Origin of the sequence: Gilliamella sp. B2969, assembly GCF_026536195.1 — a bacterium.
GTDB lineage: Bacteria > Pseudomonadota > Gammaproteobacteria > Enterobacterales > Orbaceae > Gilliamella.
In genome coordinates this window covers 54,758-170,100 of sequence record NZ_JAFNOP010000004.1, presented here as the reverse complement: position 1 = coordinate 170,100, position 115,343 = coordinate 54,758, and the positions used below count along the sequence as shown (strand labels likewise).

The window sequence follows — 115,343 nt, the reverse complement described above, 5'->3', positions numbered from 1 at the left end:
ACTCACGGGAAATGTATTTTTCTGGAATCGTGATCGAGAAAGAAAAAATATTGAAGAACATAAATATGAAAAAAACCTCAGGCACTCATCATTTAACACAAATTTAGATTTCAAATCGGGTTATATGGCTGATCGCTTTGCAATTGAGTTAGGTGGTTATGGTGCTTGGGAAGTCAGTAACGGTGGCAATGGACACCCTAATGAAATCGGTTTTAGTGGTGCCAATACTCGATGGGATGAGGATTGGAAGAAAGATGTCAGTGGGCTGAGTTTTTATAAAGCGCTAGTAAATTTTAAACTCGACGACAAATTTTGGCTTAGAGCAGGGTATATTCAACCTTCAGGTCAAACATTACTGGCGCCACACTGGAGTTTATTACCCGGTACTTATCGAGGTGTGGAGTTTGGTAGTTTGCTTGATTTCGATGATGCCGGCGCTTTATCCATGTCTTATATGTGGGCAGATAAATACAAAGCACCATGGTATAAACGACTTTATGAATTTAAACAATGGGGCAAAGGAAAAAAAATTGATTACCTCCATTCTGCTGGTTTGAAATATGACTTTAAAAATGATTTAGTGTTAGAAACCGCCTTTGGTCAAGCGCAAAATTATATGAACCAATTTTTTGGTAAAACCTCATATAAAACCGATATTTTCAATAATCCACTTACCATGAGTTATCAATTTTATGGGGCTAAAGATCAGTCTCATAAAGGAAAAAATGTTTATGATGGTTTGGCGTGGTTGCAAGCAGCTACTTTAGGTTATCAAATGGGACCGGTTGGTCTACGACTTGAAGGTGTGGTTGTTAAAGCGAAAGGGGAACAGGGCTACTTTCTACAGCGCATGACGCCGGATTATGCTTCTTCAAATGGTCGATTAGATGTGTGGTGGAATTCACGTTCTGACTTTAATGCCAATGGTGAGAAGGCGATATTTACTGAAGTCACTTATGATTTAGGCGATCTATCAAATTACTTAACCGGTTGGAAAGCAGGTATGTCTTATGCTTATGGTTGGGATGCAAAACCGAGCACAAACAAACAGTTTAACCAAAAGAAACGTTTAATTGAGTCAGCTTATAATTTTGATTTAGGTTATACCGTACAAAATGGTTGGATAAAAGATACGTCTTTACAACTTCATTATACCAAATACAACAATCACACCAATATCCCAAGCTGGGAGGGCGGATATGGCAATATCTTCCAAGATGAACACGATATCAAATTTATTGTTACTGTTCCTTTCACCATTTTCAATGCTAAACAAAAATAGGTAATTGTCATGATAAAATTTAAATCAGCTATTATAGCTACATCGATAGCATCATTATTCAGTATGGGCACTGCACAATCAGTGAATGCTTCACAAAAAATTGTGGATACCATGAGTTCACAATTACGCCTAAATTATCATATAGTAGATAATAATGCTGTAAATCATGGTGTAGATTGTGCTGCATTGGGGGCAGATTGGGCATCTTGTAACAAAGTGACGTTAACGCTTAAAAACACGGGGCCTGCGATAACTGACAAAGATTGGGCAATCTATTTTCATAATATTCGGATGATTTTAGCCGTCAATAATGATCAATTTAAAATCACCCATGTGACAGGTGATTTGCACAAGCTTGAACCGACTAACAAATTCAAAGGTATTCCCGAGAAAGCTATTGTGAACATCCCCATCATTGGTGAATATTGGCAAATTAGTGAAAGTGATGTGATGCCTAGATGGTATGTTACCTCGTCAAATGCTGAACCTAAAGTGATTGTTAATACGGATACTGATTCTGATAATCTATCGGCATTTGTTGAACCTTTAGGCGAACAATGGAAAATATCCCCCAATGATCATAATATTTTAATGACGCCTGAACATCGTTATCATCATAACAATGATATACAACTTATTAATGCCGAGTTGTTAAGAGGACAGATTTTGCCGACACCATCGAAACTTACTGTTGGTAAGGAAATGGTCATCCTCAATGAAAATGGTGTTAATTTAGTCCTTAATGGCTTAGCAAAAGAGAGCGAATCGGTATTAAATGAACATTTTAAAGTATTGAATATCCCTGTTAGCGGTAAAGGCTTTAACATTAAAGCCTCAATTGATAAAAGTGCATTTGAGAAAGGGGTAAAAGGGAGTTATAAGTTAGATATCACTCCTGAAGGGGCAACCATTTTAGCTTTTGATCAAAGTGGCATTTTTTATGGTGTAGAATCGATATTATCTGTATTACATGCCAATAATCCTCAAATTATTCCTGTACTTTCAGCTGAGGATGCCCCGCGATTCGAATATCGTGGAATGATGTTAGATACCGGTCGAAATTTCAAAAGTAAAGAAGCGGTATTACAGTTACTTGATACGATGTCAAAATATAAAATGAATAAATTTCATTTCCATTTGAGTGATGATGAGGGGTGGCGAATTGAAATTCCAGGTTTACCTGAACTGACCAATTTTGGTAGTAAACGTTGTCATGATTTGAGTGAGAAAAAATGCTTATTACCACAACTCGGATCGGGTCCAAATAGCAATAATAGCGGCAGTGGATACTTTACTCGAGATGATTATATTGAAATCGTAAAATACGCCAATGCTCGTTTTATTGAAGTCATCCCAGAAATCGATATGCCTGCTCATGCTAGAGCCGCTATTAGGTCGATGGAAGTGAGATATCAACGCCTAATGGAACAAGGACAAGAACAACAAGCGAATGAATATCGATTGGTTGATCCAAGCGATACATCCAATACAACAACGGTACAATTTTATAATCGACAAAGTTATCTCAATCCATGTTTGGAGTCTTCGAAAAAATTTGTTAATAAAGTCATTAGTGAAATCGCTAAAATGCATGTTGAAGCTAACCAGCCCATTACAACTTGGCATTTTGGTGGTGATGAAGCAAAAAACATTCATTTCGGTAATGGCTACCAAGATATCCATGCCGCTCAAAAAGAGGCTGGTAAAGGTTTAATCGATCAAAGTGTTGAAGATCATCCATGGGCAAAATCACAAGCCTGCCAAACCTTTGTCAATACTGGCGTAGTTGAGAATTTTGAACATTTACCAAGTTATTTTGCCGTCGAAGTAAGTAAAATCATTAAAGACAATGGGATTAATCGCATGCAAGTTTGGCAAGATGGTGTAAAATTTGCTAATGATGCCAACGCTTTTGCCACCGATGAAGTGATTGTCAATTTCTGGGATAACTTGTATTGGGGCGGGTATGATTCAGTGAATGAATTTGCCAATAAGGGCTATAAAGTTATTGTATCTAATCCTGATTATGTCTATTTAGATATGCCTTACGAAGTTAATCCAAAAGAAAGCGGGTATTATTGGGCTGCTCGGTTTAATGACGAACGCAAAATCTTCAGTTTTGCGCCAGATAACTTGCCACAAAATGCTGAAACTTCTTTTGATCGTAACGGTGATGCCTTTGCAGCTAAGGGTACAATGGATTGGCCAGGTGCATATGGTTTATCAGCACAAATTTGGACTGAAAATATTCGCACAGATGAGAAAATGGCTTATATGGCCTATCCTCGATTACTCAGTGTTGCCGAACGCGCATGGCATAAAGCCGATTGGGAAACAAATTATCAAAAAGATCGCCAATTCAAAATAGGTGAAACCCATTATGTTGATCAGCAAAAACTTTTTAATGATTGGAACCAATTTGCCAATTTATTAGGGCAACGAGAATTAGCTAAATTGGATGCGGCTTTAGTTGATTATCGTCTACCTGTCCCTGGAGCAAAAATTGAAAATGGTAAATTGATAGCAAATATTGTTTTCCCTGGTTTAAGTATTGAATATTCAATTGATAAAGGGCAGCAGTGGCAGCGTTATCAAGGTCCAGTTTCGCTGAATCATCACGACAAAATTTTGGTGCGTAGTGTTTCGCCAAATCAGAAAAGAAAGAGTCGTATCGAAGAATTATAATACGTTAAGCAATAAATATTCTTATCCGTTAAATATGCGGATAAGAATGCCGTTTATTATTTTTTATGATTAGTGGAGGGTCTCAGCAGATTCGTCTTCAATAAAATCATCATCACTACCATCTTCATAATAAGTACCCCATCCGTCGTAATTGACGTTAAATTGATTGGCCAGCGTGATTATTTCAGCAATTTGTGCGTTAATAAGTTCGGCATTAAGAGGGCTTTCTGCAATAATATCAAAGCCAATAACTAAATTACCCGCATCATCTACATCTTCATCGGGATCGGTTGCTTCATAGCCTAATTTGTAAGCTTCTACTGCAACCTTTTCTAAATTATCAAAATTTTGTGATGAAATATGATGTTCAATCAAATAAAGTGCATGAGGATCGCTACCATCATCTAAAAGTTCCTCAATAATAGCTAATGTATCTTGCTGAGCAAGCATAATTTGATCTTTCATAATATACCTTTTAGTGGTCATACAAATTGTGTGGTATATTACACGTTTAAAAATAATTATCGAGAAAAAAATGATCGTTGACTTACATTCGCACACTACTGCATCGGATGGAATTTTAAAGCCAACAGATTTAGTCAAAAGGGCCGTTGAAAATCAACTTCAAATGTTGGCTATTACCGATCATGATACAGTAAAAGGATTGCCAGAAGCCATATACACTATTGAAAAAGACAAATTACCTATAAAATTAATTCGTGGCGTTGAAATATCAACAGCCTGGAAAAATAATGAAATACACATTGTTGGCTTAAATATTGATATTGAAGATCCCCAATTAACTGCTTTGTTATTACGGCAAGAGCAAGGTCGCATAGATAGAGCAAAGGCTATTAGTAATAAATTAGCAAAAGTAAGTATTGAAAATGCTTATGAACAAGCTCAAGAATATGCTAAAGGTGATATTGTCTCACGTGCTCATTTTGCACGTTTTTTAGTGGCTAAAGGGTATGTAAAAGATGTGAATCGAGCCTTCAAAAAATATTTAGGCAAAAGTGGTTATGCTTACGTACCTTCGCAATGTTGCACGATTGATCACGCGGTAAATGCGATACATAATGCGGGAGGGCAAGCAGTACTTGCACATCCCAGTCGTTATGATTTAACGTTAACTAAGTTAAAACTTTTGCTTAGTGATTTTAAACAATTTGGCGGTGATGCAATGGAAGTTTCGCAAAGTCGACAAACACCAACTGATCTACAATTATTAGCTAAACTTGCAAATGAATTTGGATTACTGGCATCACAAGGATCGGATTTTCATGATTTGGTTAATTATCTTGATTTAGGTAAAACAGCACCACTACCAAGCAGTGTTACACCAATCTGGCATAATTGGGTGTTATAAATGAAGATTGATATTAAGATACGTCAGATTGATATTGTTGAAAATTATTAATTGTGATCATTTAAACTAAAATGATATGTTAAATATAAAATTGGATTGAACAACATTATGAGCCAAACTTTTTATATTCATCCTGATAATCCACAAACTCGATTATTAGAGCAAGTGGTAAAAATATTGAATGATGGTGGCGTAATAGCTTTTCCGACTGATTCTGGCTATTCACTTGGTTGTTTGTTAGATAATAAATATGGCGTAGATCGTATTTGTCAAATCCGTCAGTTAGATAAACATCACAATTTTACGCTAATGTGCCGTGATCTTTCAGAACTTTCATCCTATGCTTTTGTGGATAATACCACTTTTCGGCTCTTAAAAAATAATACACCAGGTCGGTATGTTTTTATTTTGTCCGCGAGTAAAGAAGTTCCACGACGATTAATGAATGAAAAACGTAAAACGATTGGATTACGTATTCCTGATAACAAAATAGATCTGACTTTATTGGAATTATTAGGTCAACCTTTGATGACAACTACATTAATTTTACCCAATGATACTCAGGCCCAATCCGATCCCGATGAGATAGAAGATAAAATTGGCCATCAACTTGATGCAATTGTACATGGCGGCTATATTAGCGAACAACCAACAACCGTTATAGACTTGACCCATGACTACCCTGATATTATTCGTCAAGGTAGTGGTGATACTACACCATTTGAATAGCCGTTTTTTTATACGTTATTTTAATATTGATAATGTTTTGAATAGATAAATGATACCTGAGAAGGTAACAGTGAGGACAATATGAAACATAGCACAACAGCAGTTTCAAAATATGAAAACACAGCAGATACAAGAAAAATAAAAAGCAATAAATCAACAGACAAACCGGTAATGCTGCAAAAATCATTTTCGACAAAGCGGGCACCGTCTGTACACGATAACAGCGAAAAATTACAGAAAGTCTTAGCCAACTTGGGTAATGGTTCTCGTCGTGAAATTGAAGCAATGATCGCCGCAGGTCAAATTAGTGTTGATGGTAAAATTGCAACATTAGGTGATCGCGTTGATATTAATACTAATCCTAAAATTCGTATTAACGGTCATCTAGTACAACTTCGGAGTAAAGAAAAAGAAATCTGTCGTGTACTTGCCTACTATAAACCAGAAGGTGAGATTTGTTCCCGTAACGATCCTCAAGGTCGAGCAACCGTGTTTGAACGTTTGCCTCGTTTGAAAAATGCTAGATGGGTGAATATCGGTCGGCTTGATATTAATACTTCGGGATTGCTACTATTTACTACAGATGGTGAACTTGCCAATCGGTTAATGCATCCCAGACATGAAATTGAGCGAGAATATGCGGTTCGGGTTTTTGGTAATGTGACCGATCAACAAATTAGTCAACTGCGCAAAGGTATACAACTTGAAGATGGTCCTGCATCATTTAAATCGATCAAAGCGCAAGGTGGTGATGGTCTTAATCAATGGTTCAATGTGGTTATTACCGAAGGCCGTAATCGAGAAGTTCGTAGAATGTGGGAAGCCATAGATGTACAAGTAAGTCGATTGTTGCGTATTCGTTATGGTAACATCACGCTACCTAAAGGTTTATCACGTGGTACATGGATGGAGTTAAGCCTTGATTCAGTCAATTATTTACGGGAAATTGTTGGTTTACCTGCCGAAATTAAAAGTTTTACTGTAAATTCTACTTTGGGTAAGTCTAATGTTCGGCCTAAGCGAGTCAAACTGAATAACTTATCTCGATCATCGCGCCAAGCGACAGCAAAAAAGCCGACTCGTAAATAGAATCTGTCCTCCTAATGAATTCGATATTATTGGGAGGATACTTTCAACAACGCTATCTCATCTTTTCAAAATTAAATTTAATTTAGATTTTTGCTCATGACTATAGCAAAAAAAGTTAATAAATCGCCGAAAATTTTTTATAAACTTTGTTACGCTGATTAATACTGAGTTAATTAGTGATAAAAAAACAAACGATTGTCATCTGCAATGGACTGATAATTTAACTAAAATTTTTGAAAGGAAATATGATGCGGTTAACTATAGCAATTTTTTAATTTTTCTTTTAACAGCCTGTATACTCGTACTGGTGACGATGCATATAAAGAAGGAAAATATTTAGAAAGTATTAGTTTATTAGCCACCGGTATTGAAGAGAAAGGTGAACGTAAATTTGATAAAGATAGTGCTAAAAAAAACTACATTCTTCAGTTAGTAATATTACAGCACATTATGAAACAAGTATTAGCTAATACCGCAACCACAGATTATCAGACTTGCATTGATATCTATCAAAGCTTGCTCAGAATCATGTTAAACGATTGTTTCTTTAGTCAAACAGTAACTTCCTTTGATGATAAATACACTATTGAGCAGTTAGAACAAACCATTGCTAAATAATATTATGAATACGGTAAATCAATTACCGGTACCGACAGCCAAAGTTATGTAATGAAACTAAAGAAACATTAGAAATGAGATCGGATTTAGCTAATAAAATAATAGATCAGGCGCTATCGCAACGAGTAACAATTAAATCCCTACAAATATGAATTGAGGCAGGGATTTTAAATTCAAAATAAATGGATATTTTTTTTAGTTTTAACTATATAATTTTTTATGTAACTAATTAGAATAATGTAAATTATTTTCAATGATTAAAGATAGGTTTAACAAATGGAAGTAAAAATTATGAGGAATTTAATTGTTGTTTTGTTAATGTTTTGGTTAGCGAGTTGTAGCCATACACGCACTTATGAAGAAGCATATAATGAAGGATACTATCTTCAAAGTATTAATATATTAGCACTCAATATTGAACAAAAAGGTATAGCTAAATTCAAGCAAGAAGATGCTGAGCATTTGCGCAATTTGGTTAATCGCGTGATGGTTAAATATGAAGCAGACTTAGCTGATAGCGCGGCTAACGATTACGAAGATAAAATTTCCACTTATAATAAATTAATGGAAATGCATGATCGCTTAAGTAATCAATTTTATAGTCCAGAGTTGAGCTTTTTTTTAGATAAGTATACCAGTTCAAAATTGAAACAAGATATTGCCAAAGTTTATTATGACCAAGCAAACTCAATTGTAGCTAAGGATAGTGAAAGTTATAAAAAGAAAGCCGAGCTATATAAACAAGGTTTAGATATTTATGACTATAAAGATATTAATGCTTCATATAAAAAAGCAAATAATCGTTATTTGCAATTAGTTGCTCAAGAGTACTATAAAATAGGGCAGCAAGCTGCTCGTAAAAAAGATTATCATCAAGCAGCGGCTGCCTTTAACAAAGCCGCTGAAGTTTATAGTCCAATCGGACACTATAAAGATAGTGAAAAACTAGCGAATTATTACATTAAAATCTTCAAAACTCAAATTGCGATTTCCTCTTATGCTGAAGGTGAACAAATCGCTAAAAAAGCAAGTTCGCGAGCTGATTATCGTAATGCGGCATATCAGTACCAAAAAGCTTCTAATACCTATCCCAATGGCTCTTATCGAGATGCAAGTAAAAAGGCTGAAGTTTATGCCGAAAAAGGTCGTATAACAGTCTATTTTAACGTTAATGGTGGTATGCAAAGTCGAATAATGGATGCAATCCGCGATCAAGGAATTGTGACCACTACTGATGATAGCAATGCTAGTCAAGTTAATGTCAGACTACGATTTGATGAAAACTACTCTGATCAGGGTGGATCGGTTAAAAATGAAACTAAAAAGAATGGCGAAAAGGATTATAACCTAAAAATAGAAACATTGATGAATAAAATAACCGTGACTGCTTACCTAAACGTGACAGGGCTAATAAGCTATGATAAAACGTTTCGAGTTGAAAAAAACTCAATGCAGGTTAACTATTCCTATACGGGAGATAAACCAAGTTACGAATTTGATCATCAAGATGGCAATTATTTACAACAATACCAATTAACGCAAGAGGCAAAAAATGAGCTTGAAACGCAAATTATGAATGAAATATCTCATATTGCGCAAGATATAAAAAGATTATAATTTTATACTTTAATAAGTTGTTAAATACCAAACTGAAAAAATAAAATCCCACAATAGATTAAAAACTGTGGGATTTTTTATTGGTCAAATTTTATTGTGTTTCATTCAATTATTATTCAAGTCCTAATACCATTCGTCCGTTTTTGGTAGCGACATTTACCACATTGTCTAAATCGGTATACCGGCATCCTGTAACGAGTAGTTTAAGCTCTTCCCACATGTTGCCTGTTGAAAATGGTAACATATAATCACTGACATTATCGGTACCAATCGCAACAGGAATACCTGCAGCGGCAAGTTCATCAATAGGAGTAAGAGAATTACGGGTAGGACCTTGTTCTTCACGGCGAGGGCTATCGATCCATGCGAATGGGCAAGCGATGACCATCATTTTCGCTTCTTTCATTTTTTTATAGAGTTTTTGACGATATTCCAAACTATGCGCAGTAATTGAAATACTATGAATTGCTACTACGCGTCCGTGCATGCCATGTTCCAAAGTTTTATCGGTGAGTTGTTCGGTTTCAATCTCGTCTGAGGAGTTAAATTGATCAACATGAACATGGACCATTTTGCCTAATGATTTTCCTGTTTGCATCAATACATCAAGATGTTTTAGCCCCATTCCTTCACCATGATCACGTTCATCACGACGTGGTAATCCACCAATGATATCAACTAAATCTGCACCTTTATCAAACCAGTAACGTGCTTCTTTATCAATAACACCTTTAAGGGTTTGATTGACTAATTTTATGATAATGTCATTTTTATAAGTTTCACGGGCTCTTAGTGCGCCTTTGATTGCTCGCTCTTCTGCAATTGGATCGATATCGACAAATGATCCCATGGCACTGACCCCTTGTTCGATCATTCGCTCAACCGCCATGCTGAAATGGCGGTAATAATCGTCTTCACTCATCGATGCTTTGACTTTATCTAACGTATCCCATTTTTCAATTAAAGTCTGCTTTTGATAAACATCAAAACTGTCAACAGTGATCGTAAAAGCACGATCGGCATGCATATGTGAATTAACCCAACCGCCATTTTGTTTAATTTTATTCATTAAATATGCTTTTAAACTTTGATCTCGACTGGTTAATAACATCTTTTTATTATCGGTCATAATGTGCCTCTACGATTCAATTGAGCTAAATTAGATAAAATAATAGATAAAAAAAATCCCCCTAAGATGGAGGATTAACAATAAATCAACAATGTTGTTTAGGACTGTTGATTTATATTTTGTCATGGTCAACTACTCTTGGTTGCTTAAATAATTTGAAAGAATTCTAACTAAACTATTTTTAATATCAAGTGCCGTTCTTATAAAAATATGTAAATAAATGAAATGGTTAAAGTATTATTTTTTAGATTTTTATCCCAAATTCAAGCTTTTATATAAAATTTAATTTTGGTATTACAGGATTTTTAATCAATAACTACCTATTTTATATCAATAATCTATTGTCCAAAAATCGAGACCAACAAAAGCATTATGCGATTTATTGTCAATCTCAAAAAGTGTAGTATTGCTTTGTTTAACACTAAAGAGTATATGGATGAATTGGATTTTTAGCGTTCTTTAATATATCAGCGTGTAAAAATTTTAAAAGAATTTATGTGTTTTAATGAAAAAACCACCGATGATGAATTTTATCGGTGGTATGCTAATGTTACATTTTTTCGACAGTTTTGATTCCTAACATATCAAGACCGATATTAAGGGTTTTAGCGGTTAACGAAGCCAATTTTAAGCGGCTTTGTTTCAAGTTTTCGTTTTCCGCCGTTAAAATAGGGCAATTTTCATAGAAACTAGAAAATAGGGTAGCGATATCGTATAAATAGGCGCAAAGTACATGTGGTGTGCCTTCTGCGGCAACGTTTGATACAGTTTCATCAAATTGTATTAATCGAATTGCTAATGCTCGCTCTTTATCCGTACCTAAATTAATAGTGCCGCTTAAGCTGTCTTCGCTGATATTTGATTTTCTAAATACAGAAAGCACGCGTGTATAAGCATATTGTAAATAAGGGGCCGTATTTCCCTCAAATGACAACATATTATCCCAATCAAACACATAATCGGTGGTACGATTTTTGGAAAGATCAGCATATTTGACCGCACCTATTGCTACAGCGTCAACCACTTGGGCAAGCTCAGTATCGGTTAAGTCTGGATTTTTATTTCGAATTAAAGTAGTCGCTCGTTCTGTCGCTTCATCAAGTAGATCATTTAATTTAACAGTGTCACCAGAACGCGTCTTAAACGGCTTGCCATCTTTACCTAACATCATACCAAACATGTGATGCTCAAGTTTTAAGGATTCTGGTACATATTTCGCTTTATGCACGATATCCCAAACTTGTTCTAAATGTTGATGTTGACGTGAATCGGTATAATATAAAATACGTTCAGCATGAAGTGTTTCATAACGATATTTAACACAGGCAATGTCGGTTGTTGCATAAAGATAGCCACCATCACGTTTTTGGATGATAACGCCCATGGGTTCGCCTTCTTTATTTTTATATTCATCTAAAAATACAACGATTGCACCGTCACTTTCAACCGCTAATTTTTTCTGTTTTAGATCGGCAACAATGCCTGGTAGCATGCTGTTATAGATGCTTTCGCCCATTGTATCTTCAATCGATAATGTGACATTAAGGCGTTTATATGTGGCAATATTTTGCGTCATGGTGATATCAACCAATTTTCGCCACATTTCACGGCAATATTTGTCACCACCTTGAAGTTTTACTACATAATTACGGGCTTTTTCGGCAAAGGCTTCGTCTTCATCGTAATGTTTTTTAGCTGCGCGATAGAACGATTCTAAATCTGAAAGCTCCATGTCGTTGGCATGTTCATTTTCCATTTTTTCAAGATAGGCAATTAACATCCCAAATTGGGTTCCCCAATCTCCAACATGGTTGGCACGGATAACATTATGACCAAGAAAGCTTAATACTCGTACACTGGCATCACCAATAATGGTTGAGCGTAGATGACCGACGTGCATCTCTTTAGCAACATTGGGGGCCGAGTAATCAACCACAATAGTTTGAGGTTTGGCGGGTAAAGTAATATTGAGTTTATCACTACTTAGCGCGACTTCGTTTTGTTCAGCAATCCAACTATTTTTTAAGAAGATATTAATAAAACCCGGCCCAGCGATTTCCACTTTATCGGCAATATCATCAATATCAAGATGTTGTAAAACTTTTTCAGCTAATGCGCGTGGTGGCATTCCCAATTTTTTAGCAGTAGACATGATACCATTTGCTTGATAATCACCAAATTGAACTTTAGCGGATTGCTTGATTAAAGCGTCACAGTTTTTATCAGCACCGGCCATAATCATTGCTTGGGAAACACGTTGTGTTAATAGTTGTTGAATATTCACACTGAACCTAATCAATTAAAATAAAATGCCCAATATAATACTGATAAATTGATAAATTGTCACTGTGGGATTAGTTAAGGACAAGTAAATAGCTAATTTTTTTATAAACAAAAATTTTTTAATTTAAGGGTGATAGATTAACTTAACTATAAAATAGAAAAAAATAAAAAGAAAACATGTGCCAAAATTTATTTAACTAACTGATTGTCAATGCTTTTTGTCTTTTCAACTTTGGCATTTGCCCAAGACCATAACAATCTGCAAGAGCTCAAACTACCGATAACCTCCTCACAATTGATAAAATACTATAAATCAAATAATCATGGTGAAAATGTCCTTTTGGATAAGTATGCAAAACTCACTTGACCTTTAAATGAGCAAGAGATTGATTTCCCGATCCAAAATACGTCCTATGAATTTATTCCCTTTCATGAAGGAATTCGTTATTACGAAGTAGGTGGTTTTATGCGGAATAATTGTCTTTAAGTGATTATTTATAATTGGTATGGGATATCTGATACCCCATTACTCAATATTCAACTAACTAGTTATGATGAACAAGGTAAATTGCTTGATGCGGTGCTTTTGGATAGTCAATATTCTTATGAGGATGTGAGTTGTTTTATTGAATTTTCGGTCAATAAGGATTTAACGATAAACCTAAAACATTATGTGACTGACTATTATGATGATGAACATGAATATGGTGATGAAGCTGGACTAATAAAAGATCCTAAACCGGAATTTTGTAAAGGAGAGCAGTATAAGATCAACACTGGTAAGTTTAAGTTAATTTATTCTAAAATGGCAAAGAAGTTTGAATGGCAACAGTGAGTAACAACTATTTACAATTAAGCCTTCACCGACTACACTAATGCTGTTCTCAACGGGGTGCCCTAATGGGCTGAGAGTGTTAGTTGTGTTAACATAACCCGTCGAACCTGAACTGGATCATGCCAGCGGAGGGATTTGAGTTATTATATCTGCTCAAACCTTTTGTCTTTTACTTGCTATTTTGGAGGCAAAATGTTTCGTCATTTGTTGTTATCAACTGTTCTACTTATATCATTGTTTTGGTCGCATTTTTCTGGCGCACAGCAACCGACTTTAACAATATATAGCTATAATTCGTTTATGTCGGAGTGGGGGCCTGGAGAAGCTATCAAACAGGGTTTTGAAGCTCAATGTCATTGTCAGCTAGAAGTAATTACGTTAGGTGATGGTGTTTCAATTTTAAATCGTATTCAGCTTGAAGGTGATAAAACCAATGCTGATGTTGTTTTAGGGTTGGATAATAATCTACTTGAGCAAGCAAAATTAACGAATATTTTTATTCCACATCAGATCGACAAACCCGATAATCTCTATACTGACTGGTGGGATAATGAGTTTATGCCATATGACTTCGGTTATTTTGCCTTTATTTATAATAAACAGAAGATAAAAAATCCACCGCGATCTATGCAACAGTTAGTTGACAATAAAGATCATTGGAAAATCATTTATCAAGATCCTAGAACTAGCACGCCTGGATTAGGTTTGCTGCTGTGGGTTAAAAAAGTTTATGGTGATGATGCTGCGCAAGCATGGCAAAAAATAGCTAAAAATACCGTAACAGTAACAAAAGGTTGGAGCGAATCTTACGGCATGTTTTTGAAAAATGAAGCAGATTTAGTATTAAGTTACAGCACTTCCCCTGTTGCACATATAATTTCTGATAACGATCATCGTTTTGCTGCCGCCATTTTTGATGAGGGGCATTATCGTCAAGTTGAAGTGGCTGCCATTGTAAAATATACACAACAACCAGAGTTAGCTCGCCAATTTTTACATTATTTATTAACACCCGAGATTCAACGTCAATTTGCTGAAAAAAATGTCATGTATCCAATCATAAAAACCGATTTGCCAGCAGCTTATCAACAGATTGATACAGTGAAAAAAGCCCTTGAATTTGATGCAAAGCAAGTTGAATTAAATCAAAAATCTTGGGTGCGTGAATGGCAAGTTGCTGTCAGTAAATAATGTCATCGGAACGAATATTGAAATTTCAATCCTTAATTCCAGGTATCAGTGCTGTTGGTTTGATTTTGCTCATATTAGGCACGGCACTTATTGCGCTTTGGGGATTTGCAATTCGAACCGATAATATAAGCATCTATTTTGATCATTATTTACTGCATATTATTTGGGTAACAGTTTTGCAAGCTGGTTTATCAACTTGTTTAGCCATCATATTGGCAGTATTGATGGCGAAAGCATTAGCTATGGTAGGCTTTCCATGTCAAGGATTACTCATCAAAATAATGCCGGTTACCTTTATTTTACCGACTTTAGTTGTGGTTACTGGTTTGCTTTCAGTGTATGGTCAGCATGGTATCGTTTCGTTAATTTTTCAATTTTTGAACCTACCAATTGAATTATCAATTTATGGTTTGAAAGGTATATTATTAGCCCATGTGTTTTTAAATTTTCCTTATGCTTGTTGTTTGTTTTATCAATCCTTAAAAAGTGTTCCTATCGAACAAAAACAGTTAGCTGCTCAGTTAAATTTTTCTGCTTTTACTTTTTTTAAGTTAGTTGAATGGCCATTATTGCGTCGACAAATCTTACCAATGGCAGCACTGATTTTTATGTTATGTTTTTCAAGTTTTGCAATCGTGTTAGCTCTTGGTGGCGGGCCAAAATATACCACTATTGAGGTAGCAATATATCAGTCGATCCGTGATTTTGATCTTATACAAGCCGTGTTACTTTCTTTTTTGCAACTAATTTGTTGTATTGGTTTTCTTATCATCATGCAAAGAATAAATCGAATCAAAAAAATGCATATTCGATTTGTTCATCAAACTTATCAAGTTCCGATTCCTTACTATTTATCATTGATCAGTTATGTCATCATTTTGATTGGGAGTTTATTTATTTTATTACCGTTGGTTACAATATTGATTGAAGGTATTTATTTTTTCAAATTTGCGTTATTAACAGCGGTACTTTTAAAAGCACTGCTTACCTCAATTATCATTGCAGTAGGTTCCGCTTTTATTGCAATGTTTCTTGCATTATTGTTACTTTGGACCAATAGCCGATTATTGATTAATCAACAAATTAAATGGAGCAATCGTTTAATGTTAATTGGTTCATTAATTTTGGCCATTCCAAGTATGGTTTTAGCTTCAGGGCTTTTCTTATTATTATTTCAATATGCCGACAATATAATTATTATTTCAATATTAGTGATGTTGTGTAACGCACTGATGGCGTTACCTTTTTTATTAAAAAATCTTTCAATCCCCATGTATGAAGTGAGTTTACGTTATTGGCAACTTTGCCAATCGCTTAATATTCAAGGTTTAACACATTTTTACTTGATTGAATTTAAGGCATTAAAAAAGTTGATGGTAATGAGTTTTGCTTTTGCTGTTATTTTGTCATTTGGTGATTTTGGTGTTATTGCTTTGTTTGGTGGGCAAGCTTTAACCACCTTACCTTATTATTTATATGAGCAAATATCACACTATCATTATCAAGAAGGTACTGTGACGGCTGCAATTTTATTGATGTTATCTTTTAGCTTAATGGTTGTGATGGATTATGATCGAACTTAATCAAGTAAATTATCATTACGATAATTTTAATATGCATTTTGAAATTAATATTGCAGCAAAAGAGCACGTCGTGATTGTTGGACCAAGTGGTGCAGGTAAAAGTACTTTATTGAGTTTAATCGCTGGGTTTATTTTTCCAAATTCAGGCACAATTAAACTTAATCATCAAAATATGACAAAAATTGCGCCGGGCAAACGCCCTGTGTCGATGTTATTTCAACACAATAATTTATTTAGTCACTTAACAGTTCAACAAAACATCGCTTTAGGAATTAAACCATCATTAAAACTTACACAAGCTGAGCAAAATACAATCGCTAATATTCTTGAACAAGTCGGATTGGCTGGATTTTCAGAGCGTTATCCAGAACAATTATCAGGGGGGCAACGTCAACGAGTAGCGCTGGCTCGTTGTTTGATACAACATCGTCCAATTTTATTGTTGGATGAGCCTTTTTCAGCCCTTGATCAAGCTTTACGTCAAGAAATGTTATTGTTAGTTAATCAAATTTGTCATCAGTATGATTTAACGCTAATGATGGTATCGCATTATCTAGATGAATCATTGAACTATTTCTCGCGTTGTTTAGTGGTAGAAGATGGACAGATTATTTTTAATGAACGGCCTGCGCAATTAATGCAACCACAGTATAGTGCTGTTGCAAAATTGTTAGGTATAAAAATTGACTAATATGATAATAATGTTAATTTAGTGATAACTTGATCAATTATATATTAAGTTTTTTTATTTTAGTAACTAGGGTTGTTATTAATTATTAACTTTAATAAATACCTTAAGGTTTTATTAATCTCGAAAAGATAACTTATAAAACTTAATTATTCCTTGTTGAAAAAAAAGTTATGCAAAAATTTAACCAGTCTGCAAAATTTAGTTGGTCAAATCTTATTTTTATCATTCTATTTTTTTGCTATTTTTCTTGTGCTTTACAACTTTATATAGCCTTATCTGGACACTCCAACTTTATTGGTTTGCGCGATGCAATAATTTATAGTTTGATTTGGCTTATTCCTGTTTTGTTTTTTCCTAATTATACCCGTAAAATCGCAGCTGTTTATGGAATAATTGTTGGTGGCCTGTCTTTGATTTCAATTGGATATTTTGTCATTTACCGACAAGAATTTTCACAGAGTGTATTTTTTGTGATGGCGGAATCAAACTTCAATGAATCACATGAATTTATTCAACAATATTTAAGTTGGAAATTGGTGGTTATCCTTGTTGTTTATATTTTAATTGCAATTTATTTGTGGAAAAAAGTCAAACCTGTTTATGTTAAAAGTAGTACCAAGTGGATAGTATCTATGCTAATTGCTATTTACGCGATAATGCCGGTAGTAATTAGTGTCACTGTGAAAAAAACAACCTTTGAAAAGGCGTATAAACATTTATTAACACGTATGGAAACCACAGTGCCTTGGCAATTAATCAATAGTTATTTAGCTTATCGTTCGCAATTATCTAACATGGAAGATATCTTAAATCACTTGCAAACCATACCAAAGTTAGAAAATTTAACCGATGCTAATGGTAATACGCCAAGAACGTTAGTGCTAGTGATTGGTGAGTCAACTACTCGTAATCGCATGGGGATTTATGGTTATGGACGCGATACGACGCCTCAAATTGAACAATTTAAAAAGGATAATCCAGATTTATTAGTATTCAATGATGTTGTATCTTCAAGGCCATATACTATTGAAATTCTCCAACAAGCATTAACCTTTGCAGATGAGCAGCATCCCGAATTGTATTTAACCACCCCTTCATTAATACATTTGATGAAACAAGCGGGTTATAAAACGTTTTGGATTACTAATCAACAGACAATGACAGAACGTAATACTATGTTAACTATGTTTTCAAAACAGGCTGATGAGCAGTTTTATATGAATAATGATCGCAATCAAAGTTCAAGGCAGTATGATGAGTCAGTTTTTCCGCCTTTTAAAGCTGTGTTAGCCGATCCAGCAGAAAAGAAATTCATTGTTATTCATCTACTTGGTACACATATGAAATATGAGTTTCGCTATCCAAAAGATGGCGAACATGACCGTTTTCGCGATAAAACTGGCATTGCTCATTCTTTAGATGACGATAAGTTAGATGTTTATAATAGTTATGATAATGCGGTCAGTTATAATGATTATGTCACAACAACATTGTTTAAAATGTTTAAACAAAGCCACGAAAATGGTTTTATCTTGTATTTTTCTGATCATGGTGAAGATGTATACCAAACTCCACCTTATGATGTATTAGGTCGTAATGAAAAAGCACCAACGAAAACCATGTACACCGTACCATTTATGCTTTGGCAATCACCGCAGTGGCGGGCAACGCATCCTAATAATTATCAAAATTATGTTGATCGTAAATACAGTACCCAAGATTTGATTCATACTTGGTCTGATTTAGCTGGACTGAGTTATAACTTATATGAACCACAAAAAAGTATTGTTAATCCTAACTTTCATCAATCAACTCGGTGGATAGGCGATCCTTATGATAAAAATGGATTGATCGATTTTGATAAATTATCACACTAATTTATTGTCCGTTTGCACGAGTACTTAAGATATGATATTGTATATTTATACAGTTATATCTTAAGTACAATTAAACCCATTATGCGAAAAATTATTCATATTGATATGGATTGTTTTTATGCTGCAGTTGAAATGCGAGATAATCCTCGTTATCGTCATTTACCTATTGCAGTAGGCGGCGATCCGCGCAAACGAGGTGTTGTTGCAACAGCTAATTATTTAGCACGTCAATTTGGTGTACATAGTGCGATGTCAACAGCACAAGCGATAAAACTATGTCCTAATCTTAAAGTAATTCCTGGTAGACATGCAGTTTATAAAGAGGTATCAAATCAGATTCACCAAATATTTGCGCGTTATACTTCTGCAATTGAAACACTTTCGCTTGATGAAGCTTATTTAGATGTAACAGAGTGTAAACTTTGTCATGGTTCAGCAACGCTTATTGCCCAAGATATACGCCAAGCTATTTTTAATGAACTAGAATTAACAGCTTCAGCCGGTGTTGCACCTTTAAAATTTCTCGCAAAAATTGCATCAGATATGAATAAACCTAATGGTCAGTATGTCATTAGACCCGAACAAGTGAACAATTTTATTGCACAGTTACCACTTAATAAAATTCCCGGTGTAGGTAAAGTGACCGAAAAAAAACTGACTGAATTGGGCTTATTTACTTGTAACGATGTTGTTAATTACGATCTTACCAAGCTGCTTAATCAGTTTGGTAAATTTGGTCGAGTGTTATTTGAACGATGCCAAGGTATTGATGAACGTGAGGTCTGTAATGATCGACAACGTAAATCGGTAGGGGTTGAACGCACGTTAATCGATGATATTTATCAATGGGAAGCATGTTTAGACCAACTTGATCCCCTGTATGATGAATTAGAGAAAAGGTTAAGTAAAGTTAGAACAGATCTATCGATTGCAAGACAAGGCGTCAAATTCAAATTCGATGATTTTCAATTAACCACTCAAGAACACGTCTGGCCAAAATTAGATAAACAAGATTTAATTGCTCAAGCTTATAAAGTATGGCAAGAAAGGCGTAATAATCGAGGTGTCAGGTTAATTGGTTTTCATGTTACATTAATTGACCCACAATTGGATAAACAGTTAATTTTTAATTTTTGATGATTCTGAAAATGTTTGTCACTCAATCATTGTGTTAGCTGACGGTTAACAATATAACGTGTCTATGAGGATTTTACCTGTAGTAATAAAATCCTCATTGTGTCTAATCAAGCAATGAACGGCACTATTTTAAATCAGCGCCGTTAGTGGCTATGACGTGTTTATACCATTGAAATGAATCTTTTTTATAGCGTTTCATTGTGCCGTTACCTTCATTATCACGATCGACATAAATCACGCCATAACGTTTTTTCATTTCACCCGTAGTGAAAGAAACCACATCAATAATTCCCCATGCGGTATAGCCCATCACGTCAACGCCATCATAGTCAATAGCTTTTAACATTGCTTTAATATGTGCGCCCAGATATTCAACGCGAGGTTTATCATGAATTTGATTATCATGTTCTAATTCATCAATTGCACCAAAACCATTTTCCACAATAAATAAAGGTAACTGATAGCGATCATATAAACGGTTAAGTGTATAGCGCAAACCTTCAGGATCTATTGGCCAGCCCCAGTCACTGCTTTTTATATAAGGGTTTTCAACTGCATTAGGTAGTGCACCATTGACGATATTATCACGGTTATCATTTTTAACATCAGCTTTTACGACAGTTGACATGTAGTAGCTAAAGCCGATGTAATCAACAGTACCTTGTTTTAAAAAAGCTAAATCTTCTTCAGTAATATCAAGTTTGTAGCCTTCGCGTTCAAACTCTTTTAATGCGTATGCTGGATAATAGCCACGAACATGTACATCAGGGAAAAAGAAGCGCTGATGCATTGCAATTTCTGAGGCCATCATATCTTCAGGATTACAAGAAAACGGATAAATAGGTACATGAGATACCATGCAACCAATTTGAAAATCTGGGTTAATTTTTTTGCCAGCAATCACAGCTTTAGCACTCGCTAACAGCTCATAGTGCGCAACTTGATAAAGCACTTCTTGAGGATTTTCGCCCGGTTTAACTTGAACACCTGAATTAGTCCAGAAAAAGATTGGATTACTGGTATCCATTTGGTTATTAATCTCGTTAAACGTCATCCAGTATTTGACTTTGTGTTTATAACGTTCAAAACAGGTAATAGCAAAACGCTCAAAAAACTCTACGGTTTTACGATTACGGAATCCACCATAGTGACGGGCAATATGCAGTGGCATCTCGAAATGCGATAGGGTGATAACGGGTTCAATGCCATGGGCAATTAATTCATCGAATACCGCATCGTAGAATTTTAGTCCTTCTTCATTAGGCTCAAGTTCATCCCCTTTAGGATAAATTCTCGTCCATGCAATGGAAGTACGCAGACATTTTAGACCTAACTCTGCAAATAGCTTAATATCTTCTTTATAGTGATGATAAAAATCAATAGCAGTATGATTCGGATAAAATTTATCCGCTTCTATACCTTCAGTTATTTGTCTTGGAACACCATGGGCACCCGCTGTCATTACATCGACAACACTTGGGCCTTTGCCTCCTTCATTCCAACCGCCTTCAAATTGATGGGCAGCTAACGCTCCACCCCATAAAAATGTTTTTTGCTTCATAACTTTTTCCCTATTATTGCTTAATTTTAAATATGATATTTTTAGGTGTAACTTCTGTATTTTCCGTTAAAATAATTTGTTGATATTGATCGGTATTGACAATAATAATTGGTGTAATTAGTGGATATCCTGCTTGTTTGATCGCTTTTGGATCGAAACTAATTAACAAATCACCTTTTTTCACTTTTTGATTGAGTTCTACATGATAACTAAATTCATTATTTGTCAAATTAACGGTATCAATTCCAACATGGATCAGTAATTCAACGCCATTATTTAATGTTAAACCAATAGCATGTTTAGAACTTGCAAACACAGCGGTAACCTGTGCATCATCAGGCGCATATACATGATTATCAGTTGGCTCAATGGCAATACCTTCCCCCATAAGTTTTTGAGCAAAAGCAGGATCAGGGACTTCACTCAGTGGTAATGCTTTACCTGACATTGGACTTGTTATTTCTAGATCGCCCAATACTAATTTGGGGGTATCATTTTCAATCTCATTTGACTGTGCTTGTTTCGCTTCACCCGTTCCTAAAATTTGGATTATCAACACAGGACCGAATAATGCAATTGCTGATCCAATTAAAACACCAATAAATGATCCAGGATGTTCAGGATTAATCGCATTGACAATAGTTAATGGTCCAGGTAATGCGGCATAAGTATAGTAATAGGGTGAAAACAAACCTGCAACAATCCCGCCAAGTGCTCCACATAAGCAACCATAAATAAAAGGTTTTTTAAAGCGTAAATTAACGCCATAAATGGCTGGTTCGGTAATACCAAATAGTCCTGTCACGAAAGCGGATAATGATACCCCTTTCATTTCTTGCGTGCGAGTTTTCAAATAAAAACCTAATGCAGCACCAACTTGACCAATAACGGCGATAGTTTGGAAAGCTTGGAATGAGTCTTGACCATACTGGTTAATATTTTCAATGATAACAGGCGTAATACCCCAATGTACGCCAAATATGACAAAGACTTGCCATACAGCGCCAATTATTCCACCTGCAACAGATGGTGCAAGGTTAACTATCCAGTTATAGCCATGAGCAATATAGTGAGCGGCACCTGCTGTTACTGGTCCAATAGCTAGTAAGGTTAGTGGCACCATAATCACTAAACAGATAAGAGGCATTAACAGTGGTTTAATAATGCTGTGTAAACGTGGTTCTAAAAATCGTTCAAGGTAAGATAGCAACCATACTAAAAATAGGGGTGGTAATACGGTTGAAGTGTAAGTGGTTTCAGATAAAGCGATACCAAATAGATCAATTTCTTGTCCCGATTTTATTAAAGCCGCAAGTTCTGCCCATGTTGGCGATAATAAAGCTGCACAACAAGCGACCGCAATATAAATATTACAACGAAAGTGTTGTGAGGCAGTAATTGCAATAAAAATAGGTAAAAAAGCAAAAGGTGCCCATGAAATAAAATTGAATATTTGACAGGTACCGGTTGTTGCAAACTGAGGAAAAGCTAATTTAATTAAAATTAAGATCCCTTGTAGAATCCCTGATGCAGCTAGAACATAAACAAATGGGGCAAAAACAGCTGACATGGTTGCAATAATGCGATTTAACATTCCGCTTTGGGCATTTTTTTCAATTTTGTTATCCGTGTTAATGAGTTTTATAAATGCGTTGTAAACTTTTTCAACATTGGTACCAATAACAATCTGAATTTGTCCACCTTTTTCAACTACCGTGATGACTCCTGGCATTTTAGCAATGGTTTCTTTAGCGTGTTCAGGTGTTTTTTGGGTAACAATTCGTAGACGCGTAGTACAGCGAGCTACGGTAACAATATTATTTTCACCTCCTAGCTCATTTAGAATATCAATAGCGAGTTGATTATAGTCTCTGATTTTTGACGACATCGATTTTACTCCTCAAAAAGGTTAGTAAGCTTATCTTATCGATAAAATTGAAATTGTTAATGACCAATTATATTGTTTGTGATCTAGATCTAACTTTTCATTCGCTTAGTTTAAAAATCTTATTAACCTGTATAAAATAGATAACGTTTACTTATAAGAAGAATAAAGAGTTCGCCATGCTGAAATATCAAGATGTTGCTGAAAAAATTAAGCAAACTATCTATCAACAAAAAATGCCTAAAGATACCCAGTTACCTAATATTGAAGGATTAATAAATCAATATCAGGTTAGCCGGACTACGATTATAAAAGCCCTTAATCGTTTAGAGCGTCATGGTGTTATTTACCAGATTCAAGGTAGCGGTATTTTTGTTCGTCAACCTAAAAAGAGTGGTTATCTTAACTTTCTAGAAAGCCATGGCTTTAGTGTTGATTTAAATGATCTACCCGGATCGTCCGAAGTGTTTAATGTTGATATCATTAAGCCCAACCAGAAAGTTAAAGAAAATCTGCAATGCAGTGATGACGAAGACGTATACTTTATTAAACGTTTACGTTATGTCGATGGTGAAGTCTATGGCTTTGAACAATCTTATTATCGCAAAAAATTAGTCTCTTATTTGAATAAACAAATAGCAGAGCATTCTATATTTAGTTATGTACAAGAGACGTGTAATATCAATATCGGATTTTCGGATAAATATTTTAACGCGATAAAATTAGAGCAAGATGTTGCAACCTATTTAGGGTTAAAAGCGGGTGATCCCGCGCTATGTGTTGAGGAGATCTTTTATACTTCGGCCGGTGAGCCTTTCGATTTTTCCCAGATCATTTATCATTATGATAATGCCAAATTTTATGTGCAAAGTCATTCGAAGTAATAGTTAAAAACCTTTCATCCTCATTTAGTCGATTAACTTATTTATTACTATTGTTTTATCACTGTTTAAGATAAAAAAAGCGCTTTAAAAGCGCTTGATTGAATCTATTTTTAAACAACATCAGCCAGTAATTACCTTATACCATATTCCGCGCGATAAGCCTCGACCTGTTTAACTTGGTCTTGGCGGGCAGGATCTTTATATAAATATTGAATCAAGTCATCTAGTGTGATGATTGAAATGACATCACATTGATAAGTTTGTTTAATCTCCTGAATAGCTGAAAGGTCACCGCGGCCTTTTTCTTGACGATCCAAGCAGATAAGCACACCCGCTAATTTAGATTTGTTGTCTTCAAGTATTCGCATTGATTCACGAATGGCTGTACCGGCTGTAATTACATCGTCAACTAACATAACTCGCTGTTGATAAATAGAACTTCCTACTAAATTACCGCCTTCACCATGATCTTTCGCCTCTTTGCGATTAAAACAGTAAGGCACATCAACATTATGGTGTTCTGAAAGTGCAACAACCGTTGATGAGACGATAGGAATACCTTTATAGGCTGGACCAAAAATGACATCATATTGTAAATTAGCATCGGTTAATGCTGCTGCATAAAAACGACCTAATAAAGCGAGATCTTTGCCAGTGTTAAACAGTCCTGCATTAAAAAAATAGGGGCTTTTACGACCCGATTTTAAGGTGAATTCACCAAATTTTAATGCTTGCCTTTCTAAAGCAAATTCTATAAATTCACTTTTATATGATTTCATCGATTATCTCCAATTAATCTTTTAAGGCCTGCTTTTGTGCTTCAATAATAGCGGCAATGCCGTTTTTAGCTAGATCTAATAATTTCAATAATTCATCGTGGCTGAACGGTTCGCCTTCGGCCGTGCCTTGTACTTCAATTATTCGACCATCGTCGGTCATGACCACGTTCATATCGGTTTCTGCGTTAGAATCCTCAATGTATTCCAAATCACATAATGCTTCGCCTTCAACAATACCAACAGATACCGCAGCGACTAAAGATTTGATTGGGTTTTGTTTAATTTGTCCTTTAACCAACATTTGGTTGATGGCATCATTAAGCGCGACACAAGCACCAGTTATAGACGCCGTTCTGGTGCCACCGTCAGCTTGAATGACATCGCAATCTAAAGTAATGGTATATTCACCGAGTAATTTAAGATCAATCATTGCTCGTAATGAACGCGCTATAAGGCGTTGAATTTCCATTGTACGGCCTGTTTGTTTACCTTTAGCTGCTTCGCGTTGATTTCGTGAATTGGTCGCGCGCGGTAACATACCATATTCGGCGGTAACCCAACCTTGATTTTGACCTTTTAAAAAGCGTGGAACACCTTCATCAACAGTGGCATTACAAAGTACCTTGGTTTCACCAAATTCAACCAATACAGAACCTTCTGCATGCTTAGTATAATGACGGGTTATTTTGATTGGGCGGACTTGTTCCGCAGATCGACCAGACGGGCGCATGCAATTCTCCAGCAGTTTAATTTAAAAAATTATCGTATTGAGCTAATCATTTAGGAGGACATCAACTGGATTACGTTGATGTTTAGCCTAAGCTAAGAGCATATTATACAGAATTTGTGATACAATGCCCAGCAAGTTTTTCAATTTTAGGGTGCAATTATGATTTCAAGTATGACGGCTTATGCAAGAAAAGAACTAAATCAACAATGGGGTAATGCTTCGTGGGAATTACGTTCAGTCAACCAACGATATTTAGAAACGTATATCCGTTTGCCAGAACAGTTTCGATCGTTAGAGCCTATTATTCGTGAACGCCTACGTAATCGTTTAACTCGAGGAAAAATTGAATGTAATTTGCGCTTTGAATTGGATTCTGCTGCACAAGGTCAAGAATTATTACTCAATAAAGAATTAGCAAAACAAATTTTAACTGCTGCTGATTGGATTAAAACGCAGCACCAAGCTGCTGAAGTCAATCCTATCGATGTGTTGCGTTGGCCAGGTGTGTTATCAGCGAAAGAGCAAAACCTTGACACGATTTCACAAGAGATTTTGGCCCTATTGGATATTACTATTGATGAATTTATCACGGTTCGTGAACGAGAAGGTCAAGCTCTTCGTGATTTGATCATTCAACGATTAGAAGGTATTACAGAACAAGTTAGTAACATTAAAAAGTGTATGCCTCAAATACTGGAATGGCAAAAAGAGAAACTGAAAAGCAAACTTGAAGAAGCGAATATAGAACTTGATAACTCTCGTCTTGAGCAGGAAATACTTATGCTTGCCCAACGTATTGATGTGGCAGAAGAGCTTGATCGTTTAACAACGCATGTGAAAGAAACCTATTCGATTTTAAAGAAAAACGAAGCAGTGGGTCGTAGATTGGACTTTATGATGCAAGAATTTAACCGTGAATCGAATACAATTGCCTCTAAATCAATCAATGCTGAGGTGACAGCAAGTGCTATTGAACTAAAAGTTCTCATTGAACAAATTAGAGAACAAGTACAAAACATTGAGTAAAAAACTAACTCACTTTAAGCCACAATGAATCGTTCATACGGTGTTATTGCCGTCATATTGGCATCAATCTTATGGGGTACAACAGGTACGGCAGCAACGTTAGCCCCATCACTCTCTCCTTTATTTATTGGTTCCTTTGCCATGGGGGTAGGGGGATTATTACAGTCTATTTTTGCTCTATCTAATATATTTAAAGAACGTAGGTTAATAGCAAATCACTTAGGTTTTTTACTGATTGGAAGTATTGCTGTTTCCCTTTATCCGCTAGCATTTTACTCTTCTATGCGACTATCTGGTGTGACTGTTGGTACAGTAGTATCTATTGGAACGGCACCGATTCTTTCAGCAATAATTGAGTATAGTAGCAAGGATTTTCATATTACTAAACAATGGGTTATTGGCGCGGCTTTTGGCATTTTAGGCATTATGCTTCTTTGTTTTTCTGAAAATAGTGCGACATCAACGCAATATAGTCATTTGGCTATTGGTATTTTGCTTGGTTTAATTGCTGGATTCACTTATGCATTATACTCTTGGTCGGCTCGTCAAATGATGTTAAAGGGTATATCTAGCAAATCAGCGATGGGAACGACATTTGGATGCGGAGGTTTATTGTTAATTCCAGTTATGATTTTAGTAGGATCTCAGTTATTTGATTCATTAATCAATATAACCATAAGCCTTTATATGGCATTGATTCCCATGTTTATCGGGTATTTATGTTATGGTTATGGGCTGTCAAAAATATCGGCTAGCACAGCAACAACTATTACACTATTAGAGCCGGTTATTGCAGCTATTTTAGCCATGTTAATTATCGATGAGTATCTATCTTTTTTAGGTTGGTTGGGAGTGGTATTTATTTTTATTTGCCTTGTTTTAGTTACGCTATCGACCTTAAATAAAGCATCAGTTTCAAACCCAAGATAATTAAATAGTTTGTGTGTAAATAGTATTTATCCTCCACAGATATATTTGTAAAATTGATTTTATTCACCTTATCATTAGATTTTTCATCGTAAATAGTCACTCTGAAATCAATCACCTATTTTTCTTAAAAAAATTTTGATATTAGTCAAAAAATTAATGTTGTCAGTTGTTATTGATCAATAATTTTGACAATATTACCAAGCACAACAATAGAAAATAATATAAATTATTTAACCTATAAAGATGATAAGGAAAAAACATGAAAAAAATATTCACCACAAGCTTACTGTTTTTGTTTTTAACGGGTATAGCCAATGCAGAAACCTCTTTAGAAGATATAGAAAAACTGCCTCGAGAAGAAATTATTAAACTTGCTAATGAAAAAAATGATGCTAAAGCACAATACTCTTTAGCACAAGATTATCAAGACGGTATAAATGTTGAGAAAGATCAAGCTAAAGCGAGAGAATTATACGAAAAATCAGCGGCACAAGGTTATGCACCGGCACAGTCTAATTTAGGTGTTTTTTATGAAAATGGTATTGCTGGTGAACAAAGTTATGAAAAAGCTAAACAGTTATATGAAAAATCAGCAGCGCAAAATGATCAGCATGGTCAATACAATTTAGCAACCTTGTATCAAAATGGTCGTGGTGTATCGCAAAATTTTGCAAAAGCCCGAGAGCTTTTTGAAAAATCTGCAGAACAAGGTTTTGTTAATGCACAATATCAATATGGTCAAATGTATTTGTTAGGCGAAGGTGTCAAAAAAGATTACGATAAAGCAAGAGTTTGGATGGAAAAAGCTGCACAGCAAGGAAAACCAGAAGCACAATTTAACTTAGGTGTGATGTATCAAAACGGTATGGGTGGTTTACCAAAAGATGACGACAAAGCATCAGAATGGTTTGAAAAAGCTTGTGAAAATGGTGCTAATCATCCAATTTGTAAATAATTAACAAAATTTAACTCACTACACGGAGGCAGTCGCCTCCTAAATAATTACGACAACCCCAGTATTGTTTTAATATTTTGCCACTATCGTCCATTTTAAGCATAAACGTAATTTAATAAACTTAATTAAAATTAATTGGTAATCATTATTTATATTGCTAGAATAAAATGTAAATACGATAATCTAAATAATATAACTATCTCGTAGTTAAGGAATAAGAAGTGAAAAAATTATACACAATTATTTTATTTTTTTTATTTTTAACTAATGCAGTAAGTGCACAAGATATCAAAAATTTAAGCATCAACGATTTGTCTAACTTAGCATCAGAACAAAACGATCCTGAAGCACAATTTTATTTAGGTGTTATGTATGAACAGGGTAAAGGTGTTGAACAGGACTATGAAAAAGCTAAGCAATGGTATGAAAAAGCGGCATCGCAAGGTATTGTTGAGGCTCAATTCAATTTAGGACAAATTTACTACACAGGTATGGGAAGTGCTCCAGATTATGTTCAATCTAAAAACTGGTTTGAGAAAGCCGCATCACAAGGTGATGTTGATGCGCAATTTAATTTGGGCATGATGTACGAGAATGGTAGAGGTGTTGAACAAGATTTTACTCAAGCAAAAACATGGTACGAAAAAGCAGCTGCACAAGGTTTTGTCGATGCTCAATTCAATTTAGGCATTATGTATGACACTGGAGAGGGAATAGAGCAAAATTATGCCAAAGCAAAAGAGTGGTTTGAAAAGGCAGCACTTCAAGGTGATGCTGAAGCACAAACTAATTTAGCGTGGATATATTATGAAGGCAAAGGCGTTGAAAAAGATTTAAAATTGGCGAAAGAGTGGTTTGAAAGAGCCGCAGCTCAAGATCAACCCGAAGCTCAGTATAATTTAGGTATCATGTATGAAGATGGAAATGCGGTAAAAAGAGATCCAGAACAAGCACAAAAATGGTACAAAAAAGCATGTGAAAATGGACTGGATAGTGAAATTTGTAAATAAGCTATCAATCCAAAGAACATTTGGTCTAAAGTAAATCTATTTTAATTGAAAAATCGATTACACGGTTTTGTCATCAAATCCATGTTTAATAAAATCTTTCCTGATGCAGAAATACATCTTTAGATTCCTAATTTTCTCTATATCGTTTATGCTTATCATAATAAAACAATTTAAACTGTTCGGTATAAACTTGTTTTCTGAGGTAATAATAATCAAGGAACAAAATAAGAAATGAAGAAATATCTACTAATATTATTACTCATGTCAATAAATTTGGTTCATGCCAATGAGCAAGAAAATTTAAAATTAGATGAGTTGTTACAGTTGGCTTATGAACAACAAGTTCCGAGTGCACAATATGAGTTAGCGGTTCGATATCAAGAAGGCAATGGTGTTGAAAAAAACTATCTAAAGGCTAAAGAATTATTTGAAAAGTTAACTTCGCAAACCAACAATGATGTTAAATTTAGAGTTGGTTTTTTGTATTTTATCGGTGATGAAGGATTAGAAAAAAATTACGCTAAAGCTAAAGAATGGTTTGAAAAAGCAGCCGCTGAAGGTGATAGTAATGCTCAATTTTATTTGGGCGTTTTATATCAACATGGATATGGTGTAATAAAAGATTATAGATTAGCAAGAAAGTGGTTTGCCAGTGCTGCTAATCAGGGTCACAGTGATGCTCAAGCTAATTTAGGGCAGTTTGCACTTTATGGTATAGGGCAAATGCAATATATTGATGGTGCAAAATATTGGCTTAACATTGCCGCTCTGCAAAATCATCCCAAAGCCCAATACTACTTAGGCATAATAAACTATGCAAAAGCACAAGAAGATGCAAACTATTATATTGACGCTAAAAATTGGTTCGAAAAATCTGCTAAGCAGGGTTATGCTTATGCACAATATAAATTAGGTCAGCTATATCTACGTGGTGAAGGGGTAAAGCAAGACGAAAACATTGCTAATCAGTGGTTTGAGGCTGCACGTCAACAAGGTTTATCTCAAGCAGAATTTAACAAAATAGATAACAATGAAGATGTTGACGACCTTAGTCAGGATTATAGTAAAGTTCAACAATGGTATGAAAAAAGATCATTACAAGGCGATATCAATGCAATGGTATCTTTAGCTTTTAGTTATACCAATCAAGAACCATATGGTGTTGATGTCAATTTTTCCAAAGCCAAACAATGGTTCGAAAAAGCCGCAGAACAAGGCGATCTTGATGGTGAATACGAAACAGGTATCTACTATTATTATGGTATTGGTTCAGAACAAGATTATGTACAAGCTAAGCAATGGTTAGAAAAATCAGCTAAACGAAATGATAAATTGTCGCAATACTTTTTAGCTATGCTGTATAAAAATGGCAATGGTGTAAAACAAGATTTTGTCAAAGCTAAAGAGTTGTTTGAGAAAAGTGCAGCACTTCCTGACTCAAGACCGCAAGAGCAATTAGGATTACTTTATTTAAATGGCGATGGGGTAAAACAAGATTATGTAAAAGCCAAAGAGTTTTTTGAAAAAGCGGCAACAAAAATTAGTGATCATGCTGAATTTAATTTAGGTCTAATGTATCAAAATGGTAAAGGTGTTAAACAAGACTATGTCAAAGCTAATGAGTGGTTCGAAAAAGCCGCTTCACGAGGCAACTCAAATTATCAGTTTTATCTAGGTGAAATATATAAAAAGGGACAAGGTACTGAAATTAATTTCACTAAAGCTCAACAATGGTATGAAAAAGCCGCTTTACAAGGTAATGTGAATGCACAATATGCTTTGGGCAAATTTTATCAATATGGTTATGGTGTTACGCAAGATATTATTAAAGCTAAGCAGTGGTATGAACAAGCGGCGCAGCAAGGGGATGATGATGCGCAGGTGCAATTAGCAAGTTTGTACTTAACAGCGAATGGTACCGATCAAGATTATGTAAAAGCTAAACAGTGGTTTGAAAGAGCTGCTTTAAAAAATAACATGGATGCACAACTAGCATTGGCTAATTTGTATGAAACAGGGCAAGGCGTTGCCCCCAATCCTGCTAAAGCTAAAGAGTGGCGAAAAAAAGCAACAAATAAATCCGAAATTGTAGATGATGTAACAAAAGAAACAACGCTATTATCGCATGAAGCTAAAATGTTAGCCTTGAATGAACAGTTAGCGCTACAAGGCGATGTAACCGCTCAGTTACAGTTAGCATTTTTATATGCAAAGAATAATAATGGAGTACAACAGAATAATAAGAAAGCTAAAGAATGGTTTGAAAAGGCGGCACTACAAGGTAATGCTGATGCTCAATATAATATCGGAAAATTTTATCTTGAAGGTATTGGTGTTGAGCAAAATTCGACCATTGCTAAAGCGTGGTTCGAAAAAGCAGCATTACAAAATGATAGTCGTGCTCAACTGGCGTTAGGACTGATTTATGCCAAAGGTAAGGGGATCGGACAAGATTACACTGCTGCAAAACAATGGTTTGAAAAGGCTGCCGCACAAAATGATGCTAACGCAGCATTCAACTTGGGCTTAATATATGACAAGGGCTATGGTGTTGAACAAGATTATACTAAAGCCAAACAATGGTACCAAAATGCTGCATTGATGGGGAGTGATGAAGCCCAATTTTATCTTGGTGAAATGTATCGAATGGGGCATGGCGTACCTCTAAAAAACTATACTGAAGCTAATTATTGGTACTGGAAATCCGCTGACCAAGGTAATGTTAAAGCATCATATATGGTGGCTTATTTCGATTTTTATGGTCTAGATAGTACCGAGTTTAATGGATATTCATTAGATTATTTTCTAAATGCCGCTTATCAAAATCAACCTCGCGCTAACAGCGCCTTGGGACAAATTTACTATTATGGCGTTGATGATAAGAGTGGCTATAATAATTATGTTATCAAGCCAGATTTTACTAAAGCAAAACAATTTTTTGAACAGAGTGCAGCACAAGGTTTTGCGCATTCCCAGTATTATTTAGGGGTAATGTATTTACATGGCTTAGGCGTCAAAAAAAATCCTAAATTAGCTAAGCAATGGTTACAAAACGCTTGCGAAAATGGCTTTCAGTATCAAATTTGTCAATAATCAAATAGATGATGTGTATATTCAATAAAAAATAGTATTTAGATAAAATAACCTGTTAGCGCTTTTACCTGAGTAAGGGTTTAATCTAAGATAGTTGAAGCCGCCATTGTTATGACCTAACAACGGGGATTTCAAGTAATGGAGTTTAGAAATAAAAGATGAATAAAAATGTAACTGCTTTACTCTTATTTTTATTGTCTGTGAGTTCAACCAACGCTAATGAATTAAAAAAATTAAGTAATGATGAACTTTTGCAAATGACAGCTGAAAGTTTACCAGAAAAACCGCAATATGATTTTGGCATTCAATATCAATATGTTGATGGTAATGAGCTACAAGATAGTATTAAATTAAAACAATGGCTTGACGCTGCTGCTTTACAAGGTGATGCTGGTGCAGAATTTGATTTAGCCACATTGTACCAAAATAGCATTGGTATTGAACACAATAGTCACTTAGCTAAGCAATGGTATGAAAAATCAGCACAACAAGGAAATGCTGATGCTCAATATGCTTTAGGCTGTTATTACTTTTATGGGTATGCTGATGAACAAGATTATGCTAAAGCAAAAGTGTGGTATGAAAAAGCGGCTCTACAAGGTGATGTACGTGCACAATTGCAATTAGGTTTAATGTTTTCAAATGGGTATGGTGTTGAAAAAGATTATCAGCAAGCGAAAAGTTGGTTTGATAAGTCAGTTGTACAAAACGATAATCGCGCTAAAGTAATGTTAGGTCTAATGTATTTAAATGGTAACGGCGTTGAGAAAAATTATAATGATGCAAAATCATGGATTATAGACAGCGCCAAATTAAACATTGAAAATGACCTTGCTCTTATGTATATAAATAATGATGGCAGCCAACCAGATTATGTTCAAGCGATAAAACTATTTGAAGTTGCTGCAAAAACTGATGTTCATGCAAAATATTACTTAGGATTAATGTTTATTCAAGGTGTTTTTGTTGAGCCAAACTATGTCAAGTCAACACAATACTTTATTCAAGCATGTGATGACCCTGATGTTGGTGATATTCCAATTTGTTTTTGATCTTTAACCTTAAAACTGGTCATAATTTATATCGATTAAAAAAGTAATGAATTTATATTTTTTATACTAACTATTGGTGACATCGACTCTTTATCGATTTGAAATACCAAAATAGTACCGTAAATGCAACGCCAGTTGATAAAAGATCTGCTGTTGGTGATGAGGCCCAAACTCCATCCAATCCAAAGCATAACGGTAATAGGTATAGTGTTGGCAATAAGATCAAAATTTGTCGGGAAAGACTTAATAAAATGGATATTTTTGCCATACCAATACACTGAAAAAAGCTTGTGGTAACCATTTGAAAACCGACAAAAGCAAACGATAAAGTCGTGTATCGTAAAGCTATCGCCGATATGTGCACTAAATCCTCATCAGAACTAAATGCGCGCACTAACACATCTGGAACAAAAAATCCTAAAATAAAGCCAATGCTAGTAATGACTGTTGCAACTTTGACCCCATAGAAGAAAGTGGCTTTAACTCGTAGATAGTCTTTCGAACCATAGTTATAGCCAATAATCGGTTGCATTCCTTGATTGATACCAATAACAATCATAATAATCAATGTAATTAATCGATTAGCATTGGAATAACCTGCAATTGCATCATCACTTGAAACGTTTGACAAAGGAGCATAATGGGTAAGTTGCCAATTAATAAACACAACCACAATAGAGGCGGCGACTTGCATCGCAAAAGGTGACATACCAATTGATAAAATTGATTTAATATATATCCAATTAAGTCTAAAGTTACATCGATACAGTTTGATATTACTATTTTTACTGATAAAGTGCTGCATCACAAATAAAAAGCTAATGAACATCGATAAAGTAGTTGCAAAAGCTGCACCACGCATCCCCCAACCAAAGCCAATGATAAAAATAGGTGCTAAAATGATATTGGCAATGACACTAATAAACATGGTGACCATTGCTTTAAATGGGTAACCGCTTGCCCGCATCATATTGTTATAATTAAATGTTAACGTAATAAATATGCTACCGGGCAAATATACTTGTAAAAACTCTTTAGCATATTGATGATTGGTTGGGCTGGAGCCGACAAAATGTAACACGGGATCAACAAAGTAGAGTAATGATGCTAAAGTTATACCGCTTAAAACAGCCGTTAACATAAATGATGTGCCAGCAATTTTTTCGGCTTTATCCGTTTCTCCACGACCTAAAAAAATCGATATGCGACTGGCTGACCCAATACCTACAAGCATACCGATACCCGCGGTCAGGTTCATTACAGGTAAAATAATACCAGCCCCACTCAGTGCCTCACGACCAATCCAGTGACCAATAAATACCCCATCAATAATGTTATACAGTGTATTGACAATAGTACCAATTACCGCCGGTAAAGCATACTGCCAAAATAACCAACTAATTTTTTTATTTTTGAAATTATTGTAAACATCTTGAGAGTGAGTCATCGATTCTATTTTCCCACAGTTAAATGTTGTAAAAAATATTAAAAAAGCGCGATATTTGCGTTTGAAATAATTTAAATTGCATGACTAAAGGGGCATTAAAAGCGTAATGACTGATCTCAATACCAACTAATTTAAATTTATTTAGTCTAACACGTTATAACAAACGTTTAATAATTCTATCAACACGAATGCGACTTAAGCGTTTAATCAATTTATGTACCTGTTTTGGATAAAATTGACTAGCTTGAATTTGTTGGAAATGAGTAACCAACGTCGTTTTTTGACGAATGGTATCGAGTTCCTGCTTAATTTGTTTTTGTAACTCTTGTTTAGGGTCATGAACTAAAATGCCATTTTCCAGATCTAAACGCCAAGCACGCGGATTAAGATTATTGCCTGTAATAAGCATCCATTGATTGTCTACCCAAACACCTTTAAGGTGATAAGTTTGATCTTCATCTTTCCACAAACGAATAATTAATTGTTGTTTATCAATATAAGGTTGTAAGCGTTCAATAAAGTTTCTTAAATTGATTTCGTATAAATAAGGTAATCCACCCGAAATATTAAAAGGTTTATCTGGCGGAATATAAAAATCATTTGCTTCTTTATCGCCAATAATAATTTCCACTTGTCTCCCTTTTCTAAGTAATCGAATAATATCGCGAACCAAGATATTGGGTAAATTGAAATAAGGGGTACAAAATATAACGTTATGTTGTGTTGTATTAATCAGATGATGAATAATTTTATTTAAACTATTATTGCGCCCAAGTCCTGCAATAGGCGAGACGGTTAATTCATTGTTACTTGCATAACTTTCATATTGATAATTTGCTTCACTAAGGTGTTGGCGTAATGTTTTTATTTCAGCTTTAATTTGTTTACGGGTTTTATGGTGTTCTACATCTAAACGCTGTAATCCCTCAAAAGGTAAAAAATTATCATTGACATATTTTATCATGCAATCAGCTAGCGTTTTATTTGTGATAAAATGGTATCTATCATACCGATATTTATTGAACTTATGTAAATAGACATTATTGATACTTGCCCCGCTATATATGACTGTATCATCAATAATTAACCCTTTAAGATGTAACACACCAAGTACTTCTCGACGGTTAATGGGTACACCATAAACTGGAATGTCAATATCGGGATGCTGCTGCTTCATCTGATTATAATAACGAGCATTGGTTTGGTTTTTATCTTCTCCAAACCGTCCGCGTTGTGCTCGATGCCAGTCGACAAAAATTTTAATGTCTAAATTTGGTTTTTGTTTTTTTGCCTGATAAAGTGCATTTAAGATTTCTTGTCCAGCTTCATCTTGCTCTAAATATAACGCTATTATGTAAATTCGGTGTTGTGCTTTATAAATACTGTCGAGCAAAGCAATTCTGTATGAATTTGGATCAAATAAAATGCGGTATTGACTAGCATCTTGAGGAATTTTTGCTAAATCATCAAGATGCTTTTGATGGTTATATCTAATAAAAGGTATTCTCATTATTTATATATTATTGTAACTGGACTATGTAGTAGCATAGCATAAAATACACCAGAAAATAATACTCCTTTTTACATTACATTAAGGGCATAAATCAAGTTTGTAACAAGCTTCGATTAATGACTATTCAACTTTATTGTTAAGCTTGCTCATCGACCCATGATTCAATAAGCTTATAAGTCAATGCTAACACAACTGGACCGATAAACAATCCCATAATACCAAAGGCGAGTATTCCTCCAATAACACCAAATAATATGAGCAAAAATGGTAAATCGGCGCCTTTTTTTATTAAATATGCACGCATTACACTATCAAGAGTGGTTAAAATAATCGCAACAAAAATTAATACAATCGCCGAAATGGTATTTCCATCCCAAAATTGCCAGATAATGCAGCCTATCATGACAATGACCGGACCAATTTGCGCCACACAGCAGATAAATAAAATGAGCGTCAAAATGCCAGGAAAAGGCATGTTAGTAAGCACAAAACTGATGCCACCAATTAGTGCTAACGTAATGGCGGTAACGACAACACCTAAAGCTACGGCTCTTATTGCTTGACCAGCTAAAGTAACGGTTGTTTTACCATAGTGTTTTGATAAACGATTAGCAAAAACATAGACGTATTTTGTAATACTTTCACCTTTAAGAAATAATAATAAACTAAAGATGATCATTACACCGGCATGGAAGATGAATATACTGATATTGGTCGCTTGTTCTAAAAGCCATCCAACCAAAATACCGATATATGGCTGGATATCAGAAATCAGCTCCGATCCATCTGTTTGAATAATTTCTAACCATTTTTGGTGTAATTCATTTCCAAACATAGGTAGGCTACTTAACCAATCTAAGGTCGGTAATTCACGATGAGGTAGTGTTCTGGCCCATTCAATTAAATAATGGCCATTTTGTGCAACACTACTAATAATTAATATAAATGGTATAATACAAACGAAAGCCAAAATTAGTGCCATGACTAATAGTGATAACCAGCGTTTATTAAATAATTTTTGTTGGATTTTGATCATTAATGGCCAAGTGGCAATTACCACCATGACCGCCCAAAAAAAACCAAACAAAAAAGGTTCAACTACACGATAAGTAATAATGATTAGTAATCCTATTATTAATAGGTTTAGAATCAATTTAAGTAAATCGTACGTATTGTTTTCAGCTGGCATTTTTGTACCATATTATTTAGTCTAGAAAATGTTATTATACGCAATAAGATTCAAAAAGCATATGTTGTATGTTAACCATTATACTTTTTTCGGAGGTGTAAAAATGAAGAAAATAATGTTATTAATGATGATGAGTGTTGCATTAGCGGCGTGTTCGACATCACCAAAATCAGCTAAAGTTGTACAAAATGTAAATGATACAGCACCTTTCCCAGAAGCCATGCCTGGCTATACTCGCTATGCTATTCATCTTCCTGCATTAAAAGATGAAAATAGTGCCCGTGTCGAAGTATTAGTTGGTAAAGATATGAATGTTGATTGTAATGCGCATAGTCTTAGCGCGACTATTAAACAACAAGAATTGAAAGGCTGGGGATATTCATATTATGTGGTAGATAAAGCCAAAGATGGCATATCAACACTCATGGCTTGCCCAGAAAGTGCTAATAAAAATCAATTTGTAACTATCGGTAACAATATTGGAACGCTAAATTATAATAGCCGTTTACCAATCGTTTTTTATGTACCAAATGATTTAACTGTTAAATATCGTGTTTGGCAAGCAGATGCCAAAATTTTGCAAGCGACTGCCGAATAAAACAGCTAAATTAATTGTCAATTTATGATAAATAGTGGGTTGAGCGGTCAAAATATCGTCACTCAACCCCGAAACTTAGGATATTTGATATTTTAAGTAGACATCTCAAAAAAAAAAGGTATTTTATCCCTCGTAATGCAAGGTTAGCTCTACTCGTTCATTAAATTTATTAATGACTTGTGATTGCCTGATTACCTCGGTTTCGCCATACTTTTTAACGAAGTTATTGGTAAAATTTGGGGGTCCATTGAAGTTATCCAATGGGCTTGTGTCTAACATGTAATATCCCTAAACTAGAGGAGAAGTGGTGAGCATGTTTACTCAACGTAAAACAATTCTTTCAATCGTAGCTGGTGTTTCACTAGCGTTATCTCAATCAGCAATAGCTAAAGATCGAGTCGTCCATTTTTATAATTGGGCAGGACAAATCGGTTCACAAACTATCAGTGATTTTGAAAAATCAACAGGTATAAAACTGGTTTATGATGTTTATGATTCAAACGAAGCATTAGAAGGAAAACTCATGGCTGGGCATTCAGGTTTTGATGTCGTATCGCCTTCTGATAGCTTTTTAGCTAGACAAATTAAATCTGGAATTTATTTACCGCTAGATAAAAGTAAATTACCAAATTGGAAAAATCTAGATCCTAATTTAATGAAATTGATGGCTAACCACGATCCTGATAATACCTATGCCATTCCTTATGTTTGGATGACAACGGGTATTGGTTATAACATCGATAAGGTGAAAGAACGTTTAGGCGATAATGCACCTGTAGATAGCTGGGACTTAGTGTTTAAACCCGAAAATATGGAAAAACTCAAAGATTGTGGAGTCGCATTTTTAGATGCTCCGACCGAAATTTTTGCTAGTGCTCTTCAATATTTAGGTAAAGATCCAAATAGTACAGATGCTAAAGATTACACTGGTGCTGCTTACGAGTTGTTAGAAAAAGTGAGACCAAATATTCGTTATTTCCATTCCTCACAATATATTACAGATCTTGCTAACGGCGATATTTGCGTTATTTTAGGTTGGTCAGGCGATATTTTACAATCCCGAGATAGAGCAAACGAAGCGAAAAACGGCGTACATATTGGTTATCAAATTCCAAAAGAAGGGGCATTAGTCTTCTTTGATACTTTTGCTATTCCAAAAGATTCAGAAAATGTAGAAGAAGCACATGAGTTCTTAAACTTTGTCATGAAACCAGAAATTGCAGCGCAAGTAACCAACGATGTTAACTTTGCAAGTGCGAATAAAGCGGCTAATGATGAGTTTGTGAAACCAGAAGTGAAAAATGATCCAGCGGTTTATCCAAAACCAGAAGTAATGGAAAAATTATTCACTTTAAAAGTAAAAGAACCAAAACTTGAACGTGTTATTACCCGCACGTGGACAAAACTAAAAACTGGTAAATAACCGATATTTTTGGTACTACACTATTTACTAGTCTAATATAGACGGAGAGGTTAATTTGATCTTTCCGTCTCGTTTTTTATGGCTTGTTGTTATGAGGAAAAAAGAGTGAACAATAAAACAACAAATCAGGTACAGCCTAAAAAAAAGATGATAACTCCATTACTGGAGATCAAAAATTTAACGAAAGTTTTTAATGATGATTATTATGCGGTTGATGATGTCAACCTCACCATTTATACCGGTGAGATATTTGCCTTGTTAGGGGCATCGGGCAGTGGAAAATCAACATTATTGCGTATGCTTGCTGGTTTTGAACAACCTACATCCGGACAGATTATTTTAGATGGTAAGGACTTATCGCAAGTGCCTCCTTACAATCGCCCAATCAATATGATGTTTCAATCGTATGCTTTATTTCCTCACATGACGGTTGAGCAAAATATTGCTTTTGGCTTAAAACAAGACAAATTAAATGCGCACGAAATCAAACAACGCGTTGAAGAGATGTTAGCGCTTGTTCATATGGAACAATTTGGTAAACGTAAGCCCCATCAGCTATCAGGTGGTCAAAGACAACGTGTAGCGTTGGCTCGCAGTCTAGCGAAAAGACCAAAATTATTATTACTTGATGAACCAATGGGTGCATTGGATAAACAACTTCGTGATCGTATGCAACTTGAAGTAGTTAGCATTTTAGAACAAGTAGGTGCAACTTGTGTCATGGTTACGCACGATCAAGAAGAAGCAATGACGATGGCAGGACGAATTGCCATTATGAATAAAGGTCAATTTGTACAAATCGGTGAACCAGAAGAGATTTACGAACATCCAAACAGCCGTTACAGTGCTGAATTTATTGGATCAGTGAATATTTTCGATGGTATTTTGCAAGAAACATTAGAAGATGGTTTGATTCTTAACTGCCCAATGATCAAACACCCATTAAAAGTCGATTATGATTCACCAGCGGTTGAAGGTGTTCCTATTCAAGTTGCACTACGCCCAGAAAAAATTAAATTATGTGACGAAATTCCAGAACAAGGTTACAACGTAGCAAGTGGTGAGGTTGTTGAAATTGCCTATCTTGGTGATTTATCAATTTATCATGTCAAATTACCAAGTGGGCAAATTATTATTGCGCAGTTACAAAACGAACATCGTTATCGTAAAGGTATGCCAACATGGGGCGACATTGTCAATCTGAGTTGGGATATTGATAGTTGTGTTGTGCTAACCGAATAAACAAAAGAGGATATCATGATGCGATCCATTTTATTGGGTTTATTGTTGAATGCATTTGTATTACTCAATGTTTATTGGCGTTTTGTCTCAACAGATTCATTTGACAATCTATTTTTAGATGCGCTTTTCACTGCAATGACATTCAGCTTTTTATTGTCATGTTTAGGATTCTACTTAGCCTATTATAAGCCATCTAAATTTGCTTATCGTTTGATTATTGCCGGCAGTATTTTATTTATTCCTGCTGGTTTGGTCGCAATCTATTTTGCTTATAAAAAGATGCGCCAACAACGTAATGACTCAGATTTAATGACGTTATATGGTCGACTAGCAGTGATTAGTATCCCTTATTTATGGATGTTATTACTGTTTTTATTACCATTTTTAATTGTATTTCGAATTAGTTTTTCTGAAATGGCTTCAGCGGTACCGCCTTATACTGATTTATTCAGTTATGATGATGGTTTACTCAATATTGCTTTAAATTTTGGTAATTACTTAAATTTACTGAGCGATACCATTTACATTGATTCTTATTTGCAATCATTGAAAGTAGCGGCTATTTCAACGATTTTATGTATTTTAATTGGCTATCCATTAGCTTGGGCTATTTCACAATGTAAAGCCTCAACTCGAAATATCTTATTATTATTAATTATTTTACCATCATGGACTTCGTTTTTAATTCGAGTATATGCTTGGATAGGTATTTTAAATCCTAATGGGCTACTCAATAATTTCTTAATGTGGTTAGGCGTTATTGATCAACCACTTATCATCATGAAGACCTATTTTGCGGTTTATATTGGTATTGTTTATTCTTATTTACCTTTTGTGGTACTGCCAATTTATACCTCATTAAGTAAAGTGGACTCTACGTTGATCGAGGCAGCATTAGATTTGGGATGTAAACCAATTAAAACCTTTTTTAAAATTATTGTGCCATTAACTAAAAATGGCGTAATTGCTGGCGGTATGTTGGTCTTTATTCCGGCTGTTGGGGAGTATGTGATTCCTGAACTATTAGGTCCATCTGAAGGCATTATGATAGGTACACAACTTTGGACTGAATTCTTTAATAACCATGACTGGCCGGCAGCATCTGCAGTGGCTTCGGTAATGTTATTGATATTAATTATACCTATTTACTACTTTAATAAATTCCAAAATCGACAATTGGGAGGTAAATAGATGAACAATTTACCTGTTATTATGCGATCCGCTGTGATTATTTTTATTGCTTCATTCTTAGGCGCTTTATTGTTAACTGTTTTGATCTCGTCTTCAGGATTAGAATTAATTGGCAATAGTTATTTATACATTGGTTGTTTGATTTTCAGTGTGATTGTTACCTTGATTATCACTTTAGCGTTAATATGTCGCAGTTTAAAGGCGCTGATTTTATTGGTGGTATTTTCTTTTTTATATATCCCAATGATTATTTTAATTGTTTATTCGTTTAATAGCTCTCGTCTGGTAACCGTTTGGGCTGATTTTTCGACTAAATGGTACGTTGAACTAGTGCATAACGAAACCCTGCTTAAAGCAGTAGGATTAAGTTTATCCATTGCCGCAGGGGCTGCAACGCTTGCTATTGTTCTTGGTACGTTAGCATCGTATGCAATTATCCGCTTTAGACGATTTAAAGGATCTAATCTTTTTTCATTTATGACTACTGCACCATTAGTCATGCCTGACGTTATTACTGGTTTAGCATTATTACTCTTATTTGTTGGAATGGGACAAGTATTAGGTTGGCCAAAAGATCGTGGCGCTATCACCATTTGGATGGCGCATGCAACTTTCTGTACAGCTTATGTCACAGTCGTTATAAGTGCAAGGTTGCGCGAGCTTGATAAGTCAATTGAAGAGGCAGCGTTAGATTTAGGTGCCAATCCTTTAAAAGTATTTTTCATTATTACGTTACCAATGATTGCACCGGCTTTAGTTTCAGGTTGGTTATTGGCGTTTACGCTATCACTTGATGATGTGGTTATTGCTAACTTTGTTACTGGTCCAGGCGCAATGACATTGCCAAAATTAATCTTTTCGAAAGTGAGATTAGGGGTCGATCCTCAGGTCAACGCATTGGCAACAATTATCTTATTCATAGTAGGAATAATTGGTTTTATCTCATGGTTATGGATGCGTAAAGCTGAACGACGCAAAATACGTGAAATGCGCGGACATTAGATAATATTAATGTTTAATGGGATTTTAGGCTTTGCCTACCGTTGTTTTTGAGTGTTACAATGCAAGCGCTAAATTCAGGTTATAACCTGTTTTAGCGCTTATACTACAAGTTTAGTCTCGATTTTGTCACGTTAATAAAAGTACATTATGAATCATTGAAAATGATAATTCTTCATCTGCCACAATCTCAACATAATACTTTTAGCCGCATTTGTTTATCTTATTCTCATCCTTCATGTGCCATTGTTAAAAAGATTTAGTCAAAGCTATTTGGCGCTTGAATTGCTGTTGGCCGATTATTAAATCATGATCTGTAATTGTGTTGTATCAGTGCTGATTGGTTCAATGGATTGCGAAATATAAATTATTATGCTGATTTTGACGTGTAATAGGATGTTACTTTGCGTGACAATGATAGCCTTTGCTATCTTTGTGTGGTTTATTAACATGAATAGTTAGAATTAAGTGACTCTAAGCTAGCTTTGTTATTGAGTTTATAAACGCCTTTAGCGTTTAGGTCTAGGTTGTTAATGTATAACAATAGGTATCGATATTAATCAATCCTATTAACTGTTATTAAAGTTGTTACCCTAAATAACATTAAGCGATAAGCTAAATAACAGTGGTTAGCGCTTAGTGCAATTAGCTATAAACGTGTTTTTCTAATTGATATAGTACTTTCGATACAATTGCTTGAGGCTAACTTAATAAATTTCCGTGTTTTTTTACTTATTTTGTATTATAGTATATGCCGTCAATTTAACGACAAAGTTCTCAGGGCGGGGCGTAATTCCCCACCGGTGGTATAGCCCACGAGCGCTTAATATTTATCCTATTATTATTTAATATTGATAAACATTAAGGACAAGCAGATTTGGTGTAATTCCAAAGCCGACAGTTAAAGTCTGGATGAAAGAGAGTAGCTTATCTTTTCTTAATTTGCTATTAGCAAAATCATTATGGTCAAGCACTTGCCCTGATTCTGGTATTTAATTTATTTATACTTATAGTTTTACTTAATGATATCTGCTTAATTGTTACAATTTTTTTATGTATCGATATCAGATTTGTTCTGTATTGCTTTGGGATAAATATAATTATTTTATAAAAGGATAGGTATTTACCATGAATCAGTTTAATTTAAAAGAATTTGGAACAGCTATTGAACGGGTAGAGCGTGCAATCAGTTCCATCAAAGCCGGTCAAGGTGTTTTAGTTTTAGATGATGAAGATCGTGAAAACGAAGGCGATATTGTTTGGTCAGCCGAAACCATCACTACGCCACAAATGGCACTGACTATTCGTCATGGCAGTGGCATTGTCTGTTTATGTATGCCAAAAGCTTATTGTGATAAATTACAATTACCTATGATGGTGGCGAATAATACTAGCAAAAATCATACCGCATTTACGATATCAATTGAAGCGGCTCAAGGCGTAACAACAGGCGTTTCAGCCGCAGATCGTGTAACCACTATTAAAGCGGCCGTTGCTGATCATGCTAAACCGTGTGATTTAAATCATCCAGGACATGTTTTTCCATTAGTGGCTCAAGAAGGTGGAGTTTTAACACGTCGTGGCCATACTGAAGCGTCGGTTGATTTAGTGACTTTGGCCGGTTTCAAACCTGCTGCGGTCATTTGTGAAATCACCAATGATGATGGCTCAATGGCAAGAGCTCCGCAAATAGTTGAATTTGCCAAACAGCATAATTTACCAGTGGTTACTATCGAAGATATCGTTGAATATCGAAAAACGCATAGTGTGTAATAAGGGTAAGATTGATATACGCCGACTTAGTCGGCGTAGATAATTATTTGATAATGTTATTAAAAATATTCACTATTTTTATATGATGTGATCATTGATGTTATATCAATTAGATGAATAAAATAAGTTACTATTTCAATTTTAACTGGTTTACTCTATGTTACGTTTAATTTTGGTCTATTTTGTGGTTATTTTTATGTTGACTGGTTGTCAAACAGATCGTCAAAAATCAATGAATGTTATTGTGGCGAATGCTAAAACCGAAGTTGTTCATTCCAAATCAGTTGGCGATTATAAAATAACTATCTATACACCAAATAAACCAACACCCAAAGATGGTTGGCCAGTTATTTACTTACTTGATGGCGACAGCTATTTTTTAACTGCTTACAATATGATGACCAATCAAGCTTGCGATCGTTGTGTGATTAAGGAAGGAATGATTGTCGCAATTGATTATTCGGGTGAATCTCGACGCGGATTGGATTATTTACCTAAACCTGAAAAGCTAGTTGCCGAAATTTTGCCTAATCATCAAATCAATTTACCTGTAAGTTATGGTGGAGCAGATGATTTTTATGATTTTCTAACAAAAGAGCTTAAACCTGAAATAGAAAAACGTTTTCCTATTAATCCTAACAAACGAGCGATTTTTGGTCATTCATATGGGGGATTATTTAATCTTTATGCTTTTTTAGCAAAACCGATAGCTTTTGATACTTATATTATTTCTAGCCCATCGATGTGGTTTAGTGGTGGATATATGTTTGACTTATTGTCTAAACATCTAGCCGACGATAAGCGCCCAACTTTGGGTAAACCAGTTAATTTATGGCTTTCTGTCGGTGGAGCCGAGCAATCATTACTTGCTGCTGAGTTGAGTTTACCTGAAGCGGAACAAAAAATATTATTACAGCATCGTCAAAATCGAAAAATGGTTGATTCTTCAACGCGACTATTTGAAAAATTAAAACAAGCTAATATTACGAATCTACAATTGAATTATACTATTTATCCTAATCAGTCTCATAAAACGGTGGCTATTTTTGCACTGCAAGAGGGGATACAAGTAAATTTTAATGCTAATTAAAAATATTGAATTATCGCCGATTAATTTATAAATTTTTTTGCTTTAAATACAATCAAATGGACTTTCTTTGTGAAAATTCGGTTTACATTATTTACAGTTAATTAATAATGATAACTATTATTAATTAACTCTCCCATTTTTTTAGGAAATAAAATACATGATTTTAAAACGTAAATCGACTTATCTATTGACGGTTTTAATTAGCTTTGTTTGTCATAATGTCTACGCAGACAATACCCCGTCATCAACCAACAAAAATAATGATAGTGATGATGTAATGGTTGTTACAGCAGCAGAACAAACTAGGCAAGCACTAGGTGTTTCAGTTATTACCGAAAAAGATATCAGTAAAATGCCTCCCAAAAATGATCTCTCTGAAATTATTCGTACCATGCCTGGTGTTAACTTGACTGGTAACTCAACCAGTGGTCAACGTGGTAATAATCGTCAAATTGATATTCGTGGCATGGGACCAGAAAACACCCTTATTTTAGTGGATGGTAAACCGGTAAAAAGTCGTATGTCAGTTCGTTATGGATGGCGAGGAGAGCGTGATACACGTGGTGATACTAACTGGGTACCTGCTGATATTGTTCAGCGGATTGATGTTATTCGTGGACCAGCTGCTGCACGTTATGGTGATGGAGCTGCCGGTGGGGTGATTAATATTATTACTAAACAGCCAACCAATGAATGGCATGGCGCGTTAAACAGCTATATCAATTTACCATCTCATAGCGAAGAGGGAGCAACCAAACGAACCGACTTTGTATTAACTGGTGGTTTAACCGATAATTTAAGCATGCGTTTATATGGGAATATTAATAAAACCGAGGCTGATGATTGGGATATCAATAAAAAACATCAGATTAATCCTAATTCTACTAGTGCAGGGCGTGAAGGGGTACGTAATAAAGATCTAAATGGATTACTACGTTGGGATATTAGCAAACAGCAATCATTGGAATTTGAAGCTGGTGTGAGTCGTCAAGGTAATATTTATGCGGGTGATACACAAAATAATAACCCAAATCCATTAGTAAGTCGTTTTTACAATGATGAAACGAATAGAATGTATCGACAAAATTATGCATTAACCCATCGAGGCTATTGGGATAATGGTGTCAATACCATGTCTTATGTACAAGTAGAAAAAACACGCAACAGTCGTTTAAATGAAGGTTTGGCTGGTGGTACAGAAGGTCGATTTGATAATGGCGATTTTTCAACGATCAAATATGACAATATTACCTTACATAATGAAACCAATTTACCGTTGACTATTGTTGTGCCGCAAACCATTACCATTGGAGCTGAATATAATCATCAAAAAATGAAAGATCCTACTTCAAATACTCAATCCACAGAAGAAGGCGGCAGTGTACCATGGATTAAAGATAAAAATCGAAGCGTGGAAAGTTCAGCTAATTTATGGGGAATGTTTGTCGAAGACAATATTGAGTTAACCCAAACAACAATGTTAACACCTGCATTACGCTATAATCACCAAAGTGACTCGGGTAGCAACTGGAGCCCAAGTTTGAATTTAGCTCAAGAATTAGGTGACTATTTTACCTTAAAATTAGGTATTGCTCGAGCTTATAAGGCTCCAAACTTGTATCAATCAAATCCTAACTATCTACTTTATAGTCGAGGACAAGGGTGTTATGGTGCTGGTGGTAGTTGTTATCTAATTGGTAATAATAATTTAAAAGCTGAAACTAGTGTAAATAAAGAGATAGGTTTAGAATTTCATAATGACGGTCTTATTGCTGGTATGACTTATTTCCGTAATGATTATCGTGATAAAATTGATTCAGGTATCAGATCAATTGGTCAAGCTGATGGTGGAAAAAACGCCTTCAAAAATTCGAATATTTTTCAATGGCAAAATGTACCTAAAGCCGTGGTTGAAGGTTTAGAGGGTAGCTTAACGGTGCCGGTTACATCAACCATTAATTGGCGTAATAATCTTACATGGATGTTACAGTCAAAAAATAAACAAACAGGGGATTATTTATCGATCATTCCAAAGTATACTCTCAATTCAGCAATTGACTGGCAAGTGACTGAACAACTCTCATTTTTAACAGCATTAACTTGGTATGGTAAACAAAAACCGAAAAAATATGACTATCTTGGGGATAAAGTAACCGATACTTCAACTCATCAACTAAGCCCTTATGCAATTTTGAATCTTAGTGGTCAGTATCAATTTAATAAAAACTTTACCCTAACTGCAGGTGTTGATAATCTCTTTAATAAACGTTTATTTAGAGAGGGTAATTCATCATCTCTAAAAAATCCAAAAAATGGCGTGATAACCGTTCGTGGTGCGGGTGCAGCAACTTATAATGAACCTGGTCGTACGTTATTTATTGGTACAAATCTTTCATTTTAAGTAAGTTTGCTTTTTTCTTCATTCGCTGGACATGATCAATTGCTCAGCGATAGTTTTATTTATAATGCTTTTTTTATGCCTTGTAAAAATAGCTCGACAGTAAAAGCAAATACTTGACCGGGTTCAACAGCTTGAAATGCGGGGGCTAATTTTTTTGTCAATGTAAAACCTTGCTGAGGCAAATTTTCAATGTCATTAAGATCTGCATCATCAGCAGGGCGAAGTAATCCCCCCGCTTCAGAAGCCGCAAGCCCAATAATACAAGCGTAATAACCTAAACAAAAACGGGTTACTTGATTATCATTAAAGCCAGCATCCGTTAACGCCTGACAAACATATTCAGCTCGAATATAATCGGCAAGCCCTGTACTCCAAAACTGCTGCATTAATTTAAAACTATTTGGATAGGCAAGAGCTATTTGCCGATATTGATAAGCTAAATGTCGAAGGCGTTCATCCCAAGGCATGCTGTTATCAATAGTTGATATTCTACGGGTTAATTCTTCAGCCATTGCCCGTTCCAGTCCTTTTTTTGATTTAAAATGATACTGTAGTGACATTGGATCACAAGCAATTTTGGCGGCAAGTTTACGTACACTAAAAGCGGAATTGCCAACTTCCTCCATAAAATCTATCGCTGCCATTACCATTGCTTGGGCTTCAAGTCCTTTTGGCCCTGTATTTTTCATTTTATCGGAATTTTTCATAGCTAATCTCAAGATGTTACAGCATTAATATTATATCGTTATTGTAATAATTCATGCAAAACTAACCTAATCATAAAAGCTTGAACTATTGAATAATAAACGATTTTAACCTTGCAATTTCTATTTCTTCGTTGTAGAATTATTTTATTATAAACAATTTATAATAGAATTTTGTAAAAAAGTTTAAGTAATTATATACATTTCAGTATAAAACAGGCTTTGTCTTTTTTAACAAATTAACTAATTTCTTTTGGTGGCAACTTTCTTGGTTTGCGAACCATCTTTTGTTTTCTACGATACAAATTCGGTGAAAAAGCAAAACTAAATAATGATAAAAAGAGTTGATGATAGCAATGAGGTAGCTATGTCTAATATAAATAAAGAGTGGGCATTTGTCGTGCTTACCTGTTTTTTTGAGTTGTGTTGGATCTTTGGATTCAGTGTCGCAACCGAATTATGGCATTGGCTTATCATTATCACTTTACTTATTGTTGATTTTACGTTTTTAACAAATGCCTGCAAAACCATACCCACAGGTACTGTGTATGCAATTTTTTCAGGGGTTGGTGCAGTCGGTGCAACCATTTTTGATGTGTTATTATTTGATAAACATATTACATTGCTTCACGTGTTCTTTGTGGCTTTAATTATTATTGGTGTTATTCAACTTAAACGTACTGATAGTTAACAATAAGGATATTAGTAGGAGATAAGTATTCATGGGTTGGCTGTTAATTTTGACTGCATCGATTTTTGAAGTTGTAGGTGCAGTGGGGCTTAAGCTTTATGCAGAGAAAAAAAATATACTAAGATTAATTGCCTATTGGGGCGGTTTTTTTATCTCTTTTGTATTATTTTATTTTTCACTTCATTATCTTGAGTTAAGTATTGTTTACCCTGTTTGGGTAGGGCTTGGAACATCTGGTGCAGTATTAGCCAATATATTTTTATTTAATGAACCTAAAAATATGCAACGTTTATTTGGTTTACTTATCATCATTATTGGAGTAGTTGGATTACATATGACGATGTGATGCAATATTATCAATCTTAATCAATGCCTGTTATTGATTTCATTACTAGAACATAAACCCTACTGTTGCGATCCTACTTATCGATAAGTTGAATTATCCAATTATTTATCATATAAAAAAACTAAAACGTTCAGCATAAACTATGCTTTGATAATTCTAAATTACAATAAAATAATAGATAAAAAAACCGGAGATAAACTCCGGTTAACGCAAAGCTTTTGAATAAAACGTTAGAACGATAATGTAATAATTAAATTTCTTTAGCGTGTTGTTTTAGGTAACTTGCAACGCCGTTTGGATTAGCTTGCATACCTTGTTTACCTTTTGTCCATTGTGCAGGACAAACTTCGCCATGTTCTTCGTGGAATTGGAAAGCATCAACAATACGAATCATTTCATCAATATTGCGACCAATTGGTAAATCATTGATAGTTTCGTGACGAACAATACCCGATTTATCGATAAAGAACGACGCACGTAGAGCAACACCAGCTTCAGGATGTTCAACGCCATATGCTTGCATAATTGCATGTTTAATGTCCGCGACAATTGGGAATTTGACTTCACCAATACCACCTTTATCTTGTGGAGTATTACGCCAAGCGTTGTGAACATATTCAGAGTCCATTGAAACACCAATTACTTCAACTCCACGTTTTTTAAATTCATCTAAACGGTGATCAAAAGCAATAATTTCTGAAGGGCAAACAAAAGTGAAGTCCATTGGCCAAAAGAATACAACTGCATATTTACCTTTGATATGATCAGCTAAATTAAAATTGTTTACAATTTCGCCAGTACCTAAAACAGCTGCTGAAGTAAAATCAGGGGCTTTGCGAGTGACTAATGTCATAATTTTCTCCTTAACAAATAAAATATAAATCAAGCAACGGGAGTTATTATAGCAATTAACGCTATTTGTCCAATTCGTTATAAGCAATTGATTTCATAAGTTCAAACTATTAACTTTGTTGTTTTTGTTCGAAATTACTTATTGATTTTTTCGGCTTCCCTTTATTTTTAGTATCACGATGGCGCAATTTTACTTTTTTATTTTTTGCATCTTGTTTTTTAGTTTCACTTTTTAATCTTGCTTTTTGTGATGGCTTTTTCTTGGTTACGCGTTTAGGGGCTTTGGTTTTCGGTCTCAATTCATCAATAGTTCTTAACTTAATCGGTTCTTGAATGTAACGTTCAATTTTTTGCAATAACTCATTATCATGAGCTTCGATTAGCATTATCGCCGTGCCTTTTTTGCCAGCACGAGCCGTACGACCAATGCGGTGTAAATAGACATCCGCTGTTTTAGGGGCGTCAAAATTAATCACATGGCTAATATCATCAATGTCAATACCGCGTGCAGCGACATCAGTCGCCACTAATACATTAACGGTATTATTGCTCATTCTTTTTATTGCTTCGTTGCGTTTGGCTTGTACCATTTCACCTTCTAAGTAACAACTATTGATGCCAGCTTGATGTAACCAAGTCACCAATTCATGCACACGTTCACGTTTACGCACAAAGATAATGGTTTTTTTCAACTCGACTTGTTTTAATAAATGGATTAATAAAGCCACTTTATGCGTTAAATCATCGGCTCGATAATAAAATTGTAAGATCTTTTTGCGCTCTTTGCGTGAAGGATCGGCATTAATTTCGATTGGATCATTTAAGATACGGCTGGCAAAGTTATGCAATCCTTCACCTTCAAGCGTTGCCGAGAATAAAAGTGTTTGTTTACGCCAACGCGTCTCTGCCGAAATGGTTTCAACATCTTGTGAAAAGCCCATATCTAACATACGATCAGCTTCATCTAAAATTAACATTTCAACAGCGCGGCAATCAAAATTTTCTTCTTTGATATATTGTAATAATCGACCGGTTGTCGCTATCACAATATCTTGATTTTTGCTAAATACTTCAGCATGATTCATATAAGCCACACCGCCGGTTATTGTCGCAGTGCTCAGATGCGTTGATTGTGTTAGGCGCTTCGATTGTTCTGCAATTTGCATGGCAAGTTCACGAGTTGGTGTTAAAATTAAAATACGTGGTGGACCAGGTTTACGTCTAGGAAAATCGAGCAGATGTTGCACCGCTGGGATTAAAAAAGCCAATGTTTTGCCGGTACCTGTGGGTGCAGATCCTAAAATATCTTTACCCTCGAGTGCGGCAGGAATAGTTTGCGCCTGAATGGCTGTTGGTGTATGAATATTTTGTGCTTGCAGGTTTTCGATTAAGATCTCATCTAATCCTAAATCTAAAAAAGTTTGTGCGGTCATAATGATCTTTTTTATCTAAAATTTTGTTACACATTATAGCGGCAATCCCTATAACTACAATCAATAAAAGCGTAGCAATGCTTAATGGTTGAACGGAAAATAAATAATTTGCAGTCCATCAACATGTACCTTTAAGCGTCATCAACGCCTTACAAAACTTTACGGAAAAACACATTACAAAAAAATTCATATCATTTAGTATATTATCAAATTATTATTCGATTAGCGTAATATTGTTATTGAAGTTATTTTTTTTAACAGTATATCTTGTTGAATAATTTTAAAAAATACCCGTTATACTGCTACAAGGAATGGTAAAAATATGTTAAAATATGGTCTTAATCGGGCATCGGGCATCGGGCATCGGGCATCGGGCATCGGGCATCGGGCATCGGGCATCGGGCATCGGGCATCGGGCATCGGGCATCGTTTTTATTAGTTAATAGTGATAATAATTGTTATCAAGAGTTTCATTCTTTATACAAAAATCCATTTTCAAATTCATCTCTTTATTTATTCTATATCAATAAGCTTAATCATATCTCTTTATTCAAAGCGTTTTTAAGGCAGAGGATAGTAAAAACAGGTTTATGCACTCTATTTTTGTTGGTGTTGTTTACAGTGGTATCGATAAAGCCGGTACATGCTTTAACGACACAAACAGCACAGGTAATAAATGGTAATAGTCCTTATATCAGTTTTGATGAAGGAAAGACAACTTCAACGACGGTATTACCACTCTTATCGTTAATATTACCGAATAATCAGGCAATATCCGTTTTGGAAGATACTTCAACTTCTTTAACTCCAATAGTAATAGATAAACCATCACCAACATTTGCTGATATCAAAACCAATTTACCTTTTACTAGTTATCCATCAATGCCGTTAGCCAATGCAATAGTAGCAAATAATTATTGGCGTGATGCAGATGGGGATAAGCTTTCTACTGTCACGGGTTATTTGAAAGCAAAGTGGGAGGATGTTGAAGGTGTCGATATAACAGACAATATTAAATCGAATCCGAATAGTGAGTTAGATGCGTGTAAATCCCCCTATAAATTAACACTTAGTGCCGATGATGGCGCGTTATTGACTAACTATGGCATACCGGATATGAGTTCATTCAAGGGCGGAAGTCATAGCTATTACATTATTCCGAATGTAAAAAAAGCGTGTTATTTAAAACCTCATTTAGTTTTTGGTAAAGGAAGTCAACCAGGAGATATATATGAAAATGGCAATTATGCTGGTCCCCCTGAGCAATGGGATCCGGATAGAGGATTTAAACCGCAAAATATTAATGATGCCACAAGTAATTTTCCAACAACCGGTTCTAATAATTTCTTTTTTATTATGCAATTGGCAGGTCTAACTGCAAATGAATTTATTGCAATAAATAGTAATACAGTCAATGCTTCATCGGGTACTGGAATTTCTTTATCACTCAGTCGCGAAGGTGATTATGCTGTACGTATTACATTGAAAGGACCTGCTATAGACTCGCCAAATAAGTCGTTTTCAGTTTCAACATTTAAACTTTATAGCGATCAAAGTAAAACTAATCTAATCTACCAATTTACCATTTGGCGTTGGTACTTAGTAAAACCAAGTACTGATAATACTTTTTTTGATGATGGTCAGGCTTTTTGTCGTACTTTGGGGGGGAATTATAAACTTCCTGAAGTGTTTGATTTAACGAATGCAAACGGTAAGGATATTGTATCTGGTGAGAGATTGGCGATGGGTTTGCCTGGTCAAGGTAATGTTTATCAACGAAGAATCAGTTATTGGAATGAGCATTGGATTGGCGGGTTATTTAACGAATGGGGGATGGTAAATAATGAGTATTATACAGGCAGTAACTGGTATACCGGTGACTACGTAGTTAATCATAAAACTACGGGGGGGCTTGTATTTAATGTTCATTCTAATTATGGTGACGTTGATACCTCTTGGAGTACAACAACAAGCGCAAGAGTTGCTTGTATAACGTTTTAGAAGGTCATAAAAGGATAATGAACATTACTGAAAAATTAAAACAGAGTGAGCGTTTTGATAATATTTATTTTTATCGTGAAAGAATGTTTGTCCAGCTTTATGGTGTATCGCTTTATTTGTCGTTAAAAGAGTTAGATTTACCGTTAAATGTGCGAGTAAAACGATATAAAATGCTAGGAAATAAAGCAATTTTAAATGCGGGCATGCCATTAAAAAGTTTAATAAATTTAGATATAACTAATTTAATTGTAACCGATAGTGGCTTCAAAATTCCTAACAGTTGGTCGTTTGAACCCGTATCTTACCATGATTGGTATGAGAGAAAGCTAAAACAGTTATTATCTGAAGAAGAAAAATAGTTTGTTATATATCATGCGTAATTGATGATTTGCTAGCGATTAAGAACGTTAGCAGATCATGTAATGAGCGTGAAACAAGCAGCAGTTTAAGGAAAAGGATTAATGATAAAAATTGCCTCCAGAGAGCGTAGCGAACTGGCGCAATTTTTAGAGTGCAAAAAACATACAAAGGATTATGTATCAAAAATAGTCGATGCGATATTTAAAGAAAAATCTAATTCAAGAGTTTGAATTTAAAATGATTTATTACGGATAGATCAATCAATGCAGTTTTATATATAACAAAAATTTATATTAAATTTTAAGTAAAATGTCTAAATCCTAGGCTAATAATGTGTTTATTGTTATAACAGCCTTCATGTATATGTTATGATTAATAGGATTTTATTAAATCATACTATTACTGCTTTTAAATCGCGTTTTTAATTAATCACCTGATTGAATTATTTATGGTAGTTGATTAGTTATTCGATGATGAGCAGTATTTCTTTTATCATATTACCCTAATAGCGATGACTTAATGAAGATGACTGAATGTTTTTCCAACGATCAATATAACCGACAATTACAAAACAAAATCAATAATCTAAAAACACTTTTTAGCGATTTTGTGCTACCTGAATTGAAAGTTTATTCTTCTCCAGTAAGTCATTATCGGATGCGTGCTGAATTTAGAATATGGCATAATGGTGAAGATCTTTATCATATTATGTATGATAAAAAAACTAAGAAACGGGTTCGCATCGATAGCTTTCCTATTGCAACAAAGCTTATTAATCAAGCCATGCAAGCTGTTTTACCACTTTTACAGTACAATGAATCATTACGTCATTTACTTTTTCAAATAGACTATTTTTCCACGTTGAGTGGCCAACTATTAATTACGTTGTTATATCATAAAAAACTCGATGAAAATTGGATTGCTCAAGCAAGATTGTTAAAGCAACAATTAGCCGATCAGGGAATTAATGTCAATTTAGTGGGGCGTTCAAGTAATCAAAAAATTTCAATTGATGTTGATTATGTGGATGAAGTTTTGCCAGTGCTGGATAAAACATTTCAATATCGTCAAGTTGAAAATAGTTTTACTCAGCCTAATGCCGCAGTTAATATCAAAATGTTAGAGTGGGCAATTTCAGTGACTAAAGGTTCATCTGGCGATTTACTTGAATTTTATTGTGGTAATGGTAATTTTTCGGTTGCTTTAGCACAAAACTTTCGTAAAGTTTTAGCGACAGAAATTGCCAAAGCTTCGGTCTATTCGGCACAACATAATATTGTGGTTAATCAAATTGATAATTTAGTGATAGCCAGACTATCTGCCGAGGAGTTTACTTGCGCAATTAGAAAAGAGCGTGAATTTAATCGATTAAAAGGCATTGATCTAGACAGTTATCAGTGCCAGACCGTTTTAGTTGATCCACCACGAGGTGGATTAGACCAAGGCACTATCAATAATCTTAAAAACTACGCTACAATCATCTATATTTCATGCAATCCTTATACTTTAAAAGAAAATTTGCAACAACTTATCGCAACACATGAAATTAAACACTTAGCTATGTTTGATCAGTTCCCATATACCGATCATATAGAAATGGGCGTAGTACTACAGAAAAAATAGTTCTTTGCGTACCCAAAATGCTTTAATTTTGTTAGAATAACACATACCTTTCAACGCAAGAATCGGTGTTTGGTTAACAGAACGCGATTTTCTTTATTATTAATAAAAAAAAACCCTAGATAAACTAGGGCTGCATTAAATTGCAAGGAATGGATGAAAGGAAATAAAACAATGAAACAATAATGTCTAGCCTCATGAATCATTGTGTGCATACTATAACAGAGACAAACAAACTAATTAGTGACATAAAAATTACAATATAGTCATTAATTTGTCATGATGTCATTTGGTTTTTTCATATATCCTATTACAGCATTATGCAATTTCGATAATCAACTAAAATAATAAAGGAAATACTCAAAATGAAATTGTTAGTTGTTGAAGATGAACATAAAACAGGCGAATACTTACGCCAAGGTTTAATTGAATCTGGTTTTATTGTTGATTTAACCGATAATGGTTTAGATGGTTATCATCGTGCTATGACCGAAGATTATGACTTAATCATACTTGATGTGATGTTACCCGATATCGTTGGTTGGAAAATTGTCCAATCTTTACGTGAGGCAGGCAAAGATACACAAATTATTTTGCTTACCGCAATGGGTAGTGTTGATGATAAAGTTAAAGGTCTTAATTTAGGTGCTGATGATTACTTAGTTAAGCCTTTTTCGTTTGCTGAACTTTTGGCGAGGGTCAAATCATTATTAAGACGTAATGTTCCCCAAGTTAACAATTATCAACTTACCATTGCTGATTTGGTGATGGACTTACCTAAGCGCACAGTTACGCGAGCGGATAAAAGAATCGAATTAACTAATAAAGAATTTTTATTACTGGAGTATTTTTTACGTTATCCTGGCGAGGTTTTACCTCGATCGCTTATTGCTTCACAAGTGTGGGATATGAATTTTGATAGTGACACCAACGTGATAGATGTGGCAATTAGGCGATTACGAAATAAAATCGATGCTGGGTTTGAACCCAAATTAATACATACTGTGCGTGGAATGGGATATAAATTAGATGTATTGGATGAAGCGGATTAAAATTATCTCATTTCGTTTGCCCTTAATTGTGTGCTTACTGACATGTGGGTTACTTTATTGTTTTAGTTATCTGATCGAACGTTCATTTGAAAAATTTTCGATTCAACAAAATGTCACTGAATTGAATTCGGTAATTTCTTCTATTGAACGAGAGCTTACTTATTATTCTCCTGATGATAATCGTGATGAGTTTTTTCAAAATTTATTATTAATTTTGACAGGTCATCATCATCTGTTTGTCTATATTATTGATGATTCTGGTAAAATATTATATCGGACACGTGGTCCTAATTTAATGCTTGCTCTAAAACCAGATGAATTTGAAAAGATAGTCACTGAGCATACGACAGCAATATCCAATATGGATAAATCATCTTATCGAATCGCCGCTTCACGCGTTATGGTTGAACCACATAATCAATATACGACTATTGTAGCTGTTGGTCGTGATTTACAATTAGAATTTATTAATCGATTAAGAAATGGGCTTGGTTTACTTATTGCAATCTCATGTGTGCTTGCGCTAATTGGATCAATCATTTCGATATATTACACTCAAAAGCCGATTAATCGCTTAATTAAGAAAATTGAGCGTATTAATATGAAAAGCCTTAATTATCGAATTTCAACCTCGACTGTTCCTATCAAATACGTCAGCCTTGTACGCGCATTTAACAATATGCTTAGTCGAATGGAAGATGTTTTTCTTCGTCAGCGTAATTTTACTGCTGATATTGCGCATGAAATGCGAACACCCATTACTAACTTAACTACGCAAACTCAAATCGTGTTAAATAATGCTCGATCAACTGAAGAATACCGAGAAATTTTATATTCTAACTTAGAAGAGTATGAAAGAATGTCATTAATGATATCAGATATGCTGTTCTTAGCTCAGGCTGATAATCGTCAATTAGTGCCAAATTTAATCGATATTGACTTACATAATATGCTCAGCTTAATGTGTGAATATTTTGAACCCCTTACTGATGAAAAGAATATTGCTTTTAATCTGGAAGGTAATTGTGCACATATTCAAGGTGATAAAATGATGCTAGCTAGAGCAATAAGTAATATTTTATCCAATGCTATTCGTTATACGCCTGAAAATCAAATTATCAGAATTGTTTTAAGTCAAGTCACCGATAAACGTGTAAAGATCATCATTTCTAATCCAGGTAAGAAAATTGATAGCCGGCATTTACCTCATCTTTTTGACCGGTTTTATCGTGTAGATGAATCTCGTCATCGTAATGGAAATGATGCTTCTGGAGCGGGTATTGGATTAGCAATTGTAAAATCAATAATTGAAACGCATAAAGGCTCTATTTATGTCGAGTCTGATGAACAATCTACACGGTTTATTATCAATTTACCCACTGCTATGTGACATTAAAGTCGCTAATTAGTAAATTTGCGGCTGCGTAAGCCGCTTTATCTCTTAACTCTTTGGGAACCAGTTGGTTGCTGGCTACTTCATCAAGTGCTTGCATAACAGCACTTAGCGCATCTTCAATGTAACCAAGTTCATTACTGCCAATTTGTGCATATTTTTCACGAATTAATTCACAATAATTATTCATTAATTTTATCCCTTTTTAGTTAAGCAATGATGGATTGACTCATTTATAACAAATCAGTCAATTTTTGGTAAACGTGCTGTGCAGTGATTGTTTTCATGCTTTTTTCTGGCGAAATAATACTGTATTGATTTTTGCCATAACCACCAATTAACTTAGGATCAGTTTGACCAAATAGCGTAATATTTGGTCTATCTAATGCTGCTGTTAGATGACTCAATCCGGTATCAACCGAAACAACCGCTTTAGCACCTGCAATAATGGTCGCAATATCATTTAATGAGAGTTTTGGTAACACTTCAACATGGTTAAAACCTTGCGCAAGGCGAATTGCTCGTTGTTGTTCATGTGGTGCCCCCCAGGGTAATTTAATTTTTAAACCTGTTGGCTCAATTTGTTTGATTAATTCTCGCCATTGCTCCTCACTCCAATGTTTTTCATCCCGCGTTGTAGAATGTAAAAAAATAAGGTATTGTCCTACATCACTCGGTAAAGTACTTAGAAAGTGGCGAGCAATAGCATAATCGCCAGTGAGGGTTGGAGTAGGGTAATTTAGACTTTGGGCAAATAACATTCTAACACGTTCAATTGCATGCATTTGCTTGGGTATGTGGTGCTTTATATCGTAAAACCAACTCGCTATGGGCTCTTTGATGCTTTGACGGTCTAAGCCATGTTTAATGCCTTTAGCCTTGCGTGTAATCAAAAACGCACTTTTAATAAGCCCTTGTGCATCGATAATTGCATCATATTGCTTCTGTTGAAGTTGCTCAATAAAAGCGTGACGTTCTTGCCGTATTGGTTTTGCAAACCAATTTTTGCGCCAACGTCGGATTGCCACTGGTATAACTGTATCTACCGCAAAATGCCAACTGGGAATTTGGGCAAAGTTCTCTTCTACCACCCAGTCAAAAGTAACATCAGTTAAGCAATTTGCTGCATCAGTTAGTGCAGGTAGTGTGTGCAGCACATCTCCCATCGAAGAGGTTTTAACAACAAGTACACGCATGGCTAGTTACTCTTTTTCACAACGTACGATGAGATTCATTAACGTTTCGAACACTTGAGCGGGTTTTATATCGATCAAACTTTGGTGATACCCTTGATCGCCATCGCCTTTACGTACTTTGTGATATCCGGTGATTAATCGAATAATTTCTGCTCTGTTGGATAAAGGTGGCGTAAAATCAGGACTACTTGGCCCATAAAGCGCCACTAAAGGCCGATCTAATGCGGCAGCAACATGCATTAAACCAGAATCATTAGTAACGATTGCTTTACACCCTGCAATTAAATTAATTGCTTGCTCAAGCTGTGTTTCGCCAGCAAGATTAATACATTGATCGCTATGCGTCATTTTGGCCATAATTTGATTTCCAACTTCCCGATCGTTGGCCGAACCAAATATTAAAATTTTAGCATGTTGGCTTACAATCATATCGGCTAGTGCTGCATAATGGTAATCGGGCCATCGTTTAGCCGGTCCAAATTCAGCGCCGGGACAAAAACCAATTAAAGGTTCATCGTTTGCAATATTGAACAGGGTTAAAGTATTGGTTATATCCTCTTGGCTAACCTCTAATTTTGGCCACAATAATGGTTTAGGCAGATCTTGTGCTGAATGAATTTGTTGTTTAGGATAAGCAAGTGCAACATAACGTTCGACCATTTGTGGAAACGCTGGTTTATCTAATTTGCGCAAGTCATTTAATAATCCATAACGCATTTCACCTTTCCAACCTGTTCGTTTAGGAATTTTGGCGAAAAAAGGAATTAATGCTGATTTAAGCGAATTAGGCAAAATAAAAGCTTGTTCATAATTGTTATTACGTAGCTCTTTACCTAAATGATAACGTTGCATAAGATTAAATTCACCATGACCTAAAGGCATTGCAATCGATTGATTTACTTCCGGCATTTTATTCAGTAATGCTCGACACCAAGCGGGTGCCATGACATCGATTTCAACGCTAGGATCAAGTTGTTTTAAAGTTCGATATAGGCTTTGTGACATCATCATATCACCCACCCAAGACGGGCCAATTATCAACGTTTTCATTTGACTTCCTTTATTGCTCATTAAGCCATTGCATATATTCAGTTGTCCCTTCACTTACTGTTTTAAAATCAATTGGACAACCCGTTTTTCTAAACTTAGTTAAATCTGCTTGTGTAAAACGTTGATAACGTCCTTTTAGGTGATCAGGAAATGGAATGTAATCAATTTCCTCTTTTTTGTGATAACTTAATACCGCATCTGCGACAGCTTGGAATGACTCGGCACGGCCTGTACCACAATTGTAAATCCCAGAGATATTATTTTTCCAAAACCATAAATTGACATCAACTACATCGCCAACATAAATAAAGTCGCGTTTAAAATTATCACTGCCAGCAAATAATTTCGGTTTTTCACCTTTATGGATTTGTTCGTTCAAGTGAAAGGCAACGCTAGCCATACTGCCTTTATGATTTTCGCGTGGTCCGTAAACATTAAAATAGCGAAAACCACACACTTGTGAAGTTGCATCAGGTAGGATTTTTCTTACATATTGATCAAAAAGAAACTTAGAATATCCATAGACGTTTAACGGTTTTTCATAACAGCGATCTTCAATAAAGTTATCACTACGTCCACCATAAGTTGCCGCAGATGATGCATATAAAAAAGGAATATTGAAATCTAAACAGTAATGTAACAAATCTTTCGAATAATCATAGTTGTTTTCCATCATAAACTTGCCATCCCATTCTGTTGTTGATGAACAAGCACCTTGATGGAAGATGGTTTCAATATTGAGCAGTTCTCCCGCAATGATTGCTGAAATGAATTCATCTTTATCCATATAGTCAGCAATATCTAAATCGACTAAATTTGCGAATTTAGTTCCATCGGTTAAATCGTCGACAACTAAAATATCTTGATATCCTTGATTATTTAATCCTTTAACAATATTGCTTCCTATAAACCCAGCGCCACCCGTTACTACGATCATAATCATTTTCCTTAACTAATCTATTTAATCTACTTATGATACCGATTTATGCAAAAATTTTCGAGTAATCATTTAAGTTAAAGTCATCATTGAGCATTAGTAACTAAATTGTACAGAACAATTGACCACTTAACTAACTAAATGGGGTAATTTATACTCGATATTAGAAATATCAAGTATTTCTACTTGTTTTGCTGATCATTAAGTACTAGCAAAGCGGTAATTTGATTTGTTCTATAGTGTTTTGTCAGTGCTATGACGGCATTAGTATATTGGTTATTATTGATAATGCAGTCAGTTAATATGCCACTTTAAACGTATTTATGGCGTAAATCAGAGATAACTGTCGAGCCATTTTCAAATAACATCATAATTAATAATACCAACAAAAGAATTTGTTGTATCAATAATTGTTACAGCTCTAATCCCAGCTTTTGTCAAAGCAAACATTGCCTGCCTATAAAAGCGTTGTATTATTTTTAATATCTATTTTTTATGAATGTCGATTCAGCAACTGTTTAAGCGTTGTTAACCAAACTTGTTCAACGTTGCCACCAAAATGATAACAAGTAGAATGTTTTTGCGTAAATTTTTTAGTTTTTTGACTATCATTGCTAAAGCCTTTAATTAAGGCTAATTGTCGTGCAATCTTGATTGTTTGTGTAAAATTTATAGAGTACGCTTGTTGGCTAATTAACTGCTGATTAGATGAGTCGAAGTAAAAGAACAAATTGAAATTTCGAAAGCAATACCAATTGTTGTTAGGCAGTGCGGACAGAACCTTTATTAATTGTAAAGGCATAATGATACTTATTTTAGAAGATGAATATAGCCTGATAGAAGGCTATATTTTATCTATCACTCAATCGTCATTGTTTAATTTTGCACTTATCAAAATGTATCTAGCTAAACTCAGATAAGGTTCAGTTTGGCAATACTGTTTTTCTAACTCAAGTAATTGATCAAAATGACTTTCAGCTTTGGATTTATTGTTTAAGTAATCATGAAAAACTCGAATTCCTGTTTTATTGGTAATAACAAAGCCAAGGTGAGTTAACCAAGTGTAGACATCATGAGGTTTTCTTGGATAATCGGGTGAAAGCGTCTTTTTTTTACGTTTACGAAGACCTGATTGGGTGTAGCCAAAATTGCCTAGAGTGACAGTTTTAAATAGTAATGCATCAAGGTTATAGAACATCAAAGATAGATAACCCTCAGGTTTTAAGTATTTTTTTAAAGATGCGATGACCTCAACAGGCTCTGCCACCCATTCTAAAACAGCATGACAAATGACGAGATCAAATTGTTCATGAACATAATTACTGAGCTGTTGAATTGAGCTATGGATGAAATTCAACGTAAGGTTTTCAGTTTGGGCTTTTTGTTTGGCTAAAGCTAACATGTGCTCAGAAATATCACAAAGCGTGACTTGGTGTCCCATTTGGGCTAATCGACAAGCAATTTGCCCTTGTCCACCACCTGCATCAAGAATTCTTAATGATTGATTGGCAGGGTAACATGTTAAGATTTTAACTAGCTCTTGCCAAACAATCGCTTCACGAATTTTTCCTTTTGTTGTGCCATAAATGTTTTGTGCAAACTTATCGCTGATATCATCAAAGTTACGGTCTTGTTTAGTCATAAATTATTTTTGATTATCTTGTTGCTTGGCTTGCATATTGATTTGTTCGATTTTGTCACTCATTAATTGGTGGCACTGTTCCATTAAAGTACGAGCATCCTCTTTTCGTAGGTTTTTCGTTTCGATCGGTGCGAGCATCTCAACAATCACATGACCGTTGTTTAATCGATTTAATTTAATCGAATTGGTATCAGAAACACAAATAGGCACAATCGGCACACCGGCGGCAATCGCAGCTTTGAATGCACCGGTTTTAAATGGCAGTAAGCCACGACCTTGACTACGGGTACCTTCAGGAAACATCCAAATTGAGATGCCTTGTTTTTTTATTTCATCAACAACTAATGCAATCGTATCATGCGCTTTAGATTTATTATTGCGATCAATTAGAATATTACCGGTGAGATAATAGAGCTGACCAAAAAAAGGAATCCAAGCAAGACTCTTTTTACCAACTGTAACTGTTTTAGGTTGAAAAATATCGGCAGCAACAATCATATCAAAATTATTTTGGTGGTTGGCGATATAGACGCAACTACCTATTTTTTCGATATCAGGATATTTACGTGTATCAATTTTTAGCCCTAAGATTGGTTTAAAAAAGAAGCTAAAAAGATGAGCGAATCGAGCAATATTTTTTGGATTACGTGGATTAAATAGACAAAAAACTATGCCTAAGACACAAACAATAATCCCTATAACTATTACACTAATTAAGCGAAAAAGAAAAACCATAATTTACCTCATAAGTTTAATGCGCGTATTATATACTTAATCTAGGCTAATATACAGTTAGCTTGTCTGTTTCACACATTAAGGGTATTTATGCAAAAATCGACAATTATTTGGGACAATAATACAGCAATTTCTGGTTATTTTGATGATGTATATTTCAATACTGATGGTGCGGTTGCTGAAACAACATATGTATTTATTGAAGGCAATGAGCTTAATTTGCGATTTTTACAACACAATCATCACACATTTATTGTCGGTGAAACCGGTTTTGGTTCAGGACTGAGTTTTTTAGTTTTATGGCATCATTTTTTACAATTCAAAAAGCACAACCCCGATCACCCACTAAAAAAATTGCAATTTTTTAGTGTCGAAAAATATCCATTATCGATGGATGAAATGAAAAAAATACACAATAGTGTCATTGCAAAAGATCATCCTTTAGCGCCATTAGCAAAAAAATTGCGCGAGCATTTGAATCAATCCACGATATTAAGTCAAGATGTCAATTTATCGGTTTGTTATGATGATGTTGCACAATTTGCAACATTTTTAACTAAACAACATATTTTGATTGATGCATGGTTTTTTGATGGTTTTTCACCGGCTAAAAATCCCGACATGTGGTCTGAATCCTTGTTTAAGGCTTGCTATAAGCTAACTCGTTCAGGTGGACGTTTTGCAACGTTTACCGCAGGGGGTTTTGTGCGCCGTAATTTACTGAGTGCTGGCTTTGTTGTTAATAAGCAAAAAGGATTTGGGGTAAAGCGAGAAATGCTAATTGGCTATAAATGATAAGTTATGCTAAGTAGATAAAATTGTCATAATCATTTATTATCAATCATCTTGTAATTAATAAGATAAGTCAATACGGTAACAATAATTCAACAATTTACTAAAATTTATAAACTCATTGATATAATATCTTGAAATATAACAATAGATTATTTTTTAATAACATAAGGAAAGTACAACTTAAGTTGAACAGGAGAAAACATGAAAACTTTTAAACTATTACCACTGGCGTTAATAGGCGCTATGGCTTTAGCTGGTTGTGAAGAAAAAAATGAAGAATATTTTCTAAAAAATATTGATGCAGCAACCGAAAAACTTGAACAATGCACCCAAGATTTTAAAAAAGCTTTTATGGCAAAAGATGAAAATGCTGCTGAAAAAGTCAGTAATAATCCAGAGTGTTTGGCGGCAGAAAGTGCTATTAAGAAAGACAAACAATTAAAAGATGAACAAGAGAAACAGCGTAAAGAAGCTGAGCAAAAACAAGCCATTGATTCCGCAATGGCAGATATTCAAAAACAAGTTAATGGCTTGGCATGGACTGACGTTATTGATGAGTATTTAAAGATTGATGAATGTAAAAAAGCTTTATTTTCAAGTACAAGCGGTAATCCTAAATGTGTTGCATGGGAAACTATTTTTAAAGAAAAAGTTGATGAAGGTAAAAAAGAGTTAAAACAATTATCCTTTGATCAACTTAAAACTAAAATGACATCATTATGTAAGTTAGATAAACGAACTATTTCTAATTGTAGTATCGCGCAAGAAGCATTACAAGAAAAAGCAACTGAAGAATTAGCTAACGACGATCTGCAAACAATTAAAGCTAAAGAGCCCATTTATTGTGCTGACGATTTAAAACTTTTAGCGGTGTGTAGAGTTGCTTGGAATAACGCTTGGCAAAATCAACATAACAAGCTTGTTAAGTTTTATACTCAAAACAATACAGAATTTGTGACTACTTATAATGCTTGCATCGATAAACTAGAACAAGTTAAGGCTGAAAATTCAGATTTTTTAAAAGGAATTCAATTAGAAGAAACAATTAGACAAACCTATCCATGCCGTCAAGTAAAAGATGCTTACATCGAAAGAGGTATTGGATATGCGCCTTTCGAAGACGGAAAATTAGAACAATAATCGCCTTAATGACCCCCTGCTTAGCATGGGGTCTGCTCGCTTTTACTCATTAGCAACATTGCAGTAAAATACAATCAATCCACGCTTTCATAAACACTGACTTTCGCTTATTAATTAATAGTATTATTAACTTAACACTATTTTTATTATTTAATTCTAAAATTCGAACTGATAAATGAGATCGAGTGCTTGAGCAAGTCCTGATGTAGCCTCTAAGTAGAGACTTGGCATTAATCTATAACGTAAAGTAAAAGTGGCTAGCGAATCAAAAATACCGACACCATATTTAAGCTGTAAGTTAGGTAAAATATAGCCACTTACAACTACTTTAGAGCTATTGCCTGCCCCTTGTGTATCTAAAGTCAAATTTTTGATGCCAAAAACATTCCCTATATCACCAATATATTTCCCTGTTTTCGATGTACCAATCCCCACTAATAGCGCTGTCATCATATCGTTGTCACTTTGATCAGTACTGTCAAGCCCTTGACCTCGCACTAAGTATGACAAAGCTTCTTGCTGTGACATTGCCGGATCTGAAAACACTTCGATTTTCGGATCTTCTGACGAGCCAGTAACACGAATGCCAGCCGTAATTTTATTATTGTCCATTGAATCCGGATTACGGATGGCTTCAACATCAAGCATAGCGTGGTCGGTTGGTCCAGAAAAGGTAATGACACCTTTTCGAATGATTAAATCTTGCCCATAAGCATGGAATCGACCGTTTGGAATATGAATTTCACCGTGCAAATCCAATCCTTTATTTGTTTGAGTAGCGATTAAATTACCTTTTAATGAAGCATTTAGACCAAAGGCATCAACGGTAACATCATCACCAATTTCGATATCTAGGTGACTATTGATTTTCATTCCAAATTTTTGTGGCTCGATCTGATGACGATTTTTATCCAGCATGACCTCGTCAGACGATACATCCACGCTCGATGGTGGCAGTGAATCAACGGTAATTTTACCTTTTGGGATACTGACTTTACCTAATAACGTTAATTCATCTTGAGAGGCATTAATTTTAATATCAGGCACAACATTCATCACAATCATTGGTGGCACTGTGACTTGCATTGCTGCGCCATTGACAGTGATTTCAGCTTGCCATTTATTTAAATTCAGCCAACTAGCATGACCATTAATATTGATATTACCGGCTTGTGTCGTTAAAATTCCTTTTAATGTTGATGATTTACCATTTAATTTTATATCTACCATAGCGGAATTAATATCAACAGGCAGCTGGTTAGATTTGATTTCACTTTGTTTTAGGTTAATGTCACCCGTTAAAGACGGATCGATAAGCGAACCGGAAAATTTTACGGCACCATTAATTGCGCCTTTAGCATATTCATTTTTATCCAATAATGGGTTGAGTATAGCTAATGCCAAATTATCAATAATTAATTGGCCACCTAGTTTTTTCTGATTAATTGGATCATCAATTATCAAATTACCTCTTACTTTACCTAGTTGCTTTAAACTAAAACGCCAATCTAATTTTGCTTGTTGTTCATTAAATTCAGCATTAATGTTAAATAAATCAAAAGGGATGGGTAAAGTTTGACTACCTATATTTTGCTGTACATAAACTTTATTACTATTTATGTTGGCTTTGATGGATGGAATTTTGTTATTGTCATTGAATTTTATATCGACTCTTCCATCTAAACTTCCGGTAATTTTAGTATCCCCTTCATTGGGTATCGGTAATTTAGCCAAATCAATGTCTTTAAGGGAAATTGTGCTTGAGCTATTGGCTGATATTGATAATGGTTTGTCTAAACATAGGTTAGAATAATTATTACGCCAACAATGCGCCCCGATTGTTGGGATCTGATTGGTGACATCATAAGATAATGATATCGGTTTGGTTAACTGCCAGTGGTTATTATTATCTAAATTTAACAGTGCATTAGCAATATTTCCTGTCCATTTAGTATGATCTTTATCAATTTGACCTGTTAAGGTTGTCTTTAACGATGCTGGAAGTCCATCAAGCGCCAGCGTTAATGTATGTTTCTTTTCGTTACCTGTCAGTTCGATATTGGCTTTTTTTATTGTTTCGCTTGCTAATTGGATATTATCACCAATTAGTTTCAGTTGACCACTTAACTGATTTTGATATTGAATTTTTCCGGCTAAGTTTGCCTTAGCAATGGACATATTGCCTAAACTTAATGCAGTGACAGTCAAATTCGAGTCAACAATGGGATTTGCACTTGTTCCATTCATTCTGATATTACCAACAATTGCCCCTTGTATATCATCGAACAGTAATCCTAACGACGCTAAATTCAGTTTGGCATTTAAATTCGCTTTTTGGGTTGAACCATCAACACTAATTTGATTTTTCCCCCACATAATAGCGAGATTATTTGCCGATAAAGACTGATTCGAATCAACAAACATATTACCATTAGCTGCAAAATCAGCTTGTTTTATTTTACCTTTGAGTTGTAGATCGGTAATATTCACTTGCCAATTATCACCTTCTAAGCTTCCACTTGTTTTAAGTTGACCATTTAATAAAATCGGATAATCAGGGAGTTCTTTGGTAATGTCGACATGATCAAGCTTAATATTAGTATCCCATTGCAACGCTTTTAGCCAACTAATGTGACCAGCAAGGTCTATGTTGCCTTGCGGTAATTTAATTCTGCTATGATCTAAAGTTGCATCTTGATTTGTACCTTTACCGGCCACATCGAATGTGGTTGCGGGAATATTTTCGCCGGCTACCGATCCTTTTGCTGTTAAATCATACTGCTGAACGTTACCGCCCAGCGTTAAATTAAAATCGTTAAGTTGATATTGGGCTGTCCCTTCAATTGGCCATTGAATGTGTTTACCATTAAGTTTGGTCATTACTGGTAAATATTTTTCGATAAAATTGATATGGCCATCAAGATCAAATTGGTTTAGCCCATCTAAGCGAGTGTGAGTGTATAATTCACCCAGTAATTTTCCAGAAAATTGACCATTAAAATGATTTTGCTCGGTATCAGCTTTGACTAAGGCAACAATTGGCCAATCATTACCGAGAGTAATTTCACCCGATACTAAGGCGTGACCATTAGCATAAGGGGTTTTAATCTCTGTATCCACTTTTTTTACAACAATGTGATTGTTTACCATATCGGTATTTATTGTGACCTGATTGAAGTGATAATCTTCACCTCCAATATGTAACAACCAATCATTTCCAGATAAACTCGTTACATTAATATCTAAAGGAATACTAACTTGAGGTAATGAACTTATTAGCGGTTGATTAAATAATTGATTAATCTGTTCATTAATAGCTAAACTGGTTTCATTTTTTTGCGCTGGCATCGGGGTTGAAGGTGTATCAGCAAATATCGCATAAAGTCCCATTGCAGTAGTAGGGTAAACATAAATTTTTTCATTGACCCACGTTGCTTTACCATTAAAGCTTGATAGACCAAATTGCATATCATCAACACTCACTTTGACATTATTGAGTTGAGTGGATTGTAATTTGATAGGTAAGGGGGTTTTTATTGTAAAACGCGAGGTATTATCAACCACTTCATCAGGTGAGCTTTCAATTTCTTGCGTATTAACATTAACATTGACTCCATCAGCATTAAAATGTTTTAAACACACTACTGTTTGAATCAGGCATGAACCTGAAAGTTCAAGTGATGCATCATCAACTGACACATTAACACCAGTCAAATTAAGAGAAAGCCCTTTGATATGTAAATTATGAAAAGTGCCGTCTACCTGTTCGATTTTTAATTCAGGCAAAAATTTATTTAGCGCAAACATTGTCAATTTTACACCTAAACTGGTGTAAATCATGACAATGACAAATGTTATCAAGAAGATAAAAATAGACAATATGACAACACTACGCTTTTTCCATTTATGTCGGTTATGCGAGGCTTTAGATTGATTCGAATTAATAGAATTTTCTGCCATATTATAATTCACTTCCTAGACCAATATAGAGATGAATAGAGCCTTTATCTTTCCTATTTAATGGGGTGGCTAAATCTAATTTTATCGGACCAACAGGAGATGCCCATCTTACGCCAACACCTGTACCTGTATAGAATTTTGCTTTATCAACTTTATCGATTGCTTCACCCGTATCCACAAATACAGCTCCCCACCATGCACCTGTTACATTATATTGATATTCACCTGAGCCGGTGATCAACTTTGAGGCGCCTTTTAACTTGCCTTTTTTATCTTCAGGGGAAATAGATTGATATTTATAGCCACGAATACTACGATCACCACCAGCAAAGAATCTAAACGATGGCGGTACTCTATCAAAATTACTCGCTTGAATAATACCAAAATTACCTCGAGCAATAAATCGATGTGTTTTTTGCAATGACCGGATCCAAGTTTGTTGCGCTTGAAAGCGTACTAAATTGATATCTGAACCCAATGCATCTGCCGCCGCTTCAACTGAATACCGTTGTGAATCGCCCCACATGGCTAATAAATTACCATCACTACGAATTCGCGATAAACTCACAGAAGGATAGTATAAAAAGGTTTTATAACTTGAATCACCTTGGGTAAAGTTATCTCGCAACATGTTCAAACCTAAAGCCGTTTGCCAACCCTCAAAATGATCCCAATTTCGTAGTACCCCAAAGGTATAAGAGCGCGAGTAGGTATCATTATTATCAATTTTTTTGTAACCACCTTGGATCGTGTAATATTGTTCTAATGGAGATTTTTTTAAGGGAATTTTATAACTCATGGATATTGTTTGTTCTGGTGACGATAACGAAAGATTGCTTTGAAAACTTTGCCCACGACTATTTATCCACGGCTTATTCCAACCAATTTTTCCATGAACGCCATTATCGGTTGAATAACCCAGTCCTAAGTCCATATTATTCTTTTTACGAGGTGACGTTGCGACAACGATCGGGAGTTCTTTATTTGCTGTTAAGTGAGGAAAATCGGGGGTCACAACAACTGAATTGAACCAGTTAGTTGAACTTAAACGCCGATTCAATAACGATAATTGCTCGGCAGTATACCTATCACCTTCTTTAAATGGCACTATGTTAGCTAGATAATCGTTGCGAATTTTGGCATCGGGAAAGCTAACTTTACCAAATTTGTAACGTTGACCCGTATCAAAATCAATATTCCAAAAAGCTTGATGTTCATAATTTGAGACGGCTAATTGGTGTTTAGTCATATTGGCATCAAAATACCCCTTGTCGAGCGACAAATTGAGTAATGCTTTTTTGAATGACTCATAGATACCATGATTGAGCACATCGCCAATTTTGGGCAGATTATTGTTAAGTAACGCTTTAAAATCCTCATCATGTTGACCTTCACCCGTGATATTAATATTGAGTTGTTCAACAATGACGGGTTCACCTGGTGTAATTTTTACTTTTAAGACTTTAGGATCTTGTTCGTCATAGTCAAAAGTAGGGGAATAGTAACCTAAAGCGCGTAGCGCTTTTTGAACTTCACTTTCAAAATAACGTTTAAAATTGGGCGTATTATTAATTTTATTGGACTCAATTAACGAAATACGCGCATCGACATTATCAGCCAGTTCTCCTGATAACCCTTTAATGGATAATTTCATATCAGCATAACTAGACGCTGTGGTTATCATCAAAACTAGACATAATGAACGGGAAAATCGTGACACGTATACCTCGATAAGATTGATTATTTTAAATACTATCTATATTAGGTTAATTTTTCGAATTCGTTTGGATGACAAATTTATCATATTAAGCTTATCATCGTCTATGATAAGCTAAGTAAAAAAGCATTAAATTATCGACTAGAAGTGCTTTGCTGGTTAGTAATGATTTATCTATTGTTGCGTTGTTTAACTACATTGATAATCTATTCGCATTTGAAATGGCAAAACTCAGCCGTGTAGTTGCGTGAATTAAGCAACTTGACCTACTTTAAATCAAGTTAGAGTACGACTTTTTTTCTGGTCATTCTCGTTTTGCTATTGAGATGACAAAATGTCGAGATAAAAGATATATTTTCAATATAAAATGTAATAAGGTTGTTAGTATAAGCCTTATTATCTGTTGCAGAGAGAAATCGGTTTTTTAAATTGCCAATAATAATGATGTGAGGTGATGATCTTAATAAAATTGATCGATACTTGATGAAATTGATAACCGGCAATATTTGATCTCCAGTGAGCTTGCTGGTTCATGCCGGTCAACTCAAATTATGGGACTATCTTAATTTATCGATTGAAAATGTAAGCTAGTTTGGGACATATTTTAGCTCTACCCATTATTGATGTTAATAAACTATTGATTAAGATTCAATTAATGTGACCTGCCCAATATAAGGTAAATGGCGATAATGCTGTGCATAATCTATACCATAACCAACGACAAACTCATCAGGTATAGAAAATCCAATATATTTAACCGGCACCGATACTTCACGACGAGAAGGTTTATCAAGCAAAGTACAAATTTCAATACTGCGGGGATGACGCAATTTTAATATTGCCATAACTTTACTTAAGGTATTGCCTGTATCAATAATATCTTCAACAATTAAAACATCTTTATCACGTATATCCTCATCAAGGTCTTTTAATATCTTAACATCTCGGTTACTTACTACAGCATTGCCGTAACTTGATGCTGTCATAAAATCAACTTCGTGTCCAACAGTGATGGCACGACTTAGATCCGCCATAAAGATGAATGATCCCCGCAAAAGACCGACTAAAATGAGTTCATTTTGGCTATTTTGATAGTCTTTACTGATTTGTTGTCCAAGTTCAAAAACGCGTTTTTGGATATCTTGTGCAGATATCATCATTTCTAAGGTATGCTTTTTCATGAATAGTGCTCGAATTAATTTTCTAAAAATATCGTTTTAGATTCTAACAATATTCCTCGATAAAAAGAACAACTAACCACATTTTTTATTGAAAGTTTAGAATAAATATAAGATTAGCTGATATGAGGATTAGATATTTTCATTTAATGATAATAAACCGAAGCTTTATATTTTTGCTACTGTGCAATTTTGGCTATTGTATATTGTGAGAATTTTGTATGGGTATTTTATCTGTTTGGGTAAAAGATTTACTCTAAACCCTTTAAAAACTTTGTAAAAAAATGAAATAATAGTGTTTTGACCAACTACTCATTTAATTAATCATATGAGTGAGGATAATTGCTTTGTAGGCTGAGTATATTAAAAATTTATTGGATAGTACGCAATAACGTTAATTTGCTTAGTATCAATAAAACTCAAATCGGCAAAATTTGATTCCATTTTGATGCAAATCGATTAATATTTTTTTATTTTTTGCACTTTTTTAAGTTTAGCAAAATCTATTTATTCAACTAACAACAACATCTATCCTTGTTCAGCATTATTTAGACGTGATTGCTTTAATAATTTTTTCTGTAAGCGTCGTTTTTTAAAAAAATTGCTCAATATTGCACTACATTCATCCATTAAAACTCCGCCTGTGACTTCGGCGTAGTGATTAAGACCTTGATAATTGAGGATATCAATAAACGATCCCGCCGCACCCGTTTTTAAATCATTTGCTCCATATACGACACGTTTTATACGACTATGAATGATGGCGCCTGCACACATAATACAGGGTTCCAAGGTGACATAAAGGGTGGTATTAATCAAACGATAGTTATTTAATAAAAGTCCTGCTTGCTCTATTGCCATAATTTCAGCATGCGCAGTCGGATTATTTTTAATAATGGAATGATTAAAGCCTTCGCCAATTATTTGATTATTTTCATCAATGATTACTGCGCCGACGGGGATTTCTCCAATAGATTCGGCGCGTTTGGCAAGCATTAATGCATGTTGCATCCAATATTCATCAGACATAGCAATACAATTACAAATCATTCAAATTTAATACATCTCGCATGTCATATAAACCGACAGGCTGTTTAGCAAGCCATAATGCAGCACGCACCGCTCCGTTAGCAAAAGTCATACGGCTAGAAGCTTTGTGGCTTATTTCAACACGTTCACCAATGTCGGCAAAAATAGCTGTGTGTTCGCCAACGATATCACCTGCGCGAATAGTAGCAAAGCCAATAGCACCTTTAGGCCGTTCACCAGTATGACCTTCACGACAATAAACAGCGCGATCTTTCAAATGACAACCTAGTGCATCAGCAATTGCTTCACCCATGGCAAGTGCTGTACCAGATGGTGCATCAACTTTGTGACGATGATGTGCTTCAATGATTTCGATATCGGTATAATCGCCCATAATTTTAGTGGCTTTTTCCAGTAGTTTTAAAACAAGGTTAACACCAACACTAAAATTAGCGGCAAATACAATAGCAATTTTTTTTGCTGCATCGGCAATGGCTTGTTTACCCGCTTCATCAAATCCAGTGGTACCAATTATCATCATTTTACTGTGTGCTACACAAAAAGCTAAGTGGGATAAAGTACCTTCAGGACGCGTAAAATCAATTAATACATCAAATTTGTCTTTCGCTTGTTCTAAATTGTCGGTGACTTTTATGTTACAAACCCCGATTCCTGCAAGCTCTCCCGCATCACTACCAACTAATGAAGAGCCCTTTCGCTCAAAAGCCGCACCTAAGGTAACTCCGTCAATTTGCGAAACAGCTTGGATGAGCTGTCGTCCCATCTTGCCACCAGCGCCTGCGATTGCAATACGAATCATACTTGTTGACATATAACTATCCTTAACTTTTTTTTAGATTTAGATAAATAAATATTATAGCGGAAAATAAAAAAGTTATACATAATTCAAAATTATATACTTTTTAAAGTTGTTTTTAAGAAAACGTGATAGGAGGCAATGATGAGATGTCCATGGTATTTTGGCTGGAACATAGTTATTGCAGCTGCACTTTTAACGCTGCTATCAAGTGGACTGAGAATGAGTATGGGGGTGTTTTTTCTACCTATCGCAAATGATCTGGGTTTTAGTCGTAGTATCCTTTCAGGCATTATTGCTATTGGTATGTTGTTTTCGGGTATTGCCATGCCGATAGCCGGCTACTTAGTGGGGAAATATGGTACGCGCTTTGTGTTGTTACTTGGTGCGGTGATGATTATTCTCTCAACAATATGGTCAGCAATGTCTCGTGATTATTGGAACTTTCTTTTTTCGTTTGGTATTGCTTTGTCATTTGGTACTTCATTTGTTGGTGCGGTCAGTTTTACGCCTATTGTGGCGAAATGGTTTCATAAGCGAAGAGGGTTTGCACTATTTATTGTATCAACAGGCAGTATGGCGGGCATTGCCGTGATGCTACCTGTATTTGCCTTTTTTATTCCGTTATATGGTTGGCAAAATACATTAGTGGCGTTTTCAGTATTTTTTACGATTCTAGCTATGCCCATTGCACTGTTTATTATGAAAGATAATCACGCCGCTATCGACCAGAGAGAACAAGCGGCAGTGCAAACTCAACCGGTTGATATCAAACTTATTGATGTCTTAAAAACACGTCCTTTTTGGCAACTTAGTTTTGGGCTTTTTACTTGTGGATTTAGTATGAATTTATTAGGTACGCATGGCGTCCCAATGTTGGTTGATCATGGGTTTGATTCGGTAACCAGTTCTACAGGAATTGGCTTGATAGGTTTAGTTGCCATTTTTAGTACTTTAGTGCTGGGTTATATATCTGATATTGTGCAACGTAAAAACATTTTGATGCTTGTTTATTTGGTTCGCGCAATCGGTTTTATTGCGTTGGTATTAGCATCGACCAAATGGCAGCTTTTTACTATCGCGGCTGTTGGTGGATTAGTTTGGGCGGGCGCATTATCTACATCGGGCGCAATAACTGCCGATATTTATGGTGTAAAAATTGTGGGATTACTTTCTGGATTAACTTACTTAGGTCATCAAATCGGTGCCATGATAGGTTCATGGTTGGGTGGTTGGGCATATGATAATTTACATACCCATCTAGTCGCTTTTGGTGCAGCGAGCATCTTATTACTTATGGCTGCATTAAGTTCCTATTTTCTACCTAAAAACTTAAAATAGATCGGACAGATTGATAAGTAAAAATGGACGCGATCAAGCGTCCATGTTTTTTATAATACTTTTAATAACTCGACATCAAAAATAAGTGCACTATACGGTGGAATTGATGCACCTGCACCATGTGCGCCATAAGCTAACTCTTGTGGAATGTATAATCGCCATTTTGAACCTTCTGGCATTAATTGTAATGCTTCAACCCAGCCAGGAATCACGCCATTAACTGGGAATTCAGCAGGTTGTCCACGTTCAACTGAACTATCAAACACAGTTCCATCAATTAATTGTCCTGTGTAATGTACTTGTACGCGATCGGTTGCTTTAGGTAAAGCGCCATTACCTTCGGTAATAATTTGATACTGTAAACCTGACTCAGTCGACTTTATACCTTCTTTTTTTAGATTTTGTGCCAGAAACTCTTTACCTGCTTGTGCAATCTTTTCTGCTTGTTTAGCCTTTTCTTGAGTGGCTTGTTCATGAATTTGACGAAGCGCATCATGTAGTTCTTGCAATGGTAATGCGGGTTGATTACCAGATAGCACATCTTCCATCGCCAATTTTAACGCATTAAGTTCTAAATTTTTTAATCCTGACTCTTTTAATTGTTGTCCAATTTGTAATCCAATTGCATAGCTGGCTTTTTGTTCGATAGTTTCTAATTTCATTTTTGACCTTTAATGATGAGTAGATAAGGTTTATAAAGAAGTTTATAAGTTTGTAGATACGCGCATAAAAGTCAAGAAGTAATTTGTTTTAGTCGTAAATAATGACCATTTCATCACTTAATAACAAAGAATTTGTTAATTTGGCTAGCACTTAGCCAAAATATCAGCGATAATAGTCATTATTAAATTTCTAAAATGGATTAAGTGTAGATGCAGTTTCGTAAATTTACCTCGCTTGTCATTGTAACTAGTGTGTTATTAACTGGTTGTTCGGTCGTTGATCGTTGGGTTTACCGACCAGATATCAATCAAGGTAATTATGTAACACCAGAGGCAATTGAACTATTAAAAACAGGTCAAACTAAAGATCAGGTTGTATTTATCATGGGATCACCAATGTTAACCTCTATTTTTGGTGATAATGTTTGGTATTATGTATTTCGACAACAACCACAGCATGGTCAAGTAAGCCAAAGAAATTACACTGTTTACTTTAACGAAATGGGTATTGTCACGGATATTAAAGCGACAGAGTTAGAAGGTTCTAAATCGTTAGAAGAAATGAATCAACAACAGATATCCGATCCTATTGATATTAAATCAGATGATGAGCAAAGTAGTGCAGAAGCGAAATCAGAATCTGACTCTCAATAAATACTTCCTCCTCGCTAAATAGCGAGGTGAGTATTTATCCTAAAAATTTCAATGTTTATTTTTAATAAAGTATGGCGAGTCACTAGTAATACGAAAGTGAATTAATATAACTGATTATCATTACCAAATATATCGCTGTAAATACTATTGAAATAATAAAGCTTATCAGCGTATACTTCCAAAATCCATATAGATTTTCAAGCGAAGCCACCATATCTTGCTCTTTTTGCCCGTTGGTTGTTAATTTGATTGCGCTGCCTGATTTAAACAGTTTAACACCAGCGATAATTTGTGGAATACCTATTATAGCAGTGATAATACCTAAACAGGTTAACGCGCCAGCAATGATCATAGTTACGCCAAAAAATTGTTGTATTCCCCCAATAAAATTCATGTGTTTTTTTAACACTTCTGTTAGTTGAAAGGAAATTTTATTTGTTTCATTTATATCCATGTTCATTCCTTATATTATTGCACTATTTAAAAGTGGTAGATAGAATATCAACTTTTATATTCATGTCGAGGTTTTTTTGGCTAATTTTTGTCTAAACCGCTTTTCGGTAGCACCAATGCTTGATTGGACCGATAAGCACTGCCGTTATTTTCATCGCATATTAACTAAGCAAACATTGTTGTATACCGAAATGGTAACAACGGGCGCGATTTTATTTGGTAAGGGTGATTATTTAAATTTTAATTTAGCTGAACATCCTTTATGCCTTCAATTAGGTGGCAGTGATCCTGTTGCACTTGCAAAGTGTGCTAAATTAGCTGAGCAACGAGGCTATAACGAAATTAATCTTAATGTTGGTTGTCCTTCTGACCGTGTGCAAAATGGTATGTTTGGCGCTTGCTTGATGGGCAAGGCTGATTTAGTGGCAAGATGTGTATCGGCGATGCAAGATCAGGTTGATATTCCCGTTACGGTCAAAACAAGAATTGGTATTGATCATTTAGATAGTTATGATTTTTTACGCCAATTCATTGATACACTTTTACCTTTTACTAATACCTTTATTGTTCATGCTCGCAAAGCATGGTTATCGGGGCTTAGTCCAAAAGAAAATCGTGAAGTCCCTCCATTAGATTATGCTCGTGTTTATCAATTAAAGTGCGACTATCCACAACTAACTATTGCGCTAAATGGTGGCGTAAAAACAATTGATGAGATCAAACATCATTTACAATTTGTTGATGGAGTGATGGTTGGCCGGGAAGCTTACCAAAATCCTTTGTTACTGACTAAAATTGATGCCCAAATTTTTGGTATCGATAAACCCAGTATTGATGCTATATCAGCTATAAAAGCTTTATACCCTTATATCGAACAGCAATTGACCCAAGGCGCACAATTAAATCATATCATGCGTCACACCCTAGGTATTTTTAATGGTTGTAAAGGTGCTAAACAGTGGCGTCGTTATCTCAGTGAAAATGCTCATAAAAAAGGCGCGGGGATTGAAGTCGTTGAACAGGCGTTGGCCTTTATTCATTAATTTTTGAATAAAAAACATTAAAAAAAGCTTAATTATCGGTATTTGTATCGAGTTATAAAAACAGTATATACTAAATGCCAATTTTTCTAATGGTCAAAATCAGTGCGTTTAAATTCAAGTCAACAACAAGCGGTTGAATATGTATCCGGACCTTGCTTAGTTTTAGCTGGGGCTGGTTCTGGCAAAACTCGTGTTATTATTAATAAAATCGCGTATTTAATACGCGTTAAAGAGTATTTACCTCGTCATATTGTTGCGGTAACGTTTACCAACAAAGCTGCGCGAGAAATGAAAGAGCGGATTGCTTTGTCTTTGACTAAAAAAGAGACGCGGGGATTAAAAATTTCGACCTTTCATACTTTAGGTCTTGATATTGTGCGTCGAGAGTATCACCATCTCGGTATTAAAGCTAATTTTTCATTATTTGATGATCATGATCAAATTGCCTTACTAAAAGAACTGACTCAGCAATGGCTAGAAGGTGATAAAGATTTAATTAACCAATTGCGATCAACCATTTCGAATTGGAAAAATGATATTATTGATGCAACTGTCGCTATGGCAAGAGCTCAAACTAACAAAGAAAAGTTATTTGCCCATTGTTATCAACTTTATGAAAAACAATTAAAAGCATGTAGTATTTTGGATTTTGATGATCTTATTTTGCTTCCTACTTTATTATTAAAAAACAATCAAGAAGTGCGGGAAAAATGGCAAAATCGTGTACGCTATTTACTGGTTGATGAGTATCAAGATACTAATACTAGTCAGTATGAATTTATCAAATTATTAGTGGGTAACCGAGCTAAATTTACGGTTGTTGGGGATGATGACCAATCGATATATTCTTGGCGAGGTGCTCGTCCACAAAATTTAGTGTTACTTAAGCAAGATTTTCCTCAATTAGCCGTGATTAAGTTAGAGCAAAATTATCGCTCTTCAGGACGTATATTAAAAGTGGCTAATATTTTAATTGAAAATAATCCTCATATTTTTGAAAAAAAACTGTTTTCGGAACATGGTTACGGTGAAGTATTAAGAGTGATTTCGGCAGATAGTGAAGAGCACGAATCTGAAAAAGTGGTTAATGATTTGATTGCTCATCGCTTTGCTAATAATAGCCAATATGGTCAATATGCCATTTTATATCGAGGTAATCATCAAGCGCGTTTAATTGAAAAGATGCTAATGCAGTATCGAATACCTTATCGTATATCAGGTGGTACTTCGTTTTTTTCTCGTATTGAAATTAAAGACCTAATGGCTTATTTACGTTTACTTACTAATCCGGATGACGATAATGCTTTTATTCGCATTATCAATACACCAAAAAGAGAAATTGGTCCAGCGACGATACAAAAACTTGGGGAATGGGCAAATCATCGCGGTGTTAGTTTATTTCAAGCAAGTCATGATATGGGGCTAACAGAAGTGTTATCCGGTAAACGAATGGAGTCTTTACAATTATTTATTCAATGGTTTGACACACTAATTCAGCAATCACATAGTGAACCTATGAATGCTATTCATGAACTCATACATGGTATTCATTATGAAAGCTGGATCTATGAAACATCAGCTTCACCAACCGCAGGGCAAATGCGAATGCGTAATGTAGAGCAGTTAGTGAGCTGGTTAAATGATATGCTGCAAGGTGATGATCTCGATGAAGGAATGACGCTTGAGCAAGCTGTAGCTAGGTTTACTTTGCGAGATATGTTAGAACGTAATGAATCGGAAGAAGAGTTAGATCAAGTTCAGTTGATGACGTTACATGCATCTAAAGGGTTAGAATTTCCCTATGTCTACCTTGTTGGTATGTCTGAAGGACTATTACCGCATCAAACCAGTATTGATGAAGACAATATTGAAGAAGAGCGCCGTTTAGCTTATGTTGGAATTACGCGTGCTCAACGAGAATTAACGTTTTCATTTAGTCGCCAACGCAAACAATTTGGGGAAACAATGTATGTTGAACCAAGTCGATTTTTATTAGAGTTACCTCAAGATGATTTAGCATGGCAAGATCAATCAACTGAATTATCTCCCGAAAAAAAAATGCAACAAGGACAAAGTAGATTAGCTATGCTCAAAGCTCAAATTGCTAACGCCAAACAATAACCCTGAATATTATCCAAAATATAAAAGCTAATTCATTTAATGGTTTGTAAATAAACTCGTTTAATGCTTTTTGGGGTTAACTATGGTAGTCCTACATGCTAACTTTGTCTGGGGCGCTACCCACTGTAGACTAATTTACAATTTTTAATAAAACCAGTTAGTAAAACCAATAAATTATTATTATAATCTTTGAGAAAGTTGTTACGGGTTATTGGGTCATTTATGACCAATAAAATAAGAATAAGTTAGCTTGTTTTTACAATAGATATTTTTAAATTATATTTTATAATATGATTTTATTATAAACCATGAATTATGACTGATAACGTTCAAGAAATGGAAGAATTGATGATATTTTGTCAACCTAACTAGATAAAGCATTAAAAATCATTGACGGATCAAAATAGCTTTATATAATGTTCAGCGTCTTTTCTACAAAACATATCATTGTCTCCTTAGCTCAGCTGGATAGAGCAACGGCCTTCTAAGCCGTAGGTCACAGGTTCGAATCCTGTAGGGGACGCCATAAGAATTCTTGATAATAAATAGTTGTCTTGTACTAGTTTAAAAGTTGGTTTTCTGTGATCTATACTTTGAATAAAGCGTTATTGCATCTAATTAGAATCTAGGTAAATAGTTTTGTATTTTTACCATTCTAGTGCATTAAGTAAATCTTGATTTCGCAAAGTAAAAAAATATTTTTAAATTTGATGGAACAACTTAATGATATACGCCTCAAATTTTTAATATTGTTGATTTCATAAATGGTATCGATTTACAACGTGTTTTAATTGTTTTGAGTAAACTAACAAAAGCATTTAGCTATTTATAAATTCTTTATTTTTTGTTCACTCTAGTGCATTAAAATTTTGCTATATCATTATTAACTATAAATAATTTACTTGAAAATAACTTAATAAAGCATCTTAAGTTAATCATTATCATCCAAATAATGGTAAAGCTAGGTTTTATTTATTTCATAGATAGCTATTGATCCCTTGATTTTTAAACATATTTTATGTTTAGTTAATAATTATACGTGATCGTAAAGAAAACCAAATAGTCTTAATAAAAGCGTATCATTAGTAATGAGGAAATAATGAGCAATAATTTAATCTCTAACTTAAATCGACTATTAGATAAAAGTATTAAATTACCTTTATATCAACAAATTGTTGAAATAATTGTTAAGCTAATTACTTCAGGAACATTGAAGAAAGGTGATTTTTTACCGAGTGAAAGGGAGTTTACTCAACAACTCAATATTTCGAGAATTACTATACGTAAGGCTCTAGAAATATTAGAAAATGACGGATTTATTATTCGTGCACGAGGCTATGGTACCTATGTGAATGGTTCATTCGAATATTCACTCAAAAGTCTAAAAGGTTTTTCCGAACAAATTCAAATATTAGGTCAGAAGCCAAACACAATTTGGGTTAATAAACAATTAAGTAATGTCAGTCCAGAAATAGCAAGGTATCTTGGCGTTGACTTAAATGAAGATGTTTTTATTCTAAAACGTATTCGTTATATTGATGACTATCCTGTATCGATTGAACAATCCTATGTTCCTAAAGCACTTATTGATAATATTGATGATGTACAAACATCTTTATATACCTTTTTCCAGACACATAACATTATTCCGATGCATGTTAAAAACTGGGTATGTGCTAGTGCACCGAATGAAGAGTTTATGCAAGTGATGTCAGTGGAAAAGTCTGAACCTGTATTGATTATCAAACAGCAGGTTTTTGATGAAAATTACATTCCTATTGAATATAGCATTTGTCACTGCCGAAGTGATTTATATGTCTTTACAACAGAAGAGTAAGCATATTGGATTGATTAGATTTAACTGTGTTTATCTTATTATCGAGTAAAAAATTAGATTATAGTCAAATTGGCGCATTAAAAAGGGGGAATAAGTCCCCCGATTGTCTTTTTGCGATTGTTATGTCTAGTAACGAATGAATAAAAAATTTGTTTAAAAACGGTTCACTTATTCTTGTTTTATATGTTTAATAAGTTGTTGCCTGGTTGGTGAACAGTCCGCACCTTTTTGACCAACAGTGTAAGATGCAACTGCATTGCCTAACGTAACTGCATCGGATAAAGACCAACCAGCTGATAAAGCAGCAAGCACTCCTCCTGCATGATTATCTCCTGCACCAATTGTATCGATTACTGTGACTGGAAATATATCCACCCACTTTTGTTCTCCTTTTTGATAAACGTAGGCACCTTCGTAATCTAATCGAATAATGATTGGTGTATGATGCTTGGTAAACCAATTATGGGCAAAGTTTTGTACAGCATCTTTAAAATTGCTAGATTTACTGTCAAGACCAAGAAATTCAGCCTCTTGTCGATTGACCGATATAATGGGTTTTAAAGCGAATAACCGATCAAAAATTTCGGAATTTAACGTTGATATTCTTGGACCAAAATCAATAAAAAGGTCAAAAGGTTGAGAAAGAGATTCTACCCAATCGAGAATTTCGGATCCTGTTTTACTCGATAATTGGTAACCACATAAATAAATTATTGCGTTTTTTTCTATATGAAGATTAGCAAGTAATTGTTTATTCCAAGTACTTTCAATACCTTCAATAGTAAAAAAAGTTCTCTCACCTGTGGGGTCAACCAGCGCCAAACACCAGCCATTATCCTCTTCAAGATGAGTAAACTCTGATACAATCTGATGATGTTGCATTAATTGGCTAATTTGTGTTGCCCAAATACCCGTTCCAATAGGTAGCGCATTGTATGATTGCATACCTAATTGTTTTAGCATTAATGCAATATTAAAGGCACATCCTCCTATATGTTTTTCTTGCTGTGATAACAAAACTTCACCACCTGAGCTGGGAATAAAAGGAGTTTGCATCACTAAGTCAATAACGGCAGCGCCAATAAGACAAATTTGCCGTTTAGTTGTTAAACACTCAATTTGCCTAATGAGCTGTTGGTTGACCATTAGCTGACTCCTTTATCTGTCTTAAACGATAAAACTCTTTGCTATAGTGTGTAAAATCTAAGTGATTAGCTTCATTAAGTTGTTTTATCCATAATGGATTGATACTCTCAACTCCATTTAGTGCACCACAAATTGCGGTCGCCATTGCACCAATAGTATCTGTATCACCACCAAGATTTGCACAAAGTATGGCTGATTGATTAGGATCGGTTTTTGCAATTTCAACTATTGCTAATGCAGCGGGAACGGCTTCAAGTGTACTGGTGCCAGCACCGACAATATTATAAATATCGGACAGCTTAGACTGAACGCCCCCTGGCTTTTCAGCCAGATTAAGTGCCAGCTCAATTCGTTTTGATATTGAAGGGCTAAACGTGGTTATTTTTCGTGTTTGAGCAATATCAGCAATCGTTGCTAAACCTAATTTAATTTGTTGCCAACTACAATGATCAATTGCTTTAGATATAGCCCATGCGATGGTGACTGCGCCAGCAATGGCTATATCTGACTTATGTGTTGGGCTTGAAGCAAGCGTAATTTGTTCGATGAAATCATCTAAATTATCTGCCGGCAACAAACAACCTAGTGGCGATACACGCATTGCCGCCCCATTTGTTGTTCCATTATTTTCTAATGAATCAATTGATTTGCCTTGCGAAATTTGATTAAGTGCAATTTTTGAAGTTGGTCCTAAGACATTTTTGTTAAATGCATCGAAATTTTGTGCCCACTTCATTATATTATTGGCAATAGTGTTTGGCTCAATTTGGCCATTACACTCAATAATGGCATCTGCAAGCGCGAGTGCCATTGAAGTATCATCAGTAAATTCAGCTTGATTGAAATAACAGGCTGCATTATTTTCTTTCGGACCTGGTAAAAAAGTATCTATCCATCCAAAATAGGACTGTACTTTTGTTCTAGGCCACAGTTCAGATGGCATTCCCATTGCATCGCCAATGGCTTGTCCATAGAACGTACCTAATATTTTATTTTCCTTAGAAATTGACATGATATCCTCTATCTTATTCTATGAATTACTCGTAAAGTGATTTATTACCAGCATAAATACGAGATCAATGTTATTGCAATTGATCAACTCTAATTGGTTCAATTTCACGTTTTTCTCTGAAAAATAGAAGAAATATTACTGCAATGACCACAATCATTATTGCACCAAAGCCCCACATGCCAGCCCAGTTGTAAGTTAAACCATTTTCAGGTGTTTCATATTTGAAAAAGTATTCCATCATTGTTCCACCTAAGTTATAACCAACTAAATTTCCTAAACCTAAGCAGAAAAGTGAAAATAATCCCTGAGCAGAGGCTCGAACGTGTGATGGAGCCTTTTTATCAACATAGACATAGCCGGTAACGAAATAAAAATCATAACTAACGCCATGGAGTAAAATACCAATAAATAACAAACTATAAATAAACAGATTATCCACACCGCCATAGACAAACAAGCCATAACGTATGCCTGCGGTTATTAACCCGAGCATCAATACATTTTTTATACCATATCGTTTGATAAAGAGAGGAAGACAAAGCATAAATAGAATTTCAGAAACTTGGCCAAGGGATAGCCATCCAGTTGCATTTGTCATGCCTATTTCAGTAAGGTAACCATTTGAAAAAGTATAATAAAAAGCAAGTGGAATACAGAACAAAAATGAACATAGTGTAAATGTTCTAAATTCTCTATCTTTTAATAAAATAATAGCATCTAAGCCTAAAATTACTCTTAAGCTGATTTTGCCAGTACTTTTTGGTGGTGTATTAGGTAACATAAATGCAAATAGTCCTAATACGGCAGAGCTTATAGCCGTGATGATAAGCGGAATATTACTTTTCGAAATATCACCAAAGCCTAGCAGGGTTGGTAAAAAACCACATACAACGCCAGATGCTATCCAGCCAATTGTGCCTAATACTCGAATACGTGGAAAGTAACGTTCTGCATCACTGACATTTGATAAAGCAATGGTATTGGTTAAAGCCACAGTTGGCATATAAGTTAAAGCATATAAAAATAATATAGGGAAAAATAGGTTGAAAGTTGTTTGTTGTGCTGCAAGGTACATTAAAAGTGCACCGAGTAGGCATAACACAGCTAACACTTTTTGTGCTGCAAAATAACGATCTGTAATCGAACCAATAATGATTGGAGAAATCACTGCTGCCATTGCAGTCGTTGCATAACACAGACTAATTTGCGCAGCAGAAAAACCATGATAACTCAAAAACTGCCACAAAGGCACAAACCACGCGCCCCAAATAAACCACTCAAGAAACATCATAGAAGAAAGCTTTATATTATTCATATTCATATAAATGAACTCCACTTGTATGTTACAATTATCTATAGGTTATATAAAGGTATTGCATCGCGACAATATTAACACAGGAATTCGAAGTTAGTAAGAATTGTTTATTTTTTTAGCAAAATAAATTTAAATTCGTTATTAACAATATAAAAGGATAAAGATAATTTTATTTGAATATTAATCACTTATATCGTTTTTTATTTTTTAAAATAAACTTTCTTGTTATCGATACTATAAGATGGAATATGAGTAATGCTTACTTGATTGAGCAATTTATACGTATTTTTAGCTAACTTTTAGCAAGGATTAAATGTTTATATAACCTTTATAACCAATCATTTTAGCTGCAATTAAATAGTTTTATAATGACTCTTCTCTCAAACGTCTGTAAGTTAATTCGCTTTTTATTTTGCTGTTACTTAGCCTTCATAATAATAAAAAGTCTATCTTCTATGTGTAAAATCTGTTGTGTGGTCTATTTTTTAGCACATAGAATGAAAAATCTACATAATTGTTTGAATCGATAGGTTATAGACTATTTTGTGCCATTAACTATTTTTATCGATATTTGTAAATCATATAATTTTCAGTTTTTATACATTCGCATTGTGCATAATTTTAAATTTATTACTGTAAAAGTAATCAAAGTCAGGTTTAACCTAACTTTGATACTAACTATTGTTGGGATTAAAAATCAATGTCTAAACCTAATTGGAAGGTTCGCCCTGGTGCTGTAAACATATCAAGATATTTATGATCAGAGGTGCTATATAGCTTATTATTACTCAAATAATCCCAATATTTTTGATTGGTAAGATTGTAAATACCCCCGCTTAATTTAACATTCTTGCTAATGTTGACATAACCGGTAAGATCGATAATTCCATGTCCTGGTACTCTAAAATACTCATCTTTTGAGTCAGTGATCGGTTTACCATCATTTCCATACGATTCGCGATTAGTCGATTCCGCTTTTTTCCCTTTTTGCAGCGTTGTTGTAATGGCAACCCCATAAAATTTATTTGGATCATCCCAAGCTAGACCTATAACGCTTTTTAATGGCGCAACAGAGTCCATTTCGACATTTTTATCACCTAAGTAATTGGATTTTGATTTACCTTGGTTATAGCCGATTGCGAATCTAGCACTTAAACCATTTACCGCATTAGACCATGTGCCAAAATTAAATTCACTGCTTAGTTCGGCACCATAAATATAAGCTTTATCGCGGTTTTCAGATTGATAAACGATACGATTACCCGTGCCGACAAAATCTTTTTTATATCGAGTATAGGCAATGAAGTTTTTATAGCGATTATAGAATACGGCTGATGATAACGTTATTCCTGAAACCGGATGTCCTTTTAAACCTAATTCAAAGTTATTACTTGTTTCGGTTTTTAGGTTAGAGTCACCAACTAAAACATACATCTTACTATGAGCTAAATAAGAACCGTATAATTGATTTTGATTCGGCATTTGCGCACTACGTTTATATTGTAAGTAGGCAGTAAAATCAGGATTAATATCGTACATCAATGCAAGTGATGGTAAAATTTGGAAATCGCTATTATCACTGTACTGTTTGCTCAAATTAGATGAGTTGATACCCGTTACAGACATATTATCCAAATTACGCGGTTTAGTGTTTTGATATATCGCTCTAATACCCGGAACCAAATAGTAGTTATTTGTTTCGTTATAGTTAAAGCTAATACGGTCTTCAACAAATCCACCTAATTGATAAGAACGGCTATCGGCTTGAGGTTTGGTATAGTCACCATCAGGAAAGATTTTACTATTTTCAGATTTAGCAGAAGTATAAAACGGTGATTCGTCTTTACCCCATTTAGCATTTAAACCCGCACTAATTTTTTGATTTTCGTAATTTTTTAATAATGTTGTAATAAAGTTATAAGTCTTAGTGTTATAGTTGGTTTGGGTATTAAAGTTTCCTTTAGTTTTATGACGTAAATCAGTATCATCATAAACATTAGTACGTTGATAACTTAATTGGGTCGTTAATATATCGATCCAGCTAAGGTCGGTTGGGCGCCACTGATCTTTGATAGATAAATTGAAGCGATTATTTTTACTTTTTTGGTGATCGAAAGATTCAATCTTGCTACCTGTTCTATTCCATGTATCGTAATGTGAATTTTTTGTTTTACTATTAAAGTCGATGGTTGTATTTAATAAATGTTCATCGGTCATTTGCCAGCCAAAACCGGCTAAAATGGAATTAGAGTGCCAATTTTCAGGATAACTGCTAATAGAATCCCCATGATTTCTTGTTTGCTGACCATCACGACGACTCAAAACTAATATACCATTAAGATAATCATCACCACCTGCCATGGTTAGCCCTTGATGATAACTATGATCTGCTGAATCGTAGTTATTTTGGAAACCAAAATAACTTGTTTTACCTGGGTATAAGTAGTAACTTGCTGTTTTTGTTTGGAATGAAACAGAACCCCCTAAAGCATTATTAGGATTACCAACCGAGGTTGCACCTGATTGAATATCAACTTTATTGTACATATAAGTATCAATATAATCACGCCCGATACCATAAGAACCAAATCCAGCCCGACCGACTGAATTTACGCGCCCTTGTGCAATGGGTAAAGGCATTCCATCAATATCAATCGATACGCGGTTTGCATCCAAACCGCGGATGTTATAACCGGTAAATCCACCTCTATCCCAACTACTTTTTCCACTTCCTGAACCAGAAATAGTGCCTGAAGCCGAAATCAGGGGTTGATAACGCATGATTGTTCCAAAATTTGTTCCGCCATCACGTCTAATATCTTGTTCAGAAATTTCAGTATTTGTGCCCGGTTTTTTGAATGCTTCATGCGCGGTGACAGTCATCGTGTCATTAATTTTATCGTCATCATGTTTTTCAGCGGCAATACTCGGGACTGCAAAAGTCAGACCCAAAGCTAACGTGCTGGTTTTTTTTAAATTTGTAAAATTGAACATTGTAATCCTTTTAGACTTAGTAAATTAAATAAAATGATTCACTTCAATTGCTTCTAATTTGTTGTCAAACATTATTAAAATTTATATAAAAATCAGGATGAACTTCATTTTGGATAGAAGCTTTGGTATAAAATTTTTGTAATCTCATCAACTCTTGGTCCTATCCCAAAAAGATATTGATCATCAACAACAGTTATACGGTGATTTTTGTAAGCATCTGTTTCTGTAATACCTGGGATAGTATTGATTTTGTCTAAACCACCTAACTGTTCAATAGAGTGGGTATTAAATACAATAACCTGCGGATTCATCACAATTAGCGATTCAGGGGTATAACTTTTATAACTTGTATGTGTGGCTAAATTTTCACCGCCAGCAATCGTGATTAACGCATCCGCTGTTGTATTTTTACCCGCAACTGAATTGGTCCCAGCCATGCTCATTAAGAAAAGCACTTTTGTTTTTTTATGATGATTGGAAATGTCTTTTTGGATTTGTGAAAGATTGGTTTTAATTTTATTGATTAATTGCTGTCCTTCGGTTTTTTTATTTAATTTATCAGCGATTTTATCAATATTTTCATATAGTAAATCAACAGTACCAGGGATTCGGTTTAACGCCAATACACTTACCTTAGCCTTGCCAACTTGAGCAAAGATATTATCAGGTTCTATATCTTTAAATGCGATAAAAAGAGAGGGGTGTAAAGATAAAATTCCTTCAATATTTAATAATTTCCAATAACCAATTTGAGGTAGATTTTTTACTGATTCAGGATAGGTACTCGTTTTATCAATACCAACAACTTGCTCACCTGCGCCTAGGGCATAAACAATTTCAGTTAAGCTTGCCCCTGCAATAACGATTCTTTCATTAGCAAAGCTATAATTAATCAAACCATTGAAAACAAAGATGAATAGTAGCGCAGTTACTTTTGTCATAATTTTTTTTAACATTTAACACTCCCTGTGTCTCGGTATTGAGGGTAGTAATATAGTGAAAATGATAACTATTATCAATATTGTCATATAAATTATTTTATAAATCTTATTAATTACTATATTTTTTAGCAAAAAAATTAAATAAATATCAATTAATTATAAAATAAATTAATAAAAAATATTGATAAATGATAATAATTATTATTTAATCTTGGCAAATTTTATTTACACATAGCCGTTATGAAATCGTTAGATGTGAGTGCTTTTTTTGCTGCGAATTCCGTTTTACCTTTTAAAAATCGTTGGGCAGTAATGCCTTTACAAGCAAGTTTACCGCTGGACCAAGACTTAATTGAAAAGCAATGGGAAAATATTCAATTATCTGAATTGAAAGGTAAAAAAAGGTTAATTTATGTGCATGTGCCTTTTTGTGATATTCATTGTCAATTCTGTGGTTTTTATCAAAATCCACTACGTAAGCATAATACCGAAACCTATGTTGACTATCTTTTACACGAGATATCGTTAGAAATTACCAATAATGCCATGCAATCGGCCCCGATTCATGCAATCTATTTTGGTGGTGGTACACCATCAGCCTTGGCAGCAGGTCAATTGGCTAGAGTCATTCGCTATTTTAAGCAATTTGCACCCTTAGCTCCCGATTGTGAAATTACTGTAGAAGGGCGCATTTCTGATTTTGATGATGATCGCATTGATAGCTATATTGAAGCTGGAGCCAATCGTTTTTCGATTGGTGTGCAAACTTTCGATACGGATATTAGGCAAAAATTAGGTCGTCAATCTTCTAAACAACAAATTATTGATGGCTTTGAGCGTATAGCAGCTCGAGATAGTGTCGCGTTAGTTTGTGATTTAATGTTTGGATTACCTAACCAAACTTATCAAACTTGGCAACAAGATTTAGAAATAGTCGATAATCTACCTATTGATGGGGTTGATCTTTATGCCCTTAATTTACTGCCAACCACTCCTTTAGCTAAGGGCGTTGAAAATAAACGTATTGAGCTACCTTCAGTTACTGATAAATGCGATTTATATCAACAAGGCGCAAAGTATCTTGAAAAACAAGGTTGGCATCATTTAACTAATGCGCATTGGTCTAAAACCAGTCGAGAACGTAATTTATATAATTTTCTGATAAAGCAAGGTTCTCATTTTTTTGCTTACGGCTCGTGTGCGGGTGGACGATTAGGTGGGCACTCTTTTATGCTTAATCGTGATTTAGCAAGTTATTATGCGCAGCTCGATCAAGGTAAAAAACCATTAATGATGTTAACAGGTAAACCTTTAATTGGCGATTGGTTATATAAATTACAAGCAGGTATTGAAAAGGGTAGAATTGATTTAAATGGTTTAACCGATCATGCCGAATTATTCGATCCCTTAATTGAACAATGGTACCAAGTTGGTCTATTAAAAAATCAAGCACATTGTTTGCAATTAACTTTATCGGGACGTTATTGGTCAAGTAATATTCTTCAAGCTTTACAACAATTATTATTACAATTGAATAATCCAGAACATATTGAATTGCAACAAAAAATGGCAACGGCTAGACAGTCTATGAAAGCAATGCAGGGTATGTCAAAATCGGTTAATCATAAACAACATGTCTAAATAACATCACATCAATAAGGATACTTCTATGGTAGATAAACAAACACATTTAACTCACTTAGCAACTTATATGCAAACTAATCCAGAAGATTTGCTAGAAAAAATTGCACAAGACTATCAAGTTACTTTAACGCAAGTCATTCAAGCTATGCCAGAATCTAAAATTGTTGATGGTGATCATTTCGATGCTATTTGGGATGAAGTAACAACTTGGGGTGATGTAATGTTTTTGATTCATACAGGTGATATTATTGCTGAAATTTCAGGTGAGCTACCGCCTGGCACACATAGTCAAAAATATTTTAATTTACGCCATCAAAAAGGTTTAAGTGGTCATATTAAAGCTGAACATTGTCAATATATTGCGTTTATTGAACGAAAATTTATGAAGATGTCGACAGCATCGATGATTTTTTTAAATCATTTGGGACAGTCGATGTTTAAAATATTTGTTGGTCGTGATGAAAATCATCAACTTAAAGCCGATCAACTAGAAAAATTTAGAGCTTTGATGCAAAAATTCAATTAAAACATATTATGAAAACATTATTTATTTTTGGGGTAAGCCCAAATCAAGGTACGGGTTACCAACTAGCACAGTTGGTAAGACAACGTCATCCAGACTGGCGTTGTATTGTATTAGTTAGGCATGCAGATTTTGCCAAACAGCTTTCGCAACAAGGTATTGCAACTTATGTCGGCGATGCAACGAATACTACTTTGTTAAACGCTATGTTTGAACATGCTGGTGCTGACTCTGTCATTGTTTCAACTTTAGGTGGTGAAACAGGTAACTATACAGCACAGCGAAAGATTATTGATTGTGCAGAGCAAGCAGGTATTACCAACATGGTTTTGGTCACTTCTTTAGGCTGTGGTGATTCGTGGAACACGTTATCTGCTAGGGCAAAACAAGCCTTTGGTCACGCCGTTCGAGAAAAGTCATTAGCTGAAGTGTGGTTGCAAACAAGTTCGTTGTCGTATTTGATTTTACGACCAGGCGGACTACGTAATGGCGAAATTACTTATAGCGCTCAATGTTATTTTAATCAGGAAGTTCATGGCTTTATCCATCGAGCAGAGCTAGCTAATACGATTTTAACCAAAATAGAAAATAAGCAATTTGATAATTGTGCATATAGTGTGGTTGATCCTCATCTGGCCGTTCATAATTAATGCATATAAATATATATGATCAAGTTGATATTATCAGTGAGGTAAGTTGGTGCGTAATGTTAGTCAACGAATAATATTATGGGCATTATTGGTTATCCTTTGTGTGTTGATTATTTTTGCGGCAAACATTGGCGCACTTAAATTTCCCATTACCCAACTTGCAACAATGTCATTTGACGATCCGATATTAAATATTTGGCTCAATATTCGTTTACCTCGCATAATTTTAGCTGTTATTGTGGGAATGGCATTAGCCAGTTCGGGTGCGGTGATGCAGGGGTTATTCAGAAATCCATTAGCGGATTCAGGTCTACTTGGAATTAGTAGTGGCGCAAGTTTAATGGTCGGATTATCGATTTTATTTCCAACCATTTTTCCACCTATTATGATGCTTTACGGTAAGATGGTTGCCGCTTTTATCGGCAGTTTTTTTATTTGCTTGCTGATTTATCTTTATAGCCTGAACGAACAATGTAATTTAGCTAAAATGGTTTTATTAGGTGTAGCAATTAATGCAATTATTGCGGCTGTAATGGGCTGTTTAAGCTATGTTAGTGATGAATCTCAATTAAGACAATTATCTTTGTGGTCAATGGGACATTTAGGTAAAGGCTCTTGGGATTTGGTACTCGTTGCTATGTCTCTAATTGTTCCTGCATTAATTTGTATTTTTAAACTTTCTTATCAACTTAATATCTTGCAGCTTGGTGATGAAGATGCGCACTATCTAGGTATTAATGTCCTTCGTATAAAGCAATATTTATTATTACTTTGTGCATTATTGATAGGCACAGCTGTTGCCGTGAGTGGTATTATCGCTTTTGTTGGTTTAGTTGTTCCACATATGATTCGTTTACGGATGGGGGCCAATCATCAATGGTTACTGCCGGGTTCTGCACTTGGTGGCGCTTGCCTGTTATTATTGGCCGATACACTAGCTCGAACCTTGATTGCCCCAGCTGAAATACCTGTTGGACTGTTCACCAGCCTCATTGGTGGTCCCTATTTTCTTTGGCTGATTTTAAGGCAGAAGTAACAGATGGAATTAGATCATGATGTTAATTGCAAATAATTTAACATTTGCTTATGGCAGTAAAACTATTATTAATGAGGTTTCTTTGACCATTAATGCTGGTGAAATTGTCATTATTATTGGCCCCAATGGTGCGGGTAAATCGACTTTGTTAAGGCTGTTAACGGGGTATCAGCAGCCATCATCTGGCGCGTGTTTTTTACTTAATAAACCATTAAACCAATGGTCGGCAAAACAGTTAGCGAAAGTTAGAACGGTGATGCTACAGCATAGTCAACTTACCTTTCCTTTCAGTGTTAAAGAAGTCGTTGCTATGGGACGTGCGCCTTACGGAAAAGACTATGTTGAGCAAGCTATATTTGAGACCATGGAGCAAACTGATTGTTTAAAATTAGCCGATCGCGATTATCGAAGTTTATCTGGCGGTGAACAGCAACGTGTTCAATTAGCAAGAGTGTTAGCCCAGCTGTGGCAACCTACGCCAAGAGAAAAATTACTGTTTTTAGATGAACCGACTTCAGCGCTCGATTTATATCATCAACAGCACACTTTAAGGTTATTAAAAAAATTAGCCAAGCAACAAAATTTAGCTGTGTGTTGTATATTACATGATCTTAATTTAGCTGCTTTATATGCGGATAAGATTTTATTACTTAATCAAGGAAAGATAGTTGAACAAGGCACACCAGCAGAGGTGATAACTGTCAATAACATTAAACATTGGTATGGCGTTGAATTAGGAATATATCCGCATCCAATAAATCAGGTTGTGCCACAAATTTATTTAACACCCTGAATAGAAATAACTATTATTCATAACTGCATTTTATATTGGTTTAGGTATATAATTATCTAAAATTAATTTACAGGTGTAGCTTATGGATCAATTTAACAACCCAAAATCAATTCCTGTTGCTCACTTATTGGCATCTCAGCCTATTTTTAGTTGTCAATTAGATGGCAAAGGCAAAGCTGTAAGCTTAGATGAAAATAGTGAAGCATCGGTTGAAAAACCCTGTTGGATTCATTTAGATTTTGCTAAGCCTGAAACAATCAATTGGATACACTCAACTACGATAATTCCTGATTTAGTCAAAAGCGAGTTAATCAAACCTAATCAGATTTCAAAGGAAATTCGTTTTGATTCAGGGATTTTAGTTGTACTAAAAGGGGTTAATTTCACACCAAATGAATTGCCTGACCCGATTGTAACATTTCGCTTTTATATTATTGATAACTTAATCATCTCCTCTAGACATCAGCAAATTGATGCTATTTTTCAATTAAAAGATAATTTAGAAAAAGGGATAGGGCCTGTCGATGTTGCTGATTGGCTGATTCAAGTTTCTGAACTGATTAGTGATCAAGTTAATTTGTCTTTTGATAGTGTACACAACAAAATTATTAAACTTGAAGATTTGGTGTTAAATCAGCATATTTTTTCCCATAAAGAGATAGGAAGAGTACGTAAACAACTGATTGTTTTACGTCGTTTATTATCACCACAGCGGGATATTTTTGTAAAAATTTCAACAGAAAGAATATCTTGGATTGATGACAATGACCGTCAACGTTTACATGATATTTCTAATCAGCAAAGCCATTATGTATCTGATATTGACAGTTGTTTATTAAGATTGGCATCAATTATGGAACAAATTAATAGCTTTTTGGCTGAATCGACCAATAAACGAATTTATTTAATGTCTCTATTTACCATTATTTTTACGCCAATTACATTCTTAACAAGCTTATTAGGCGTAAATTTAGCGGGTATTCCAATGAGTGAAAAGAGTTGGTCCTTTCTAGGATTAGTGTTAATAATTATTGTGATTTGTATTGGATCGGTAATATGGCTTAAATGCAAAAAATGGTGGTAAAACAGTGAATTTTTTAGTCAAACAGGGTAGATGATGGTGAACTTTCATAACGTTACCGATGTTAAAGCTATCAAGCCATTATTTAAAAAATTTCATCAATCCCTTTTGCAGGCTTATTGGCAAGGCAATATTGGTTATGCATACACTGATAACGCTTTACAACCCAACTCTGCAGTCGTGAATGTTGGTTGTTTCTTTTTTTGTGCAGGTTGCCCCAATCAGGATATGCTCAGCTATATTCCAACAATTTATGGTAACAATTATTTTATTGTTATTGCAGATGATCAAACTTGGCAAAGTTTGATAGAACGGACATATCCCAGTTGTTATGAGAAATTTACCCGTTATAGTTTTTATTCTGAACCATTATTTGAACGCCAAAAACTACAAGCTATCGTTTCACAACTATCTGAAGGTTATCGACTAAAAGCAATTGATGAAAATGATTATCAACAGATTACTTCGCTTGAATGGTCTAAGGACTTATGCAACAATTTTAACGCTTATTCTGAGTTTAGAAAATATGGATTAGGATGTGTTATTTTGAAAGATAATATTATTGTTTCTGGGGCGTCCTCTTATTTGGCATATAATAATTGTATTGAAATAGAAGTCGACACAATAGCGCAACACAGACGGAAAGGTCTTGGTTTGATTTGCTCAGCAAAGTTAATTTTAACCTGTCTGGAACGTCAGATATCACCCAAATGGGATGCACATAATCATGCGTCTTTAAAAATGGCGACTAAACTAGGTTTTATACTAAATAAATCTTATCAAGCTTATCATATTTGGCATTCATGATTAATATAACGTATTATGCAATCTAATCAATTCTATCGTCTTTTTATTGCTGAAAAACCAAGTTTGGCAAGAGCCATTGCTGATGTGTTACCTAAGCCTCATCAAAAAGGTAATGGTTTTATTAAAGCCAGCAATGGGGATATTGTCAGTTGGTGTATTGGTCACTTATTGGAACAAGCTACTCCGGAAGCCTATGATCAACGTTATAAAAAATGGACCATCGCTGATTTGCCTATTGTGCCCGAAAAATGGCTATTAACACCAAAAAGCAGTACTGAAAAACAATTTAATATATTGGTCGATTTGATTAAATCAGCCGGTCAAATAGTGCATGCCGGCGATCCCGATAGAGAAGGGCAATTGCTGGTTGATGAAGTGCTCAATTATTGTCAATTATTACCAGAGAAACGTAAAACTATTCAACGTTGTTTAATTAGTGATTTAAATGCTAGTGCTGTAGAAAAATCGTTGGAACAGTTACGTAGTAACCAAGATTTTATTCCTTTATCGACCTCGGCATTAGCAAGAGCTCGAGCTGATTGGCTTTATGGGATTAATATGAGCCGATTATGTACTATAGCTGGGCAACGCAATGGTTACCGAGGTGTATTATCAATTGGGCGTGTACAAACGCCTGTATTAGGTTTAGTGGTAAGGCGTGATTTAGATATTGAACAGTTTGTTCCTAAATCTTTTTATGAAGTCTATGCCGTTTTAGAAACTAAACATAAAGAGATCTTTAAAGCCAAATGGCAACCGAGTGAGGCTTGTTCCCCTTATCAAGATGAGGAGGGACGAATATTAGTTAAAAAATTGGCTGAGAATGTTTGTCAAAGGATAAAAAATCAAACAGGTATTATCGATAAAGTAAGTAATAAAAAGAAAGAGTTAGCTCCACCAATGCCATTTAATTTATCTACTTTACAAATTGAGATGGCTAAAAAAAATGGATTAAGTGCCCAAGAAGTATTAGATATTTGCCAATCTTTATATGAAAAACATAAATTAATTACCTATCCAAGATCTGATTGTCGATTTTTACCCCAAGATCATTTAAAGCAGATTAATGGCGTAAAATCTGCTATCGAAAATAATTGCCCACAACTGCAAACTGCTGTGGATAATGCTGATTTTACATTACGTTCTAAAGCTTGGAATGATAAAAAAGTCGAAGCTCACCATGCCATTATTCCTACTTTACGCAAAGTCAAAATGAGTAATTTATCAGAGCATGAAAAATCGGTTTATCAAATTATTGCAACGCAGTATCTGGCTCAATTTTATACGGCTTATAAATATGCAGAATTACAAATTGATGTTGATATTGAAGGTGGTAAATTTGTTGCGAAGGCTAATCAAATGCTTGATGAGGGATGGAAAGTATTATTCAGCACTAAAAATAGTCAAAATGAAGGGGAATTAGAGAGTAGTGAAAATAGCCCTTTATTGACTAAATTAGTAAAAAAAGGTGATAGTGTGCAGTGTATTGATGCTGAACTGGTGGACAAACAAACTGTGCCACCAAGGCCATTTACTGATGCTACCTTGCTTTCTGCTATGACTGGTATTGCGCGATTTGTCAAAGATCCTGAAGTAAAAAAAATATTGCGTGAGACAGATGGATTAGGCACTGAAGCAACTAGAGCTGGCATCATTGAACTTTTATTTAAGCGTCAATTTTTAACTCGACAAGGCAAATCTATTCGATCAACGCAAGTTGGCCGGAATTTGATACTTTCAATTCCAGAAACAATGTCTATGCCAGATATGACTGCCCATTGGGAATTACAATTAGATCAAATAAGTAAAAAGGAATTTTCTTATCAGGAATTTATGTGTCAACTAAATTCATCACTGGTGAATTTAGTTGAGCAACTCAGAAATAGTCGATTAAATATTCAATCTTAATTTTCTTGATTTAAAACTGATACTTAAATCCGGTTATTTGTCAGTGTGACATATTACTTATTTTTAATTATTGTTATCGCTCTCTTGCTCATTTTGAACAAAAACTTGCTCGGCAATGGATATATTGATTTTTTGATCATCTTCAATAATAACGGCAAGTTGGTGATTGGCTCGATTAAGGAAATCGTTATCCTTAAGAATCAATCTAAGCATATTGAGTCTTTTTATTACAGGCACAATAAATTGGCTAATAATAATTGTGATGATAAAAATGGTTAATATAGCAATGATTACACTAATAATTTCAGGTGATTTAAAAATAGTGTTGAGATTAGATAGTACAAAAATAATAGCAATAACCGCAGCTATACAGCTCACAACAAATTCTTTAACGAGAAAAAGTTTTAAAGGGTAAATTTTATTTTTCTCAATAGCAAAGTATTGGGTTAATGAATTTAACTGTGTTAAATCAATAATGTTATAAATATCACTATTGATTAAGGATATAGCAATTCTCTCCTTGTTACGATTGCCTGAACGATAAAAACACACTTTTTCCCAGAGTAATTTCTTTTTAATATTGTTTAAATAGTCTTTTTGATATTGTGGCTGTGGTGTTTTTTCTAAAATATCAGTGTACTTAATAATATTTTCAAAATAGTTACTTTTAGGTTTTTTTTTGAAAACAAACGCAATTATTGATAGTGCAAAAATAACGATTAAGTTGAGCCAATTATCATTAAATAATGTACTAAATTCCATTCTATTTATCCTAGTTTAAACAGTTATCATATTGTAACGGATTATGGATAAAACGTGTATCAATTCTACACTAAAATTGTTGCAGTTAAGGCAATAAGTGCTGTTTTTAAGCGTTCAAAGCCATTATTTGCCATAATAGGTTGACTTCTTTTTTTTAAAAGCGTATAACTTGCCCGCCTTTGGGCTTTTCTTACTTTTTTAACTATTAGGTGGTTAAAAATGAGGGTTAGGGAAAGTTGAAACGCAAAGGGTTTAGTTCAGTTTACAGGAGAAATATGGACGCTCATTCGGGTCACCCCAACAGCTGGGGAGACAAATTAAAACAAATCACCATCGGTTAATGACCTGTCTAAATATTCATTTTTTCAGTTCACAAGCCGAAAATTGATAAACGGTAACGGTGAACGATATGCATTTTTCTACACGCTATCACATAAATTCAAAACATCATTGCGCACATACACATATGCTATGTGTTTTATATCTGTCTGAAAAACATTTAGAACCACCGAGTTGTATCTAATACACATTTAATTTTCTTATTACTAATAAATTTTTGCGACATACCAACCTACAAGGTTAGTTTTGCTATGCAATAAATTTATGGTTGTTCACAAATTTTGATTGTCTATAGTTGATTTGCCAACTAGATGACGGGATCTTTTTGTCAAAAAATGATGAGTTAAGGTACAAAAGATGACAAAACATACATCAAATATAAATAACGAAAATCAAGTCGGCGTGAAAGCAATTAAAGAGGCGCAAAATAGTCTTGAAACTATTTTGTCTAAATATCAAACCAGCCTCTCTGGCTTAACGCAAGAAAATGCGAAAGAACGAATCGAACAATATGGAAAAAATGAAGTCGCACGAGAAAAAGTTCCTTCTTTTATTGTGCAATTATTGATGGCTTTTAATAATCCTTTCATTTTTGTATTACTAATTTTAGCCATTGTCAGTTTTATTACTGATTATTGGTTACCTTTACAAAAAGGTGAAGAAACCGATTTAACAAGTATTATTATCATATTAACGATGGTGACACTTAGTGGTTTATTACGATTTTGGCAAGAGTTCAGATCGAATAAAGCAGCGGAAGCATTAAAATCGATGATTCGCACAACCGCTACCGTGTTAAGGCGTCCACATAAAGATATGAATCCTGAACATTACGAAATTCCGTTGAATGAAATCGTGCCAGGGGATATTGTTTATTTGTCGGCTGGTGACATGATACCGGCTGATATTCGGTTAATTGAGTCTCGTGATTTATTTGTGAGTCAAGCAGTGTTAACCGGTGAATCCATTCCCGTTGAAAAATACGATACATTAGGCGCCGTTTCACAAAAAAATAGTGATCAGGTTAATCAAGCAGATATATCTAAAGGTAATATTCTTGATGTGAACAATGTTTGCTTTATGGGAACCAATGTAGTGAGTGGAACGGCAAAAGCAATTGTTGTGGCTACTGGGGCAGATACCCACTTTGGTTCATTGGCTAAATCTATTGTTGGATCTCGCGCTGAAACCTCATTTGACCGAGGTGTGAACAGTGTAAGTTGGTTACTGATTCGTTTTATGCTTATTATGGTACCAATTGTCCTTTTAATAAATGGGTTTTCTAAAGGGGACTGGGGCGAAGCTACACTATTTGCATTAGCTGTTGCTGTCGGGTTAACGCCAGAAATGTTACCAATGATTGTTAGTGCAAATCTAGCTAAAGGTGCGGTTGGCATGGCAAAACGAAAAGTGGTGGTAAAACGTTTAAATGCCATCCAAAACTTTGGAGCGATGGACATTTTATGTACAGATAAAACAGGTACATTAACACAAGATAAAATCATTTTAGAACATCACTTAGACATTAATGGGCAGGTTGATCCCTCTGTTTTACAACTGGCATGGCTCAATAGCTACTATCAAAGTGGAATGAAAAACTTGATGGATAAAGCAATCATTCGTTTTGCTGAAGAAAAAACCAGTGTTAAAAAAGTGGGTGTTGGCCTTTATAAAAAAATTGATGAATTGCCGTTTGATTTTGTCCGTCGCCGTTTATCCGTTGTGGTACAAAATGCTGATGATAGTCATTTAATGATTTGTAAAGGGGCAGTTGAAGAGATGCTGTCTATTTCGAGTTATGTTTATGAAAATGGTGAATATTTACCATTAGACGATAACCGTAAACAAGCGCTGATTGAACTTGCTCATAATTATAATAAAGATGGATTTAGAGTATTAGCCGTTGGTGTAAAAAATATTGCCGTAGGCGAAACAAAAAATCAATACAATGTGCAAGATGAAAAAGCATTAGCAATTCGTGGTTTTTTGACGTTTTTAGATCCACCAAAAGAGAGCGCATATGAAGCTATTTCAGCATTAAATGAACATGGTGTTGCCGTTAAAGTGTTAACAGGCGATAACGAGATTATCACTATTAAAGTGTGTCGCGAAGTGGGATTAGAGCCAGGGATTCCATTGTTAGGAACTGAAATTGAAAAAATGGATGATAATCAGCTCAAAGTACAAATAGAACAACGCACAATCTTTGCTAAGTTAACGCCATTACAAAAATCACGTATTATTCGATTATTACAGGATAATGGTCATACGGTTGGGTTTTTAGGGGATGGGATTAATGATGCACCTGCACTGCGTGATGCCGATGTTGGTATTTCAGTGGACACAGCTACTGATATTGCTAAAGAGTCAGCCGATATCATTTTGCTTGAGAAAAGCTTACTTGTACTAGAAGAAGGTGTAATTTGTGGACGCGAAACGTTCGGTAATATTATGAAATACCTAAATATGACCGCAAGTTCTAACTTTGGTAACATCTTTTCTGTATTAGTGGCTAGTGCATTTCTACCATTTTTACCCATGCTCGCGATTCATTTATTAATTCAAAACTTATTATATGATATTTCGCAATTATCATTACCTTGGGATAAGATGGATGAAGAGTTTTTACAAAAACCTCGAAAATGGGATGCGTTAAATATTAGACGCTTTATGATCTGGATTGGGCCAACATCGTCTATTTTTGATATTACCACTTATGCTCTTATGTGGTTTGTGTTTAGTGCGAATAGCATTGAAGCTCAGGCTTTATTCCATTCCGGTTGGTTTATAGAGGGGTTACTTTCCCAAACGCTTGTTGTTCATATGCTTAGAACGCAAAAAATTCCTTTTGTACAAAGCACAGCCGCTTTCCCTGTGATAGTGATGACATTATTTATTATGGCTATTGGTATTTATATACCTTTTTCACCGCTAGGGAGCCTAATTGGGCTTGAGCCTTTACCGTGGACATATTTTCCTTGGCTAATTGCAACGCTATTTAGTTACTGTTGTGTCGCTCAATTAATGAAACGTATTTATATAAAACGTTTTGGCCAATGGTTTTAAATTTATTATGTCAATATAAGTGATGTAAGTATTACATCACTTATATCATCAATTCAATTAAGCCATGTAAAGCCTAAATACTCGTCGTTTGGGACTATAAATACAAAGGTTGATTTTTTAAATAAAACCACTATATTATAAAATTAGATTATATAACAATAATAAGAAGGAAATATACATGAAGACACCACATAAAAATTCAATTATGCTAATTAAAAGCCGTAAACAGAAAAAAACACAAGAACAATTGGTGAAAAGTAGCTAATCATATCGTAGATAGTATTATAATAAACCCCAGAATTTGGGGTTTATTTTTTTAGTTCAACAATCGATGTATTCGAAACATAGATTCAATTTGCTAGTCAGACGCTTTTTTTAGTATTTCATAAAGTTCATCTTTTAATTTTAATTTTTGCTTTTTCAATGTTTCTAACATTTCAGTTGTATCGACAGCAATGCCTGATTCAATGTTTTTAATTTTTTGATCTAATTCATTATGCTCATCAAATAATTTTTGAAAGTGTAAATCAGTACTTTTTAATTTTGAGATTAATTCTCGATATTCAGGGAACATAGTAACTCCTTATTTCTACTTGATAAAATAATAATAATAGCAGTTATTGCTGTTTCAGCTTACAATATTCTTAGTTGTTTTAATAGCAATTTTTATGAGGATTAATCCATGAGTGAATCGATTGTTATTGCAAAAAGTGATAGTAAAGATTTGTCTATTCTTGCTTCAATGGCAAATCGACATGGTTTGATAACAGGTGCGACTGGAACAGGTAAAACCGTCACGTTGCAAAAAATGGCCGAGAGCTTTTCACAAATTGGTGTACCGGTTTTTTTAGCCGATGTTAAGGGTGATTTAACTGGTATTGGTGAAAAAGGGGTTTTGACGCCTAAATTACAAGCTCGCTTAGATAATATTCACGTTTCAAACTGGACCCCCGATTCCTGTCCTATGGAATTATGGGATGTTTTTGCTCAGAAGGGAATACCTGTTCGCAGTACTGTTTCTGATATCGGACCGATTCTGCTAGCAAGATTATTGAACCTTAATGATACCCAAGCGGGCGTGTTACAGCTTATTTTTAAAATTGCTGATGATAACGGTTTACTTTTAATTGATTTTAAAGATCTACGTTCACTGATTCAGTTTATTGGCGATAACGCAAAAAAATTTACAACTCAATATGGTAATATCTCTGCATCCTCGATTGGTGCTATTCAGCGTAGTTTATTGACGCTTGAGCAACAAGGAGCAGAATTTTTCTTAGGTGAACCTATGCTTGAGATTGCAGATCTAATGCAAATCAATGATCAAGGGCGTGGCGTTGTAAATATTTTGTCTGCAGAAAAATTATATAATTCGCCAAAACTCTACTCGGTGTTTTTATTATGGCTATTATCAGAACTTTTTGAGCATCTGCCCGAAGTTGGCGATCTTGAAAAGCCTAAACTTATTTTCTTTTTTGATGAAGCGCATCTACTATTTAATGATACTTCACCGGCATTACTCGAAAAAATAGAGCAAGTGGTGCGCTTAATTCGTTCTAAAGGCGTTGGGGTTTATTTTGCGACGCAAAATCCTACCGATATTCCCGATACAGTACTTGGTCAATTAGGTAATCGAGTGCAACATGCGTTACGTGCCTTTACCCCTAAAGATCAAAAGGCTGTTAAGGTTGCAGCTCAAACAATGCGAGCTAATCCAAGTTTTGATACAGAAAAAGCCATTATGGAACTTGGGGTTGGGGAAGCATTGATCTCGTTTCTCGATGAGAAAGGTCGCCCCAATATGGTAGAACGTGCATTTGTTATTGCACCCTGTTCACAAATGGGCCCTATGCCAGAAGATAAACAAGCCGCCATCATCCATGACTCACCATTCTATAAAAAATATTCGCAAACATTCGATCGAGAGTCTGCTTATGAAAAAATTCAGGCTGGTTTTAGCTTTAATAATTCAACTACCAACCAATTTGAATCTAAACAACAAGGTGATCAAACTGAAGCAAACCAACAAAACCATGGTGGCATAATGGATGTGCTGAGTTCTTTGATTTTTGGTAGCAAAGGACCAAAAGGCGGACAACACGATGGATTAGCACAGCAAGTCGTTAAAAGTGCAACCAGACAAGTTGTGAATCAAATTGGCAAACAAATTACCCGTGGGATTTTGGGTGGATTTAAAAAGTAACTAAACTAAAAACGATGATTGGTTACAATTAGAAAGCAAAATTAGGAGTATTTGCATGTTAAAGTTGTTTATTGAGTGGTATAAAAGGCGATTTAGTGATCCTCATGTTGTTTCATTAATGGCTGTGATCATTTTTCTTTTTTTTATCATCTATTTTTTCAATAAAATATTGTTACCGATTTTAATTGCTATCGTGCTTTCTTATTTACTCAATACACCTGTCAATTATCTGAATAAAAGAAAGGTCCCAAGAACATTAGCGGTTATCATTGTTTTACTTGTTTTTATTTTGATCGTTTTAGCAGGATTTATGATCTTAGTTCCGTTAGTTTGGCAACAAGGTGTGAGTCTTATTACCAATATTCCAAATATGTTGAATTTTACTAATAACTTTCTCACTTCATTGCCACAACATTATCCTGAATTGATTGATGTTGGGCTGTTTGATTCAATTATTCAAGGTATTACCAATAAGTTTGTACAAACAGGTAATTCGTTATTGCAGTTTTCAATAGTGTCGTTATTCGGGTTGGTATCGGTAGTTATTAATGCAGTACTGGTACCTATTATGATGTTTTTTCTATTAAAAGATAAAACTAAAATATGGGGATACTGTTCTAAAATTTTACCAAGAAATCGTAGCATTTTAAACCAAGTTGCTGCTGAAATGGATTTGCAAATATCTAATTATATTGTAGGTAATGTGTTACATATTATTATTTTAGCGGTGTGTGTTTATATTCCTTTTTGGTACTTTGGTTTAGATTATGGTTTATTGCTTGCAGTAATTGTTGGTCTTTCTGTTTTAGTGCCTTATATTGGTATTATTATTTCAAGTATTCCAGTTGTTTTAATTGCCCTTTTCCAATGGGGCATTAGTGCTGAATTTGGGTATTTGATTTTCTTTTATGTTTTAATCCAAGCATTAGATGGTAATTTGCTTGTGCCATGTCTATTTTCTGAAAAACTTAATCTTCATCCTTTAGTCATTATTGTCGCTGTAATAGTATTTGGTGGATTATGGGGATTTTGGGGAATATTTTTTGCTATACCTTTAGCGACGTTAGTCAAAGCTATTATTAATGCCTGGCCAAAAACCGAAGAATTAAATACTAATGAAGTAAAGCAAGAGAAAGCAGATTAATGATTTAATCTGCTTTTTAAATTATTGAGCGTGGTTTTTAAGATAATCTAAAACCACTTCGTGATGGTTGCTAGTTTTGAAATCTTCAAAGACTTTTTCAATCTTGCCATCTTTACTAATTAAAAAACTAATACGGTGTATGCCATCGTATTTTTTACCCATAAACTCTTTTTCACCCCACGTACCAAAAGCTTGGCAAACTTCATGATTTTCATCAGAAAGCAACGTAAAGTTTAATAATTCTTTTTCAGCAAAGCGTGATAATTTTTCTGGCTTATCAGTACTAATTCCAATTATCACCACATTGTATTTTTTAAACTCATCTATAGCGTCACGTAAATTACAGGCTTGTACTGTACAACCGGGTGTCATCGCCTTTGGATAAAAATAAATCAAAATACGTTGACCTTTAAAATCTTTCGAACTTATTAATTCTCCATCTTGATCTGGTAGCGAAAACTGAGGGGCTTTTTCACCTTCTTTTAGTGGATTAACCATATGTTTGTTACCTATGTTAATAGTTTAATATTTTCATTGATAGTAGTATTAATACTCTTTGTTTTTTTGTTTGCTAATGCTGCTAAAAAAACGCGTTGCTGCATCGATGGTTTTATTGATTTCTGTATTAGAATGCTTAAGTGACATAAATCCAGCTTCGAAGGCCGAAGGAGCGAAATAGATGCCTTCTTCGAGCATATAATGATAGAATTTTTTGAATAATTCAATATCACAATTCATTACATCTTGATAAGTGGTTACTTCATCAGCAGTTGTAAAAAATAATCCAAACATTGCGCCAACATGATTGACGACTAAAGGAATATCGTATTGTTTTGCTGCCGATAATAAGCCATTTGCTAGCATCGTTGTTTTTTCATCAAGATCATCATAAATACCGACATCGGTTAACTTGGTTAAGGTAGTAAATCCTGCTGCCATCGCTACCGGATTACCAGACAGTGTTCCTGCTTGGTAAATTGGTCCTGTCGGTGCAAGTTGATTCATTATTTCTGCACGACCACCAAATGCACCAACCGGCATTCCTCCACCAATAATTTTGCCTAAGCAAGTTAGATCTGGCGTTATACCATAATACTCTTGCGCACCACCAAGTGCTATTCTAAAACCAGTCATGACTTCATCAATAATTAATAAACTATTGTATTGATTACAAAGATCTCGAAGGCCTTGTAAAAATGCTTTGTTGGCGGGTATGCAGTTCATATTTCCTGCAACCGGTTCAACAATTATGGCGGCAATGTCATTAGGGTATTGTTCAAATTGTTTTTTTACTGATTCAAGACAATTATAATCACATACAAGTGTATGCTTAACAAAATCATTTGGAACACCTGGGGAAGTCGGATGACCAAATGTAAGCGCTCCAGAACCTGCTTTTACAAGTAAATAATCGGCATGTCCATGGTAGCAGCCTTCAAATTTGATAATTTTATCTCGACCGGTAAAACCTCGAGCAAGGCGAATAGCGCTCATTGTGGCTTCAGTTCCAGAATTCACCATTCGTAGCATTTCTATTGAAGGCATCAGCTCGGTGACAAGCGTCGCTAATTTAGTTTCAATCTCGGTTGGTGCGCCAAAACTTAATCCGTTGTGTACCGCATGGATAACGGCATTCGCAACATCTGGATCGTTATGACCCAAAATCATTGGCCCCCATGAACCAACATAATCGATGTAGGCCTTGTCATCGACATCATAAATATAAGCGCCATTGGCTCGCTCAATAAATAGCGGTGTACCCCCAACGCCATTAAATGCTCGAACCGGTGAATTAACGCCACCTGGCATAACCGATAAGGCTTGTTTGTAACATTTTTCAGATTTGAATTTATTTATCATAATCATGTTTTTTTGATAAAAATTTGTTGCAGTATTTATTCATAAAATGAACTTAAATTCAAGATGATTAGAATAAATTTATCGAATAGCAGTTTCCATTTTGTATTTTGTTGTAGCAAAGGTATATAATAACAACAATTAAATTAGGAGAAAAAAATGAGCGATGCTTTACCGATTAATTTTACAGATGCCGCTGCAAATAAAGTCAAATCATTAGTAACAGAAGAAGAAAACCCGAATCTTAAATTAAGGGTATATATAACTGGTGGGGGTTGTAGTGGCTTTCAATACGGTTTTACCTTTGATGAAAAAGTCAATGAAGATGATCTAGCCATCGAAAAAAATGGTGTTGCATTGGTGATTGATCCCATGAGCCTGCAATATCTTGTTGGTGGCACTATTGATTATGTTGAAGGCTTACAAGGTTCACGATTTGTTGTTGATAACCCGAACGCAACAACTACGTGTGGCTGTGGCTCATCGTTTAGTGTTTAAATTGTCATTATTCTTTATCCATTTTATTTTGTCAGGTTGAATTAAATAATGTTTAATGAGTAAAATTGTTCAATTTTGATGTAGAAGATTAAATATTCTTTAAAAATGTGACAAACATTGAGCAGTTGATCAATTATTTTGATTTTTTTGTTGACGTGAAAATTAAGATGGGTAAAATGCACAGCATTCAAAACGCACTTACATTTAAGTAATTAGTTTTGAGCCCGGGTGGTGAAATCGGTAGACACAAGGGATTTAAAATCCCTCGGCCTTTTTGGCCGTGCGAGTTCAAGTCTCGCCCCGGGCACCATTTAAAACACTTCTCATGCGGGAATAGCTCAGTTGGTAGAGCGCAACCTTGCCAAGGTTGAGGTCGCGAGTTCGAACCTCGTTTCCCGCTCCAAATATAAATTTTTATCGATTAAGCAAGCAATAAGCATAAATTAAAATAACACTTGGTATATTTCTTCTTTTATTTTAAGTGTTTAAAAAACAACTCAAATAAATTTAATGCTAATTTGATTATCAAACTGTAAGCCAGCGTAAAATTCCAATGAATGAAGTTTGGCTAATCGGTTGTTATCAGTCTCTGCTTATGTAAAATTTAGCAAGAAACTGATAATCTTATTGGTCAAAATCAATAGAAATATTTATGCCTGTGTATGATTAAACGTTAATAGATTATTGTTTATTTTTTTCGTTCATTAAAAACTTGATGAGCCGTCTTTAATGCACTGGTGACTTTAGGAAAGCCAACATAAGGCAAGCAATGCACACAAATATCTAAAACTTGTTCCTCTGTTAATCCGGCATTAAGTCCTCCGTGAATATGCATTTTTAATTCATCTTCAACACATCCTTGCGTGATTAACGAAGAAATGGTGATTAATTGTTTTTGTAGTAAAGATAAACTTTTTCTACTATAAATGTCACCATAAGCAAAATCACAGATATATTCATCAAATTTAGGTGCAAGTTGAGCATTTTGTGTTAGTCCATTTGCACCTAATTCACCGTATAGTTGTTCAATATTGTTAAGTCCGTTTTCATGTCTTGATTGAGTCATTTAAATACTCCTTTTAATCTTCATTATTTAATTGATGAGGGATTTTTTGTCGTTTTTATCATGTATGAAAGATTTTTAGCCATTTAATCGCTTAGCAGTTAGCTTAAGCCTACATATACTGAATACTGCTTAGCGCTATTTTATGTGTCTAAATCTATCATCGTATATCCATTTTATTTATTTTTTATGATCTATCGCAAGGTAATATTGATAAATTGCGATTTTGATGTTACAGATTTATGCAACCGCTAGTTTATATAAACTAAATGTTGTTTGTATTGGACAAAAGCTTAGAAGTTACCCTTTTTGGGTTACTGAAGATTTTTAATATCCTTATAGGGCGATGTACCAAACAGACGTTTATACTCCCGATTAAATTGCGTTTGGCTTTCATAACCGACCTCAAGTCCGGCACTATTAGCATGATAATTTTCTGACAACATTAAACGACGAGCTTCATAAAGACGTAACTGTTTTTGATATTGTAATGGGCTTAACGTGGTCACCTGTTTAAAATGACGATGAAAAGTCGCTAATGACATATTGGCTTTTTCGGCTAAAGCTTCAACAGTAATGGGTTGTTTATAGTGATTTTTTAGCCAATCAATTGTTGAAGCAATTTGATGGCTTTGTGTGCCTTTTGTATTGATAGAACGCAAGTGTTGCCCGAAAGGTCCAATAAGCAGTAAATAATGGATTTCTTTGATGATCATTGGGGCTAATATCGAAATTTGTTCAGGCTTATCAAGTAATTGGATCAATCGAAAAAAAGCGGTGAGTATGTCTAATTCAACTTTTTTTATACTAATTCCTTTGAAAGCAATGGCTTTAATATTGGCTAACTGTGGATACTCAGTGATGAGTTGGTTGATAATTTGCGTATTAAGGTATAAGGCAAGGGATAAAAACGGTTTTGTTTGCGATGCAATTGTTATAGAGTTTACTGCTGGAATATCAACTGAGGTAACGAGATAATCGCCTTCACCATAAATGTGTTGTTCGGTGCCAATTAACGAGCGTTTACTCCCTTGAATAATAATAGATACTAGTGGTTGGTAGAAGCAGTTTTCGTTATAATCTGTCATGTCACGGCGATAAATACCCAAACCATTTATCGCAGTAGGGTAGTCACCCGCAGTTTGAGCCCATCGTAACATATGTTGTTTTACTTGCTGATTTATTGTGGTCAGTTCACTGTTTAGATCGCTTCTTTTCATTAGATTTCCTTAACATTCACCCAAACATAGTGAGAACTATTTTAAAGCTTATCAGTAAAAATAATATTGTAACTGAAATTATTAGGCAAGAATTTAATAGAATTGTGTCTATTGATAATTAATTGATATGTTTATAGTAACGCATAGATAATCTTTAATTAACTAATGGGATTGTTATGAGAAAATTATCAATAACATTATTAATCACAACAATGATTGTGACTTGTTTTTCAATCCGAATTTACGCTAAGGAGAATAATGCTATGTCGCAAAAAGTGACCAAAAATGGTACACAGGCTTCCATCAAAGGCTCAGATAAATTTTTTACAGGTGATGTAAGAATCGATCCTCTATTTCCTGCTACGAGTCCATCTCGGACCTCTGGCGCTTATGTGACATTTGAACCCGGTGCTCGTTCAGCATGGCATACTCATCCATTAGGGCAAACTTTAGTCGTCACTTCCGGTGTTGGCTTTACTCAAGAATGGGGCGGTCCTATTGTCGAAATTCATCCTGGAGATGTAATTACTTGCCCACCGGGTGTAAAACATTGGCATGGTGCATCACCACACAATGCTATGACTCATCTTTCCGTGGTTGAGGAACTGGATGGTAAAAATGTTGAATGGTTAGAAAAAGTGACCGATGAACAATATTACGATAAAAAGTAATTATTGAGCAAATAGTGAAGTTAACTTATTCATTTGCATCATTAATCAATGTTTATACTATTAGTTTATACGTAATTTTTTAAGTATAAAAGTGACCGTATGGTAGTCACTTTTATTTTGCTTAGCTTGTTTTAGCAGGAAACACTATGCAAAAAATAGTTCGTGTCATTATTTCTTTTTTTATGATATGGAGTTTATCAACAATTTGTGAGGCATCAACTATGGATAACCATCAATTAACCGTAAAACAACAATTTATTATTCCTATTGCAGCCTTTACCGCTCAAGGTGATATGCCTAAGCTAAAAGTGTCATTAATAGAAGGATTAGATAATGGTTTAACGATAAACGAAATTAAAGAAGTACTTGTTCAAATGTATGCTTACACTGGCTTTCCGCGTAGTTTAAATGCTATTGGAACTTTTAAGCAACTTTTGGATAAGCGTCATCAAAACGGCATTAAGGATATGATGGGTAAAGAGCCTGATCCCTTACCCACTAATAAAACCAGTTTGCAGTTAGGTACCGAGATTCAGACTTATTTAGTCGGACAGCCTGTTTCTGGCGGCTTGATGGATTTTGCTCCTGCGATTAATCAGTTTTTAAAAGCTCACTTATTTGGTGATATTTTTGGACGTAATAATATTGATTATCAAAGCCGTGAAATTGCAACTATTGCTGCATTAGCGAGCCTTGGTGGTGTTGATAGTCAACTTCAATCACACATACATATGGCGATGAACATAGGTTTAACTCAAGCTCAAATCCGTGAAGTTAGAGATATATTACAATCTAAAGTTGGTAATGAGCAAGCTGATGTATTAGCTCAGGCATTCGTCAATGTTTTGAAATAAACAGGCGTTAAGGAGACAAATAATGAAGCAAAATTCACAAAAGGTTATTGTCATAACAGGTGCATCGAGTGGTATTGGTGAAGCTACAGCCAAGTTACTTGCAGCCCAAGGTAATAAAATTGTATTAGGCGCAAGGCGTAAAGATAAACTTGAGAAAATCGTTGCTGAGATCTCTTCTGCTGCTGGCATTGCGACTTATCAATTAACGGATGTGACAAAACGAAATGATGTTGATATGTTAGCGAAAAAAGCGCTGGATGAATATGGTCAAATTGATGTTTGGATCAATAATGCCGGTTTAATGCCACAATCGACTTTTGATAAATTAAAAGTCGATGAATGGGAAAAAATGATCGATGTTAATATTAAAGGAACTTTATATGGCATTGCAGCGGCATTATTACCGATGCGACAAAAGAAACAAGGTCATTTTATTAATATTTCATCTATAGCTGGGCATATAACTCATCCTGGCGGTGGTGTTTATAGTGCAACAAAATCTGCGGTGTTAGCTATTAGTGATAGTTTAAGACAAGAAGAAGCCTTGGCAAAGAGTAATATACGAGTCAGTGTAATATCACCCGGTGCAATTGCAACAGAGCTTACTCATACTATTACCGACCAAGATATTAAGCCCGCGATTGATAAACTTTATCAACAAGTCGCTATTGCCCCAGAACGCATTGCTCAAGTGATTGCTTTTACTATTAATTCACCTGTAGATACTACTTTGAATGAGATTATCATTCGTCCTAGTTGTCAGCAAGTTTAGCTAAGTAAACAGGCTATTTTTTGATATGGATTTTACGCTTTAATTAAAATTAAAAAGCGTAAAAATCCATATCGTTATATAAAAAGTTGGTTTGAATTCAATCCGATAGTTTATCGTCTTTTTTTAATAAAGGCATATAAACAAACAGCGCAGTGATCAAGATAAATGTTGCAAATGTATAAGCTTTGGATTGCCCGTTCATTTTATTAGCCCACATGGAAAAATATTCACCACCAATGACAGCAAAACCAAAGTACCAAATTAAAATGGCTAGCGTTGCACCGACTAAATAAATCACTTGTCCATTCACAAATCGAGATTTGTTGATGGATGCAAACATATAAAGCGAAGCAAATAGACAGACTAAACCGGTAAGTAATTCACCTATAATTATTACCCAATATCCAATTAAATGGAGCGTTGTATTACTGATCGCTCTAGACGTCATAGCAGGACTTCCCGAAAAAAATGGTTCCATCGTATCCATCGATAATACACTTTTTACAAAGGCATAATTAGTATTAAAATCAATAATATTGTCATATCCGACCAATACACAAAAAAAACCAACGGTAAAGGCAATTGTTGCTTTTAAAAGTTGTTGAATTCCAATTAAATTTAATAAATCTTTCACATCCAAACCTTTTTAATATTCAATAAAATTTGTCAATCACGTGCTGTTATTGACACCAGAACGTCACAATTTACACTTAGGTAATTGACAAATCAATACAAACAAATGATTTAGTGATAAGCCTGATATATACTCGAATTAATCAAAGAAATATTATCAGGTATTAAAAATAAAAAAACGAAGAGTTGAACGTTGATAGAAACATTTTAATAACAGCTAATGTTGCTATTTTTTTTATTTATTAGTAGCATGACTGGGCTCGCTTAGTCAAAATATTTTAACGTGAAACTATTTTTCTCAATCATGCAAATAGTAAAAGATGACTAGTGATGTTATTCGTTAAATCAGTCATTTTATTTTCAAATTAATTAGCAAGTTATACCTATCAAGTAAATCGATTTTAACCCATTAAAGATTAAGTAACTTTTATTTTTTTACATAATATTACAAAGTGTGTCTGGAGGTTAGGTATGTATTTATTAGAGATGGCCCCCAAGTTTTTGTTGGCCTTAGTCATTTTACTTATTTATGTCAAATTGTCTGGTAAAAGTCAAATTGCCCCTATGTCTCAGTTAGATCAGGTTGGGAGTATGGTCATTGGTGCGCTTGTTGGTGGTGCTTTACTTAGTCCAACTGTCTCTGCTTTACAAGCTTCTGGACTTGTCGCCATTTGGGCTGGATTATTAGTTTTAATTCGATTTATTAAATCAAAAAATTCACATTTAAGAGATGCGATTGATGGTACGCCTATTCGGTTAGTTAAAA

The 115,343-nt window shown here is 34.8% G+C and carries 96 protein-coding genes, 3 tRNA genes, 1 pseudogene and 2 riboswitches (2 of these 102 running past the window's edge); of the genes and pseudogenes, 62 read left to right on the top strand and 38 right to left on the bottom strand.

Annotated elements, in window-relative coordinates; translation table 11 throughout:
- Both J3U66_RS05085 and J3U66_RS05080 read left to right on the top strand, forming a co-directional pair.
- A protein-coding gene (locus J3U66_RS05085) for an OprD family outer membrane porin (protein WP_267348253.1) crosses the window boundary here: on the top strand, window positions 1-1,282 show its 3' portion. Its footprint begins 134 nt before the window's first position; 1,282 of the gene's 1,416 nt are visible here — the last part of the coding sequence; its start codon lies beyond the left edge, outside the window; its stop codon occupies window positions 1,280-1,282.
- A gap of 9 nt (window positions 1,283-1,291) precedes the next feature.
- On the top strand, window positions 1,292-3,967 hold the full coding sequence (locus J3U66_RS05080; protein WP_267348252.1) for a beta-N-acetylhexosaminidase: 2,676 nt from the start codon (window positions 1,292-1,294) through the stop codon (window positions 3,965-3,967).
- Window positions 3,968-4,036: 69 nt separating this feature from the next.
- Here the strand turns inward: J3U66_RS05080 and rraB are convergent, their stop codons facing one another.
- On the bottom strand, window positions 4,037-4,432 hold the full coding sequence (gene rraB, locus J3U66_RS05075) for a ribonuclease E inhibitor RraB (protein WP_267332519.1): 396 nt from the start codon (window positions 4,430-4,432) through the stop codon (window positions 4,037-4,039).
- Window positions 4,433-4,502: 70 nt separating this feature from the next.
- On the opposite strand from rraB, the gene rnm reads away from it, so the two are divergent.
- The 5 genes from rnm (at window position 4,503) to J3U66_RS05050 (ending at window position 9,389) form a co-directional block, all read left to right on the top strand.
- Complete coding sequence (gene rnm, locus J3U66_RS05070; protein WP_267344832.1) at window positions 4,503-5,336, top strand: RNase RNM; 834 nt, start codon at window positions 4,503-4,505, stop codon at window positions 5,334-5,336.
- A gap of 108 nt (window positions 5,337-5,444) precedes the next feature.
- Entirely contained in the window at window positions 5,445-6,065 is a 621-nt protein-coding gene (locus J3U66_RS05065; RefSeq protein WP_267332521.1) for an L-threonylcarbamoyladenylate synthase, read from the top strand.
- A 171-nt stretch (window positions 6,066-6,236) separates the two neighbouring features.
- Complete coding sequence (rluB, locus tag J3U66_RS05060; protein ID WP_416379723.1) at window positions 6,237-7,154, top strand: 23S rRNA pseudouridine(2605) synthase RluB; 918 nt, start codon at window positions 6,237-6,239, stop codon at window positions 7,152-7,154.
- 450 nt (window positions 7,155-7,604) lie between these two features.
- Window positions 7,605-7,772 (top strand): hypothetical protein, encoded by a 168-nt coding sequence (locus J3U66_RS05055; protein ID WP_267348250.1) that lies wholly within the window; start codon window positions 7,605-7,607, stop codon window positions 7,770-7,772.
- Window positions 7,773-8,063: 291 nt separating this feature from the next.
- Complete coding sequence (locus J3U66_RS05050) at window positions 8,064-9,389, top strand: hypothetical protein (RefSeq protein ID WP_267348249.1); 1,326 nt, start codon at window positions 8,064-8,066, stop codon at window positions 9,387-9,389.
- A gap of 112 nt (window positions 9,390-9,501) precedes the next feature.
- On the opposite strand, the gene J3U66_RS05045 is transcribed toward J3U66_RS05050, so the two are convergent.
- Both J3U66_RS05045 and argS read right to left on the bottom strand, forming a co-directional pair.
- Window positions 9,502-10,518: an amidohydrolase family protein gene (locus J3U66_RS05045; protein ID WP_267348248.1), complete on the bottom strand. Its 1,017-nt coding sequence runs from the start codon at window positions 10,516-10,518 to the stop codon at window positions 9,502-9,504.
- 550 nt (window positions 10,519-11,068) lie between these two features.
- Complete coding sequence (gene argS, locus J3U66_RS05040; protein ID WP_267348247.1) at window positions 11,069-12,802, bottom strand: arginine--tRNA ligase; 1,734 nt, start codon at window positions 12,800-12,802, stop codon at window positions 11,069-11,071.
- A 486-nt stretch (window positions 12,803-13,288) separates the two neighbouring features.
- Here argS and J3U66_RS05035 point away from each other — a divergent pair, with 486 nt between their 5' ends.
- From J3U66_RS05035 to dinB, 6 genes are all read left to right on the top strand, one after another.
- The gene (locus J3U66_RS05035; protein WP_267348246.1) at window positions 13,289-13,636 is read left to right on the top strand and encodes a hypothetical protein; all 348 of its coding nucleotides are present in this window, start codon (window positions 13,289-13,291) and stop codon (window positions 13,634-13,636) included.
- Window positions 13,637-13,679: 43 nt separating this feature from the next.
- Window positions 13,680-13,788, top strand: a riboswitch (TPP riboswitch).
- Between the two features lie 40 nt (window positions 13,789-13,828).
- Window positions 13,829-14,827: a thiamine ABC transporter substrate binding subunit gene (gene thiB, locus J3U66_RS05030; RefSeq protein ID WP_267348244.1), complete on the top strand. Its 999-nt coding sequence runs from the start codon at window positions 13,829-13,831 to the stop codon at window positions 14,825-14,827.
- A gap of 17 nt (window positions 14,828-14,844) precedes the next feature.
- Window positions 14,845-16,410: a thiamine/thiamine pyrophosphate ABC transporter permease gene (thiP, locus tag J3U66_RS05025; protein WP_267348242.1), complete on the top strand. Its 1,566-nt coding sequence runs from the start codon at window positions 14,845-14,847 to the stop codon at window positions 16,408-16,410.
- Window positions 16,397-17,101 carry a thiamine ABC transporter ATP-binding protein ThiQ gene (thiQ, locus tag J3U66_RS05020; RefSeq protein ID WP_267348240.1) on the top strand — a complete coding sequence of 235 codons (705 nt, stop codon included), beginning with the start codon at window positions 16,397-16,399 and terminating at the stop codon, window positions 17,099-17,101. The genes thiP and thiQ overlap by 14 nt, the downstream gene beginning before the upstream one ends.
- Window positions 17,102-17,271: 170 nt before the next feature.
- On the top strand, window positions 17,272-18,978 hold the full coding sequence (gene cptA / locus J3U66_RS05015) for a phosphoethanolamine transferase CptA (RefSeq protein WP_267348239.1): 1,707 nt from the start codon (window positions 17,272-17,274) through the stop codon (window positions 18,976-18,978).
- An 81-nt stretch (window positions 18,979-19,059) separates the two neighbouring features.
- A complete protein-coding gene (gene dinB / locus J3U66_RS05010) occupies window positions 19,060-20,115 on the top strand; it encodes a DNA polymerase IV (RefSeq protein ID WP_267332532.1) in 1,056 nt (351 codons plus the stop codon).
- A 124-nt stretch (window positions 20,116-20,239) separates the two neighbouring features.
- Here dinB and J3U66_RS05005 read toward each other — a convergent pair whose 3' ends face one another.
- Window positions 20,240-21,676 carry a 6-phospho-beta-glucosidase gene (locus J3U66_RS05005; RefSeq protein ID WP_267332533.1) on the bottom strand — a complete coding sequence of 479 codons (1,437 nt, stop codon included), beginning with the start codon at window positions 21,674-21,676 and terminating at the stop codon, window positions 20,240-20,242.
- Window positions 21,677-21,689: 13 nt separating this feature from the next.
- Window positions 21,690-23,564, bottom strand: coding sequence for a glucose PTS transporter subunit IIA (locus J3U66_RS05000; RefSeq protein ID WP_267332534.1), 1,875 nt, complete (start codon window positions 23,562-23,564; stop codon window positions 21,690-21,692).
- A gap of 176 nt (window positions 23,565-23,740) precedes the next feature.
- Here J3U66_RS05000 and J3U66_RS04995 point away from each other — a divergent pair, with 176 nt between their 5' ends.
- Window positions 23,741-24,445: a GntR family transcriptional regulator gene (locus J3U66_RS04995; RefSeq protein ID WP_267332535.1), complete on the top strand. Its 705-nt coding sequence runs from the start codon at window positions 23,741-23,743 to the stop codon at window positions 24,443-24,445.
- 131 nt (window positions 24,446-24,576) lie between these two features.
- Here J3U66_RS04995 and pyrE read toward each other — a convergent pair whose 3' ends face one another.
- On the bottom strand, window positions 24,577-25,224 hold the full coding sequence (pyrE, locus tag J3U66_RS04990) for an orotate phosphoribosyltransferase (RefSeq protein ID WP_267332536.1): 648 nt from the start codon (window positions 25,222-25,224) through the stop codon (window positions 24,577-24,579).
- A 13-nt stretch (window positions 25,225-25,237) separates the two neighbouring features.
- Window positions 25,238-25,954: a ribonuclease PH gene (gene rph, locus J3U66_RS04985; RefSeq protein ID WP_267332537.1), complete on the bottom strand. Its 717-nt coding sequence runs from the start codon at window positions 25,952-25,954 to the stop codon at window positions 25,238-25,240.
- A 159-nt stretch (window positions 25,955-26,113) separates the two neighbouring features.
- Here rph and J3U66_RS04980 point away from each other — a divergent pair, with 159 nt between their 5' ends.
- From J3U66_RS04980 to J3U66_RS04955, 6 genes are all read left to right on the top strand, one after another.
- The gene (locus J3U66_RS04980) at window positions 26,114-26,980 is read left to right on the top strand and encodes a YicC/YloC family endoribonuclease (protein WP_267348237.1); all 867 of its coding nucleotides are present in this window, start codon (window positions 26,114-26,116) and stop codon (window positions 26,978-26,980) included.
- Between the two features lie 24 nt (window positions 26,981-27,004).
- Window positions 27,005-27,910: a DMT family transporter gene (locus tag J3U66_RS04975; protein WP_267348235.1), complete on the top strand. Its 906-nt coding sequence runs from the start codon at window positions 27,005-27,007 to the stop codon at window positions 27,908-27,910.
- Window positions 27,911-28,169: 259 nt separating this feature from the next.
- On the top strand, window positions 28,170-28,865 hold the full coding sequence (locus J3U66_RS04970; protein ID WP_267344816.1) for a tetratricopeptide repeat protein: 696 nt from the start codon (window positions 28,170-28,172) through the stop codon (window positions 28,863-28,865).
- A 221-nt stretch (window positions 28,866-29,086) separates the two neighbouring features.
- Complete coding sequence (locus J3U66_RS04965) at window positions 29,087-29,875, top strand: tetratricopeptide repeat protein (protein ID WP_267348233.1); 789 nt, start codon at window positions 29,087-29,089, stop codon at window positions 29,873-29,875.
- Between the two features lie 231 nt (window positions 29,876-30,106).
- Window positions 30,107-32,968, top strand: coding sequence for an SEL1-like repeat protein (locus J3U66_RS04960; protein WP_267348231.1), 2,862 nt, complete (start codon window positions 30,107-30,109; stop codon window positions 32,966-32,968).
- A 158-nt stretch (window positions 32,969-33,126) separates the two neighbouring features.
- Window positions 33,127-34,020 (top strand): tetratricopeptide repeat protein, encoded by an 894-nt coding sequence (locus tag J3U66_RS04955; protein ID WP_267348229.1) that lies wholly within the window; start codon window positions 33,127-33,129, stop codon window positions 34,018-34,020.
- Between the two features lie 70 nt (window positions 34,021-34,090).
- Here the strand turns inward: J3U66_RS04955 and J3U66_RS04950 are convergent, their stop codons facing one another.
- The 3 genes from J3U66_RS04950 to ydiK form a co-directional block, all read right to left on the bottom strand.
- Window positions 34,091-35,467 (bottom strand): MATE family efflux transporter, encoded by a 1,377-nt coding sequence (locus tag J3U66_RS04950; RefSeq protein ID WP_267348227.1) that lies wholly within the window; start codon window positions 35,465-35,467, stop codon window positions 34,091-34,093.
- 154 nt (window positions 35,468-35,621) lie between these two features.
- Window positions 35,622-36,977, bottom strand: coding sequence for a CDP-diacylglycerol--serine O-phosphatidyltransferase (pssA, locus tag J3U66_RS04945; protein WP_267332545.1), 1,356 nt, complete (start codon window positions 36,975-36,977; stop codon window positions 35,622-35,624).
- A gap of 139 nt (window positions 36,978-37,116) precedes the next feature.
- Window positions 37,117-38,169 (bottom strand): AI-2E family transporter YdiK, encoded by a 1,053-nt coding sequence (ydiK, locus tag J3U66_RS04940; protein ID WP_267332546.1) that lies wholly within the window; start codon window positions 38,167-38,169, stop codon window positions 37,117-37,119.
- Window positions 38,170-38,272: 103 nt separating this feature from the next.
- On the opposite strand from ydiK, the gene eco reads away from it, so the two are divergent.
- From eco to J3U66_RS04900, 8 genes and pseudogenes are all read left to right on the top strand, one after another.
- Window positions 38,273-38,767: a serine protease inhibitor ecotin gene (gene eco / locus J3U66_RS04935; RefSeq protein WP_267332547.1), complete on the top strand. Its 495-nt coding sequence runs from the start codon at window positions 38,273-38,275 to the stop codon at window positions 38,765-38,767.
- Window positions 38,768-39,080: 313 nt separating this feature from the next.
- Window positions 39,081-40,190 (top strand): extracellular solute-binding protein, encoded by a 1,110-nt coding sequence (locus J3U66_RS04930; RefSeq protein ID WP_065635108.1) that lies wholly within the window; start codon window positions 39,081-39,083, stop codon window positions 40,188-40,190.
- 105 nt (window positions 40,191-40,295) lie between these two features.
- Window positions 40,296-41,432 carry a putrescine ABC transporter ATP-binding subunit PotG gene (potG, locus tag J3U66_RS04925; protein ID WP_218056922.1) on the top strand — a complete coding sequence of 379 codons (1,137 nt, stop codon included), beginning with the start codon at window positions 40,296-40,298 and terminating at the stop codon, window positions 41,430-41,432.
- A gap of 318 nt (window positions 41,433-41,750) precedes the next feature.
- Window positions 41,751-42,623: pseudogene (gene potH / locus J3U66_RS04920) on the top strand (putrescine ABC transporter permease PotH); the annotation flags it as partial.
- Window positions 42,624-42,788: 165 nt separating this feature from the next.
- A complete protein-coding gene (locus tag J3U66_RS04915; RefSeq protein WP_416379722.1) occupies window positions 42,789-43,625 on the top strand; it encodes an ABC transporter permease subunit in 837 nt (278 codons plus the stop codon).
- Window positions 43,626-44,391: 766 nt separating this feature from the next.
- Window positions 44,392-44,550, top strand: a riboswitch (FMN riboswitch).
- Between the two features lie 200 nt (window positions 44,551-44,750).
- Window positions 44,751-45,395: a 3,4-dihydroxy-2-butanone-4-phosphate synthase gene (gene ribB, locus J3U66_RS04910; RefSeq protein ID WP_267348223.1), complete on the top strand. Its 645-nt coding sequence runs from the start codon at window positions 44,751-44,753 to the stop codon at window positions 45,393-45,395.
- Window positions 45,396-45,552: 157 nt separating this feature from the next.
- On the top strand, window positions 45,553-46,485 hold the full coding sequence (locus J3U66_RS04905) for an alpha/beta hydrolase (RefSeq protein WP_267348221.1): 933 nt from the start codon (window positions 45,553-45,555) through the stop codon (window positions 46,483-46,485).
- A 157-nt stretch (window positions 46,486-46,642) separates the two neighbouring features.
- Complete coding sequence (locus tag J3U66_RS04900) at window positions 46,643-48,886, top strand: TonB-dependent siderophore receptor (protein WP_267348219.1); 2,244 nt, start codon at window positions 46,643-46,645, stop codon at window positions 48,884-48,886.
- Window positions 48,887-48,945: 59 nt separating this feature from the next.
- On the opposite strand, the gene J3U66_RS04895 is transcribed toward J3U66_RS04900, so the two are convergent.
- Window positions 48,946-49,593, bottom strand: a complete 648-nt coding sequence (locus J3U66_RS04895) for a TetR/AcrR family transcriptional regulator (protein ID WP_267344807.1) — start codon at window positions 49,591-49,593, stop codon at window positions 48,946-48,948.
- A 364-nt stretch (window positions 49,594-49,957) separates the two neighbouring features.
- Between J3U66_RS04895 and J3U66_RS04890 the strand changes: the two genes are divergently transcribed.
- On the top strand, window positions 49,958-50,281 hold the full coding sequence (locus J3U66_RS04890) for a DMT family transporter (protein ID WP_267332552.1): 324 nt from the start codon (window positions 49,958-49,960) through the stop codon (window positions 50,279-50,281).
- A 31-nt stretch (window positions 50,282-50,312) separates the two neighbouring features.
- Window positions 50,313-50,627, top strand: coding sequence for a DMT family transporter (locus tag J3U66_RS04885; RefSeq protein ID WP_267344805.1), 315 nt, complete (start codon window positions 50,313-50,315; stop codon window positions 50,625-50,627).
- A gap of 250 nt (window positions 50,628-50,877) precedes the next feature.
- Here the strand turns inward: J3U66_RS04885 and J3U66_RS04880 are convergent, their stop codons facing one another.
- Together J3U66_RS04880 and srmB are read right to left on the bottom strand one after the other, a co-directional pair.
- Window positions 50,878-51,480, bottom strand: a complete 603-nt coding sequence (locus tag J3U66_RS04880) for a peroxiredoxin C (RefSeq protein WP_267332554.1) — start codon at window positions 51,478-51,480, stop codon at window positions 50,878-50,880.
- A 109-nt stretch (window positions 51,481-51,589) separates the two neighbouring features.
- Complete coding sequence (srmB, locus tag J3U66_RS04875; protein WP_267348217.1) at window positions 51,590-52,912, bottom strand: ATP-dependent RNA helicase SrmB; 1,323 nt, start codon at window positions 52,910-52,912, stop codon at window positions 51,590-51,592.
- Window positions 52,913-53,533: 621 nt separating this feature from the next.
- Between srmB and J3U66_RS04870 the strand changes: the two genes are divergently transcribed.
- From J3U66_RS04870 to J3U66_RS04845, 6 genes are all read left to right on the top strand, one after another.
- Window positions 53,534-54,913: a hypothetical protein gene (locus J3U66_RS04870; protein ID WP_267348215.1), complete on the top strand. Its 1,380-nt coding sequence runs from the start codon at window positions 53,534-53,536 to the stop codon at window positions 54,911-54,913.
- A gap of 17 nt (window positions 54,914-54,930) precedes the next feature.
- Window positions 54,931-55,272, top strand: coding sequence for a hypothetical protein (locus tag J3U66_RS04865; RefSeq protein WP_267344379.1), 342 nt, complete (start codon window positions 54,931-54,933; stop codon window positions 55,270-55,272).
- 102 nt (window positions 55,273-55,374) lie between these two features.
- Window positions 55,375-55,503 (top strand): hypothetical protein, encoded by a 129-nt coding sequence (locus J3U66_RS04860; RefSeq protein ID WP_267344378.1) that lies wholly within the window; start codon window positions 55,375-55,377, stop codon window positions 55,501-55,503.
- 295 nt (window positions 55,504-55,798) lie between these two features.
- Window positions 55,799-56,896 (top strand): tRNA (uridine(54)-C5)-methyltransferase TrmA, encoded by a 1,098-nt coding sequence (trmA, locus tag J3U66_RS04855; RefSeq protein WP_416379655.1) that lies wholly within the window; start codon window positions 55,799-55,801, stop codon window positions 56,894-56,896.
- Between the two features lie 362 nt (window positions 56,897-57,258).
- Window positions 57,259-57,945 carry a heavy metal response regulator transcription factor gene (locus J3U66_RS04850; protein ID WP_065635101.1) on the top strand — a complete coding sequence of 229 codons (687 nt, stop codon included), beginning with the start codon at window positions 57,259-57,261 and terminating at the stop codon, window positions 57,943-57,945.
- Window positions 57,932-59,335: a heavy metal sensor histidine kinase gene (locus J3U66_RS04845; protein ID WP_065635100.1), complete on the top strand. Its 1,404-nt coding sequence runs from the start codon at window positions 57,932-57,934 to the stop codon at window positions 59,333-59,335. Before J3U66_RS04850 ends, J3U66_RS04845 begins: the two co-directional genes overlap by 14 nt.
- Here the strand turns inward: J3U66_RS04845 and J3U66_RS04840 are convergent.
- The 6 genes from J3U66_RS04840 to J3U66_RS04815 all read right to left on the bottom strand — a co-directional run bounded on the left by J3U66_RS04840 (window position 59,328) and on the right by J3U66_RS04815 (window position 64,898).
- Complete coding sequence (locus J3U66_RS04840) at window positions 59,328-59,528, bottom strand: YaeP family protein (protein WP_065635099.1); 201 nt, start codon at window positions 59,526-59,528, stop codon at window positions 59,328-59,330. The genes J3U66_RS04845 and J3U66_RS04840 overlap by 8 nt on opposite strands.
- A 43-nt stretch (window positions 59,529-59,571) precedes the next feature.
- Window positions 59,572-60,534 carry a lipopolysaccharide heptosyltransferase RfaC gene (gene rfaC, locus J3U66_RS04835; protein WP_267348213.1) on the bottom strand — a complete coding sequence of 321 codons (963 nt, stop codon included), beginning with the start codon at window positions 60,532-60,534 and terminating at the stop codon, window positions 59,572-59,574.
- 6 nt (window positions 60,535-60,540) lie between these two features.
- On the bottom strand, window positions 60,541-61,584 hold the full coding sequence (gene rfaF, locus J3U66_RS04830) for an ADP-heptose--LPS heptosyltransferase RfaF (RefSeq protein WP_267332560.1): 1,044 nt from the start codon (window positions 61,582-61,584) through the stop codon (window positions 60,541-60,543).
- 10 nt (window positions 61,585-61,594) lie between these two features.
- Entirely contained in the window at window positions 61,595-62,521 is a 927-nt protein-coding gene (gene rfaD, locus J3U66_RS04825; RefSeq protein WP_267348212.1) for an ADP-glyceromanno-heptose 6-epimerase, read from the bottom strand.
- Window positions 62,522-63,383: 862 nt separating this feature from the next.
- Window positions 63,384-64,163, bottom strand: a complete 780-nt coding sequence (locus tag J3U66_RS04820) for a methyltransferase domain-containing protein (protein ID WP_267348211.1) — start codon at window positions 64,161-64,163, stop codon at window positions 63,384-63,386.
- 3 nt (window positions 64,164-64,166) lie between these two features.
- Complete coding sequence (locus J3U66_RS04815) at window positions 64,167-64,898, bottom strand: 1-acylglycerol-3-phosphate O-acyltransferase (protein WP_267348210.1); 732 nt, start codon at window positions 64,896-64,898, stop codon at window positions 64,167-64,169.
- A 90-nt stretch (window positions 64,899-64,988) separates the two neighbouring features.
- Here J3U66_RS04815 and mnmD point away from each other — a divergent pair, with 90 nt between their 5' ends.
- On the top strand, window positions 64,989-65,693 hold the full coding sequence (gene mnmD, locus J3U66_RS04810) for a tRNA (5-methylaminomethyl-2-thiouridine)(34)-methyltransferase MnmD (protein WP_267348208.1): 705 nt from the start codon (window positions 64,989-64,991) through the stop codon (window positions 65,691-65,693).
- 201 nt (window positions 65,694-65,894) lie between these two features.
- Window positions 65,895-66,833, top strand: coding sequence for a hypothetical protein (locus J3U66_RS04805; RefSeq protein ID WP_267348206.1), 939 nt, complete (start codon window positions 65,895-65,897; stop codon window positions 66,831-66,833).
- A gap of 156 nt (window positions 66,834-66,989) precedes the next feature.
- On the opposite strand, the gene J3U66_RS04800 is transcribed toward J3U66_RS04805, so the two are convergent.
- The 5 genes from J3U66_RS04800 to dapB all read right to left on the bottom strand — a co-directional run bounded on the left by J3U66_RS04800 (window position 66,990) and on the right by dapB (window position 75,549).
- A complete protein-coding gene (locus tag J3U66_RS04800; RefSeq protein ID WP_267348204.1) occupies window positions 66,990-70,793 on the bottom strand; it encodes a translocation/assembly module TamB domain-containing protein in 3,804 nt (1,267 codons plus the stop codon).
- Between the two features lies 1 nt (window position 70,794).
- Window positions 70,795-72,477 (bottom strand): autotransporter assembly complex protein TamA, encoded by a 1,683-nt coding sequence (locus J3U66_RS04795; protein WP_267344383.1) that lies wholly within the window; start codon window positions 72,475-72,477, stop codon window positions 70,795-70,797.
- A 674-nt stretch (window positions 72,478-73,151) separates the two neighbouring features.
- Window positions 73,152-73,691: a hypoxanthine phosphoribosyltransferase gene (hpt, locus tag J3U66_RS04790; protein ID WP_267332566.1), complete on the bottom strand. Its 540-nt coding sequence runs from the start codon at window positions 73,689-73,691 to the stop codon at window positions 73,152-73,154.
- 525 nt (window positions 73,692-74,216) lie between these two features.
- Window positions 74,217-74,717 (bottom strand): tRNA adenosine(34) deaminase TadA, encoded by a 501-nt coding sequence (gene tadA, locus J3U66_RS04785; RefSeq protein ID WP_267348202.1) that lies wholly within the window; start codon window positions 74,715-74,717, stop codon window positions 74,217-74,219.
- Between the two features lie 10 nt (window positions 74,718-74,727).
- On the bottom strand, window positions 74,728-75,549 hold the full coding sequence (gene dapB, locus J3U66_RS04780; RefSeq protein ID WP_267348201.1) for a 4-hydroxy-tetrahydrodipicolinate reductase: 822 nt from the start codon (window positions 75,547-75,549) through the stop codon (window positions 74,728-74,730).
- A 129-nt stretch (window positions 75,550-75,678) separates the two neighbouring features.
- Between dapB and J3U66_RS04775 the strand changes: the two genes are divergently transcribed.
- Window positions 75,679-76,875 (top strand): MFS transporter, encoded by a 1,197-nt coding sequence (locus J3U66_RS04775; RefSeq protein WP_267348200.1) that lies wholly within the window; start codon window positions 75,679-75,681, stop codon window positions 76,873-76,875.
- A 50-nt stretch (window positions 76,876-76,925) separates the two neighbouring features.
- On the opposite strand, the gene J3U66_RS04770 is transcribed toward J3U66_RS04775, so the two are convergent.
- Window positions 76,926-77,537: an FKBP-type peptidyl-prolyl cis-trans isomerase gene (locus J3U66_RS04770; RefSeq protein WP_267332570.1), complete on the bottom strand. Its 612-nt coding sequence runs from the start codon at window positions 77,535-77,537 to the stop codon at window positions 76,926-76,928.
- A gap of 210 nt (window positions 77,538-77,747) precedes the next feature.
- On the opposite strand from J3U66_RS04770, the gene bamE reads away from it, so the two are divergent.
- Window positions 77,748-78,191, top strand: a complete 444-nt coding sequence (bamE, locus tag J3U66_RS04765; RefSeq protein ID WP_267332571.1) for an outer membrane protein assembly factor BamE — start codon at window positions 77,748-77,750, stop codon at window positions 78,189-78,191.
- A gap of 82 nt (window positions 78,192-78,273) precedes the next feature.
- On the opposite strand, the gene J3U66_RS04760 is transcribed toward bamE, so the two are convergent.
- Window positions 78,274-78,645, bottom strand: a complete 372-nt coding sequence (locus J3U66_RS04760; protein WP_267348198.1) for a DUF5362 family protein — start codon at window positions 78,643-78,645, stop codon at window positions 78,274-78,276.
- Between the two features lie 46 nt (window positions 78,646-78,691).
- Between J3U66_RS04760 and dusA the strand changes: the two genes are divergently transcribed.
- The 4 genes from dusA (at window position 78,692) to J3U66_RS04740 (ending at window position 83,645) form a co-directional block, all read left to right on the top strand.
- Complete coding sequence (dusA, locus tag J3U66_RS04755) at window positions 78,692-79,687, top strand: tRNA dihydrouridine(20/20a) synthase DusA (RefSeq protein WP_416379721.1); 996 nt, start codon at window positions 78,692-78,694, stop codon at window positions 79,685-79,687.
- 102 nt (window positions 79,688-79,789) lie between these two features.
- On the top strand, window positions 79,790-81,808 hold the full coding sequence (gene rep / locus J3U66_RS04750) for a DNA helicase Rep (protein ID WP_267348194.1): 2,019 nt from the start codon (window positions 79,790-79,792) through the stop codon (window positions 81,806-81,808).
- Window positions 81,809-82,257: 449 nt separating this feature from the next.
- Window positions 82,258-82,334, top strand: a tRNA-Arg gene (locus J3U66_RS04745).
- A gap of 573 nt (window positions 82,335-82,907) precedes the next feature.
- Window positions 82,908-83,645 (top strand): GntR family transcriptional regulator, encoded by a 738-nt coding sequence (locus tag J3U66_RS04740; protein ID WP_267332575.1) that lies wholly within the window; start codon window positions 82,908-82,910, stop codon window positions 83,643-83,645.
- Between the two features lie 168 nt (window positions 83,646-83,813).
- Here J3U66_RS04740 and J3U66_RS04735 read toward each other — a convergent pair whose 3' ends face one another.
- The 5 genes from J3U66_RS04735 to J3U66_RS04715 form a co-directional block, all read right to left on the bottom strand.
- Window positions 83,814-84,791 (bottom strand): PfkB family carbohydrate kinase, encoded by a 978-nt coding sequence (locus tag J3U66_RS04735; RefSeq protein ID WP_267332576.1) that lies wholly within the window; start codon window positions 84,789-84,791, stop codon window positions 83,814-83,816.
- The gene (locus tag J3U66_RS04730; RefSeq protein WP_267332577.1) at window positions 84,769-85,803 is read right to left on the bottom strand and encodes an ADP-ribosylglycohydrolase family protein; all 1,035 of its coding nucleotides are present in this window, start codon (window positions 85,801-85,803) and stop codon (window positions 84,769-84,771) included. Before J3U66_RS04730 ends, J3U66_RS04735 begins: the two co-directional genes overlap by 23 nt.
- 70 nt (window positions 85,804-85,873) lie before the next feature.
- Window positions 85,874-87,124, bottom strand: coding sequence for a nucleoside permease (locus tag J3U66_RS04725; protein WP_267332578.1), 1,251 nt, complete (start codon window positions 87,122-87,124; stop codon window positions 85,874-85,876).
- A gap of 684 nt (window positions 87,125-87,808) precedes the next feature.
- Entirely contained in the window at window positions 87,809-90,112 is a 2,304-nt protein-coding gene (locus J3U66_RS04720; RefSeq protein WP_267332579.1) for a TonB-dependent receptor domain-containing protein, read from the bottom strand.
- A gap of 104 nt (window positions 90,113-90,216) precedes the next feature.
- Window positions 90,217-91,068, bottom strand: coding sequence for a heme/hemin ABC transporter substrate-binding protein (locus J3U66_RS04715; RefSeq protein WP_267332580.1), 852 nt, complete (start codon window positions 91,066-91,068; stop codon window positions 90,217-90,219).
- 225 nt (window positions 91,069-91,293) lie between these two features.
- On the opposite strand from J3U66_RS04715, the gene hutW reads away from it, so the two are divergent.
- The 8 genes from hutW (at window position 91,294) to J3U66_RS04675 (ending at window position 99,495) form a co-directional block, all read left to right on the top strand.
- Window positions 91,294-92,694 carry a heme anaerobic degradation radical SAM methyltransferase ChuW/HutW gene (hutW, locus tag J3U66_RS04710; protein ID WP_267332581.1) on the top strand — a complete coding sequence of 467 codons (1,401 nt, stop codon included), beginning with the start codon at window positions 91,294-91,296 and terminating at the stop codon, window positions 92,692-92,694.
- Window positions 92,695-92,722: 28 nt separating this feature from the next.
- Complete coding sequence (gene hutX, locus J3U66_RS04705; protein ID WP_267348193.1) at window positions 92,723-93,223, top strand: heme utilization cystosolic carrier protein HutX; 501 nt, start codon at window positions 92,723-92,725, stop codon at window positions 93,221-93,223.
- Between the two features lie 8 nt (window positions 93,224-93,231).
- The gene (locus tag J3U66_RS04700) at window positions 93,232-93,870 is read left to right on the top strand and encodes an NAD(P)H-binding protein (protein ID WP_267348191.1); all 639 of its coding nucleotides are present in this window, start codon (window positions 93,232-93,234) and stop codon (window positions 93,868-93,870) included.
- A gap of 46 nt (window positions 93,871-93,916) precedes the next feature.
- The gene (locus tag J3U66_RS04695; RefSeq protein WP_416379528.1) at window positions 93,917-94,906 is read left to right on the top strand and encodes a FecCD family ABC transporter permease; all 990 of its coding nucleotides are present in this window, start codon (window positions 93,917-93,919) and stop codon (window positions 94,904-94,906) included.
- A gap of 16 nt (window positions 94,907-94,922) precedes the next feature.
- Window positions 94,923-95,699 carry a heme ABC transporter ATP-binding protein gene (locus J3U66_RS04690; RefSeq protein ID WP_267332585.1) on the top strand — a complete coding sequence of 259 codons (777 nt, stop codon included), beginning with the start codon at window positions 94,923-94,925 and terminating at the stop codon, window positions 95,697-95,699.
- Between the two features lie 82 nt (window positions 95,700-95,781).
- Window positions 95,782-96,783, top strand: coding sequence for a zinc transporter ZntB (zntB, locus tag J3U66_RS04685; protein WP_267332586.1), 1,002 nt, complete (start codon window positions 95,782-95,784; stop codon window positions 96,781-96,783).
- A gap of 36 nt (window positions 96,784-96,819) precedes the next feature.
- On the top strand, window positions 96,820-97,587 hold the full coding sequence (locus tag J3U66_RS04680) for a GNAT family N-acetyltransferase (RefSeq protein WP_267348189.1): 768 nt from the start codon (window positions 96,820-96,822) through the stop codon (window positions 97,585-97,587).
- Window positions 97,588-97,602: 15 nt separating this feature from the next.
- The gene (locus J3U66_RS04675; RefSeq protein WP_267348188.1) at window positions 97,603-99,495 is read left to right on the top strand and encodes a DNA topoisomerase III; all 1,893 of its coding nucleotides are present in this window, start codon (window positions 97,603-97,605) and stop codon (window positions 99,493-99,495) included.
- 63 nt (window positions 99,496-99,558) lie between these two features.
- On the opposite strand, the gene J3U66_RS04670 is transcribed toward J3U66_RS04675, so the two are convergent.
- Entirely contained in the window at window positions 99,559-100,257 is a 699-nt protein-coding gene (locus J3U66_RS04670) for a hypothetical protein (RefSeq protein WP_267348187.1), read from the bottom strand.
- Between the two features lie 696 nt (window positions 100,258-100,953).
- Here J3U66_RS04670 and mgtA point away from each other — a divergent pair.
- Window positions 100,954-103,662, top strand: coding sequence for a magnesium-translocating P-type ATPase (mgtA, locus tag J3U66_RS04665; protein ID WP_267348185.1), 2,709 nt, complete (start codon window positions 100,954-100,956; stop codon window positions 103,660-103,662).
- Between the two features lie 358 nt (window positions 103,663-104,020).
- Here mgtA and J3U66_RS04660 read toward each other — a convergent pair whose 3' ends face one another.
- Window positions 104,021-104,236: a YdcH family protein gene (locus J3U66_RS04660; RefSeq protein ID WP_267332591.1), complete on the bottom strand. Its 216-nt coding sequence runs from the start codon at window positions 104,234-104,236 to the stop codon at window positions 104,021-104,023.
- Between the two features lie 108 nt (window positions 104,237-104,344).
- Between J3U66_RS04660 and J3U66_RS04655 the strand changes: the two genes are divergently transcribed.
- Together J3U66_RS04655 and J3U66_RS04650 are read left to right on the top strand one after the other, a co-directional pair.
- Window positions 104,345-105,865, top strand: coding sequence for a helicase HerA-like C-terminal domain-containing protein (locus J3U66_RS04655; RefSeq protein WP_267348183.1), 1,521 nt, complete (start codon window positions 104,345-104,347; stop codon window positions 105,863-105,865).
- 55 nt (window positions 105,866-105,920) lie between these two features.
- Window positions 105,921-107,009, top strand: coding sequence for an AI-2E family transporter (locus J3U66_RS04650; RefSeq protein ID WP_065633015.1), 1,089 nt, complete (start codon window positions 105,921-105,923; stop codon window positions 107,007-107,009).
- A 21-nt stretch (window positions 107,010-107,030) separates the two neighbouring features.
- On the opposite strand, the gene bcp is transcribed toward J3U66_RS04650, so the two are convergent.
- Both bcp and hemL read right to left on the bottom strand, forming a co-directional pair.
- On the bottom strand, window positions 107,031-107,507 hold the full coding sequence (bcp, locus tag J3U66_RS04645; RefSeq protein ID WP_267332593.1) for a thioredoxin-dependent thiol peroxidase: 477 nt from the start codon (window positions 107,505-107,507) through the stop codon (window positions 107,031-107,033).
- A gap of 48 nt (window positions 107,508-107,555) precedes the next feature.
- A complete protein-coding gene (gene hemL / locus J3U66_RS04640; RefSeq protein WP_267332594.1) occupies window positions 107,556-108,869 on the bottom strand; it encodes a glutamate-1-semialdehyde 2,1-aminomutase in 1,314 nt (437 codons plus the stop codon).
- 156 nt (window positions 108,870-109,025) lie between these two features.
- Here hemL and erpA point away from each other — a divergent pair, with 156 nt between their 5' ends.
- From erpA to J3U66_RS04625, 3 genes are all read left to right on the top strand, one after another.
- The gene (gene erpA, locus J3U66_RS04635; protein WP_267332595.1) at window positions 109,026-109,364 is read left to right on the top strand and encodes an iron-sulfur cluster insertion protein ErpA; all 339 of its coding nucleotides are present in this window, start codon (window positions 109,026-109,028) and stop codon (window positions 109,362-109,364) included.
- A gap of 222 nt (window positions 109,365-109,586) precedes the next feature.
- A tRNA-Leu gene (locus J3U66_RS04630) sits at window positions 109,587-109,674 on the top strand.
- Window positions 109,675-109,691: 17 nt separating this feature from the next.
- Window positions 109,692-109,767: transfer RNA gene (locus J3U66_RS04625), tRNA-Gly, on the top strand.
- Between the two features lie 285 nt (window positions 109,768-110,052).
- Here the strand turns inward: J3U66_RS04625 and J3U66_RS04620 are convergent.
- Both J3U66_RS04620 and J3U66_RS04615 read right to left on the bottom strand, forming a co-directional pair.
- Window positions 110,053-110,430 carry a carboxymuconolactone decarboxylase family protein gene (locus J3U66_RS04620; protein WP_267332596.1) on the bottom strand — a complete coding sequence of 126 codons (378 nt, stop codon included), beginning with the start codon at window positions 110,428-110,430 and terminating at the stop codon, window positions 110,053-110,055.
- Between the two features lie 311 nt (window positions 110,431-110,741).
- Window positions 110,742-111,647: an AraC family transcriptional regulator gene (locus J3U66_RS04615; RefSeq protein ID WP_267332597.1), complete on the bottom strand. Its 906-nt coding sequence runs from the start codon at window positions 111,645-111,647 to the stop codon at window positions 110,742-110,744.
- Between the two features lie 176 nt (window positions 111,648-111,823).
- Here J3U66_RS04615 and J3U66_RS04610 point away from each other — a divergent pair, with 176 nt between their 5' ends.
- The 3 genes from J3U66_RS04610 to J3U66_RS04600 all read left to right on the top strand — a co-directional run bounded on the left by J3U66_RS04610 (window position 111,824) and on the right by J3U66_RS04600 (window position 113,944).
- Window positions 111,824-112,318 (top strand): cupin domain-containing protein, encoded by a 495-nt coding sequence (locus J3U66_RS04610; RefSeq protein ID WP_267332598.1) that lies wholly within the window; start codon window positions 111,824-111,826, stop codon window positions 112,316-112,318.
- A gap of 146 nt (window positions 112,319-112,464) precedes the next feature.
- Window positions 112,465-113,172 carry a carboxymuconolactone decarboxylase family protein gene (locus tag J3U66_RS04605; protein ID WP_267332599.1) on the top strand — a complete coding sequence of 236 codons (708 nt, stop codon included), beginning with the start codon at window positions 112,465-112,467 and terminating at the stop codon, window positions 113,170-113,172.
- Window positions 113,173-113,194: 22 nt separating this feature from the next.
- Window positions 113,195-113,944 carry an SDR family oxidoreductase gene (locus J3U66_RS04600; protein WP_267332600.1) on the top strand — a complete coding sequence of 250 codons (750 nt, stop codon included), beginning with the start codon at window positions 113,195-113,197 and terminating at the stop codon, window positions 113,942-113,944.
- A 97-nt stretch (window positions 113,945-114,041) separates the two neighbouring features.
- Here J3U66_RS04600 and J3U66_RS04595 read toward each other — a convergent pair whose 3' ends face one another.
- Window positions 114,042-114,578, bottom strand: a complete 537-nt coding sequence (locus tag J3U66_RS04595; RefSeq protein WP_267332601.1) for a DUF2165 domain-containing protein — start codon at window positions 114,576-114,578, stop codon at window positions 114,042-114,044.
- Between the two features lie 470 nt (window positions 114,579-115,048).
- On the opposite strand from J3U66_RS04595, the gene J3U66_RS04590 reads away from it, so the two are divergent.
- On the top strand, window positions 115,049-115,343 hold the 5' end (the start) of the coding sequence (locus J3U66_RS04590) for a DUF421 domain-containing protein (protein ID WP_267332602.1). 347 nt of this gene lie beyond the right edge of the window; the window shows 295 of its 642 coding nt (coding positions 1-295); the start codon lies at window positions 115,049-115,051; its stop codon lies beyond the right edge, outside the window.

What these genes read in the sequence shown, in the direction of transcription:
- J3U66_RS05080 (WP_267348252.1), top strand. Translation starts at nt 1,292, where the DNA reads ATGATAAAATTTAAATCAGCTATTATAGCTACATCGATAGCATCATTA.
- rraB (WP_267332519.1), bottom strand. Translation starts at nt 4,432, where the DNA reads ATGAAAGATCAAATTATGCTTGCTCAGCAAGATACATTAGCTATTATT.
- rnm (WP_267344832.1), top strand. Translation starts at nt 4,503, where the DNA reads ATGATCGTTGACTTACATTCGCACACTACTGCATCGGATGGAATTTTA.
- J3U66_RS05065 (WP_267332521.1), top strand. Translation starts at nt 5,445, where the DNA reads ATGAGCCAAACTTTTTATATTCATCCTGATAATCCACAAACTCGATTA.
- rluB (WP_416379723.1), top strand. Translation starts at nt 6,237, where the DNA reads ATGCTGCAAAAATCATTTTCGACAAAGCGGGCACCGTCTGTACACGAT.
- J3U66_RS05055 (WP_267348250.1), top strand. Translation starts at nt 7,605, where the DNA reads ATGAAACAAGTATTAGCTAATACCGCAACCACAGATTATCAGACTTGC.
- J3U66_RS05050 (WP_267348249.1), top strand. Translation starts at nt 8,064, where the DNA reads ATGAGGAATTTAATTGTTGTTTTGTTAATGTTTTGGTTAGCGAGTTGT.
- J3U66_RS05045 (WP_267348248.1), bottom strand. Translation starts at nt 10,518, where the DNA reads ATGACCGATAATAAAAAGATGTTATTAACCAGTCGAGATCAAAGTTTA.
- thiB (WP_267348244.1), top strand. Translation starts at nt 13,829, where the DNA reads ATGTTTCGTCATTTGTTGTTATCAACTGTTCTACTTATATCATTGTTT.
- thiQ (WP_267348240.1), top strand. Translation starts at nt 16,397, where the DNA reads ATGATCGAACTTAATCAAGTAAATTATCATTACGATAATTTTAATATG.
- cptA (WP_267348239.1), top strand. Translation starts at nt 17,272, where the DNA reads ATGCAAAAATTTAACCAGTCTGCAAAATTTAGTTGGTCAAATCTTATT.
- dinB (WP_267332532.1), top strand. Translation starts at nt 19,060, where the DNA reads ATGCGAAAAATTATTCATATTGATATGGATTGTTTTTATGCTGCAGTT.
- J3U66_RS05005 (WP_267332533.1), bottom strand. Translation starts at nt 21,676, where the DNA reads ATGAAGCAAAAAACATTTTTATGGGGTGGAGCGTTAGCTGCCCATCAA.
- J3U66_RS05000 (WP_267332534.1), bottom strand. Translation starts at nt 23,564, where the DNA reads ATGTCGTCAAAAATCAGAGACTATAATCAACTCGCTATTGATATTCTA.
- J3U66_RS04995 (WP_267332535.1), top strand. Translation starts at nt 23,741, where the DNA reads ATGCTGAAATATCAAGATGTTGCTGAAAAAATTAAGCAAACTATCTAT.
- pyrE (WP_267332536.1), bottom strand. Translation starts at nt 25,224, where the DNA reads ATGAAATCATATAAAAGTGAATTTATAGAATTTGCTTTAGAAAGGCAA.
- rph (WP_267332537.1), bottom strand. Translation starts at nt 25,954, where the DNA reads ATGCGCCCGTCTGGTCGATCTGCGGAACAAGTCCGCCCAATCAAAATA.
- J3U66_RS04980 (WP_267348237.1), top strand. Translation starts at nt 26,114, where the DNA reads ATGATTTCAAGTATGACGGCTTATGCAAGAAAAGAACTAAATCAACAA.
- J3U66_RS04975 (WP_267348235.1), top strand. Translation starts at nt 27,005, where the DNA reads ATGAATCGTTCATACGGTGTTATTGCCGTCATATTGGCATCAATCTTA.
- J3U66_RS04970 (WP_267344816.1), top strand. Translation starts at nt 28,170, where the DNA reads ATGAAAAAAATATTCACCACAAGCTTACTGTTTTTGTTTTTAACGGGT.
- J3U66_RS04960 (WP_267348231.1), top strand. Translation starts at nt 30,107, where the DNA reads ATGAAGAAATATCTACTAATATTATTACTCATGTCAATAAATTTGGTT.
- J3U66_RS04955 (WP_267348229.1), top strand. Translation starts at nt 33,127, where the DNA reads ATGAATAAAAATGTAACTGCTTTACTCTTATTTTTATTGTCTGTGAGT.
- J3U66_RS04950 (WP_267348227.1), bottom strand. Translation starts at nt 35,467, where the DNA reads ATGACTCACTCTCAAGATGTTTACAATAATTTCAAAAATAAAAAAATT.
- pssA (WP_267332545.1), bottom strand. Translation starts at nt 36,977, where the DNA reads ATGAGAATACCTTTTATTAGATATAACCATCAAAAGCATCTTGATGAT.
- ydiK (WP_267332546.1), bottom strand. Translation starts at nt 38,169, where the DNA reads ATGCCAGCTGAAAACAATACGTACGATTTACTTAAATTGATTCTAAAC.
- eco (WP_267332547.1), top strand. Translation starts at nt 38,273, where the DNA reads ATGAAGAAAATAATGTTATTAATGATGATGAGTGTTGCATTAGCGGCG.
- J3U66_RS04930 (WP_065635108.1), top strand. Translation starts at nt 39,081, where the DNA reads ATGTTTACTCAACGTAAAACAATTCTTTCAATCGTAGCTGGTGTTTCA.
- ribB (WP_267348223.1), top strand. Translation starts at nt 44,751, where the DNA reads ATGAATCAGTTTAATTTAAAAGAATTTGGAACAGCTATTGAACGGGTA.
- J3U66_RS04905 (WP_267348221.1), top strand. Translation starts at nt 45,553, where the DNA reads ATGTTACGTTTAATTTTGGTCTATTTTGTGGTTATTTTTATGTTGACT.
- J3U66_RS04900 (WP_267348219.1), top strand. Translation starts at nt 46,643, where the DNA reads ATGATTTTAAAACGTAAATCGACTTATCTATTGACGGTTTTAATTAGC.
- J3U66_RS04895 (WP_267344807.1), bottom strand. Translation starts at nt 49,593, where the DNA reads ATGAAAAATTCCGATAAAATGAAAAATACAGGGCCAAAAGGACTTGAA.
- J3U66_RS04890 (WP_267332552.1), top strand. Translation starts at nt 49,958, where the DNA reads ATGTCTAATATAAATAAAGAGTGGGCATTTGTCGTGCTTACCTGTTTT.
- J3U66_RS04885 (WP_267344805.1), top strand. Translation starts at nt 50,313, where the DNA reads ATGGGTTGGCTGTTAATTTTGACTGCATCGATTTTTGAAGTTGTAGGT.
- J3U66_RS04880 (WP_267332554.1), bottom strand. Translation starts at nt 51,480, where the DNA reads ATGACATTAGTCACTCGCAAAGCCCCTGATTTTACTTCAGCAGCTGTT.
- srmB (WP_267348217.1), bottom strand. Translation starts at nt 52,912, where the DNA reads ATGACCGCACAAACTTTTTTAGATTTAGGATTAGATGAGATCTTAATC.
- J3U66_RS04865 (WP_267344379.1), top strand. Translation starts at nt 54,931, where the DNA reads ATGAACATTACTGAAAAATTAAAACAGAGTGAGCGTTTTGATAATATT.
- J3U66_RS04860 (WP_267344378.1), top strand. Translation starts at nt 55,375, where the DNA reads ATGATAAAAATTGCCTCCAGAGAGCGTAGCGAACTGGCGCAATTTTTA.
- trmA (WP_416379655.1), top strand. Translation starts at nt 55,799, where the DNA reads ATGACTGAATGTTTTTCCAACGATCAATATAACCGACAATTACAAAAC.
- J3U66_RS04850 (WP_065635101.1), top strand. Translation starts at nt 57,259, where the DNA reads ATGAAATTGTTAGTTGTTGAAGATGAACATAAAACAGGCGAATACTTA.
- J3U66_RS04845 (WP_065635100.1), top strand. Translation starts at nt 57,932, where the DNA reads ATGAAGCGGATTAAAATTATCTCATTTCGTTTGCCCTTAATTGTGTGC.
- J3U66_RS04840 (WP_065635099.1), bottom strand. Translation starts at nt 59,528, where the DNA reads ATGAATAATTATTGTGAATTAATTCGTGAAAAATATGCACAAATTGGC.
- rfaC (WP_267348213.1), bottom strand. Translation starts at nt 60,534, where the DNA reads ATGCGTGTACTTGTTGTTAAAACCTCTTCGATGGGAGATGTGCTGCAC.
- rfaF (WP_267332560.1), bottom strand. Translation starts at nt 61,584, where the DNA reads ATGAAAACGTTGATAATTGGCCCGTCTTGGGTGGGTGATATGATGATG.
- rfaD (WP_267348212.1), bottom strand. Translation starts at nt 62,521, where the DNA reads ATGATCGTAGTAACGGGTGGCGCTGGGTTTATAGGAAGCAATATTGTT.
- J3U66_RS04820 (WP_267348211.1), bottom strand. Translation starts at nt 64,163, where the DNA reads ATGACTAAACAAGACCGTAACTTTGATGATATCAGCGATAAGTTTGCA.
- J3U66_RS04815 (WP_267348210.1), bottom strand. Translation starts at nt 64,898, where the DNA reads ATGGTTTTTCTTTTTCGCTTAATTAGTGTAATAGTTATAGGGATTATT.
- mnmD (WP_267348208.1), top strand. Translation starts at nt 64,989, where the DNA reads ATGCAAAAATCGACAATTATTTGGGACAATAATACAGCAATTTCTGGT.
- J3U66_RS04805 (WP_267348206.1), top strand. Translation starts at nt 65,895, where the DNA reads ATGAAAACTTTTAAACTATTACCACTGGCGTTAATAGGCGCTATGGCT.
- J3U66_RS04800 (WP_267348204.1), bottom strand. Translation starts at nt 70,793, where the DNA reads ATGGCAGAAAATTCTATTAATTCGAATCAATCTAAAGCCTCGCATAAC.
- J3U66_RS04795 (WP_267344383.1), bottom strand. Translation starts at nt 72,477, where the DNA reads ATGATAACCACAGCGTCTAGTTATGCTGATATGAAATTATCCATTAAA.
- hpt (WP_267332566.1), bottom strand. Translation starts at nt 73,691, where the DNA reads ATGAAAAAGCATACCTTAGAAATGATGATATCTGCACAAGATATCCAA.
- tadA (WP_267348202.1), bottom strand. Translation starts at nt 74,717, where the DNA reads ATGTCTGATGAATATTGGATGCAACATGCATTAATGCTTGCCAAACGC.
- dapB (WP_267348201.1), bottom strand. Translation starts at nt 75,549, where the DNA reads ATGTCAACAAGTATGATTCGTATTGCAATCGCAGGCGCTGGTGGCAAG.
- J3U66_RS04775 (WP_267348200.1), top strand. Translation starts at nt 75,679, where the DNA reads ATGAGATGTCCATGGTATTTTGGCTGGAACATAGTTATTGCAGCTGCA.
- J3U66_RS04770 (WP_267332570.1), bottom strand. Translation starts at nt 77,537, where the DNA reads ATGAAATTAGAAACTATCGAACAAAAAGCCAGCTATGCAATTGGATTA.
- bamE (WP_267332571.1), top strand. Translation starts at nt 77,748, where the DNA reads ATGCAGTTTCGTAAATTTACCTCGCTTGTCATTGTAACTAGTGTGTTA.
- J3U66_RS04760 (WP_267348198.1), bottom strand. Translation starts at nt 78,645, where the DNA reads ATGGATATAAATGAAACAAATAAAATTTCCTTTCAACTAACAGAAGTG.
- J3U66_RS04740 (WP_267332575.1), top strand. Translation starts at nt 82,908, where the DNA reads ATGAGCAATAATTTAATCTCTAACTTAAATCGACTATTAGATAAAAGT.
- J3U66_RS04735 (WP_267332576.1), bottom strand. Translation starts at nt 84,791, where the DNA reads ATGGTCAACCAACAGCTCATTAGGCAAATTGAGTGTTTAACAACTAAA.
- J3U66_RS04730 (WP_267332577.1), bottom strand. Translation starts at nt 85,803, where the DNA reads ATGTCAATTTCTAAGGAAAATAAAATATTAGGTACGTTCTATGGACAA.
- J3U66_RS04725 (WP_267332578.1), bottom strand. Translation starts at nt 87,124, where the DNA reads ATGAATATGAATAATATAAAGCTTTCTTCTATGATGTTTCTTGAGTGG.
- J3U66_RS04720 (WP_267332579.1), bottom strand. Translation starts at nt 90,112, where the DNA reads ATGTTCAATTTTACAAATTTAAAAAAAACCAGCACGTTAGCTTTGGGT.
- J3U66_RS04715 (WP_267332580.1), bottom strand. Translation starts at nt 91,068, where the DNA reads ATGTTAAAAAAAATTATGACAAAAGTAACTGCGCTACTATTCATCTTT.
- hutW (WP_267332581.1), top strand. Translation starts at nt 91,294, where the DNA reads ATGAAATCGTTAGATGTGAGTGCTTTTTTTGCTGCGAATTCCGTTTTA.
- hutX (WP_267348193.1), top strand. Translation starts at nt 92,723, where the DNA reads ATGGTAGATAAACAAACACATTTAACTCACTTAGCAACTTATATGCAA.
- J3U66_RS04700 (WP_267348191.1), top strand. Translation starts at nt 93,232, where the DNA reads ATGAAAACATTATTTATTTTTGGGGTAAGCCCAAATCAAGGTACGGGT.
- J3U66_RS04690 (WP_267332585.1), top strand. Translation starts at nt 94,923, where the DNA reads ATGATGTTAATTGCAAATAATTTAACATTTGCTTATGGCAGTAAAACT.
- zntB (WP_267332586.1), top strand. Translation starts at nt 95,782, where the DNA reads ATGGATCAATTTAACAACCCAAAATCAATTCCTGTTGCTCACTTATTG.
- J3U66_RS04675 (WP_267348188.1), top strand. Translation starts at nt 97,603, where the DNA reads ATGCAATCTAATCAATTCTATCGTCTTTTTATTGCTGAAAAACCAAGT.
- J3U66_RS04670 (WP_267348187.1), bottom strand. Translation starts at nt 100,257, where the DNA reads ATGGAATTTAGTACATTATTTAATGATAATTGGCTCAACTTAATCGTT.
- mgtA (WP_267348185.1), top strand. Translation starts at nt 100,954, where the DNA reads ATGACAAAACATACATCAAATATAAATAACGAAAATCAAGTCGGCGTG.
- J3U66_RS04660 (WP_267332591.1), bottom strand. Translation starts at nt 104,236, where the DNA reads ATGTTCCCTGAATATCGAGAATTAATCTCAAAATTAAAAAGTACTGAT.
- J3U66_RS04655 (WP_267348183.1), top strand. Translation starts at nt 104,345, where the DNA reads ATGAGTGAATCGATTGTTATTGCAAAAAGTGATAGTAAAGATTTGTCT.
- J3U66_RS04650 (WP_065633015.1), top strand. Translation starts at nt 105,921, where the DNA reads ATGTTAAAGTTGTTTATTGAGTGGTATAAAAGGCGATTTAGTGATCCT.
- bcp (WP_267332593.1), bottom strand. Translation starts at nt 107,507, where the DNA reads ATGGTTAATCCACTAAAAGAAGGTGAAAAAGCCCCTCAGTTTTCGCTA.
- hemL (WP_267332594.1), bottom strand. Translation starts at nt 108,869, where the DNA reads ATGATAAATAAATTCAAATCTGAAAAATGTTACAAACAAGCCTTATCG.
- erpA (WP_267332595.1), top strand. Translation starts at nt 109,026, where the DNA reads ATGAGCGATGCTTTACCGATTAATTTTACAGATGCCGCTGCAAATAAA.
- J3U66_RS04620 (WP_267332596.1), bottom strand. Translation starts at nt 110,430, where the DNA reads ATGACTCAATCAAGACATGAAAACGGACTTAACAATATTGAACAACTA.
- J3U66_RS04615 (WP_267332597.1), bottom strand. Translation starts at nt 111,647, where the DNA reads ATGAAAAGAAGCGATCTAAACAGTGAACTGACCACAATAAATCAGCAA.
- J3U66_RS04610 (WP_267332598.1), top strand. Translation starts at nt 111,824, where the DNA reads ATGAGAAAATTATCAATAACATTATTAATCACAACAATGATTGTGACT.
- J3U66_RS04605 (WP_267332599.1), top strand. Translation starts at nt 112,465, where the DNA reads ATGCAAAAAATAGTTCGTGTCATTATTTCTTTTTTTATGATATGGAGT.
- J3U66_RS04600 (WP_267332600.1), top strand. Translation starts at nt 113,195, where the DNA reads ATGAAGCAAAATTCACAAAAGGTTATTGTCATAACAGGTGCATCGAGT.